This is a genomic window from Candidatus Arsenophonus phytopathogenicus, from assembly GCF_056113345.1.
Window position 1 is genome coordinate 633,777 of record NZ_JBUIOB010000017.1, and the last position, 115,343, is coordinate 749,119.

Below are 115,343 nucleotides of genomic sequence, written 5' to 3' on the forward strand. Positions count from 1 at the left end.
ATGCGGCGTAAGGTATCGAGTAATTGTCCATTGGCGATAATCGGCATACCACAGGCAATAAGTGATTGATAACAAGTATAAAGTGGTTGACAAAGTTGTTGATTATCATAAAGATAGTCTTCAGGTGGCAATACCTTTTCACCTTTAATACAACTATCCAGATAATCGAGTGTATTGCGTAAACGGCTACGTAAACCTTTAGCAATCTGGCGATAAGGCTCATCAATATCATCACCACCGGCTAATCGTCGAAGTTCAGCCGTTGCTTCTGACATCAATAACTCAGAGACCAAGATTTGAATATCACTAAAAAAAGTTCAGCCGCTTTCCAACGACTTAGTAAAAGCGCTTCTCGAGTAACTTCGGCAGTAACAAAGCAATTACCGTCACGATCTCCCCCCATCCAGGAAGTGAATCGGATCAAATTAGTGTCAACAGGCAAATTAATCGTCAAACTGGTTTCAAGCTGTTCATTAAGTTCACGTAAAAAAGCAGGACCCCCTTCCCATAATGAGTTTTCAACTACTGTAAATCCCCACTTAGCTTCATCAATCGGCGTAGGGCGATTTTTACGGATTTCATCGGTATGTCAGCACTGTGCAATTAATTGACGTAAACATCGCATAATATTATTACGTTCATAATCCACTAAATCATCATGATCTAACTGTGACAGACAGGTATTCACTTCAATCAATTTGTGAATTAAAGTGCGGCGCGCAATTTCTGTTGGATGGGCAGTTAATACTAATTCAATTGATAATTCATTGATCGCTTTTGTTATCACCTTATTAGTAAATTTTTTTCCTTTAAACGAGTAAAAAGCTTGGCTAATACCTCAGGATTACTAGATGCCTCACCATGAGGAGAAATGCTATAGTATTGCTCTGCGACATTGGCTAGATTAAGAAATTGATTAAATGCCCTGGCGACAGGAAGAAGTTCATCATTAGAGAGATTTTGTAATGTTTTCAATAAAGCTTGACGTTATGCTTTATTTCCTGCCCGAGAAGATTTTGATAATTTACGGATAGATTCTACTTTATTTAAAATATCCTCACCCAAAGCATTTTTAATTGTATCACCTAATAATTTACCTAACATGCTGACATTACTGCGCATCGCGGAATATTGTATCCATTAAGACTCCCTAACTTTCACTGGCTAAAAGCTTACTTATGCATTATTTAAGTTGAGACTGTTTTATCAGTCGATAATTACCTTTTCTCATTCTCACGCTAAAAATAGAATCGCCAAATAATAACATTCTCTGATCATATAACGGATATCTGCTTTATCATAAAATCTAAATCTAGATCAAAAAGTATGACATCTTTATAAAATTTTATAATTGACATATTGCCACTATAAAGATTATTTCAGTGCAAGGTAGGGTGCAATTTCAGGAAATTGTTGAATGAAGGACTAGCTAGCCAATATTGTTAACCATCGAAAAGACTTTACCAACAAACAGAGGAATAACTCCTCTGCTTTTGTTGACTATCAATGCATGTAGAAGCAAAGAGATTATGCTGTTATTATGGCGATCAAAGCAATTGTGATAAGCGATTAAGATCAGACTGAATTGCGCCCGCCGTCACATCACGTCCAGCACCAGGCCCCCTAATTATTAACGGATTATCACGATACCAACGACTTTTTAAGGCAAAAACATTATCACCGGGTAATAAGGCGGCCAATGGATGATCAGGCAGAACAGCTTCAACACCGACTTTGGCGCGTTTCTTAGTGGCATCAAAGCGAGCAACATAACGCAACACCATGCCCATTTCCTGAGCAGCCTGGAAACGTTGTGCCATTTGTTCATTAATGACCATACTATTTTCAAAAAACGCATCCAGATCACCGGCTGCAGCTTCGGCGGAAACTAATGACTCAACCCGTACCTGTTCAGGTTCAATTTCATAGCCCGCTTCACGTGCCAAAATGATCAATTTATGCATCACATCTTGCCCAGAAAGATCAATTCGTGGATCTGGCTCGGTTAAACCTTGCTGCCAAGCTTGCTCAACCAATTGATTAAACGGTACCGTGCCATCGAATTGTAAAAATAACCAAGACAAGGTACCAGAAAAAACACCACTAATAGAAAGGATATTATCACCACTCTCTTTTAAATCACGGACAGTATAATTTATTGGTAATCCCGCCCCGACTGTCGCGTTATACAGCCAGTATCGACCTGTTTTTGCAAAAGCATCACGGATCTGACGGTAGTCATCGCTCGCCAGAGCACCGGATATCTTATTAGCACTGATTAGATGAAAACCGTAACTCGCAAAATCAAGATAGCTTTTGGCTAATAAGTCACTGGCTGTTATATCAAATACAACCAGATCATCAAACGGATGATCTCGCATCCAAAGAAAAAGCGCTTCATCTTGATGGGTTGTGGCTTCATGATCAAAAAAAGCTAATACTCTACTTGGATCGATGCCCTCATAATTTAACAAGCTACGGCAACTATCAACTACACCTGCCAGAATAAATTCAAAATCACTACGAGCGGAAATCGTTTTTTGCTCGGTAGCAAATAATTCCAGCCAGCGAGAACCAATATTACCTTTACCAAACAGAACCAAGCCAATACGTTTTTCCGCCCGAAATAAGCTCTGGTGTAATCCCTGAACCAAATGTGATGTTTGAGTCGCGCGCAAAACAGCAACCAGGCTTATTTCTTCTTCAGAATGCCAAATAAATTCAACCGGTTGATCTTTTAATTGTTGATAGAAACGATGACTATGCAGGGGATTTTTACCAACGCCCGCCCCGACAATTGCCACTAAAGAAAAATGATCACGTAATGATAATTTTTCTACTACCACCATCTCCTTTAATAGCGCTAGAGCACTAGCAGCAACTTCAGAGGTATAACATAACTGGATCAATTTTCGATCTGGATGTAAACCAGTCGCTAATGGCCGCAATTGATTTCGCTTTAGCAATAAATCGATATCTTTATAGATTTGGCTAAAATTTTGCTGAGTTGCCATGATTAATTCGACCAGACAAACATCATCATGGCTGGTAACAATTTTGACACCCGTACCTGATGCCAAAACACGCTCTATTTTTGTCGAACCCTGCTCAGGCTGATAACTACATCTAAGTTGTAAATCAATATTAGTGACTGAAATTGGCTGTAAAGTGCGAGTATGAAGCACTGGTGCCGCTAAACGCGCTAATTCACTAGCTTCATCAAGGCGTAATAGTGGCAGTAAACAAGCATCTTTGACTTTGCGTGGATCAGCACTGTATACACCTGCAACATCACTCCAGATAGTTACTTTATTAACCTCCGCTAACGCCCCCACTTGGGTTGCTGAATAATCACTACCATTACGCCCTAGTAATACCGTTTTACCTTGTTTACTTTGGGCAATAAAACCCGTCACTACCAACCGTTTATTGGCATGTTGTTGCAAAAGCTGTTGTAATAATGGGCGTGATAGGGTTTCATCTACTTGAGGTTGAGCTGCAAACTCCGCACGCAAGAAAAGCCGTGCATCTAACCAATGACTAGCCAAACCGAATTCTTCTAATACCGCGGACATCAAACGCGCAGACCAAATTTCTCCATGGCCAACAATTTCTGCATAAATATCAGCATGAATTGGTTTATCTACTAAAGTGCTTAAACGATCAAGCTCAGCTAAAAAAGCCGACTTTACTATCTGTGCTTTTTTGTTAGGTAATAGCCCAATTATAAGATCTTGTTGATAACGGAGAATTGCCTGCTGTACCTGATTGGCTAAAACACTATCTGTTTGACTTAATTTCAGCCAATCAATTAACTGATTGGTTGTTGTTCCTGCCGCAGATACCACTATTAAATCACCTGGCTGGCTATAATTTGCCATGATATTAGCAACTCGTTGATAACATTTCACATCAGCCAAACTACTACCACCAAATTTATGTAATTGACGATAGTGATATTTTACTGCTCCCGCTGTCACTGCATTCATGATAAAAAGTTACCTCTCCGCTACTAGCTGAAACGCATTACCTAAATCTTCAATAGCTACTGAAAAACTTAATAAATTTTTATTGGTAGTTGCTAGCTTACATCAAATAATACGCTGCTAATATAGCACTTAACCAATGACATATGGTTAACATTATTGGTTCAACTAACATAATATCGATTCACTAAAAAAAATTAAAAAGATAATCAAATATAACCCAATGGACATGAAGGTGTTAATACATCTGGAAATCCAAAATACTTTACGTTTAAATCAAGTAATGGGATAATTATCAATATTAAACCCGACAATAAACGATAGAATATTAGAAACTTATTAAACAAATTTTTGCCAATTAAGGCTATATTTATACAGCAACTAAATTCTTCTATTGATTGACTTAACTTAAGGTATCCCATGGCTGAGTGGAATGGTGATTATGTTAGCCCTTATGCTGAACATGGTAAAAAAAGCGAGCAAGTAAAAAAGATCACAGTATCTATCCCATTAAAAGTACTTAAAATTTTGACAGACGAGCGCACTCGTAGACAAATTAATAATTTACGCCATGCAACAAACAGTGAATTGCTATGTGAAGCGTTTTTACACGCCTTCACTGGGCAACCGTTGCCAAATGACGATGATTTACGTAAAGAACGTGATGATGAGATTCCAGAAGCAGCAAAAATCGTTATGCGCCAAAAAGGTATTGATCCAGACACATGGGAATATTAATTATTTGTCTTATTCTTTAAAGATCAAATAACTAAAGTTTTTTGTAAAAATAGTCTTAGTTTAATTGTTTTTAGTTCAACAAATTTGGTTTTATATAACAGTAACACCCCGATATTAAGCGAAGTGTTACTCCTATATTATAAGCATGCTTTTCGCTTGTATCATTGAGCCATTATTATTTTTTCATGCCTGGAATATTGAATCGCTGCTTGAAGCGATCAACACGGCCGCCGGCAGCCACATCACGCTGTTTACCTGTATAGAATGGATGACATTTACCACAAACATCCAAATTCAGATCATGATTAACAGTTGATTTAATTTTCATTACATTACCGCAAGAACAAGTCGCAGTAACTTCTTCATATTTAGGGTGAATATCTTTTTTCATAGAAAACCTCTACTTAGGCCGCATCGCTATCTAACCCTAACGCTAGACACCATACCTCAAATCGATTAAGAATAGTGGTTAGTAATCAAAATTACTAACAAAGGTGGCGGATCATACAGAAAATCTGTTTATAGCGCAATGAAATCTATTCAAATAATGTGATACTCTATCTTTATATGTCTTATAAATAAACTGTATGACAATGATTAGGAACATTTAATAATGGCTATTGTTCAAGTGGCGCTCCCTGTTCCGCTGATGCGCGTTTTTGATTACCAATCCAATCTTCCTTTACCAGCTAAAGGTTGCCGGGTATTGGTGCCATTTGGCAAGCGTACTACCTTAGGTATTGTATTATCGCATAATCAAAATAGTGAGCTCAGTAGTGAACAATTAAAAACCATTGAACAAGTGTTAGATCAAGAATCGTTATTTTCTGACAGTTTATGGTCATTACTACTTTGGGCATCTCAGTATTACCATCACCCGATTGGTGAAGTACTATTTCATGCACTACCAGTGTTACTGCGGCAAGGCAAAGCGGCAACATTTTCTCCGCTATGGCAATGGCAAATCACCCAGCAAGGTAAAATTTTTGCCCCAAACCAGCTTAAAAGAGCGCCAAAACAACAACAGGCGCTCGCATTACTACAGCAACAGCCCCTTTATCGTCATCAAATAACAGAATACGAATTGAGTGAAAGTGCACTACAAGCATTAAAAAAGAGCACCTTGATTCAACTATTACCCATCCAACCAAAAATGGAAAACTGGCATACTGATTTTCATCTTTGTGGTGAAAAGCCAAAACTTAACCTAGAACAATCAACAGCAGTAGGAGCAATAAGTTCTCTGTCAACATTTATGCCTTGGTTATTAGTGGGGATCACGGGTTCTGGTAAAACAGAAGTCTATCTCAGTGTGATTGAAAATATTTTAGCGCAAGGTAAACAAGCATTAGTCCTGGTACCCGAAATTAGTCTTACTCCCCAAACTATCCAACGATTTAGTGAGCGATTTAATGCGCCTGTTGATGTGCTGCATTCCGCATTAAATGATAGTGAACGACTGACGGTCTGGTTGCGGGCACAAAAGGGACAAAGTGCTATTGTAATTGGCACGCGCTCCGCATTATTCACTGCCTTTGCCAATCTTGGCTTGATCATTATTGATGAAGAACACGATAACTCTTACAAACAACAAGACGGATGGCGTTATCATGCCCGTGATCTGGCTGTTTTTCGTGCCAAAAAAGAGAACATTCCAATTATTATGGGTACTGCAACACCTTCGTTAGAAAGTCTTTATAATATTGAACAAGGAAAATATCACCGTCTAGATCTAACCCAACGAGCTGGAAACGCCAAACCGGCCAGTCAACATTTACTTGATTTAAAAGGCCAGCCATTAAAATATGGTATATCAAGACCATTAATACAGCGTATTGAAGATCATCTGGCAGCAAATAATCAAGTGATGCTATTTTTAAATCGCCGCGGTTACTCACCAACATTGATTTGCCATGATTGTGGTTGGATTGCCGAGTGTTCACGTTGTGATCATTATTACACACTACACCATCATCAACGTCAGCTACGTTGCCATCACTGTGATAGTCAACTGCCAATCCCAATACAATGCTCACACTGCGGCTCAACGCGTCTGCTCCCTGTCGGTTTAGGAACTGAACAGTTAGAAGAAGCTATTAACCAGCTTTTTCCTAATATACCGGTTACCCGCGTTGACAGAGATACCACTCGGCGGAAAGGCGCATTAGAAAAACAGCTAGCAACTGTCTATACAGGTGGTGCTCGAATTTTGATCGGCACCCAAATGCTAGCGAAAGGACACCATTTTCCTGATGTTACTCTGGTCGCCCTACTGAATGTAGATGGCGCACTTTTTTCCAGTGATTATCGGGCAACCGAAAGATTTGCTCAGCTTTATATCCAAGTATCTGGACGGGCTGGGCGGGCCGGTAAACATGGTGAAGTGATCCTACAAACCTACCACCCTGAACATCCATTATTAGCGACATTATTAGAAAAAGGATATAACGCGTTCGCGACAGAAACACTAGCGGAACGAGGTGATGTTTTTTTGCCACCACATAGCAGTCATATCATGATCCGTTCAGAAGATCATCATAACCAATCGGCCCCTGATTTTTTAAACAAGTTCCGCCAATATATAGAACAACATCCCATGCGCGACTCACAACTTTGGTTAATGGGTCCTACACCGGCGATCCAAGCTAAGCGGGCAGGCCGTTTTCGTTGGCAATTACTACTCCAGCATCCTTCGCGATCCTATTTACAACAATTCCTTTCGCATATTTTACCTGAAATTATGCCATACCCTGAAAGTCGAAAAGTAAAATGGAATATCGATGTTGATCCAACTGAAAATTAGTCGCTGCTATTAATCATCTACTTACACCTATTGAAGCAAATAAAATTAGTTTTGTGCGAAGCTATTCTATAAATAAATCTAATTGAACGATTCAGACAAATTTATTTACAAATTTTGCTGGCAAAGTGATTAAGATAAGTAAATGCATTGATTAAATAGACTTAATTAGTCATTGAAGTATGCAAGGTGGAGATATGGAACAAAAGATAAATCACCACAACGCAATGAAGGATGTTGCTAACGAAGCAGGTGTGTCTACTGCAACTGTTTCACGAGCACTCACTAGGCCAGATCAAGTTTCTGTCAAGACGCGCCAGAAGGTTGAACAAGCTGCGTTGAAAACGGGTTATGATACCTATTGTCTGACAAAAAATACCAAATCAAGCAAAGCTAAAACTATTTTTGTTGCTATACCCGATATTACCAGCCCTATCTGTCCTGATATTATTAGTGGTATTGAACAAGTGGCTGCTGAACAAGGATATATGGTACTGATTGGTGATTGTAAACATTATAAAAAAACAACAACACACTCTTATTGATATATTTATTAGCCAACAAATTGATGGCATTGTGTTACTCAATTCTGATATTCCGTTTTCACTCGCCAATAGAAAACTAAAAAATTTACCGCCAATAGTTGTTGCAAATGAATTTGTACCTGAATTCAATCTTGCTACTATAAATATTGATAATCTAACCTACTCGTTTAATGCAATTAACTATTTACAAAAACTGGGTCATAATATATTGCTTGCATAACAGGCCCAGAAACCATTCTGTCTTGCCAATATCGTTTGCAAGGTTACACTCAAGCGATACAGCGGGCTGGTAATAAGGTGCAACAGGAATATATTATTAATAGTGATTTTAGTTACCAAGGTGGAGCTGAAGGCATAAAAAAAACTTTTTGCATTAACTAAGCCACCTAGCGCAATTTTTTGCCATAATGATATTATGGCTATTGGTGCTATATGGCAGGCCAAACGTATGTGGCTAACATTACCAAGAGATTTATCTATTATTGGATTCGGCAATCTCAATTTTGCACAATATAGTGAACCCGCTCTCACTAGAATCGAGCAACCTCGCTTTGAAATTGGTCACCAGGCAATGTTACTACTTTTAGCGAAAATCGAAGGCCACGGAATAGATAAAAATGCAAAACTGCTAGACTGCCATTTAATTATCCGTGATAGTGTTTGTCCACCTAAAAACTAGTCAAAAGTGATTAGGTTAAGTAACATATAATGAATTAATGTAACTTTTTTATTAATTAGCGAATTGAAAAGTGGCACAAAAAGATTACGTAAGACGAGGGCGCACAACGCCCCGTAAAAATAAGCATGCAGGCAAAAAAAAATCAAATCAAGGATTGCCGAAAACAACCCTTGCTGTCGCTATTGCCATCGTAATTGTCTTTATTGGTAGCTTATATTACATTACGCAAAATAAACGCGTTCCTGTGCTTAACAAAACAACCTCACCTAACAGCAATCAGCCAGTCAACAGTCTACCTCCTAAACCAGAAGAACGGTGGCGTTACATAAAAGAGCTGGAAAAGCGGGGCTCTGATCTACCAAACTTTAACCACTCAACCAAATCAAATATTAATAACACCACCGAGTTAACCAATGAACAGCGTCAGTTTCTTGAGCAGATTGATGCGGATAGACCCAATCCCACCACAAATCTATCCGAGGTGCCTAATGATGATAATGTTCCCCGCGCACACGTGATCATTAATGGCCCTCCAATAGAATCACCTCTGCGATTAAAACCCACACCACAGCCCCAACAACCAAAAAATAACCAACAAAAAATAGTGGTACAATGCGGCTCATTTAAGAACCTGGAGCAAGCAGAATCAGTTAAAGCTAACCTGGCCTTTTCAGGTTTAGAGAGTAGGATTAGCTCGACTGAAGGCTGGCATCGCCTAGTTCTTGGGCCTTACAATCAAGAAGCAGCAGAAAAAATACGTGACCGAGCTAAATCTGTCGGCGTATCCGGCTGTATTCTTCGTACAAGTAAGGGTTGAAAAATAATTATTATCCCCCATTTACATTCCTAATAGCGTAAATACTAACTTTTTACGTCATAAAAAAACTAAAAAGTATGTTTACATACTACCCTAATAAAATAACCAAGGGCTGACTCATGACTACAATCGTAAGTGTTCGCCGTAATGGCCAAGTTGTATTTGGTGGTGATGGACAGGCGACGATGGGTAATACCGTCATGAAAGGCAACGTCCGTAAAGTGCGCCGCCTTTATAATGATAAAGTTATTGCGGGCTTCGCAGGCGGTACTGCTGATGCATTTACCCTGTTTGACCTTTTTGAACGAAAACTAGAACTTCACCAAGGACACCTAACGAAAGCCGCTGTTGGATTGGCTAAAAATTGGCGTACTGATCGTATGCTGAGAAAACTCGAAGCGCTTTTAGCTGTTGCAGATGAAAACAGCTCATTGATCATTACAGGTAATGGCGATGTTATTCAACCAGAAAATGATTTGATCGCTATTGGTTCTGGTGGTGCCTATGCACAAGCCGCTGCGCGGGCATTGTTAGAAAATACAACAATGAGCGCACGTGATATTACAGAAAAAGCGTTAAATATAGCGAGTGATATCTGTATTTATACCAACCATAATTTTAACTTTGAAGAGCTCTCTTCAAAACCTTAAGGATTTAAACATGTCTGAAATGACGCCTCGTGAAATTGTCAGTGAATTGGACAATCATATTATTGGTCAAGACAAAGCAAAAGGTTCTGTCGCTATTGCGCTACGTAATCGTTGGCGTCGTATGCAACTTGATGAAGCACTACGTCAGGAAGTAACACCGAAAAATATTTTGATGATTGGCCCAACTGGTGTGGGTAAAACTGAAATTGCCCGTCGTTTGGCAAAACTGGCTAATGCTCCCTTTATCAAGGTAGAAGCAACAAAGTTTACTGAAGTCGGTTATGTGGGTAAAGAGGTCGATTCTATTATTCGTGATTTGACTGACGCTGCTGTAAAAATGGTACGCCTGCAATCTATAGAAAAAAACCGTTACCGAGCAGAAGAACTGGCCGAAGAACGTATTCTTGATGTTTTATTACCTCCGGCTAAAAATAATTGGGGGCAACCTGATCCTAATGTAGAACCTTCTACCGCACGTCAATCTTTCCGTAAAAAACTAAGAGAAGGTAAGCTGGACGATAAAGAAATTGAAATTGAGGTTGCCACTACACCGGTAGGCGTTGAAATTATGGCTCCTCCTGGTATGGAAGAAATGACCAGTCAATTGCAATCTATGTTTCAAAATCTGGCAGGGCAAAAACATAAACCCCGTAAGATGAAGATCAAAGAAGCCTTCAAAATATTGATCGAAGAAGAAGCCGCAAAACTGGTCAATCCAGAAGAACTAAAACAGCAAGCCATTGATGCAGTTGAACAACACGGCATTGTTTTTATCGATGAAATCGACAAAATTTGTAAACGTGGTGAAACGTCTGGCCCTGATGTCTCTCGAGAAGGTGTACAACGTGATTTGCTACCTTTAGTTGAAGGCTGCACCGTTTCTACTAAACATGGGATGGTAAAAACTGATCATATTCTGTTTATCGCTTCTGGTGCATTCCAGGTTGCCAGTCCATCGGATTTGATCCCGGAGCTACAAGGCCGATTACCCATCAGAGTCGAACTACAAGCGTTGACGGCAGAAGACTTTAACCGTATTTTAACTGAACCAAATGCCTCTTTAACTATACAATATAAAGCATTGATGGCAACCGAAGGTTTAAACATTGAATTTACGCCAGAAGGTATTAGTAAAATTGCTCAAGTAGCATGGCAAGTCAATGAAAAAACAGAAAATATTGGTGCTCGTCGATTACATACCGTTCTTGAGCGATTGATGGAAGACATCTCTTTCGATGCTAGTGAACGCAATGGTCAAGACATTATAATTGACGCTGATTACGTAGCTAAGCATCTAGATGAACTAGTTGCTGATGAAGATCTGAGTCGATTTATTTTATAATCTGGCGTCGTTAACTTTGCTGATTATAATCTTGGATGGGGGGCTAAGTCTCCCATTATTTTTATAACAACAAACTTGTGGATTAATTACATGAATTTAATCACATCAAGAAAGCCTATACAAATACAGGCGTGGCTAGAAAGTTTACGCCCCAAAACACTTCCGTTGGGTATTGCGCCAATTATAACGGGTTCTGCATTAGCTTGTCTGGCACTTTTATCCTCTCTATTGCATTATTAGCTTTACTCACTGCTGCTGCACTACAAATTCTATCCAATCTGGCGAATGATTATGGCGATGCGATTAAGAGCAGTGATACCGAGCAACGATTGGGGCCATTACGAGGTATACAAAAAGGAATTATTAGCCTGGCAGAAATGAAAGTTGCCCTAAAAATCACTATCTTTATTTGTTGTTTATGTGGCTTAACTCTGATCATAGTCGCTTGTCGAATGCCAAAGGATATTATTGCCAGCAACCGCTTGTGGATTGCTGTCAGCAGCAGTACTAAACGTTAACAATATATATAGAAAATGATATTAAAACCGGTAAAAATACCTGGCTGTTAGATTAGGCACTAAAGGCGCTCGAAAGTATCATGCTGCACTCATCTTAATTGCCATTTTGTTTAATTCTCTTTAGCTTGTTATATCTTCATCACGGGACGGGTTGGTTATTTTTGCTCGCTATAACGATGTTACTAAACCACATAAAGAGAGTTATCCATGATACCACCGCGCTGGGTATGAAACCTTTATTGGAAAATATGGTAAAAGCGGCATTGCTGACTAATATTCTATTTTCTGTTGGACTTATTTTAAATTAATTATTGTAATTTTGATTTTTCTCAGTATTTTTATCAGCTATGTTTTTGCAAAAAATCACCAGATAAGGATATACTGAACTTCCCTTGTACTTAAAATAGACCGAAATACTATGAAATATGATACTTCCGAGCTTTGTGATATCTACCAAGAAGAGGTGAATGTGGTAGAACCTTTATTCTCTAACTTTGGCGGGCGTACTTCATTTAGTGGTCAAATCGTAACAGTGAAATGTTTTGAAGACAACAGCATCATCTACGATTTACTGGAAGAACAGGGGGAGGGTCGGATCCTATTAGTTGATGGTGGCGGCTCTGTACGTAAGGCGCTAATTGATGCTGAATTGGCAAAATTTGCCATGAAAAACCAATGGGAAGGCATTGTTATTTACGGTGCAGTACGTCAGGTTGATAAATTGGCAGAATTAGATATCGGTATTCAAGCAATCGCTGCCATTCCGGTAGGTTGTACCAGTGAGGGTATCGGAGAAAGTGATGTGCGAGTCAATTTTGGTGGCGTCACATTCTTTACAGAAGATTATTTGTACGCAGATAATACCGGTATTATCCTTTCCGAGCATCCATTACTTTTAGATGATGAGTCAAACAACGATCAAGATATTGAAGACTAATACTCTTTCAGCTAAAAACAAACATTGTTGTATTATTCAATATCTATCGATTAAGTAGCAATAAGGGCAAAATTTGTTGCCCTTATTGCTATTTTTTTCTAATGTAATGAAATATCGGACGATTACTGAACATCTTCCATTCGACCTAATAGACCGCGTAAACGCTCTTGCCAAGCATGCTGTTCTTGTTTTAAAATCTCATTTTCATGAGCCAGCGTTCCATGTTTCTCTTTAGCACTCGCTACTTCTTGATACAAAATATTATTTTTCTCTTTAAGTTCATTAACTTCCATCTGCAAAAGCTCAATTATTTCAATAGCTTGTTGAACTTTAGTTTCTAACTTTTCAAAAACTTCAAATGACATTCTTTCGTCCCCTTTTTTAGCAATGCTACGATTGTAAGTAGCCTTCTTACGCCTGTCTAGTTGAAAGCTCTCGATAAATGTCGATTTAACCTTAATTATTTCTATTTATCCAACTAATTGCAAAAAAATACATCAACTAGAATGTCAGTTCGATCACTTTATCAGAGCGATTTCGCTCATTTTTTTGAAGTGATCCAACATATTTGATCCCATTATTTCCGTTTACGTTCATTTAATGATAAATTCCTTCAGAGTTTCCTTAGAAATAACAAATAAAAGACCAATTTTATTGCTTAGTATGCATACTTTTGTAGGATAAACATATGAGTAAAATTACTTCACCAACGCTGACAGGTCAATGTATCTCTGAATTTTTAGGTACTGCCTTACTGGTCTTCTTTGGCCTGGGCTGTGTTGCTGCTACGCGTATTGCAGGCGCAAACTAGGTTTATGGGAAATCAGTATGATTTGGGGATTTGGCGTGGCTCTAGCCGTTTACCTTACGGCAGGTATTTCAGGAGCGCACTTAAATCCGGCGATTACCATTATCATTTTGATAGAAAAAAAGTACTGCCTTATATTATTGCACAAATGCTGGGAGGCTTCGTCGCTGCCTCTCTCGTTTATGGGTTGTACTTCGAACTATTTCTAGATTATGAAAAATTACACCATATAGTACGTGGTTCACCAGCAAGCTTATTTACTGCCGGCGTTTTTTCTACTTATCCAGCAGGCCAAATTAGCGTCCTACAGGCATTTTTGGTTGAAGTTGTTATTGCTATTATCTTGATTTGTATGATATTAAGTTTAACTGATGATAACAATGGCATACCCCGTGGCCCACTAGCTCCACTACTTATTGGTATTCTGATTGCAGTTATTGGTGGTTCATTTGGCCCACTTACCGGTTTCGCATTAAATCCTGCTCACGACTTCGGCCCCAAACTAATAGCTGATCTGGGTGGTTGGGTGATATTGCCTTAACCGGTGGACGAGACTTCCCTTATTGCATAATTCCCTTAACGGCACCTTTTGTTGGCGCTATTCTCGGTACTTTTGCTTATCGCAAACTGATTGGCTACCATTTACCTACTATGGCAAATCAAAACAAAAAATAAACTCAAAAATAATTCAAAAAAATAATATGAAGTAAATTGGACAATTATTATAACAACTGAAACACCAACAACAAAAAAATATATTATCGCACTTGATCAAGGTACCACTAGTTCACGAACCATTATTTTTGATCATGATGCTAATATTATTAATATTTCTCAACGTGAATTTCCTCAAATTTACCCAAAGCCGGGTTGGGTAGAACATGATCCAATAAAAATTTGGGCAAACCAAAGTGCTACTTTAGCTGAAGCATTAGCCATTTCTGATATTCGCAGTGATCAAATTGCCGGAATTGGCATAACCAATCAACGCGAAACTACTATAGTTTGGGAAAAGAAAACCGGTAAACCCATTTATAATGCTATTGTTTGGCAATGTCGTCGTACTGCTGATTTCTGTACCGAACTAAAGCGGAATAACTCAGAACTGGAGAAATATATCCGTGAAAATACCGGTTTAGTAGTTGACCCCTATTTCTCCGGTACCAAACTTAAATGGATCCTGGAGAATGTTGACGGAGCCTATGAACGAGCAAAAAATGGCGAGTTACTCTTTGGGACTATTGATACTTGGCTAGTATGGAAAATGACACAAGGGCGTATCCATGTTACTGACTATACTAACGCATCTCGTACTATGCTGTTTAACATTCATGAGCTGGAGTGGGATCAAAAAATCCTCGATGCCTTTAATATTCCACGCGCCATATTACCAACAGTACGTCCGTCATCAGAAATTTATGGGAAAACCAACATTGATGGTAAAGGTGGAACACGCATACCAATAGCCGGAATGGCCGGCGATCAGCAAGCTGCCCTTTTTGGTCAGTTATGTGTCCAACCCGGAATGGCTAAAAACACCTATGGAACCGGCTGTTTCCTATTAATGAATACCGGCAAAAAAGCCAAAATTTCCGATCATGGCTTACTAACTACTATTGCCTGTGGCCCACAAGGTGAAGTGAATTATGCCCTAGAAGGTGCCGTTTTCATGGCAGGTGCTTCTATACAATGGCTGCGTGATGAACTGAAATTAATTGATGATGCTAACGATTCTGAATATTTCGCTAATAAAGTCAAAAATAATAACGGTGTCTATGTCGTTCCAGCTCTAACAGGTTTAGGCGCGCCTTATTGGGAGCCTTACGCCCGCGGTGCGATTTTTGGCTTAACACGCGGCGCCAATCGTAACCATATTATTCGTGCAACATTAGAATCTATTGCCTACCAAACGCGTGATGTTCTGGAAGCGATGCAAAAAGATGCTGATATGCGCCTGAGTTCATTACGTGTTGATGGCGGTGCTGTCGCCAATAATTTCTTGATGCAATTCCAATCTGACATCCTAGGAGCCTACGTAGAGCGTCCTATTATTCGTGAAAGTACCGCATTAGGCGCAGCTTTACTTGCTGGACTAGCTATTGGTTTCTAGCAAGATTTCGATGAAATTAAAGAAAAAATGCGTATTGAAAAAAAATTCACTCCTGAAATTGAAACCACCGAACGTAACTATAAATATAACGGGTGGAAAAAAGCCGTTTCCCGCGTCAGAGATTGAGAAGAACACAATTAATCTCAATTAAAATCGATAAATAATAAAAATATATAGCTCCTCACTAAGGTTAGCAAAAACAAATTATTTTAATTGTCATTTTTATGCCTATAATATAAAAAAAATCAAGTAATCATTATGTTATTTATATAAGGTGTTTGCCATGAAAAGAAATAGATTAGCCATTCACTATCATTTAGCCTGCAAATATTTCATCGAATATCAATTTTCGATGCGTCAGATTAATTATTAATTAAATAACACAAAAAAATAAATTATGAATAACAATTCTTTTATTACTTCAAAAAACCATAATAAATTACATGTAAATATAAAAAACTTATTATTGTATAAAAAAATCAATATATAAATTTGTCGGGTGATATTTTAGTTTGCAAGACTTCATTTGAAAAATTTAATAACAATCACAATCAATGTAAAAATATAACTTCCAGTACATTAGAAATGTGAAATATCCACCGATTCAGCATTACCTATAAACACACAAACTAATTTAGTTTTTATTCAGATCAAATATGGTAATCAATATTATCACGCCAAATATGATGAGCAAGGTAATTGGCAATTAAATCTGCCTATCACAAACGAAATTAATCCATATAATCCAATTGAAATAACGATATATGGTGAAGGAGATGATCCTCTATGGCAGCAGAAGCTCACTGTAGCTGGTTCATTGACAAGCAAAATCTGGTTAAAAAACATCAAACAACGTCTTCTACCTAAGCATCAGAAGTGCCACCGATATCATTAAATAATCTTACTAACCAAAATGGCATTTTGGCCAATAAAAACGAGCCAGGCAGTGATCCTCACTCCGGCAATGGCGGATTTAAAGGCGCTATTGCCGCCAGTTATAATTTAGCTAATCGTTTACGACGAACTAATATCGGTGGTAATGAAATAAGTTATGTCGCCTTTTTTCCTGATCCCGATGGTGGGCTTGGTGGCAGACAACAAGGTGGTGGTAGTGCGAGCGCTTATATTTTGATTCATGAAATCGGCCACGCTATGGGCCTGCTTCATAGCATGGATGATCCCAACTACCCGTATAAATCAGGCTACCAAGCAAGTTGGAGTTATGATCAAGTCAATCAACAATATTTGCCAAACTTTTCTACTGATAATAACAATAATTACTATCCTAATACCGATCCGATGCACGATGTAAAGGTTCTCGACCAAAATCGCAAAACTTTCTTCCCTTTTCTGATTATAATACTGCAAAAAAATCATCAATTTGCCGAACAGCAATATCAATGGTATCCCAATCAGATAACGGGTATAGATAGCGAAGATGGTGGCTTTGCCGGGGAAGGTTTCTACCAAGTATGGGATGAAACTCTTCAGCAGGGGGGTTACTGTAACAAAGAATAATCATCAACAGTATAATATCGAAGAAGAAACTCTCGCTTACCAGCATAATAAATCGGTTTACTGGATCACCGGCCATCTAGTTCAACATAACGGCCAAACACTGGAGCCAAATACCGAACCTCATCCACAAAATCAGCTAAAGATTTTTACAACCCAGGGTAATCTGCCTCAGCCTTACCACAATTTTCTCACTGCAAAAGGGCGCCCATTACAGAAACATTACCCTTATGCATTGAAAGTAACTTACGCCACAGAGCATGGATTACTGACCGAGTTGCTGAAAATACCGGCAACCTCAGTACACTCGTTAAGTTTGCATATTGCCAACAAAGGTGAACTGGTACGTTTCGAGATCCTTGAAGCACCCTTAGGTCAATTAAGCAATCGTTCTGTTTATCGTTATACTAATCCTGATTCGCTGGCTAACACACTATTTGATCAGCGTAGTGAATTTAGCATTTCACACCCACTGCGTTTGGTTAACTATTGGCAAGGTAAAGCAATTAGCTGGTCAATTACAGAAGGGAACTCATTAATTTATGAGAATGACAAAGCCACACTGACAAAATATCCATCCAGCCAGTGCATTAAAAGCCGAATGGTTAGAAGGAGAAGTACTTAAAAGGCAAATTTTTGTGCTGGCTCTTCCCCAAGAAGATATTGCCTATTCACACTTCTTTAATACCCATCATCAACAAACAAAAACCATTGCAACAGAACCATTAGCACTACCTCAATCTTTTCAACAAGGGACTATTAACTGGCATTCCTCTGATCCGAAAGTTATTAACCATCACGGCCAACTAATCGGCCATGGTGCAACAACCATTTCCGCAACCATAACTTACCCATCAGGATCAAGCCAAACTTTTAAACACCATTATCAGGTTCCCGATCGGTCGCAACATGGTGGATTAAATTTAAGCATTTATGATCTCAGCCAGCTAGATTTAGGCAACAGAAGTCTGACGCAATCTCAATTTAATACACTACTAAATAAAAAAACAGTGGTTAAATAACGCTCCTCTTTATGCCAAACGGTGGCAAGGAGATTCTCATAATTATTGGATGGGAAAAGAAAAATTTAGCCAATTTGATGCTGATTTTAAGTCTAACGTGTTAAACGGCAAAAAATTGAAACCCACATTGTGGATTTTTTCTGGCTTTCTGGCTTTCTGGCTTTCTGGCTTTCTGGCTTTCTGGCTTTCTGGCTTTCTGGCTTTCTGGCTTTCTGGCTTTCTGGCTTTCTGGCTTTCTGGCACCAATTGAAACCAATCATTATCAGTTAAAATTTAAAGCCGATGATATAGGATGGGTTTATATCCAACACAAAAACCGATTTCACACGCTAGAGTATCGTGATAATCAAACAATCTATTTGGAAGCAGGTAAACATTATCCTATTTGGCTGTTCTGGAGCACCAATAGCCACGCGGTTGGTGATCAATATTGGGACACCATAGAATTAACCTAGCGCCCAGTAGGACAAGAAAATTATCAGCCAATACCAAAAGAAAATTTAATTGCCATGCCGATTAATTGGCCAGAAAGATACCCCATCGCATGGTTACCTAAGCCCTGACAGTTAACAAAGGATTCAGCAACAACTGTAACCAAACCATCCGACAGTTTTAGGCCAATCCAATTAATCAATCCCAATCATTTCATTTTAGATATCGAAGAACAGATCCTTTATAACGGTGAAAATAGTGAAACAGAGCTGGCAAATATGACCAATAACCAAAAGCCTATAATGGTCACACCATCAATTAGGGAACAAGTCGCTGACAACAGAAATAACAAGCAGCAAAATCAAGCGACATAGCAGAAAAGGGCAACCTTATATTAGCTGAATTACTGACAGATCAGCGTTTTTCTCACAGTATAGAAGGAATAATCACCTCTAGATTGCTTGAAGAGCGCGTGTCTCACCAATCAAAATCATATAGCGATTGCGTAACAAAACCCATATTCACCTAATTTTATTATCTAAATATATTTATTAAATAGGTGTTAATTTTTATCCATTTTATATGCCAAAGGTAACCAGCATAATAAAATAAGGATAGACATAGCAAACATCAAAATCCCCAAACTGAATTGTCCAGTTTGGGGTAAATGAGCTGACAACCAAGCCGCCACGCCTGAACCTACATTTTGCAAACCGCCAACCAATGCACCGGCGGCTCCCGCTAAATAAGGGAAAGGCTTCATTGCTCCGGTGGTAGCTAATGGAAATAACATACCTGCCCCAAAGAAAAAAAGTCCGGCAGGGATCAACAGTGACCACACATTCATAAATCCAAACCAACCTGGTAACCACATGATAATAGCCGCAGAAACACAACAAAAAACGGCATGCCACATTAACTGATAAAAAGTTTTTCCTTCACGTCCGGCATACCAGGCACCTAAACCTTGCAGTGCACTGGCAATAATCAAGATCTTTAATGAAGGTGCGGAAATTGCGATTATGGTTGCGATTAAATAAATAATTAAACCGACTAAAATAACCGGGCGACGACCAACGTGATCGGATATAGGTCCATAAAATAGTTGTGAAAAACCATAAAATAGCAGATACGCCCCCATTACGCTTTGCACCGCACCATCAGGTTCAGCAAAATAGGCAGCAATTTCTGCAATAACGGGGACATAAATTGTCTGCGTCATCTGCCCGACAGCAATTAAAACAATGAGCATTAATAGCAAATTGAAGTGTTCTAATTTTCTCATTTTATCTAATAACCAATGTATTAAAAAAGGTTACAATATCTTAGGCTTAAAGAAAAACAGCCCCATCAAATCTGTACGTTAATATCAATTAATCTAACAAATTATAAAAAATTCGAGTTAACCGATTAAATTATTTTTTCCATCTAGCCGAATCTAATTGACTTATTTTGTAAACATAACTGTACAATTTTATATCATAATGGAAGAGTCATAATTTAACTGAATAGTTAAAACACATTATCGATAATGGTTTTGCCTAGATTTGACATAATATGACCAAACATTAACGCTTTATTTGACACATTGGGAGGCCAGTAGTATGGCGAATTGGGTAACAGGAAAAATTATTAAAAACCATAAATGGACAGATGCCTTATTTAGTTTGATCCTCGAAGCGCCAATTAAACCGTTTATTGCGGGACAATATGCTAAACTTGCGCTAGAAATCAATGGCCAGCGTATCCAACGCGCCTATTCTTATGTTAACGCACCCAATGATAATCAATTAGAATTCTATCTCGTCACCGTACCGGAAGGAAAACTCAGCCCACACCTTGAAGCATTGAAACCCGGTGATCCTATTTATGTCACTGAAGAGGCAGCAGGTTTTTTTGTGTTAGAAAAACTGCCTGATTATGAAACGCTTTGGATGCTATCGACAGGTACCGCAATTGGGCCTTTTTTATCCATTTTGCAATTTGGCGAAAATTTAGCCCGATTTAACCAAATTATCCTGGTACATGCGGTACGTTACGCGGAAGATTCTGAGTTACTTACCATTAATGAAAGCTCTCGAGAAAAAATATCAGGGAAAATTGAAGATCCAAACTATTGTCAGTCGCGAAAACAAAACTGGTTCACTCACCGGCCGTATTCCAGCGCTAATTGAAAGCGGGCAGCTAGAACAAGCAGTAAAGGCAAAAATTGATCCCTCAACGAGCCATGTTATGCTTTGCGGTAATCCACAAATGGTTAAAGATACCCAACAACTACTAAAAATACAAAGAGGGATGGATAAACATTTACGCCGTAAAGCGGGACACATTACCAGTGAACAATATTGGTAAGCCGAGGTAAATAAAAATTAATCAGCTGAGATAGTCAACTTGTTCAGTTTTTTTACCATAACGATTTGCTTTATCCTGACCTTTAAAACTACCACAATCTAAAAAATAATATGGTAACAATAAATAAAGGTAGAAATCGTCCAATCCTCCACTGCCAAAAAGGTGTGAATAAACTAACATCGATAGAAAATAGCACAAAAGCCAACAATAATAACAACCAGCCACCAGATTTACCAAGATCATGTAGACGTTTAGTAAAAATTGCCTCCAATGGGTAGAGCAACAAAATGACTAATAACAGTAAAATATAAGGAGAAAATAACAAAAAAGTTTGCAAACTAAATATCATGACCATTAATAAAAACCAAATAACCATACCAAGTAAAAATGGTTTTCGACCAATTCGTCCTTTAAATGAGAGTGCCCATTGTTGTAATGTCATTTATCTTATCCTAATGGATCCTTTATGAAAAAATTCATACTGACGAGTAACGATGATGAAAATTTACAATCGCAAATTTGAGTTAGCATTACTATTTATTGCATTATTGCCACTGTTCCCGGTGCTGGCAAAAGAATTACCAATTATGCCTGAAACAGAGGTTTCGGTTGCTTATTTATCACCCGATGCAGCCTTATTCAATGAAACTATCCCCATATTTCGGCAAAAATATAATCAGGATAATCCCAGCTATCCAATACATGAATTTAAAGTGATTAAAAGCAAGGATATTAGCTTACCTTATATTCGTGCAGCCAGTCGAATTAACAGCAAAATTTACTCCTCCGCAGTACTTGAACGAGGAAGTGAAAAAATTAAAAGTTTACAGCTAACATTACTGCCACCAAAAGAGGCAAGCAGCTATAAAATTAATCGACAATTATTCGAACGTAATATTATGGCAATTATTAATCACTTCGAAAAAACCACTTCAATTAATAACACACATCAATTAACCGCGGTATTAGATCGTATGTTAGAGCAACATAACCAAGTGCAGAGTGATGAAACGATAGTAGGCGCTATCCGTTATATTTTAGTAAAAAGTAAAGATAACATGATTACTTTCGCTATTGAACCGGTTAAGCTTTCACGAAATGATGATAACATCACACATGAATGACGAAAAACAAAGTGATTTAATCATAGCATCTTTATACTATCCTTTTGCATAAACTGAATAATGATCAATTGTCTTTATCTCATTTATTAATAAATATTTTTTAGTTGGAGGAAAACATGCGGCATCCATTAGTCATGGGGAACTGGAAACTCAATGGCAGTAAAAAAATGGTTGAAGAACTGATTGGAAATTTGCGTAACGAATTAAATAATGTCACAGGCTGTGATGTCGCAATTGCCCCACCAGCGCTTTACCTGGCGCAAGCAAAACAAGCTTTAACCGGTAGCAAGATAGCACTTGGCGCACAAGATGTTGACGTCAATCTGTCCGGCGCTTTTACCGGTGATATCTCAGCGGAAATGCTAAAAGATATTGGCGCAAAATATATTATTATCGGTCACTCTGAACGTAAAACTTATCATCAAGAAAGCGATGAATTTATCGCTCGCAAATTTGCCGTGCTAAAATCGCAAGGATTAACGCCAGTACTTTGTATTGGTGAATCTGAAGAAGAAAATAGCGCCGGCAAAACTGAACAAGTCTGCGCCCGTCAAATCGATGCGGTATTAAATAGCTTAGGTGCCAGCGCATTTGAAAATAGTGTTATCGCTTATGAACCGATTTGGGCGATTGGCACCGGTAAATCAGCCACTCCCGCCCAGGCGCAAGCGGTACATAAATTTATTCGTGACCATATTGCCAAACAAGATCCGACTATTGCTGAACAAGTGATTATTCAGTATGGCGGCTCAGTGAATACAAGCAATGCTGCCGAGCTTTTCAGTCAACCCGATATTGATGGCGCATTAGTTGGCGGCGCATCGCTGAAAGCCGATACTTTTGCTACTATTGTCAACGCCGCTGCGGCAGCGAAAAAAGCCAGCTAATTTTTACTTGCCGTAATTCAAACCCGGTTCTAGCTAGTCATCAGCAGGATCGGGTCAGTCATCGATGATGACGAATTAAAGTACCCTTCAATCAACTTATCAAAAACCCACTCGCTTAAATTTATCTTGTCTGGCCAACACCATGATGGTTCTAATAATTAAGAGGTTTATGTACCAATACACTCAGCACATAAACCTCTATTAGCAGTAACTTAATATTCGCTAAATGGGATAAGCGTTTAATTAACGTTCATCAAAGATCGCCAACACAGGTAAAAAAGAAGTGATTGTTCTCACCTTCACCCTTGACATTTATATAACCACTGACCATACCAACAGCTTTAACATTGTGACCTGATGTTTCAGATGTCCAGTACATATGATAATTCCAATTATATAAACGTACGTCACCCCATTCACTCCAAAGTGAACCAATACCTCTTACAAACCGACCAGCACTGAGTTGTGCAACAGTTGGGAGTGTCAATCCCTTATTAACACACCAGTCTTTAGCATCATGCCAATTCATCTTTTTCTCGCTATATAAATGCCATTTTTTAAGTGTAAATTTATATTTAACTGGCTCACCACCTGAGCTATGGGTTGCCGTGATAACGACTGTTTTTGAATCCTTGCTAGCATCATCACTAAAAGTTATTTTTCCATTTTTAACGGAAACCCAACGTTGATTACTCTCCCAACTAAATTCACTGACAGGCGCACCATTAGTAATGATGTCAAATGTCGCACCCTTGAAGCCAATAGTCGGAATTCCTTCATTCAGTTCAAAAGATGTGCCATTAATTTTAAGCTTTTTAAAAGAAACCTGGATAAAATTAACTAGCTTATTGGCATCTTTTTTCTCACTGGTATCATACCGTGCACTGACTGTAATATTATTTACTGCCGTCTTAGTACTTTTTAGCTCTATCGTCGCTTGCCCATCACTATTAGTTTTACTGCTAGCGGGTAAGATGACATCACTACCATTTTTGTTCTGTTGCCATTTAACATCTAAATTTGACTCTTTAACCGGGTTTTCATATTTATCAACTAGCTGCGCCTTAAAGGTAAAATGGTTATTACCATCAGCAACCTTACGAACGATATTATCGGCTAATGTCACACTACCTACTCTGGCCGTACTTTTATCGGCAATAAAATTAACGGGTGTTTTTGCATTTATTTTATCCGCAGTACCATATTGGGCGCTGACGACCACATTATCCACTGCTTTAGTAGTGCTTTTAAGTTTTATACTGGCAAGGCCGTCTTTATCTGTTTGACTTGATGCTGCCGATAAATGAGCATCTTCAGCTTTATCATCATCTAGCGACCAGCTGATATCCAGATCCGCCACCTTAATAGGATTATCAAATTCATCAACCAGTTGTGCCTTAAAGGTAAAGTAATTGTCGCCATTCGCAACTTTATCAACTTCCTTACCATCTAATGTGACTGCTTTTATTTTAGCGGTGTTAATATTAGCAATAAAATTCACTGCTTCGGATTTTTCTTCACCACTTGTTTCATATTGCGCATAGATCACCACATCATTCACTGCTTTTTTGCTACTTTTAAGCGTAATAGTCGCACTCCCATCACTATCTGTTTTACTACTTGCAGGCAAGCTAACGATAGTACCCTTTTCTTGTCGCCATTTAATGACTAATCCTGCTTGCTTAACCGGGTTACCATTATGGTCAACTAGTTGGGTGCTAAACTCAAAGCCATTCTTACCATCAGCGATCTTATTATTGTCAGCATCATTTAATATGATCTTGCCCACTTTTGCGGTTTTAATATCACCAACAAAATTCACTTTCTTATCAGCTGGTTTTAATGGAGGTACCCTATATTTGGCATAAACTATGATCTCATCTACCGCAATCTTACTACTTTTCAAAGTAACCGAGGCAATTCCACTATCATTGGTCGTGGTTGATTCAGCGGATAAAGTGATTTGTTGCTCTTTATTGTGTGACCATTCGATATTCAGACCCGCTTTTTTAAGCGGATGACCATATTTATCGACTAATTGAGCATTAAAGGTAAAGTAATTGTTGCCATCAGCGACTTTGTTAACTTCACTATCGACTAATGTGACACTACCCACTTTAGCGGTATTGGTATCAGCATAAAACTCAACTGGTTTCGCATTTATTAGTGCAGAAGTGCCATAGCGTGCATTGACAATAATATTATTCACCGCTGTTTTGGTGCTCTGTAACATAATCGTCGCGCGACCATTTTCATCGGTTTCACTGGTTGTTGCCGACAGTGTTACTTCGTCATTCCTATTATGCGCCCATTTCACCGTCCGTTGTCTAGCTGGATTATCATTGCCGTCTAATACCAAAGCAGTAAATGTGAATTTGTTATGACCATTAGCTAATTTACTATCGCTTTTATCATTGAGTGTCACACTCTTTACTTTGATTAAATTTTCATCAGCAATAAAGGCTACTTCCCAATCAGCAGCGACTCTTTTGGTTGAACCAAATCTTGCACTAACAACTACGCCTTTTATTACTGCTGTCGTACTATACAACACAACAGAAGCTCGCCCGTTTTCATCGGTTTGACTTTTTGCTGCTAATTTAACTTCACTAGCTTTATTATGTGACCAATTAACATATAAACCTTTTTGCTTAATCGGATTATCGTTACCATCAACCAATTGGGCGGTAAAGGTAAAGAAGCTATTATTATCAGCTATTTTTTGCGTTTCACTACCTTCTAAGGTAACGCTATCGACCTTAGCGGTATCCAAAATGTAAATAAAGTTTACCGCTTTATTCGCCGCTATTTTGTTAGCGGGATTATTATAATGAGCACTAACCGTAACATTATCCACCACAACCCTACTGGTCATAGTAATCATCGCTCGTCCATTCTCATCAGTTTGGCTCTGCTCTGCCGATAAGATAGCAGTATTACCTCTATCATGTGACCAATTAACATTAACATTGGGTACCGGATTATTGAATTGATCGGTCACTAATGCCTCGAAAGTAAATCGACTTATACCATCAGCCGCTTTATTCGTTTCATTACCAATTAATGTAACACTTTTAACTTTGGCGGTGGCGATATCAGGCGCAAAACTAACAGGGATAGTATTTCTATTGCCATTTTTCATCGCCGCCGTTAATGTTCCGGTGCCAACCACCTTACTCTTAATGTTAACATTAGCCTTACCTTCGCTATCAGTTATCACCGTCAAACTATTACCTTGATTGCCATCCATATCAAACAGTGTTACCCCACTAGATTTGAATCCATCAATGGTAAAACTAATGGCTCTACCGGGGAGTGCTTGATGTTTTTTATTCTGTACTAATGCAGTGGCAACATAAGTATCACTATTATTGGCTATCTGGGTATTATTTGGCGTTAATGTCATTGCTCGAATGGTATCTTGTGATGGCGAGACATTGATCATCATAACTGCGGTATTAGATTGATTACCTTCATTATCAACAGCCACTGCTGAGACGCGGTAAGATTGAGCGACTTTTGCCTGTTTTTGGAAAATATAAGCAGGCAAGGTTAAGTTAATTGAAGTCGGTGACACAATTTGAATGTTACCTCCTTTAGCAACTAATTCTGGCGCTTGCCAGCTAACTTGTTTTAAGCCATATTTGGCTTTATTAACCGTGACCGTGACCGGCATGGTCTGCGCTGCTTCGCCATCAATACTTTCTGGCAAAGAAATGGATAACAGTTCTTGCTTGCGATATTGCATGACAATATTGTAATTACGATCGACAAAATCGTAACGCTTACCCACCAAACTACGCATTAAATCAACATTATCGGGATCAAGCTGTTCAGCCAGCAATAAACCGAACCGATAGGCCAATTCCATCCCAATGCTACTTTCCTTAGTATCGCCCCGCGAAATTTGGGTTTTAAAGGTCAATAATGGGAAAGGGGTATAACTCAAGCCAAAAGTGGTAGCAGAAGGATTATCGATCAAATCACTACTTGAGAGACCATTATTAAGGCTAATACCATCACCATAATACTTTTCATATTTAGCATAAGCCCCTAAATGTGGGTAGCTGGGTAAAAATCCTTCAGCACGGAGGTCGAACCCATTGGCTGGACGCTCATCATAATCCCGCATCTCATGCAAACGTGATTGATGCCAGTCGGTTAAACGAAAATAACCATTAGCCGCCAGTTTAAGGTAATCGGCCCATAATTCACCACCAACACCGAAACGAGAGTTACTGCCAGTAATATCATAATCATAAAAACTATTAATGCCCCACATCCAGGCATCCTGATATTGGCGATAACCTAATCCTAAGTTGGTAGTACTCCGTTGTTCATTAGCTCTAATACCTATTTGACTAAATAATAAACTGTTTGGTTTATCAATTAGTGGTAAAAGTAAATCAGCATCACCGGTTTTATTGGAATTAATTTGCACCCGGGCATTACCAAACTGACTCAACCAATCATGGATTTTTTGATTTACCAGATTTTCACCGATACTGCGGGCATACCCCATATAAGCCTTAATGGCATCATCGGTTGACAATGTCTGTGCTAATTGAGAAATATTTTGCGCCATTTGTTGTTCGCTGGAAACAGCTGTTTGCGAATTAGGTTCACTATCGTTGATGCTTAGGGTTGGCAAGCTATTAAAAATAATATCCTGATCGGCATTTTTAGGTCGTTGAATGGCAGTTGCCGGTTGTTGGGAAGAGAAGTGTGCCTCTAACATGGATAATGCTGAATTCGATGGCGAAAGCGAGGTCGATGATTTTACCGGCGCATTATTTTTATCCGACTCTGGCAGCTCTTTATCGAGAACGGGCATATCTTTTTCTGAAGGGCTTTGCAGCAAATTATTTAAGCCGTTGATGGTATCCATCATCGGGTTATTTTGTTCACTAGTTTGCGCCGCTTTTGCAATTGAAGAGGAAGGAACGAAAACAGGCAAAAAAAATTGTATAAACAGTAAAATATAGGCAATTATCCGTTTCGTTTTTGTAAAATAACAATCAGCTTTACGTTGCATGGATCTCTTCCCTAATAATATATAAATCCTATTACTAATAAACCAAAAAAATTATTCCGCTAAAACAATCAGTTATTATAAATATTTTGCTTCACAGCATGCTGCTAAGAAAACTTGTCGCCACCAAGCTGATAACTGACGTATTTCCTTCATTCATCACGCAAATTTTCCTGATTACTTTTTTATTAATATAAAATTTTTACATTTTATGTTCCCGCCTCATCATGTGAGGCGGGAACATGAATTACAGCGTCTTAGAACAAACCACTGACTCTGTGTCATGGGTATAGCTATCTTTCTCAGAAAAACCATCGTCTAATTTAACGACTATATAGCGACTACTTATTCCCTGAGTTGAAGTCCAATAATAGCCATCCTCTATATCGTAATTACTGAATTTACCCCATTCACTCCATAATGAACCGACTGCACGTTTTCCTTTACCTTGGCTAAGTTGCTCCACTTTTGGCATCGTCCCGTCATTATTTTCACACCAAGTTTTAGCTTCATTCCAATTTTTCTCATCAGAGAAGGCAAACCAGTTCTTTAGAGTAAAGGTATACTCAATCGGGTCACCACCCGTTTTATGTGTTGCTTTGATAGTGACAGTTTTAGTTGCACTGCTCGCACTAGCCTTAAACTTTACCTTGCCACCATCAACCGAAACCCAATCTTGATTGCTTTTCCATGTAAATTCTGACGCCGGCGCGCCTTTTGTTTCGATGGTAAATTTAGCGTCGCGGAAACCAGTGGTTGGGAATTTATCTCCGGTTGGGAAATCATGCGTATTAACACTTAAATGGCTAAAAGAGACAGTTATAAAACTAACTGATTTATCAGCAGTTTGTGGTGGTGCACTCTTGTAACCAGCACTGACGAATACATTCTTTGCTTCATCGCCTTTACTTTCTAAAGTGATAGAGGTATGGCCTTTTGCATCAGTTTTACTGGTTTTGCCACCTTTAAAGCTAACTTTGCTATCTTCTGGTTTCGCCGACCAATTAATCGGTAAATTTTCTTTCCTGATCGGGTTGTCATTATCATCAACCAATTGAGCGGTAAAAACAAAGTTATTACTACTATGAGCAACTTTACGGTCAATCTTACCTTCTAACTTAACATTTTTAACTACCGCTGTGGCCTCATTAGCAATAAAACTTACTTTTTCTTTTGCCGTTTTTTTATCGTTGTTGCCAAATTTGGCGGAGACTTCAATATCATCAACAGCCTTGGTTGTACTATGCAATTCAGCGGTAGCAACACCATCTTTATTCGTTTTGCTGGTTGGGTTTAATTTGGCTTTCCCTACTTTATCATGTTTCCAATAGACGATTATGCCCGCTTGTTTAATTGGGTTATCATTTTTATCAGACAACTGGACATTAAAAGTAAATTTTTGCTGACCATCTGCAATTTTATGGGTCGTCGGTTTATCTAATAACTTAATTTCACCTAACTTAGCCGTGGCTCTATTAGCCGTAAAACTAACGGTTTTATCAGCCGATTTGCTTGCTGTACTAGCGTAACTGGCACTAACTTCTACATTATCCACCGCTTTTGTTGTGCTATACAGCTTAACTTCGGTAATACCGTTTTCGTCGGTGAGGGTACTGCTATTAGCTAATTTAACTTTATCGCCGCTATTTTGTGACCAATCAACTTGTAATCCTTTTGTCCTGATCGGGTTATCATTATTGTCCACCAGTTGGGCAGAAAAACTAAAGTAAGTGACCCCATCCGCGATTTTCTCGACTTCTGAACCATCTAACAGCACACTACCGATATGAGCCTGACTTTTATCAGCAATAAAACTCACTTTCTTATTGGCATTTATTTCATCAAAGTTGTCCGAACTGGCGCTAATCTGTACCTCATCGACGGCCTTAGTTGTACTTTGCAGTGTAATGGTAGCAATTCCGTGTTCATTCGTTTTGCTAGTATCGCCTGATAACTTAACCTCATCCTTATCACTGAACCAACCAACATCGATGCCGGCCTGGTTAACAGGTTTCCCCTTGTTATCAACAAGCTGTGCGCTAAAAGTAAAGCTGGATTTACCATCTGCTACTTTAGTAACGATACCAGGATCCTTTAACTCAACAGTCCCAACGGTAATTATACTTTCTTCAGCGATAAAATTGACCTCTTTATCCGCTTCTACACTGGCTGTAGCTGCATAGTTTGCACTAACCCGTACCTGATTGATGGGGTTAGTGGTACTTATTAGTTTAACCGAGGCAATACCATTGCTATCTGTTGGGCTGGTTGCAGCCGACAATAGAACCTTTTGCGAGTCTTTATTATGAGTCCAATTAACAACTAATCCACTTTTCTTAATCGGGTTACCATTGCCATCAACCAGTTGGGCACTAAAACTAAAATAACTCTTTCCATCAGCAACTTTATTTGTTGCCCGGCCATGCAATGAAACATCACTAACCTTGGCAGTGCGTTCATCAGCAACAAAACTGACCACTCTATCTGCGGTCATTTCAAGCGTATTGTCATATTTGGCACTGACTTCCACATTATCGACAGCAAAAAGAGTACTACGCAGCGTAATAATCGCCCGTCCCTTAGCATCTGTTTTACTATGACTATCTGACAAAACGACCTTATCTTTCTGATTATGTGACCAAGCAACATCAACATTTGGTAATGGATTATTAAATTGATCGACAACAAAGGCTTCGTAGCTAAAGCTATCGACGCCATTAGCTACCTTACTATTTTTCTTATCAATCAGATTAACATTTCTAATTTTGGCGGTAGTGACATCAGGGGTAAATTGGATAGCAACCGCTTTTTTCTTACCATGTGCCATGGTAGCAATCAATTCTCCCTGACCGGCCAGGTCACTCTTAACTTTTATATTGATCTTACCCTCAGTATCCGTAGTCTCAATTAAGGGATTACCCATTCTTTGGCCATCTTCACTAAGCATGACAACCCCAGCATTACCACCATTATTTTTTGCTGCCAGCGTACTGGCACTTTTGCTAAAACCGGTAACGGAAAATGTCACTTGTTTGTCCGCTAGTGGTACCCCTTTGTCATTTTGTAGTTGCACTTTAGCTAAATACGTTTGGTAACCATCTGCCGGTATTGGCGCCGAATTTTCTAAAGTAAAATAAGCAAAACCATCCTTTGATTGAGTAACATTGATCACCATTACGGCAGCTTTAGATTTATTACCTTCATTATCAACACCAACAGCGGATAAGGTATAAGCTTTACTACCTTGGTTATCTTCATCATAGGCAGGTAACACTAGGTCAATGGTATTGGTTGATGTTTCGTGGATCTTGCCACCTTTAGCTAATAACTCTGGGGCACTCCATAAGATTTTATTAAGCCCATATTTGGCTTTTTGCACCGTTGCTTTTATGGCTATGGTTTGAGCAGCTTCACCCATCGCACTGTCTGGCAGAGAAATGGCTAATATCTCCTGTTTACGGTACTCCATAATGATATTGTAATTACGATCAACAAAATCATAACGATTGCCCACTAAACTACGCATTAAATCAACATTATCTGGATTTAACTGAGCAGCCAGTGGTATACCAAACCGATAGGCAAATTCCACGCCAATCAGACTATCGTTGGAATATCCCTGAGAGACTTGAGTTTTTAATGTTAATAATGGAAAAGGGGTATAACTTAAGCCAAAAGTTGTGGCAGAAGGATTATTTTTCAAATCTTTAGCTGATGGATTATGACTAAGGCTAACCGCTTCACCAAAATATTGTTCATATTTAGCATAAGCCCCTAAATGAGGATAATTGGGTAAATAACCTTCAGCTCGGATATCAAATCCATTGGCCGGCCGCTCATCATAATCGCGCATCTCATGCAGGAACGACTGGTGCCAGTCAGTTAAACGGAAATAACCATTTACCGCTAATTTCAAATAATAGGCCCACAACTCACCACCAACACCAAAACGGGCATTACCGCCGCTAATATCATAATCATAGAAGCTGTTAAGGCCCCACATCCAATTTTGCTGATATTGACGATAACCTAATCCTAAGTTGGTAGTACTCCGTTGTTCATTAGCTCTAATACCTATTTGACTAAATAATAAACTGTTTGGTTTATCAATTAGTGGTAAAAGTAAATCAGCATCACCGGTTTTATTTGAACTAATTTGCACTCGTGCTTTGCCATACTGATTCAACCAATCACTAATTTTTTGATTTATTAGGCCCTCACCTCGATTACGCGCATAACCGATGGCCGCCTCTGTGGCATTATTATTGGCAAAAATTTGCGCTACCTGGGTTACTCCTTGCGCAAATTGTTTTTCTGATGGGACAATTTGTTTAGCTTGCGACGTCTCTTTTATATCTAATGTCGGTAATACCGGATGATGAGCGACTGACGGTTTGTTGTTATTTGCTGTTGACGCCGATATCAATGATCGATTCTCAGGCAAAGTCTGAATATTCCAGCTTGATGCCATTGCTGCTGCTGATGAAAGCGATGATGGAGACTGCGGAGCAGAGTTTTTTGAAGTAGAGTTATTATTTATTAACACATCTATACCGTTGACTGTTTCCAGCATCAGATTGCTAGCAACATCATCATTCTGCGCCGCTTTAGCGACAGATGAAAAAGTAACAAAAATAGGTAACAACAATTGTATAAATAACAATATATAGGCAGTTATCCGTTTTGTTTTCGAATAGTAACGATTAGCAATGCATTGCATAAATAATTTCCCTGTCTAAAAATAATATAAAAATATTGCTACTATTTGTTGTGTAAAATAAAAACAAATACTAAATAATAACTTCAATCTATTCTTGAAATTAATAAAGACATTGATATGTAGCTATTCTTATTTTTACTACCTTAATCAATAAATTTTTATTACTCTTATCCCTGCTTATTTTGTCTGGATAATTACCAATTAATAAACTTTGGATTGCGTTAAATTAACGCTAACGAATGAAGGGTAAAAAAACGTTTTTTTGATAATATTCCATTTGCAATTACTCGTTTTACTTATATCTATTACAAAGATATAGATAAGCATTATTTAAAAACGTATAAATTTGTTTCAATTTATGAATTAATGTCACTCCACAACAGCAATGCCAATAATTAACATAAATTCAAAATTAAAACAAAATTAATAAAAATAAAATAATTAATTATTAACATTTGATGTTAATAAAAAAATAATCCATAGTGATTTTCTTTCTTTACTTAAAAAATTCTTAATAGTTTTTTAGCTTAAATAATATTTTCATTGCTATAATGTTAAATAAAAAACGGTTAATTATTATTTTCATTTAAAAATGTTACAAATAAAAAATTTTATTTAGTTAACCAGCCCATCTATTAATAACAAATAAACGTTATTTCAATAGGATTAATATTTAATAATGATAAAAACAGCAATTATATTTAATGGTAAATTTTAAAACATAAAATAAGCTAACCATTTCCTCCTTAAGTAAAAATAAAAGAATAAATAACCAAATAAAATTAAAAGTTAAGAATAAATGAATGAAAATAATTAACAGAACACTATCATGTAATTTAGATTTTCATCGCGTAGGCAACTCACAATAACATTTGGTAATATCATCCAGCCCCACAGCAAACAATAGCAATTTTTTTAGTTTTCAGTTCAGCTCGCTGACGACAGAATTAGATGCGGAAATTCTTGCCTTTAATTTACTCGCTTTTATGTTACTATTTTTTTATCAAATTAAACGCCAACTGTTCACTAAGTCTAAAATTAAATAACCATAACAAAATGCTAGCCAAAAAAGCCATTATCCATTTACCAAACAATTATCATTACCAAGACTTTCTTGCCTATCACTTACGAGATAAACAAAATGTGGCAGAAATTATTACCAATAACCAATTAAGAAAAGGAATTACATGCTGTGGCCAGCCGACTGAGTTAACGTTTATATTAAATAAAAATAGCATTTTGGTTTCTCTGCAAACGGATAATCCACCTGCCGTTATCACTGAGCAGCAGCTCGAAAACCTAGCAAAAAATATGCTAGGTTTATATCAACCCGTTGAGCTTTTTGAAGATAAATACCATAACCATCCAGTTATTGGTAATTTAATTTCTCGTCAACAAGGTTTAAGGGTTTATCAAGCAGCAACAGCATTTGAAGCAATTACTTGGGCAATTATAGGGCAACAAATTAGTGTCGCTGCTGCAATTGCTATTCGCCGTCGATTTATTCATGCTTTTGGTAAACAACACTCGTCAGGAATTTGGTGTTTTCCTTCTTTTTATGCGATCCATGCTGATGATGAACAGAAACTAAGAATATGTGGATTCTCTATCGGTAAAGCAAAAACACTTATTGGATTATGCAATATGTTAAAAAATAACGATCACCTATTAAATCTTCCAGTAGATGAAAATAATCTGGCAACATGGACGCAAAATTTGAGTAAAATAAAAGGAATTGGTCCATGGACAATCAGTTATTCCTTGCTGCGCGGCTTCAATTATTTGAACGGTTCTCTACATGGTGATGTCGCCGTCCAACGTAATCTTCAGTATTTATTAAATTGCAGTGAGAGAATAAGTGCAAAAGAGACAGAAAAATGGTTAGCACAATATTCTCCCTGGAAAGCGCTCGTTGCTGCCCATCTCTGGCAACAACAATCTAACGCTAGCTATTAAACAGACAAATTATATTAATCAAAACCAACATAGAAAATATGCTGACATTTGATAATCACATTTAGCAGTGGTTAGCTTAAATAACAAAATACCAGCCCTTTAATATTATTTGATTTTTTTCACTTGATTAACAAATTTACACTCATCATTAATATATTCCAGCAAAATCTCATTACCTAAAATAGTATGACTTTTATTTTCCACGGTTTGTTGTGAGAAAGGTGAGAGCATAACGGTTTTAGATAAAATATTATTTTTATTTGTCGGGTTATAAAATGCAGCGAGAGTAAAAAAATGGCCGGTTGGCTTATCAATAACAACGGATCCTCCAGCCTTACTTATTTTTATATGCTCAACGACACTCTGGGACATTTGGCTAATATTTTGTGGTCGATAAAACAGTTTAATTCGTGTTCTTAGTGCTAACTGTAAAATATTATCCGTTTTTAAACTATCGGGTTTTGGCGCAATATCCAGCACATTAAGATAAAAAATAGATTCGCGATCAGTTGGCAACTGGTTTGCTAACTGCCGAATATGAAGCTGTGCGCCTCCTCTTGGATTTATTTTTACAACTGGGAGCGTCACAACAAAAGGCGCTAGGGTTGTCTCCGGTGTAGAATCAATATTACCTTCATCAACCCAACTTTGCACCAGTGATAGGTTATCGCTGGAATTAACTAATTGAATAACAGCCTCTTTTCTTTCAGCAGAAAAAATAACTCGCGTGCCTTTAAGAAAGACACTACTACTACTTGAGAAAGCCATAAAATAGAGTAAGAAAGCTAAGTAATTTTTTTTCGCCATTTTTTTGATCCTTATAATTAATCGTATTTAGTCATAAGAAAATACTAAAGTTGCCGTTGAGGTTATTTTTCCGGCTGAAATATTATTCAGATCATAAGCGTAGTAATAAGCCGCCATGTCAATGGAAAACGAGGGAGCTATGCACTGTCAGCCGCAATATTAAAAATAGATGTCGCATTGCCTTGGACATTTTCACTGCTGGAAAATAGAATCGGTGATGATGTTTTATTCCTTTGCACAAGGCGAAATCCGACTCCTTTAGCACCTTCTTGGGTGGTATTTATTAACACTGTTTTATCGGCACTATGTAAATTATTGCTGGCCAAAAACATGGCAATATTTCGCGTCGTTTTATTGCCTGCTAAAAGATCGCTGCAGCTAAAATTGAGGGTAAAAGGCTGATAACCAGGCCGGTCAATATTTTTAATATTACTGATACTAACGATAGGCAAATTAACCACTAATCCTTTATTTGAAAAATCACAGGTAGTGGCAATAGGATTATATTTAATAGTAATCGGTTGAAGAAAAATATCATTTTCATCAACGGGCCATTGCCAGGTTAATAAAAATTCAACTAATTTTAGTACAATCCTAACTAACCACACAAAAATACCCAACGATGAAGCATCTGATACCAAGATAAAGGGTGAGATAACCGCAGTATCACCAGCCACTTCAGTATAATTACCACTTGGTTTACTCTTCAATAAGCTAAACTGTAAGGTGAAATTAGTATTCAAATTCGATGCAGGATGGGTACCTCTAGCTAAGTTGATTACGCGATCCTTTCCTAACGCAGTCATTGTAACCTAAACAAACTGCTTACCACCATGAAATCCTATTGTTGCTGTTCGACCATTAAATGGCGAGGCAATACCAATCCGCATTAGGAAAAAATAGCCCTGGGGAGCTACAGATAAATGTTCCTAGAAACGTGATTTTATCCGTTTTTGTTACTACCATTGATGCACTACTAAAATCAGCCGATAAATCATAATATAAACTCGGCACTGTGATAGTGCTGTTGGATTTACAATCGGCATAAACCAATTGACTGAAGGAACACGCTGATAATAATAAAAAATTTATTGCTAATTTATTCATCTTATTTTCCCCTGCTATTGGCAAATATTACGATTGATGTTCAAGGTATGAATGGGTTGCTGAATGGTACATTCTGTTTTACCTTCAATATTCAATTTGACATTCAATGATTGTGGTAACTGATCACTTTTTATATACAGCACACTTGACTGCCCAACATGACCAACAAATTCACCCTGACTATCAGTAACCTCGCTACCAAAAGGTAAATTGCTACCATCGGCAAAAGTCGCTTTTAACATATAAGTTTTTCGCTGATCGGTTTCTAATTTGATATGACTAACCGCCCCGTCATAGGGGATCACATGCGCTATATTGTCAGTAATTTCTGCACCTGAGGTCTGACTGGTATGAGAAAGGGTATAAACATTTGTACGATAAGGAGTGGCATTGGTTACTAATGCTAACCCCTGTTTATTGGTAAGCACCGTTCGATTATTATTAACGGTTAAATTCTCAGCCATTGGTGCTTCTAATACCGTTAATGTATTCGCTGTTTCACCGGAAGCAAGAATATGGTAGGGAAATACAACGATGGTTCCTCTGGCATTCAAACCTGACTGTCGATAATTATTAGCCTCACTATATGAAGCACCAATCATACTATAAGGGTTACGGTAATTTACACTACCACTAATTAAATTATTACCACCGGTCTGATTTGAAGCGGTTAACGTATAATCGATCAAATCATATTTACCCGCTGTCCCACTGACACTAATATTGGCCTGTTGATAGTTGGAATTTGTCAGGTAGACACCCGAATTGAGATAAGCATTACGACCAAATAGACTAATTGGAACACTGGCGCTGAGGTAATAACGGGTTTCTTCTTTTTGATCGGTATTTCTTACCCGTGAAACGGATAAGTTATAGGTAATATTTTTATAATTATTTGAGTAACCTATCTGATATTCTCGACTGCTGCCGCCAACATTCCAATAGTTTCTCAGCGTACCAGCCAAAAAAATAACACCATTATCTTTCCCCAGATGCTGATTTAAATTTAAATTAAATGTATTTCTGGCACGGGCACCCCGTAAGGCATCAAAAGTTGCCAAATCTAAATCTGATGGATTATTTTTAATCGTCGTTTGATATTTAAGCCATGCTTGATAATTATCATGGACATAAATGGAATCAACAAAACTATAATACGATAGGCCACTATAGTCAGATTGGTAGCAGTGGTTGATAAAAACTTACTATAAGCCAAGCGAAAACTTTGTCCTCGTTTGGTTCCTGTATCTAAATAAGCTGCAGCATGGGTCGCATCAACCGAAACAGCACCAAACGGAAAATTCCAGCCACTGCCAAGTATAATAGCAGCATAATCACGACTACCAATAAAGCCGGTATAAACGCTGACTGAATTATTGATACCATAATAGGCTTCTGCTTGAGCAAATTTCGGTTGAAAATGGGTATTGGTCATTTTTGCTTGCCCAGCCATCGGCTTCCTGCACAACAACGGAAAGATCGCCCGCTCCTCCTGCTGCACGTAGATCACTAAACTCGAACGCTCCAGGCGGAACGGTTTCTTGATAAATTAGATTTCCATTCTGATATACTTTTACTAACACATTGGTTTGAGCAACCCCTCTGACAATCGGCGTAAATTCTTGGTTGGAGTTAGGTAACATATTCATTTCCGTGGTTAATGCACCACCTCTAAAACGAATACTACTAAACAAGGCCGAGGGAGAATAAAAATCACCTAACATCAAATTTGAAGATATAGCGCTGAAAGAACGGCGTAAGTAGCGGGTATTATTTTGCCATTTATGATCACCACTGGAATAGTAAGAATAACTTGATTCATCTCGAAACTGCCAGGCACCCAAATTAATACCGGTACTTAAATTGGCAAAAAAAGCTTCATTACTCTGTTTACGATTTTTTTTTCTCTCGATAGTTATAATATAATTGGTATTATAAGAGAGAATAATTGCTGGGACACCATGGTCCCAATTCACTGGATCAACATAACCTATTTCCGATTTAACTAAAGAAATTTGCGGCACTGAAATATTTAATGCTAACTGATTAACATCTAAATAGTAGTTGATATCACTGACTAAATTATCTAACGAGACAGTCGTTTTTTGTTCAATCACCTGTTTTGTGTAAGATGAAAGTTTTAAACCTAATTTTTTAGCATCCTTAGCATCCTTAGCATCCTTAGCATCCTTAGCATCCTTAGCATCCTTAGCATCCTTAGCATCCTTAGCATCCTTAGCATCCTTAGCATCCTTAGCATCCTTAGCATCCTTAGCATCCTTAGCATCCTTAGCATCCTTAGCATCCTTAGCATCCTTAGCATCCTTAGCATCAATACTAATATTTTGATTTTTTTCGCCAATATTAACTTCAAATTGTTTACCTGGCGGAATTTCACTATTCTGATAAAAACGAGATATATCTCCTTGAGCTGATTTTCCTACTAGCAAAGAAGTATCAAACTCCTCTGCAAATAACTCCGGCATACAATCCAATATACCTAATAAAATTAAGCTATTATAAAGATAATATATTTTTTTCACGATTTATCTTCTTATTTAAGGTTAATATTTCTTATTTTATAGACGCCAAAGTCATCAACATAAGTTACGGTTAATTTATTATGCTTAACCTTATTTTGTAGCGGTAATTTAAAGTCTGATAATGGCGGGATCATCTTCGATTTTATCAGGCTTTTTTTGCCTCATTAATATGAATAATTTTTGCAATCGTGAAATAATATTTAGAATTATTTGTTACTATTAGATCATTATCCTCTAATTTATAACTTATTTTTTTATATAGATCTGCCGGAGGAATAATTAATTCCTTTGGCCGATAAAATAATTTAACTCTTGATTTAATTGCCAATTGCAAAACGCTTTTACCTTGGGTATTTTCTGGGTATGGTGGAATATCAAGAATATTTAAATAAAAAATGCTTTCTCTATTTTTAGGTAATTTATGCAATATCATTTTTATTTTTAATTGTTGTCCTTTTAGTCCCGCTACTTTTACAATAGGTGGAAAAACATAAAAAGGTGAATGACTCTTTTCTGGGGTAGAGTTTATATTGCCATCATCAACCCATGATTGTACTAATGCTGGTAATTTTCCATTATTTGTTAATTGTACCGTAACATTCCCTTTAGCTTCATAATAAATGATACGAGTCCCTTGCAGTACAATATTGGCTAATATATTTTTAGAAGAAATAATTAATATAATAAATAACAAAAATTTTTTCATAATAAATAGTCCGTTAAAAGCCAGACTCAAAAAGAGCCTGGTTAATGTTATTTACAAATAAGAGATGGTATAGATTAAGTTTGAATTCAATGGACCCGTTTTAGCAGGTTCCGCTCGCGTTTTATAATAACTAACGATAAATGTGAACTCGTCAGCTTATGGTGCTGTTTTATCTCCTTTTACTCCTGTATCAAAAGAGGTATTTAATGGAATAGCGGTCGTGGTAGCACTTAGGCTAGACAAACTAAAACCGACATTTTTTGCTACATTAGGATTATTTTCATCAACCGTATCATTCACTAAATATTGACCATCCGTTGATATCGTACTTGGTGATGAAAAATGGAATTTTAAATTACTGCCTGAACTTCCAACAGGCGCACAATCAGAAAACGTTAACTTAAATACTTTCTGATTTTTTTTGAACAACGGTAAATGCTGCTGTTTCTGCATCAGAAACAGAAATGGGATCTAATAATACAGTAAAGTTTGCACTTTCACCTCCATTAATTTTACAAGTAGTGTCACTTATAGCACCAACAACTGAAATTATTCCACCTGCTGAATTTGTCGCCGCTAATATATTCGACGAAAATAAAGTCGCAGATAATAGCAATAACGGGAGTATTTTCTTAAACATAATTAACTCCAAAAAATAAATTAATATTAGATGCCTCTATCTAACTTACAAGAAAGCTAAAGTTATATTTTATTTTTTGTGATTTATATCAAAGTAAATATTTTATTTAACAATCAATAAATAAAATAATTTTTATACTTAATAAATAAGTTAATTATTAAAAAATTAACTTAGATTTATGATAATGAAATAATTAAAAAGAAAAATATTACTCGAATTAATTACTGCTTTTGGTATACATTAGCAGATATTTTATCTAATTAATAAAATGAAATTTTTATTCCAGTCAAGATCTACACTTATCTAAATTAAAATTACCAAAAAATTGAAATTTTATGCTAAATTTCACACAAAAAATCCTTTATTTTTTCACGCAGATAAAAAATTAACATTTATTTTTATATTTCTATTTTTCAACAAAAAATAACTAAAAATAGATATAATTTTATATTCTTCTTTAATAAAAAATATAAAAATATTTATTAAAAAAGTAAGACTCATTAATAGAAAAAATATTAATAAATAATAAATTGTTATAAAGATATCTCGCATTTTTATTTTATATAATAAAAAAATTAGTATTAATAAAAAAATAACGTGGTAAAGTGATTTTTTAATATCAATTATAAATAAAAGATACAAACAGCGTGTTTAATGATAAAAATAAATTAACCGGTTATTTAAGTAACACGATTATTCTTTGCAACCATTAATCTTATTGAATAATCATCTCATCTAGCTAATGAAAATAGTGAAAAACGGTGTAAGCTAATGATTCTGTAATTAGTAAATATCGTTATTTAACATAAAAGTGCTATCATTCCAATTCAGCAACAAAAAGCATTACTCGCCAATTTCAACACTAAAGGAAGATTGATTATGCTCACACTGATAGATAAATTACGAAAATTTAAGATCATTCCGGTTATTACCATTGAACGAGCACAAGATATTGTTACCTTAGGCGAAGCATTAGTTAAAAACGGATTACCAGTAGCAGAAATAACGTTCCGTACGCCAGCAGCAGATGCGATTAAACTACTTAAAGAAGCGATGCCGAACAAAATTTTGATTGGTGATTGGTGATTGGTGCAGGCACCATTATCAATCGAGAACAGATTAGACAAGCCGAAGCGGTTGGCGCTGAATTTATCGTTTCACCAGGTTTAAGTTTAAACCCCGATACGATAAAAGCGTGTCATGAATTAGACATACCCATTATTCCCGGTATAAATAACCCAACCCAAATCGAGCAGGCCATGCAATTAGGTATTAATTGTGTCAAGTTTTTCCCTGCAGAGCCTTCTGGCGGGTTATCTATGCTCAAAGCACTGCTTGCACCCTATCCGAAATTAGAAATTTTGCCAACCGGTGGAATCAATCTAGAAAATATTGGTAATTATCTTGCTTTGCCACAAGTTATTGCTTGTGGAGGATCCTGGATGGTTAATAATAAATTAAAGCTAAAAATTGGGATACTATTGGCCAACTTACCCGCCAGGCAGTTAAGTTAGTTAAGTGATATTTAATTTCAGCTGTAATAAGGTCAACAGCTGGCCTTATTTTTCAATCTATTCACCCTTTAAACACCGCCGATATGCAAACGATCAATTATAACAAAGATGGCTTTGCAGTTAACAGACCAGATTATAAAAATGATATTGTTGATATATTTGATAACAGCGATAGCTATATTAAGGCAGTCACAACACTTATCAATGCTGATTCAAGCACCATGTTCTATTTTTCGTTAACCAAAAATTAAATAAACCATTAACTGCATTAACAAAAATAGTCAGCTACGACTTATTTTCATCGTGAGCACCAGCTTTTCTTTGTATGTTCAGTGTTACAGGTTTGATAGCGACTTTGTAAATTTTTTCTCTATTTTTTTACTTAATACTTGAGCGGTAATGATCAAATAATAAAAAGAAACGCTTCTAAAAATAAATAAAAACAGGTCCTATGTTTAGTATTAACCCTAACAAAAATATGATAGTGTCTATGGTACATATTATTTAAAGAATACAAAGATGAATAAAAAATTAGTTGTTATTATTTTACTATTTTTACCACTAATACTACTCAGGCAAATAACATTTCTAATGATAGTAATAACATCACCAAGCCGCTAAACAAGATAACGGAAAGTAACGTTTCTAGCGAAATAAAAAAAATTTTTTCAGCAGCAGCATATACGTGGTGTATTAACCATTTATGATGGCAAATCAATTAACAACTATGGCGACCAGATAAAACGTGCAGCAACCCAATATGTTCCTGCATCAACATTTAAAATTGTTAATGCCTTAATTGCTTTAAAAAATCAAAAAGTGACCGTTAACGAAATTTTTAAATGGGATGGACAGCCCAGATATCTTAGTAGTTGGAATAAAGATATGAATATGCAAGAAGCAATGAAATTATCCGCTGTCCTTGTCTATCAAGAGATTGCAAAACGTACGGGTCTGGCAATAATGAAAAAAGAACTTTATCGTTTGCACTACGGTAATAGTAAAATAGGCAATGATGTTACCAAATTTTGGTTAGACGGCCCATTAAAAATTAGCCCGCAAGAACAAGCCCAATTTATCTATAAGTTAGCCACTAAACAACTACCTATTGATAAAACCATTCAAAGTGAAGTAGCTAATATGCTACTAATCAAACAGACTGCCAATATTAATGGTGAGCGTACCGGCTGGTATGTTGGATGGGTGGAAAACGCTGACGGTAAAATAAAAACTTTTGCCCTTAATGTCGCGATCTCAGATGATAAAGCAGTGTCAAAATGCGAATCATTGACTTTACAGTGTTTAGCAAAATTAAAAATTATTTAAAAAATTACTAATCAGAATACTAAATTATTCTGATTAGTAACAAATAGATAAATAAAAGGTTGCTCACATTACACACTATTGCGTTTTATTCTAGAGTGAGAAATTAATACTCCGTGCAGGCAAGTTTTCTGGTATCAATTTTTTAGCCATTAAGTCGATTAGTTGGTGTTGATTTGACCATACAGACTCAATAATTTGCATAACCCATGGAGAAATCTGTGAAGAAAGTCGATAAAAAACCCATTTCCCTTCCTTACGATTTTGTAGCAACCCACTCTTTTTTAACATGGCTAAATGACGAGATATTTTAGTTTGGGGTTGCTCAAGTGCAATACAAAGATGATAAACACAAAGCTCCCCCATTTCTCGCAAAAGTACTACGATCCTAAATCTTGTTTCATCAGACAAATTTTTAAAAAACTGCAATGACTGTAACTCCATCTCTAATTTACCTCTAACCGGTTATATTTTCAGTAATAGAATGTTAGGATCAACTCACTATCCCTGAGATAGAACAACGCCAACAACTAGCTTTACAAAAAACAATCACTAAAACTTCTTGTAAGATCTAAAACAGCACAAAAATTCATATCATCATGATTTTTTGATTAAAGGGCGCAACATAAGTTGTAAAATCACAGTGCTAACTAACAATATGCAAACAATGGTAATAAAAACAACAACAAAATAAGTATCAAAGGCTTTACTCGCTTCCATTATCAATATCTGAGCCTGATCTTTATCCATCGTTGATCCCGTGCTTAATGCTTCATCGATACTGTCATAAACTCGCGCATCAATTGTTAGCTGTTCGGGAACAAAAAGAGTATAACTATAAATTGCCGTCATTATGCCGCCCAATATGGTAACGCCTAATACACTACCCAGATCATAAGCAACGTCTTCAATAAGAAGCTGCCAATACCGGACTTTTCATCAAGCGCATTGAGCATAATCGTGGTAGATGCAGCTGTAAATACCATTCCCATACCGATACCAATCATGAATAAATTAATCAACAACAAAGTAATAGCGCTCTGATAGAACAGGATAATCCCTATTACCCCAACCAGCGTTAATATAAAACGTACCACGGTCGTTAATCTCTCGCCAAAACGAGGTAACAGTAAACCGGTCAATGGTGATGCAAGCACGGAACCAATTGGTATTGGAAGGATACAAAGCGCAGCTTGTAATGGTGTGAAACCAAGTACTAACTGTAAGCGTTGACTAAAACTAATTCAATGCCAACAATTACACTCATAGTAATAACGGCGATAATTACTCCCGCTGAAAAGAATCGATTACTGAATAAAGAAAAATCAATCATCGGTTGCGATTGTTTGCGCTGGCGTAATACAAAAAACAGCATAAAGATGACGCCAATCAAGGCAGCAGCACAAAATTCAAGTAAAGAAAAATTGGATTTGCTTAACTCTTTTAATGCATAAATCAGCCCAACTAAACCGAGTAAAATTAATAATGAGCCTAAAAAATCAATAGCACGTTTGTTTGTTCCACCACAGCTTGGGATCAAACTCACTGAAAAAGGTAGCACCAACATAACAACAGTCACATTAATTAAAAATACCGATCCCCACCAAAAATATTCCAGTAATAAACCACCTACTAAAGGCCCAACCGCAGCGCCACCAGCAGCAACCGCTGACCAAATACCAATCGCTAGTGATCGTTCTTGAGGCTCAGTAAAAATATGACGAACAATTGATAAAGTTGCAGGCATCATCATCGCGGCACCTACCGCCAAAAAGACTCTAGCAGCAATCAAACTTTCTGCATTAAGCGAGAATGCAGCACAAAGTGAAGCTAACGCAAAAAGTGGTAAACCGCTGATCAGCATTTTTTTATGACCTATGCGATCACTAAGCATACCCGCGGCTGGCAATAATCCAGCAACCACCAATGGATAAGCATTGATAATCCACAATTTCTCAGATGCGTTGGCATGGAGTTCATGGGTTAAAGTAGGCAATGCTGTATAAAGCACTGTCATATCAATGACAATTAAGAAAAGAACACTAGAAATTAAAAGGAGCGCAATCCATCTGCGATTATCATGAGTATTAACCATAAAATATCTCTATTTAGAAAAAAATATGTAGTATGTTTATCTGACATAATGTTAACGTTAAGCTTACGATATTAATCCATACGTATGTATTTTAAAAGAGGTTTTATTTAATGAGGCGTCAAAGAAGTATAGATAGAGATAAGGTATTAGATGTAGCCAAAAATATTGTTCACCAACAGGGTGTCAGCGCACTGACTATCGATGCTGTGGCAAAAGCAATGGGAATTTCCAAAGGAGGGGTTCAGTATTGTTTCGGTAATAAAGAAGCGCTGATTGATGCAATGTTTGATCGCTGGGAAAAAGCCTACAATGAAATCTTTTTTCAACAACTTACGCAGGATAGTTCAGCCGAAAATCGTGTAATAGCGCACATGAAAGGAACCTAGCATTTTGAGCAAGCATCTAACACTAAAGGTGCAGGTTTAATGGCTGCATTACTGCAAACGCCAGAATATCTTAATAGTACTCGTGAGTGGTATCGTGAGCGTATCACTAAGTTAGATACTTCAACCGAAGTGGGGAAACGTGCTCGGCTTGTCTTTTTTGCCATAGAGGGGGCATTTATTTTACGTTCTTTTGGATTCATGAATATTGATCAGCAAAAGTGGGATGAAATTTTCACTGATATCGAAATGTTTTTATCAGCTAAAATATGAAAAATAAAAATTAAATACTATAAAGATAGAGAATATTTAAAGATGTATTTTGACGATCATATGTTTATTCAAACATATCTCTAAATATCCCAAAAATATAGTTAATTTGTCTATATATAATCATTATATATATTTAATTGATCTCTGATAATAAATATTGATAATATCCTATAGTCATATAAATTTAGGGAAAAGTTATGATTATAGAACGCGCTTTATCTACTGAACTAAAACTTATTAATAATAACATTAGGGATAAGCCATGTTGTAATACATTTAATTGAAGATCACAGAAAAGAAAAATCGAGGGCTCAATGTATTGCAATAACTAAAAATTTATTATCTTCCCTCAACAGTATTGAAAATCAGCAATCTGAAGAAAAATTAATATTCATATCTTTACCTAAAGGTGAAAGATTAAAATTAACACAAAGATTTTCTAATAACTAAAACAGATACGAAACTATTATCGAATATAAAAAATTTCGTGTTTTTCACTTGGATCAATATAATGAAAGTAAATCTTATGTTAATAAGACTTTTGAGGAAATAAAAAAACTTTTAGTGAGTGATATTTTGGCACATGAATATGATTATACTTATAAAGATGAATCTCTTTTGACTATAGCGAGAAATATAAAGAAAAAATTAGATGATAATATAAATAGTAAAGAACATAATGGCGTTGTGTTAAAAATAAATAATCCTAATGAACCAATAATATATAACCAAAAAAGTATTGGTGCTAAACTGAGAGAAACCTATCAAGAGGGCTATACTAGTTTATCTTTTATTGAAAAAAAATAATTTTACTAATAAAAAACATTTAATATTAGGTATTGTTTCCCCTTCTAAGCAAGTTTTTTTATTAAGCCCAGACAGCGGCGATGATAAAAATATTTATTACGATACCAATATAATATATGTTAAATTAAATTTAACTTCTAAAAATAAACTTGATAGCCGTGAAAAAAGAAATGAATTAATAAAAGAGTTTTATGAAAGCCTAATAACTAAATTATAAAATGTACCAGCTAATAGTGTATGTATTGAAAATATAATAAAATCCCTTTGCCCAACATGTAAAATTAGTACTATCACGCAAAATCTTAATAAAAAATAAAAGGTGGCATTTTTATAAAATATCAATCATGGCGTTTTAAAGCAAACTGATGTTATTGCTGATAGCAAACAATTACCGCAAAAATTAATTGCAACTAAAAAAAGTCACCCAGAAGCCTCTAGCATAACACATACATTAACAACAGCTTCATTGTCAAAAAAACAAAATTATAATGAGGCATTAAATCCATTTAGTGAATAATTTAAATAACAGTTTAATAATAGTAGATAATATTCTGTATCAAAGACAAAAATCTAACTGAATAAAAAATAATTAAAAACTTATCTTTTATTAAATGGTTTTTATTTTACTAATAAATATATTTTTGATTGTATTTACGAAAATAGATATAAAAATATTTTTAATTAAAAATAAAATTTATATTAAACATATAAATTTAACTTAATAAAATAACAAGCATAATAACCAATAATTATAATTTAACCAAATAATCGAATATAAAAAATTAAATCATTTTTATAATACATAATAATTTTACAATTCATATAATTTAGAAGATGTTAATAATTTTATTCTAAGTTTTTTCTGATTATATTAAATAATCAAAACCAACACTAAGGTTTGACTGATTTTTTGAGGATATTATGGATATAAACTTTTCTCTACCAAGAACAACATCATTAACAATTAGTGATAGCAAGTTTAATCAGATTTTTGGGGCTAATAGCTTAAATGAAGCAACCAAAATAAAAAACGTATCCGATTTTATTGATTCCATAATGGATTGGTTTAAAGGTGGCGTCAGACGCCAAAAAATAGAACAACTGTTTGAAACCACTAAAGATGTAAAAAATTCTGATGTTTCTAACCCTGAATCAGCTCGGTTGGAAAAATTTATCCAACTTAGAAAACTGGCACTTCCCAAACATTACAATCAATTTAAACTAGAAATTACCACAAAAGATGCCAATGACGACTGGGGATATAAATTAAAAGTAGGCAACTTTACCTTATATCAATGTGATAAAATTTATGAAAAAACAAAAAATATTAATGAGAGAGAACAATTAGCTGATTTTCAGCCAATATACAATCAAAAATGAGCCTTTCTTTATAAATATATTGCAACAAGCGAAAATGGATTTTTATGATCCAATAACCCAGGATGCTTCTTACCTAAGCGAACAAGAGCAAGCTATTGTTAATGAGAAACTTAGCGCAATTAAAGTTGGTGATAAAACACTTGATAGATTATGGGGGTTATCACTAAACCAACCCGGTGAATATTTTGATGATAATTTAACTTCCAATCTAATTAGTTCTCTTTCAAATGACAAAGCCTTGCGGGAAAAGTTTTATAATTTAGATCAGAATTTGATGATTCAGAATTTGAGTTTGATAAACCAGAAGTAGAGTTTGCTGATATAAGGTTACAATCTGATGATTTAGAATCAGATTTTGATGAAATAATGTCTGATAAACCGTTGTTTGAAGAATCCACTATCGACCAAAGTACTGTCGTCAAGCCAGATTCAAGCGATGAATCTGAAGAAGATTTGTCAGTTAAAGATTATTCAACTAACAAAAATCTCTATGACTTAACATTTATTAACGAGATTGATGATGTTAAATAACATATCAATTCAAACCCGTTCTTACAGTTATTAATTATGACTTCCGCCCGAGCCTATCAAAATAGCTGGGGATAAGAATTATTATTACTGATTAAATTACGATAAGATAAAATGCTACGACTTATGAAAATAAAAAAATAAAATTAAAATATAAATTTAATTTACTATCACTTCTGCAACTATCCCTATTAATTTAATTCTATGTTAAAAAATATAAAACCTCTCTGGTAAACTGCGTAAAATGAGCTATTTACAACCTACTGACTAATTCAACATGACAGGATAAGTATTTAAAAATAACTTTTACTTCAATTAATTAGAAACAAAATACGGCTTATTTTCACTAATCTTAATTTAAGAAAAAATGCATATTATATTAATTAATAACTATTTATTAGCAGAGTAAAATAATAACTTAAGTTTACCTAATAAAAATAATCTGTTGCGTCAAAAAAATTAATTCGCTAAAAAAAACAATAATTTTATTGGCATTTTTTGCATTTCTATTCAATACTCAAATTAAAAATCATGGTAATAAAATAATTCTTTTTTGTTATAACACTTAATTGCCATAACAAAGCTATTTACTGTCAGCCATGAATACAAATGATTGCTGTTAGCAAACAATTGAACAGCTGTGTAGCCATCATAGTAAGGAGCCATAATGAAAGGTATACGTTTATTCTCTGTTATCGGCTGTTTGTTAGCCTCTCATTCTACTCTGGCAGCAACCACAACGGGAACGGTTAATGTAACCCTATCCAATTCCTGTGTTGTTAACGGTTCAACTGCAACTTTTGGTGTTCCCTTGGGAACACTGGATTTTAGTACCCCACCCACCACTTTTAGTCAACTAATAACCCAACTTTCTAATAGTGGCACAACATTTACAGTACAGTGTCCGCCTAATGATACTTTTTCCGCTGTATTAACCAGTAGTAATAACACCGCACCGACAATTCCACATAGTACACAGATTGGTTCGACAGCTCGTTATGTCAATTTAACAGGTAATTCACATGGCGTTTTCTATGGTGTTTTTGATACTAATCCCTCACCCACTCCGGGTACTGCTCTTGCCAATAATGCCACAATTATCCCTGTATCAGGACCAACAAATGGGGTCAGTACCTATACCTTATACGGCCTAACCCAAGGCAATGGCACAAATGCTGGTATTATAGCTGGAACCTATACTAACGTTGTTAATATTAATATAAATTATTAATTTATATTATTTTTCAGGATGAAATATGTCTGGCAACAACTATTTATGGCTATTATTTGATGATTATTTAGCCTGTTTTATTGTATTGTTGGTTATTTTTAGCGCTCTGCCTAGTCATGCCATTACCAGCCAAACATTCCAAGTTGCTGCCACTATTACGCCTGGCTTTATGGTATCCGGTGGTACGCTATTTGGCACCCTCGATTTTGGTACTCATCCCAGTAATACTAATGGCAATATTAATGCTAGCTTAACGCCCAACACCTCGTTAACTTTAGCCTGTACGCCCGGCACTATACTCAGCATGAGTATTAATGGCGGCAATAACTACACCACCAGCCGTAATGTCAAACAAAGCGGTTTTGCTACCCTACTGCCTTACCTACTTTATGCTGATAGTACCCACACCATCCCGATTGCGCTAAATCAGAATGTTTCTGTTAGTTACAGCAATAGCAATAATATTATTTTACCAATCTATGGCGTGCTGCAACTTAACGGCGCCAATAATCCATCAGGTAACTATACTGACATATTAACCGTAACATTATCCTGGTGATCATGGAGGAATACTATATGATCAATGTTTCGCAACCCCCTTTATGTTGCCTTTCGAAACTATGGTTATTGACCTTATTATTCTTCGCTTCCTCAGCCCAATCCGCTAACCATGTCATGATTTGGCCAATGGATCCGGTATTAACCGCTAACGATAATGCCACTGAATTCTGGATCGAAAATAAGGGTACTGAGCCCACCACCATGCAAATCAGAGTAATAGGCTGGCAACAAATTGATGGTCAAGATCGCTATAGTAATCAACAAAATGTCATCGCCAGTCCACCTTTTATGCGGATTGAAGCGGGTCAAAAGCAGCTGATCCGCTTAATAAAACAAGCTACCGTCCCGGCTGGCAAAGAGATTGCCTACCGCTTATTAGCCGATGAAATATTGACACCAGAACAATTAGCAGCGCCGAAGATTGGCATTAATATGCAGATGCGCTATTCCATTCCGCTGTTTGTTTATGGTGAAGGTATTAACTATCTGCGTGGTTCATGCGACCCAATTCAACTGGATCAAAAATACCTCAGTTGGCAATTAACCCGATTAAATGGCAAGCCAGCCATCAAAATTACCAATCGAAGCCCGATCCATGCCCGTTTAAGTCAGATGGTGGTGCAACAAGGCAAAAAACGCATTGTGCTGGCGAATAGCTTGTTTGGTTATGTATTGGCTCGAGTTATATCTGGCCATTACCCGCCACCATTAAACAGCCACAACGGCTAACAGCACAAATTAATACCGATAAACAACTATGGCAAGCATCTAGCACTGGGCTGTACCAGTAAAGTGAAAACTGCCCATTTAACAGGTAAATTAGCCAACTTAATTACCTTACTGATTACCTTACCCATACCGCTATTATCGACAGCGGCGAATAACAGCTGGTCTGAACTGCCGCCACCACCAACTGGCAAAATCAATCAACAAAATTTGCAATATAGGTTGGAGTTAGTGGTTAACCAGTATGCGACCGGGATTATCGCGATCGTCAATGAACGTAAAGGCCATTTTTGGTTATCTGCCGCTGATTTACAAAAAGCCGGTTTGCCCGCAGCGAAACAAACGCAACCGCAAATTGACGTCAGTACCATGCCCGATGTGCAAGTCAGCTATGACGGCAGCCAACAACGGCTACTATTACAAGTTCCCGACAGCTGGTTGCCACAGCAAAACCTAACGATTGGCAATAAGCCTCACCGCTATCAGGGACTTAGTAGCCAGGGAGCGCTATTTAATTATGATATCTACGCCAACCGGACTCAGCATAATCATTCACAATTTTCTGTCTGGAATGAACTACGCATGTTTAGTATGGCTTGCAGCCTATCCAGCACCGGGAGATTTAAACAGCAAATTGGTGGTAGTGATCAGCATAACGATAATCAGGAATTTACTCGTTATGATACCACTTACACCAATGAAAACGAAAACCATGCTATAAGCTGGACGGTCGGCGACTTGATTAGCAACGCATTAAGCTGGAATAGTAGTGTCAGAATGGGTGGGCTGTCACTGTCCCGTGATTTCTCTATCCGACCCGATATTATTACCTACCCATTACCGACCTTTGCTGGTAAAACTGCCGTCCCTACCCCAGTTGACCTATTTATCAATGGTTATCGATCCAGTAATAACCAGCTACAACCTAGTCCTTTTACTATCACCGATATCCCCTATATTATTGGCTCTGGTGAAGCGGTATTGGTCACCACTGATGCCCTTGGCCGACAGGTTTCCACCACCTTACCGTTTTATGTTGCCAGTACCTTGCTGAAACCGGGTCTTTCTGATGGTGCATTTTCAGCCGGCGCACTACGTCGTGACTATCGTATCAAAAACTTTTCCTACGGGCCGGTAGCCGCCAGTGGTTCTTACCGCTATGGTGCTACTGATTGGCTAAGACTAGAGTCCCATGCGGAAGCAGTGTCCTCATTGACACTCGGTGGTTTTGGCTCTTTGATTAAACTGGGCAATTTGGGTGTGCTTAATGGTGCTTATACGCTCAGTCAAATGCGAGGCAATCACGGCAATCAGTTTAATTGGGGTTACCAATATACTCCCTCTCGTTTTACTTTGGCTACTCAACATACCATCCGCAACAGCAAGTTTGGTAATTTGGCACTATATGATCAACCCAACAATCCTAACGATACCCAACCTATCTACAGTTTAAGTCGACGGAGTTCGCAATATTCTACCTCATTATCATTAAATGAATTTGGCAGTATTGGTTTGGCTTACCTGGACATTTATAGATTCAACGGCGATAAAAATCGCTTGCTCAACTTATCATGGAGTAAGGGTTTATGGGGCAATAGCAGTCTTTATTCTTCTGCTAGCCGCGATTATTCACAAAATAACTGGTCATTCGCCTTAGTGCTACAAATTCTATTTAACTTTTTAGATTCGGTGACGCTAGACGCGCAACGCAATACCGCCGGGCAAAATATTCAGCGCGTTACCTATAACCACGCCATGCCAAGCGACGGCGGATTTGGACCATGGCCTACGCGCATCAAGACTCGCAAGATGATTATCAACAAGCCTCACTAGGCTGGCGCAATGCCCATGTCCAAATACAGGGCGGAATTTATGGTTCGTCTGGCAACTATACCCAGTGGGGGAATGTTTCCGGCTCATTGCTTTTGATGGATGGCACCATCCAAGCGGCTAATAAAATCAACGATGGTTTTGTATTAGTGAGTACCGATGGATACCCGAATATTACCGTTGATTATGAACATCAGCCCTATGGTAACACCGGCAAATCTGGTTATTTGTTGATCCCTAGTGTACCAGTCTACTACCCAGCGAGTTATCGTATCAATACCCTAAATTTACCACCCGATATCTATGCAGATACCACCAAACAACGTATTTCTGTTAAACGCGGCAGGGGCTATCTGCTCCATTTCCCCATCAAAGTACGCCATGCTGCTAGTGTGTCATCCTGACCGATCAACGGGGCAAAGCACTACCATTAGCTAGCGTGGTTTCACGGGCGGGCAAACCAGACACTTATGTTGGTTGGGAGGGACTGGTTTACCTGGAAGAATTAGAGCCAAACAATTTGCTAACTGTCCGCACACCGGAAGGTAAACACTGCCAGGTTAGTTTACAACTGCCGGCAAACACTAGCCAACAACTAAAAACCTACGGCCCGCTTACCTGTACTTTAGATGGCAACCCCCAGGAGTTAACATGAATAAACGTCTATTTTCTGCCATTCTGTTGTTATTTACCGGTCTGATTAACAGCCCTGTCTGGGCCGCTTGTAGCGCAACCATGCAGAATGCTTCATTTGGCACACAAAGCTCTTTTGTCATCAATAGCACTGTCCAATCAACCTCGGCTAACCTAGTCGTCACCTGTGGAGCAGTACTAGCTTCTTTGTTAACTACCGATACTATCTCTGCCAAATTGAATAGTGCATCAAGTAGTAGCGGGACCCAAGCGGAAATGAAAAATACCGCCAATACCGATCTTGAACCCATTAATATGTGTAAAGCTTCCAACTGCGCTACAACGACGCCGATTGGTAGTACTATCAATTACTCATCAACCGAATTACTTAACTTATTAGGCGGCAACGTATTTACTATTCCGATCTATTTTAAAACCGTCACTGGACAAAATTTATCGGCCGCAACCTATAACGTAACGTTAAATCTAACCATTAACTGGAATATTTTTGGGCTACTTGGCATCGGCAGTGTCTGTTTAAATCCGCAAGTTGGCAGTACCAACCTTTCGCCAGTGGTGTCACTGATTGTAACCAATGATTGTTCAACGATCACCGCGCCTAACATCAGTTTTGGCAGCGCACCGTTAGTTAGTAGCTTTCCGAATGTGTCGCAAACCATTTCTATTACTTGCACTAAAGGCAGTCTGTACAATGTGGGGATCAACAATGGTAACAATGCTGTTAGCAATGAAACACGGCAGTGGCTTGATCAACTATGATATTTACCAAGATACTACCAATACTCGCTGGGGATCGAGTGGTAGCGAATTGTGGTCTAGTGCCAACTCCACCACCATTAGTGGCGATCAGTTGACCCGTACCTACAATTATGTAGCGAAAGTGCTAACTGGCCAAGCTACCCCGAATCAATCCGGTAACTATAGCGATACACTAACGGTAAATGTCGCTTTTTGATTATCAGGGAGACTATAAAAAGCTGCCACCACTCGCAGCTATGGCAACTCGTCTGTGATAAAAACAGGCAATCGGCCATATTCTGGCGCCAATCGCAGCTTAAGATTGACGCCAGAATATGGCTAATTATCAATCGTTACCAAATAGATCGCGGGTATAAACTTTCTGTTTTACATCTTCCAGTTCCGGCACCAATCGATTGGCCAAAATAATATCGCACTGGGCTTTGAAATCGGCCAAATCGGTAATTACTTTGGAGTGAAAAAACTCGCTTTGTTTTAAAACCGGCTCATAAACCACTACTTCGATTCCCTTTGCTTTGATCCGTTTCATCACACCTTGTACTGCCGATGCGCGGAAATTATCCGAGCCAGCTTTCATCACTAACCGGTAAACGCCTACTTTTTGCGGATTTTGACTAATAATCCTTTCGGCAATGTAATCTTTACGCGTTCGATTCGATTCTACGATCGCATTAATCAAATTGTTTGGTACATCATCATAATTAGCCAGTAGCTGCTTGGTATCTTTTGGTAAGCAATAACCACCATAACCAAAAGAAGGGTTGTTATAGTGGCTGCCAATACGCGGATCAAGTGAAACACCCTCAATAATCTGACGACTATCCAATCCGCGGCTATGTGCGTAAGTATCTAACTCATTAAAATAGGCCACTCGCATCGCCAGATAAGTATTGGCAAATAATTTTATCGCTTCCGCTTCGGTGGCATCAGTAAATAGCACCGCGACATCTTTTTTCAGTGCACCTTCTGAATAATAAATCGGCAAAAATCTTGGCACGTTCGGAACGTTCACCCACCACAATACGAGAAGGATAAAGATTGTCATACAGAGCTCTGCCTTCACATAAAAACTCCGGTGAAAAAATGATATTTTTATACCCTTTCTCTTGTTGCAAGCGGGCAACAAACCCCACTGGGATGGTTGACTTAATAACAATAGTAGCGGCTGGATTAATCTGGTTTACATCATCAATCACCGCTTCTACAGAAGAAGTATTAAAATAATTAGTTTTGGTATCATAATCAGTCGGGGTAGCAACAATCACATAATCTGCCCCCTGGTAAGCCTGTTGTTTATCCGTCGTTGCCCTAAAATTCAATTTTTTTTCTGTCAGGAACGCTTCAATTTCTTTATCCACTATCGGGGATTGCTGGTTATTCAGCATTGTTACTTTTTCAGCAATAATATCTAACGCAACTACCTCATGATGTTGCGCTAACAACATCGCATTCGACAGTCCAACATAACCTGTTCCTGCAATAGCAATTTTCAAAACTAACCTCTCAAATCTTTAGGATCCAGGCTATACGTGATAATAAGTCCGATACCAGTCAACAAACGCCTTTACCCCTTCTTTAATCGAAATCTGTGGCCGATAACCGGTTAACGAAAACAAATCTTTGGTATCAGCCCAGGTGGTATGGACATCACCGGCTTGCATCGGCTGCAAATTTTTAATGGCTTTTTGTCCTAATGCCTGCTCGAGAGCAGAAATAAAATCCAATAATTTTATTGGCTGCCCATTACCAATAATTATAAATACGATAAGGCGCATCACTGCTAGCCGTTAAAGATTTATCCCTCTTTTTTGGCGGAATAATATCAGCAATCGATAATATTCCTTCAACAATATCTTCAACAAAAGTAAAGTCGCGGCTCAGATCACCATTATTATATACATCTATCGGTTTCATCTCCAAAATAGCTTTAGTAAATTTAAATAATGCCATATCTGGCGGGCCCCAAGGACCATAAACAGTAAAAAACGTAACCCAGTAGTCGGCAAATTATACAGATTAGAGTAAGCATGCGCCATTAATTCATTAGCTCTTTTGGTGGCAGCATAGAGGGAGATGGGATGATCAACGGACATATTGGTAGAACAAAGAAATTGATTATTGGTACCATATACCGAGCTGGAAGAAGCATAAATCAAATGAGGGATTTGACCATAATAACAACCTTCCAATATCGACAGAAAACCGGTTAAATTACTATCTGCATAAGCGAAAGGATCCTTTAAAGAGTAGCGGACACCCGCTTGCGCAGCCAGATGGATCACTCTATCAAATTTACCTAAGGTAATCACTTCAATTACCTTTTCCCGCTCAATAATATCCTGCCGCAAAAACTGAAATTGCGAATAAATTGTTAAGCGCTCAAGGCGGGCTTTTTTTAAACCAGGATCATAGTAATGATTAAGATTATCCAACCCAACAACATCATGACCATGTTGTAATAAACGCTGACATAACGTAAATCCAATAAAACCGGCACATCCTGTTATTAAATATTTCATAGCTATTTTTAGGTTCTATAGAGAAATGAAAAATATTTATCTTTTGTGTAATACAAAATCGCATCCGACACTTATTTCCTTCGCCAACATATACAATTAGTCAATAATAAAAAGAAGTGCAAATTAAGCACCTCGAAAATTAGATCAAAACCCTAATCATTAAATTAAAAACCAGCCAATACTAGCTTGCCCTTTACTTTGCCACTTTCTATCATTTGATGGGCAAATCGCAAATTTTCAGCACTGATTTTACCAACTTCTTCACTGATGGTGGTTTTTAATATCCCCTGATCAATCAATCCTGCCACCCGTTGCAATAATTGATGTTGTTTGATCATATCTTCAGTCTAAAAAACAGTACGCGTAAACATAAACTCCCAATGCAATGAAAAAGCTTTACGTTTCATTGGCATAATATCAAAGGTTTTAGGATTGTCGATTAATGCCAGTTTTCCTTGTGGAATAAGAATATCTAATACCTGCTGAGAATAGTCATCACTGTGGGTTAATGAAGCCACATAGTCGACATACTGAATGCCTAATGCAGCAAGCTGCTGCCGAACGGCAGTTAACGCTGTTGGTTTATGCCCGGCAATCCGCTCATCCACCAGTCCATATTCGGCATAGCGTCCTGGCCGATCGATAGAGCCGGCATAATAAACCCAATCGCCAGGTTTAAATAACGTAACTTTACTACCAACCATAAAGGAGTATCCAACGACAACTCAGCCAGTAATGGTTTTATCGGGTGGCTGGTTTAATAAAGCGATACGTCCGGTCACATGACTAGCGGCATGATAGAGATGTAACGGCTGCCAATTTTTTAAACATTCATTCGTTTCAACTTCAACCAGAACTTTATTAACCACAAACGCCGTTTGTTCACTTAACAACCAATCACCACGAGAAATCTGTTTTTTGCTAATATCACCCGTCAGATTTAAAGCGATCCGATCACCGGCTTGTGCCTGTGAAACCAGCTGGTTTTGCGCATGCAATCGCCGAATTTTGACTTGCTTACTTTTTCCGGTTAACCATAGGGGTATCACCAATAGAGACCTGGCCGGACAAAGCCGTTCCAGTGACAACTAAACCTGTGCCTTTAACATTAAACACCCGATCGATCGCCAAACGAAATAGATGACCAAGTTTGGCATGCTGGCCAGCTTGACCATGTAACATTTGCAAATGTAATCTTAATAAAGGAATGCCTTCTCCAGTTAAGGTAGAAGTGACAAAACAGAGTGACTGAGGCCAGCCATGCTCTGCCAACAATTGTGAAATTTCGGTTTGTACCGTTTGGATCCGCTCAACTGAAACGCGATCAGCTTTAGTCAAGATGGTCGTTATTTGCGGGCAGCCGATGAGACGCAAAATAGCCATGTGCTCTTTGGTTTGAGTCATAATGCCATCATCACAAGCAACAATTAGCAATATATGGGATATGCCGCCAATACCAGCTAACATACTAGCGAGAAATTTTTCATGACCGGGAACATCAATAAAACCAATCGAGCGACCATCTGCTTGTGGCCAATATGCAAAGCCAAGATCAATTGTCATGCCGCGTTTTTTTCTTCCGGTAAATGCAGCGTATTGATCCCTGTCACTGCCTGAATCACGGCAGTTTTTCCATGGTCAACATGACGGGTGATGGCAAAAATCATTGTTTTAATAAAACCTGTAATAACTTAGCCTCATCATCTAGACAGCGTAAGTCTAGCCATAAGCGTCCAGCTGAAATCCTACCAATAACAGGAGTAGCTAATTGTCGTCATTGGCGAGCCAGTCTCTTCATTTATTGCACGCTGATAATCTTGGAGATAAGTTCGATTGGTTGTTCCTACCTCTACCAGCTGACAGGCAGCCTATTTCATTACCTCTGGCTGGCGAAATGCGCCGCCAATTTCGACCAATTCTCCTCGCGATACAATAACCTGCCGTCTCGCCGCGATAGTTGCTAACATTAATAACACTGCAGCAGCATTATTATTGACAATACAAACATCTTCAGCACCCGTTAGTTCACAGAGTAAATCAGCTAATATTCGATCACGATGTCCACGCTCTGCGTCATTAAGCGTATGCTCTATCATTAATAGATAAAAAAATAAAATGCACCACAAGAAAAAAAGTGCGTTTTGATGTCAATTAACTTACTGAAATTAAAACTAAATTTATTTTTTTAACTATTTAATTTATAGATATTACATACTTTTAACTATCATATAACAATGATTATTCTTACCGCTTTTCCCCATTCGCATTTCATTACTTGTATCGATATAAAATCGATAAATTAATCCCTTTTATGTTATCTATACATTCCTTGATTTTATTATTAATATTTTTTCATCGTCAAAAACAATTATCTTGGTTTTAATTTTTGCAACTTAAATTTACATTATTAGAATTAATATCCATATTTCTACTTCCTCCATTATTTATTTAATTAAAAATATACCCTAGTGTTGGCAAAAGCCTTTAAACTAACTATAAATTTTTCAGATAAAAAATTGCTAAACTTTTAGTAAAAGCAAATTAGTTATATCTTCTTTTGTCAATTACAGTAAACAAATTATAAGTTATAAAAAAGGTCAATAATTAACCTTGATTATCAGATGATTTTCTGTTAATAGGATGAAGCAGTTATTTTAGTGACAGCAAATTACCACGATAACAAAAAGATAAAAATCAACATGAATTTTAAAAATATGACAAAAAAACTTTATAACATAAATAGATAATTGGTAGACACAAAAATTAAATTAAAAAATACATTTTTGGTAGTAAACAACAAGGATCATACGAATATGAAACTTATACTTAACGATAAAGAAAATACCATCATCGATAGTTAGTTTGTGGAAACATAATTCCAATTTTACCAAGGTAGATATGCATCCGCTAAGAGTGATTTTAATGGATAATAATAATATTGTTGGGAGTTTGATTGCCAGAACATGGTGGGGTGGTTTAGATATCCAATATCTATGGATAGCAGAAAACTATCGGAAAAAAGGTTTTGGAAAAGATTTAATGAAAAAAGCAGAAGATGAAGCCATAAAAAAAAATGTCATATGGCCTATGTTGATACTTTTGAATTTCAAGCCATTAATTTTTATCAAAAATTAGGCTATAAGGAATATGGCCATTTAGAAAAATTTGCTCACTGCTATACCCGCTATTATTTATCAAAGTCGCTGAAAAGCAGTGATGAATACTAAATTAGTTAGCAGTAGTAACAACTTAAACTACTTTCTGGATCGACCAGCTCATCAAGAGTGGTCGCCATTAATATAATTTTTTCGTTGTTACACCGTTAGTTATCTCTTAATTATTACTTAATAAACGATAAATAATACAAACAGCCAGTAGAGAATTAATCGTTGGTATGCCTACTTCTACGGTTATGCCAATAATACTGGCTATTATACAGGCGCAAACAGCATTCCAACCAATTAAAGGTGTGTCTTTATTGGCTGGAATTTTTTCTAGTTGTTGCGTTTCCTGAAAAATATTTCGATGGGTCTTTATAATAAAATAATCCGTTAACATAACACCAACTATCGGCGGAAAGACGACACCAAGGATGGTTAAAAAACCAACAAATCTATCTAAAATACCCAAAACAGAAAGAGTTGTACCAATGATACCTATGGCTAAAGTGATAATAGTGTAATTAACTTTTTTGCCGGTCAATACTAAAATTGAATTGGCAATACTTAATGACGATGAATAAAGATTAATATCATTAACACGTAAAGTAGAGAAGATAACCACCAACAAGCCAATACCACCAACCGCTTGCGTCATAATGGTTACGACATCTACCGTATTTAATGCCCTGGCTAATAATATAGCCAGCCCATTAATGACAAATTTGCCAAGAATAATTGATACCATAACCATCCAAAATACCTGACGGCTATTTTTTGAATATCGACTCATATCTGGCGTAATAAGCGTGGCAATGATACATCCTCCCATGATTAATGTGATTGCAGAAGACAGCATTATTGTTTCACCACCAGGAACTGACTGAATCAAATCCATGCTATTATGATGTTCAAGAATTCCTACCGAAATAAATAGAATCACGATGACAAAAAAAGGGACCGCAATCCAGGCCCTAAATCGTAGCGCTTTAAAACCAAAAGCAACCAGGATCGTCAAAAATAAACCAGATAACGTTGCTGACCATTCAAAACCCAATTTATAACCTAATGCATAATTAAGCCCTTTAGCAAAAACTGCATTTTGTACCCCAAATCAAGCTAATGGCTATTGTAAGACTGACCAAAATTGATCCAATGCGCCCAAAGCCACACCATCTAGCTAAAAGACTACTGGACAACCCTTCTTTCATTCCCGCAAAGACTAAACCAAAAGTAATAATGCCAAAAATGATACTACTAATAAAAATACCTAAAGTCATTGAATTACCTAATACTGCATGCACCTAGCATAAAGGCAGTTAGCATACCAGCATGAACTAATACAACACTCAAAAGGATAAACGTATATTAGTGGGGACACGATTTGTTGGAGAGTTATCTATTAAATTCATATAATTAATTCACTTTGTTATAAAGAGAACACCTGGAGTTAAAAACCGTTCAGGTATAAAGTTATCAAGGGAATATGTTTTACAGTATTCAATAAGTTGTCTGGCCGAATTAACACCCATTTTTTGATAAATAACCTGTAATTTATGATTTACTGTTATAGGGGAGAGATTTAAATATTTTGCTATTTCTTTACTACCGAATCTTTGTTGCAGTAAAAATATTATTTCAAGTTCTCTTTTGGAAAAAAACTACTTTCTTGATAAGTTTTTAATACATTGACAGCTTTTTTCATGATAGATCAATGGATTTATATTAAGTATTTTTTTGCATTCCATAAAATTCCAATACACTCTTTATCTTTATTTAAAAGAGGGATTTTTTCACTGATATACGGTATTAAGGTAGAACTTCCATTCCAATAATCTATTTCAATTACTCTCGTCGTAGAAGATTCAATTTTCGTTAATTCGTCATGTTCTTTAAGCTCGTGAAATAATTCACTCCAAGTAGTAGGAAAAGCTTCATCCATTTAATATAATCTGCTAAGGTGAAACGTTAAATAAAAACTCAACGCCTTCTTCTCGTGCATTAATCACTTCTTTTTTCGAACCGGGCATACTTGCTTCGTCGCGTCGATAAGCACAAGTTACACTGGCTGCGCTAAGACGCACTGCTGTACGCAGACAATCCATTGCAGTGTCACCAGCGCCTAATACCACGATATTTTTGCCTGTTAAGTCACACCAAGGATAGCGAGGATCATCTTCTAATCCCATTACCCGTCTCGTGCTGGCAGTCAAAAAATCTAGCGCCGGAATTACGCCTGATGCATGCTCATTTTCCAATCCAATATTCATCAAACCATAGGTTCCAATGCCGAGGAAAATAGCGTCATAATTATTAGCCAACGTAGAGAAAGCAATATCCTGACCAATTTCGCAATTGAGATGAAACTGAATACCCATCGCACTGAAAATCTCGCGTCTAGAACTTAACAACTGCTTATCAAGTTTGAAAGGAGGTATACCAAAAGTAAGTAATCCACCGATCTCGGGATGACGCTCATAGACATCAGCCTTAACCCCCGATCTTGCAAGTATATCAGCACAACCAAGCCCGGCTAGTCCAGAACCGATTATCGCCACTCGTTCTGAACGCTGGCTTACTTGTGATAAATTTGGTTGCCAGCCTTGTGCCAGTGCAGTGTCAGTGATGTAGCGCTCCAAATTTCCAATAGCGACCGATCCCCCATGTTGTTTCATTGTACATGCACCTTCACATAACCGCTCCTGTGGACAGACGCGACTACATATTTCTGGTAATGAACTGGACTGGTGACATAATTCAGCAGCTGCAATAATGTTTCCTTCACTGGCTAACTGAATGAAATCCGGTATATGGTTATGCAAAGGGCATGTTAAATTGCAGGATGCTTTTTGCGCACAATAGAGGCAACGGCTGTTTTCATATCTAGCTTGTTGTTGATTAAGCCCAATATAAATTTCGGCAAAGTGTTGAATACGTTGCTGGGCAGAAACTTTCTGCGCTCCTTTTCGCAGCGGCTTATTCAGTATCTGTTTACGTCGTGGCTGTTTTTCAAGCTGGCGAAAATTTCTATTTACTGTTCTTTGTTGTCTCTCTTGACGCAAAGTTAACAACGATTGTTCATCAACAATCCGTAACGCTTGCGTGGGACAATGTGTCACACAAGCTGGTTGGTCAGCATTAATTGTCTGACACATATCACATTTTTGTGCCAGGGCGATATTTGAATCTACTGCCGGCACCATATCAATGGCGCCAAACGGGCAGGCCACAATACAACTTTTACAACCAATACAGCGAGTTTGATCAAGCTGAACGGTTGCGCTAACAAAACGCAATGCATCCACCGGGCAACTGGTAATACAAGGAGCGTTATTGCAATGACGGCAGGTTACTGCAATACTGTTTTTCGCCCTTATACGCGGAACAAACTCACGAGTGCTCTGTGGCCAACGTTGATGATTATGAGCAACCACACAGGCAATTTCACAAACATGACAACCGATGCATTCACTTGGATCAGCAATAATTAATTTATTCATTCGCTCTCCTAGCTAGTAAGTTCAGGTATACTGTTCCAATCAGGAAGCAATAATTGGGCAAATCTCTTTAATAATTTAGGCCTAACATAAAATTTTGCGATTCACTTCAAAAATTTGCCTTTATCATGTTTAGCACTATCCATCTTCTTGTCATAAATTATTCTCACTTTGAGAATGACGTATCACAGTGAAACCAGGAAATATCTCTTTTCGACTAATAAAAGCCGGATAAAAGTAAACTTTGCCACTATAGCAAGTAATATCGATTGTGATTTTAATGCAGAGTTGAAAACTAATAGCCGTAATCAGCAGCTTTTCGTTTATTCTCAAGATGAGAATTAGCCTCAAGTATAAAATAAGCATATTTGATCCGTTTTTAATGATACCTTCCTATTTACCGGCCCGGCCGACAACAAAACGTGACTTGATTCACGAATGGCACCTACATTTTTACTTCTTTATTTATATTGGCATGGATGGATATTGATATTTGCTGAAATGCTGATTGGAGCAATTTAGACCAGTTTGTATGCCAAATACTGTTCTAACACGTACATTAACTGTTCTTTCCAAACACCAATCAGCCCCAGTTAACGAAATACTTCCCATTGGGCAAATGATACTTTACGGACTACAACATGTTTTAGTGATGTATGCAGGCGCAATCGCCGTTCCATTAGTTATCGGTAATGCTGTCGGCTTACCCGTAGAGCAAATTATTCTATTAATTAGTACTGATCTGTTTATCTGCGGAATAGCAACTATTGCCCAATCCTTCGGTTTTGGGGCATAGATTGGCTGTCGCTTACCATTAGTGCAAGGCTGCACATTTGCCGCACTGGTTCCAATGATGCTAATCGGTAAACAGTATGGTATTAGCGGCATTTCCGGCGCCGTAATTATCGCCGGATTATTCACGCTGATATCGCACCCTGGATATGCCATCTTGTGCGTTTTTCCCTAAAGTTGTCATGGGTGCGATTGTGACATTGATTGGGCTTTCGTTAATGCCCGTTGCAGGCAATTGGATTATTAGTGGCAATAGCGGGAGCATTCTACCGCTTGTCATGGCAGCTCTGACACTTATTATTATTCTTCATATCTATCACTTTATGACAGGAATGATCAAAAATATTGCTGTGCTTCTTGCTTTAATAGGTGATACGGTTATCTAGAGTTGCTTTCTGCCGCTTGATTTTCATTTCGTCAATTCAACACCCTGGGTTAATTTTCCCCAAATTATGTGGCTAGCTAAGCCCGAATTTCACATTGTCCCGGTCGCACTGCTATCTATGGTTATTGTGGTCGTGATGATAGAAACCATGTCATCAATGATGATTATTGGCGATATGGTTGACAAAAAGGCCGATGCTACCACTTTACGTAACGGTCTCAACGCCTGTGGTATTGCAACTATGGTAGGAGGGCTGTTTAATCTTTTTCCCTATGCTGCGTTTGCTCAAAATGTTGGTCTGATTGGTCTTACCGGTGTGCGTAACCGCTTCGTTGTCCCCGTTTCGGGAGTGCTTCTCATTCTAATGGGGATGTTTGCCAAAATGGCCGCACTGGTTGTAGCAATTCCTAAACCGATATTAGGAGGAGCCGGCGTCATAATGTTTGGTATGGTCGCCGTATCAGGAATTCGCACGCTCAGCAGTATTACCTATAGGCATAATAATAACGAAATGGTAGTAGCACTAACATTAGCTCTTGGCCTGATGCCTATCATGGTGCCACAGTTATTTGAAGGTTTTCCTAGCATGATGCAAATGTTCCTCCATAGCAGCATCACCATAGGCACAGTGATCGCTATTCTGGCCAATTTAACGCTTAATAAAGCATTGTCCAAGCTGATGGAAGAAACAGATCCTTCGTCCGCCAATATGTCACCATATGCCCCTATAAGAGCAATAAAATGATAGTTATTATTGAGAAAAACCGAGAAAAATCAGGAGAATTAGTAAAATAAAATCAACGATTAACGGCTGCATTTACTTATTAGCAAGTTAATCGTTAACATTTAAGCAATAACCTAAACTTCAACCAGCGTTGAGTTTGTAGTTTTCACTAGCCTTTGTTATAAGTAACATACTTTAACTTAGGCTCAGCGAAAAGTGCTCTCAATAACACTATTTATCAATATAATAGCGGCCAATATTAACTCTCTGCCCTCCAATACCTTTACTTTGTTGATAAAAGTAGACGCCACTATGTTCATTTTCACATAGTAAGGTGATGGTATAGTGGGTAGCTTGACCTTCAAACTCTTCTTGGGCGTCAATTACACCAGTATTTGGCTCCACCAGGCGATAACGATATTTTCCGTGGTATTGTTTGCCATTATTGAGAATATGGTAATCGTATTTACCATCAGCAGATAATTCATATCATTCCTGAACTTTTACTATCACTGAATCAGGATTAATATTAACGGTTTTATCACTGGTTGATATTGCACTGGTTGGTGGGCTTTTAGTTATGGTGATGTTTTCAGGTTACGAAAACTTTATTTTAAAAATGACCGTTGATGATAAACATCAAAAATTAAGCTGGATGGGCAAAATGGATGTCAATTCCATTAAAAATAAAGTTGCCTCATCAATTGTTGCTATTTCTTCGGTTCATTTTTTACGACTGTTTATGGAAGCTGAAAAAGTAGCCGATAATAAAATAATGTGGAGTGTAATTATCCATTTGGCTTTTGTTTTATCTGCCTTTGGCATGGCTTATATTGATAGAATGAGTAAAAATACCAAAAGCTAATGAATAGAGTTAAATCATTCACCCCAGTGCTATATAACAATAGGGAAAATTATCTCCTTTACGCCAAGGTTAGATAAACATATTCCGATAAATTACAGTAAAAAATGGTCAGTTAATTTGCGTTATTTAATAATATTTAAAGCCGTTGAAATATTAAACGACTTAAAGTAAAACATTTTAATCGAAAATAGAGCCAATTAAAGAACAATTTGTGATCCAGAGACAGTAACAACTCTCGACCTTTAGGCCGAGAGGATATCAATGTAGCTTAAAATTTAACAAGTCATTGCCTGAAATAGATCTGCCTGCTGATGTGGAGTGATTGTTTTTGTTTACATGCTATTTTCCAATACAGAAGCTGGAAAAAATACGACCTAATAAGTCATCGGAGCTAAATTCCCCTGTAATTTCACTTAATGCCTGTTGAGCCAAACGAAGTTCTTCTGCTAATAACTCACCAGAGTGAGCAACCACTAACTGTTGATAACCTTGCTGTAAATGCTCTGCAGCAATATTAAGTGCTTGAATATGACGGCGTCTGGCTAAGAATCCGCCTTCTATATGATGATTAAATCCAATACTTTCTTTCAAATGTTGACGCAATAAATCAATACCTTCTTTGCGATAGGCTGATAGGCTAATAAGTAAGTAATTACTAACTTTTGTTATTGCAACTGGTTCATTAGTAATATCGACTTTATTTCTAATCACCGTAATAGGTAAAGATTTCGGCAATCGCGCCATAAATTCCGGCCAAATCTGCTCAGGTTCAGTTGCTTCTGTAGTGGTGCTATCCACCATAAATAATATATGATCCGCTTGCTCTATTTCTTGCCAGGCTCGCTCAATACCTATTCTCTCAACTACATCTGTCGCTTCACGTAAGCCTGCCGTGTCAATAATATGCAGAGGCATACCATCAATATGAATATGTTCACGTAATACATCTCTGGTTGTGCCAGCAATATCCGTTACAATCGCCGTTTCACGGCCAGATAGAGCGTTTAATAAGCTAGATTTACCTGCATTCGGTCGTCCTGCAATCACAACCTTCATGCCTTCTCGTAATAAGCTACCTTGATAAGCTTGTAAACGCACACTATCCAAATGGGCTATTACCTGATTCAATTTTGTTTCTATCTTACCATCAGATAAAAAATCAATTTCTTCATCTGGAAAATCAATTGCAGCTTCAACGTAAATACGCAAGTTAGTAAGCGCTTCCACCATTTCATAAATCTGCTGTGAGAAAACACCCTGTAACGAATTTACCGCTGAACGAGCAGCCTGCTCAGTACTAGCATCGATTAGATCAGCAATAGCTTCCGCCTGAGCTAAATCCATTTTGTCATTAAGAAAGGCGCGCTCAGAAAATTCACCTGGATTAGCAATCCGGATCTCATTAATAGCTAAAACCCGCTTAAGTAATAAATCAATAATGATAGGCCCACCATGTCCTTGCAATTCAAGAACATCTTCACCAGTAAATGAGTTGGGGGCAGGAAAATAGAGTGCAATTCCTTGATCTAACACTTTGCCATTGTTATCATAGAAAGGCAGGTAATCCGCATAGCGAGGTCGAGGTATTTTACCTAAAACAATGCGGGCAATTTCAACAACTTTTGGCCCTGATATTCGCAAAATACCAACACCACCACGTCCAGGAGGGGTTGCCTGCGCAATAATTGTATCATTGGTATATATACTCATTTTACTCTCAATTCTTACCATAAATATGATTAAGGCGGTCTAATGACCGCCTTAATACATTTTCTATTTTGTTATTTCTTTAATTGCAAATAACAAAATGCCAAAACTTATTTTTTATCGCGACTATGTAGGCCACGCTTTTCTAATCCACGATAAATAATTTGTTGCTGGATAATCGTCACCAGGTTACTAACGATATAGTATAAAACCAAACCAGAAGGAAACCACAAAAAAAATACCGTAAAAATAACCGGCATATAGGTCATAATCTTCTGTTGCATAGGATCAGTTACTGTCGTTGGCGACATTTTCTGAATAATATACATCGTCAAACCCATTAACAACGGTAGAATATAGTATGGATCCTGAGCTGATAGATCTTGGATCCAACCAATAAAGGGAGCATGGCGCAGCTCGACAGAACCCATCAACATATAATATAAAGCTAGGAAAATAGGCATCTGAATCAATAAAGGCAGACAACCACCTAACGGATTGACTTTTTCTGCTTTATAGAGAGCCATTATTTCTTGGCTCATACGTTGCTTATCATCACCAATCCGTTCTTTCATCGCCGCAAGTTTGGGCTGCAATAGACGCATTTTTGCCATTGAAGTATATTGTGCTTTAGTTAATGGATACATAATCCCGCGCACAATAAAAGTAATAACAATGATGGAAAAGCCCCAGTTACCGATAAAACCATGAATAAATTTCAATAATTTAAATAACGGTTGAGAAATAAACCACAACCAACCATAGTCGACAGTTAAATCTAAATGTGGTGCAACTGCTGCCATTTCCGATTGTAATTCAGGACCTACCCACAAGGTTGAGGTGTAATTTCCTTTACTATTAGCCGCAACTGTTATCGGCGAACTTTTATAGCCAATAATAGCAATGGCATTATCTAAATCGATTGTATAAAAAACGTTTTGGTTCTGATAGCCAGGGATCCATGCTGTAGCAAAATATTGCTGCAACATTGCAACCCAACCACCTTTAGTATTAACGTTTAAACTATTATCAGTAATATCACTGAAACTACATTTTTTATAATTTGTTTCATTGGAAGAATATGCTGCGCCACGATAAGTATGTAAAGCAAAATTATTACTTCCTGTATCACGTTCTTTTGGTAGTTCTGTAGTCTGTTTTAACTGACCAAAAAAAGCTAGCGTCAATGGTTTGGCACTATTATTGTCAATATTATACTCAACAGAAATATTATATTTACCACGTTTTAATAGATAGACTTTCTGATACACCACTCCATCTTTACCAGTAAAGGTAAGAGGAACACGCAGTTCATCTTGGCCATCTTGCAACACATAACTGGTTGCATTTGAGAGATATAAAGGACTCAATCCATTATTGTAGCCAGGGTTATCGGGACCATCCTGACCGATAAATCCGCTATGTGATTGATAAATAAAATCTTTACTGGTTTCCAATAAACGAAACGGATCAGATGAATGTAATTCCTTAGGGTAAAGCAACAGCTCAGCCTGATCAATATCGCCGCCACGGGTATTGATGCGTAATTCAAGCACATCAGTTTTTACTGTGATAAATTTAGCTTGCTCATTACCTAGATTAGCTTGGTCATCATGACTTGGCATATCCATTTGTTTTACAATTTGGTCAGTCTTTATAGGTTGTGTTTTATCACTTTCCCATGTCTGCCAAATTAAAAACGAAACAAATAGCAAAGCGATGAATAAAAGATTGCGTTGCGAATCCATCGTTAATGTTCTCTATTATGGTCATTCTGTCTAGGTGGAACAGAATCGTCGCCACCTCTATGTAAAGGATGGCATTTTAATACGCGTTTCATCATTAACCAACCACCTTTTATCAATCCAAATCGATATAGTGCTTCGATCCCATATTGGGAACAGCTAGGGTTGAAACGGCAGCGCGGCCCTAACAATGGACTTACTATCAATTGATAACCTCTTATTATCGAGATTAAGAACCGCGAGCCAAACGACAGTGACGACGCCATAATTTGCCTAATGTTTCGGTGATTTCTTGATTATTCAAATCAGCAATCCCCTTTCTTACTAATATCACAAAATCCATCGAAGGCAACTCATGCTGATGTAAACGAAAATATTCTCTCATTAATCGTTTAATTCGATTGCGTTCATGTGCCCGTTTAACATTTTTTTTTGCGATAGTAAGACCGATCCGCGGGTATCCCAGCTCATTGAGGCGTCCAAGAATGGTGATTTCTGGAGAACTCGCCCGTTGTGGCTGCTGAAAGACATAATCAAAATGCCTGGGAGTTAATAATCTTAACTCCCTAGGAAAAGCAAGCATAACCACTTAGATAGGGTTATTACTTTGAAGAAACGGTCAGACGAGCGCGGCCTTTAGCACGACGACGAGCCAAAACCTGACGACCATTTTTAGTCGCCATACGAGCACGGAAACCGTGAGAACGGTTACGTTTTAGTACGGACGGTTGAAAAGTGCGTTTCATAGCGGTTTCTACCTAACTTAACAAAATAGTTATTATTGATTCAGTAAATTCGTGGGTGACCAGTGGCCAGTGGAACAAACAATACTGATATATCCAATCGTAACAACACCAATATAGCAAAGAAGCAGGATTGTAATAAAATATCTAGCATTACGCAATGCGGGAGAAAAATTCAACGCTTTTCTCCACCATTAGTTACGATAAAACTTAAACGAATACCCTACTTTTCTTTCTTACCAAGCACTGCCAGAAAACTGGAAAAATGATGATATCACACACAAAGTGCAAAATTATACGGATTCTCATGGAAATCTCAAGGATCATTAAAAGATCAAAAAATTATTTGGCTCAAAATAGAGACTAATCGTCTAGTTTGATCTAAAGTTATCTGTTACTAGGTGTTATATATATCTAATATATGTGCTAGTATTCTTTTTACTTCCTTATTCATTTTATACATCTTGATCCTAAATTTAATCCTGTGGATAAAAAGTGCTAAAGCTGTGTAAAAGAGAGAGGATCTTATTCAAATTTTGCGCTATGATCTATTATAGTGTACTGAGATCATAGCTTGTACAAACTGATTTAGTTTATCACGCAAATTTTCGGTAAATCTTTTCTGGGGTATTAACAATTTTTATTACCTATTAAATTTAATAATTTTCCATTGGTCTTGTTTTAGGGGAGTCCGTCGTGTCATTTTCACTTTGGCAGCAATGTCTTGCCCGATTGCAGGATGAGTTACCTGCCACAGAATTCAGTATGTGGATACGCCCTCTCCAGGCAGAATTGAGTGATAATACATTAGCACTCTATGCACCTAACCGTTTTGTATTAGATTGGGTAAGAGATAGATACATCAATAATATTAATGAATTATTGAGTGATTTTTGTGGTTCTGATGTGCCTGCATTGAAATTTGAAGTGGGTAATAAACCGCAAATAACCGTAAGCGGTACCTCAACGCATACCGTAGCAAATAAAACTATTTCGACGCAAATAAATTCAACAGTACGCCCTAGTTGGGATAAAACACAAGTTCAACCTGAAATCGCCTATCGTTCAAATGTGAACCCTAAGCATACATTTAATAACTTTGTCGAAGGTAAATCAAACCAACTTGCTCGTGCCGCTGCCAGCCAAGTAGCAGACAATCCTGGCGGAGCTTATAACCCCCTTTTTCTTTATGGTGGTACAGGATTAGGTAAAACTCACCTGCTTCATGCTGTAGGTAATAACATCATGGCGCACAAAGCGAATGCAAAAGTGGTTTATATGCATTCTGAGCGTTTTGTCCAAGATATGGTAAAAGCGTTACAAAATAATGCGATTGAAGATTTTAAACGTTATTATCGCTCGGTAGACGCATTATTAATTGATGACATTCAGTTTTTTGCTAATAAAGAGCGCTCTCAAGAAGAATTTTTTCATACCTTTAATGCGTTACTCGAAGGTAACCAGCAAATCATTCTGACCTCAGATCGCTATCCTAAAGAAATTAATGGAGTTGAAGATCGACTAAAATCTCGTTTTGGTTGGGGATTGACGGTTGCGATTGAACCACCAGAATTGGAAACCCGTGTTGCTATTTTGATGAAAAAAGCGGACGAAAATCAGATGCAACTACCTGATGAAGTCGCTTTCTTTATTGCCAAACGCTTACGTTCAAATGTTAGAGAGCTGGAAGGGGCGTTGAATCGGGTTATAGCCAATGCTAACTTTACCGGTCGCGCAATTACAATTGATTTTGTTCGTGAAGCATTACGCGATCTACTCGCATTACAAGAAAAACTGGTCACTATTGATAATATTCAAAAAACCGTTGCTGAATATTATAAAATTAAAGTTGCTGACTTGTTATCCAAGCGCCGTTCCCGTTCTGTGGCGCGCCCGAGGCAAATGGCAATGGCATTAGCAAAAGAGCTTACAAACCATAGTTTGCCCGAAATTGGCGATGCCTTTGGTGGACGAGATCATACAACCGTACTCCATGCTTGTCGAAAAATCGAGCAGTTACGGGAGGAAAGTCACGACATCAAAGAGGATTTTTCTAACTTAATCAGAACATTATCATCCTAATGCTATGAAATTTACTATTGAACGTGAACAATTACTCAAACCACTACAACAAGTTAGTGGTCCACTTAGTGGGCGGCCTACATTACCTATTTTAAGTAATTTATTACTGCAAGTCAGTGAAAAAACACTTTCATTAACAGGTACCGATCTAGAAGTAGAAATAGTCGCAAAAGTGACACTAACACAACCAGGTGAAGATGGTTCAATCACGGTACCCGCCCGTAAATTTTTCGATATCTGGCGTGGGTTACCCGATGGCTCAGAAATCAAAGTTACTCTTGAAGGAGAGCGTCTACTGGTGCGTTCCGGTCGTAGCCGTTTTTCGCTTTCGACTCTGCCTGCCGCTGATTTTCCAAACCTAGACGATTGGCAAAGTGAAGTCGAATTTGAACTCCCTCAAACGACGTTAAAACGTCTAATTGAAGCTACCCAGTTTTCAATGGCACACCAAGATGTACGCTATTATCTTAATGGCATGCTATTTGAAACTGAAGGTAAAGAATTACGCACTGTCGCTACCGATGGCCATCGTTTAGCGGTCTGTTCACTCAATATTAATATTGATGAGAATTTACCAACTCATTCAGTGATTGTTCCTCGCAAAGGGGTAGTAGAATTTATGCGATTACTGGATAGTAGCGACGAGTCACTTAAGTTACAGATTGGTAGTAATAATATCCGAGCTCATGTTGGTGATTTTATTTTCACCTCAAAACTAGTGGATGGTCGTTTTCCTGATTACCGACGTGTTCTACCCAAAAATCCAGATAAAACATTGACCGCGGATTGTAATAAACTTAAACAAGCATTTTCACGAGCTGCGATTTTATCAAATGAAAAATTTCGCGGTGTACGCCTCTATATCAACGAAAATCAACTTAAAATTACCGCAAACAATCCAGAACAGGAAGAATCAGAAGAAATTGTTGATGTTAATTATCAAAGCTCGATGATAGAAATTGGTTTTAACGTCAGTTATATCCTCGATGTTTTAAATACACTAAAATGTGAACAGGTTAATTTGTTGTTGACTGATTCAAATTCAAGCGTACAAATCGAAGATGTAGCTAGTAATGCGGCAGCTTATGTTGTTATGCCAATGCGTCTGTAATATCTAAATTCTATGATGCTTTCGCGTTTACTTATCCGCGACTTTCGTAATATAGAAAGTGCGGATCTACCATTAGCAACCGGTTTTAATTTTTTAATTGGGCCAAATGGCAGCGGAAAAACAAGTATTCTTGAAGCGATCTATACATTAGGACATGGTAGGGCTTTTCGTAGCATTCAAGCAGCACATGTCATTCGTCATCAACAACATAATTTTGTTTTACATGGTCGTCTTGTTCCTATAGAGCCAGAATCACGTGAACTGACTTTGGGATTAAGTAAAGATCGTAACGGTGAAAGTAAAGTTCGCATTGATGGCAATGATGGGCATAAAATTGCTGAATTAGCTAAATTATTACCAATGCAACTAATAACTCCTGAAGGTTTTACCTTATTAAATGGTGGCCCTAAATATCGTCGAGCTTTTCTTGATTGGGGATGTTTCCACAATGAACCTCAGTTTTTTGCTGCCTGGTCTGATTTAAAACGGCTATTAAAGCAACGTAATGCAGCATTACGCCAAGTAACAAGTTATAATGAGCTACGTCATTGGGATTATGAACTGATCCCTCTGGCCCATAAAATAAGTGAATGGCGAGCCAGCTATATTGCAGGAATTACGAAAGATATTGAAAACACCTGTAAACAGTTCTTACCTGAATTTTCACTTAGCATCTCATTTCAGTGGGGATGGGATAAAGAAACCGATTATTCAGATATACTAGTAAGGCAATTTGAACGTGACCGAATGCTTACCTATACCGCATTAGGGCCACACAAAGCTGACTTACGGATCCGCGTAGAAGGAATTGCCGTTGAAGATATCCTATCGCGCGGGCAGTTAAAATTATTAATGTGCGCATTAAAATTAGCGCAAGGTGAATATTTCACCCGACAGAGTGGGCAACGATGCTTATATCTGTTAGACGATTTTGCTTCTGAGTTAGATAAGGATCGCCGTCAATTATTAGCCGAGCGGCTTAAAGCGACGCAAGCTCAGGTCTTTGTTAGCGCGATTACCATCGCGCAAGTTAAAGATATGTTAGATGGAAATAGCAGGATGTTTTGCATAAAACATGGCAAAATAGAAGTTCAACCATAGGATCAGAAATTAGCGAGAAACGTTGATGTCGAATACATATGACTCCTCAAGTATCAAGGTATTAAAAGGGCTAGACGCGGTGCGTAAGCGCCCAGGCATGTATATCGGTGATACCGACGATGGTACAGGCCTTCATCACATGGTCTTCGAGGTTGTCGACAACGCTATCGACGAAGCCTTGGCAGGGTATTGTAGCGATATTATTGTAACCATACATACCGATAACTCCATCTCTGTTCTCGATAATGGACGTGGTATTCCAACCGATATTCATGAAGAAGAAGGTGTATCTGCCGCAGAAGTCATCATGACCGTTCTTCATGCTGGCGGCAAATTTGACGATAATTCCTATAAAGTTTCTGGTGGCTTACATGGGGTCGGTGTTTCTGTTGTTAATGCCTTATCAGAAAAATTAGAGTTAGCTATCCGTCGCGAGGGAAAAGTCCATGAACAGACTTACCAATTAGGTGTTCCACAAGCACCTTTAACGATTGCCGGAGAAACTGATGAGCGGGGAACCTATATCCGTTTCTGGCCAAGTTTGGACACATTTAAAACCGTTACTGAATTTGAATACGATATTTTGGCAAAACGGCTACGGGAGCTCTCTTTCTTAATTCAGGTATATCCATTCGTTTAATCGATAAACGTGATAATAAAGAAGATCATTTTCATTATGAAGGTGGAATTAAAGCTTTTGTAGAATACTTAAGTCGGAATAAAACCCCAATCCATCCAAGTGTTTTCTATTTTTCGGCGGAAAAAGAGGGTATTAATGTAGAAATATCCATGCAATGGAATGACGGTTTCCAAGAAAATGTTTATTGTTTCACCAACAATATTCCTCAACGTGATGGAGGAACCCATCTGGTTGGTTTCCGTACCGCCATGACACGTACACTGAACAGTTACATGGATAAAGAAGGTTATCAGAAAAAATCCAAAGTTAGTGCCACTGGTGATGATGCCCGTGAAGGTTTAATTGCTGTCGTTTCTGTTAAAGTTCCCGATCCAAAATTTTCGTCACAAACAAAAGATAAACTAGTTTCTTCCGAAGTAAAAACCGTTGTTGAAACGTTAATGCATGAGAAACTGGTCGAATATCTATTAGAAAATCCTAATGACGCCAAAATCGTTGTTAGCAAAATCATTGATGCCGCCCGTGCCCGCGAGGCTGCCCGTAAAGTGCGCGAAATGACGCGCCGTAAAGGAGCCCTTGATTTGGCAGGATTACCCGGTAAATTAGCAGACTGCCAGGAGCGTGATCCGGCTTTATCAGAACTTTATTTAGTGGAGGGTGATTCCGCAGGCGGCTCTGCCAAACAGGGGCGTAACCGAAAAAATCAGGCAATTTTACCGTTAAAAGGTAAAATTCTTAATGTTGAAAAAGCGCGTTTCGACAAAATGCTCTCCTCACAGGAAGTCGCCACCTTAATAACTGCTTTAGGTTGTGGTATTGGCCGTGATGAATATGATCCTGATAAATTACGTTATCATAGCATTATTATCATGACCGATGCCGATGTCGACGGCTCCCATATACGGACATTGTTATTAACTTTTTTCTATCGTCAGATGCCAGAAATTATCGAGAGAGGCCATGTCTATATTGCTCAGCCACCTTTATATAAAGTGAAAAAAGGTAAGCAAGAACAATATATTAAAGATGATGAGGCGATGAACGAATATTTGATTTCAATCGCATTAGACAACTCCTCGCTCTATACTAGCCCTCATGCCCCGGCATTGAAAGGTGAGCCATTGGAGAAGTTAATCATTGAATATAACGCTGCTCAAAAAATTATCAAACGTTTAGAGCGTGTCTATCCATTAGCTTTATTAAATAATCTTATTTATCAGCCTACCTTGCTAGAAGATGACTTGAAAGATAAATCTAAGATAGAAAATTGGATCAACATGCTAGTTAAGCGCCTAACCGATAATGAAGAACATGGTAGTACTTATAGCTATCATATTAATGAAAATAGTGAACGCCAATTATTTGAACCGGTTTTACGTATAAGAATCCATGGCGTTGATACTGATTACAATCTAGATTTCGATTTCATTCATGGTATCGAATATACACGCATAACTAAAATTGGTCAGCTAATAGGAGAGCTGATTGAGGATGGTGCGTATGTGGAAAGAGGGGAGCGTCGCCAGACTATTTCTTCCTTTGAAGATGCATTGAACTGGTTATCAAAAGAATCACACCGTGGCTTGATGGTACAACGCTATAAAGGATTAGGCGAAATGAACCCTGAGCAATTATGGGAAACAACGATGAACCCAGATACCCGCCGTATGATGCGTGTTACCGTTAAAGATGCCATCGCAACTGACCAACTGTTTACCACACTAATGGGTGATGCGGTTGAACCACGTAGAGCTTTTATTGAAGAAAACGCATTAAAAGCAGAAAATATAGACATTTAATTTCAAATGGCAAAACAAAAGCCCCATATCTAAATTGGGGCTTTTTATTATAGATAACTATCTAATATTTTTTATAATATTTTTAACATACGGCGTAAAGGCTCTGCCGCTCCCCATAATAGCTGATCACCAATCGTAAAAGCGGATAAATATTCTGGCCCCATATTTAATTTACGCAAGCGTCCAACCGGAACATTTAAGGTGCCTGTTACTGCCGCAGGCGTTAACTCTTGAATAGTTAATTCACGCTCATTAGAAATAACGCGAACCCAATCATTATGTGTGGACAAAATTTGCTCAACATCCTCAATCGCAACATTTTTTTGCAATTTTAGGGTAAATGCCTGGCTATGGCAGCGTAATGCACCGATACGAACACATAAACCATCGACAGGAACATGACTAGCGGTATTTAAAATTTTATTAGTTTCAGCCTGCCCTTTCCATTCCTCACGACTTTGACCATTGGGCAATTGTTTATCTATCCAGGGGATCAAACTACCGGCCAATGGCGCACCAAAGGCTTCTGTGCTCATCTTTGCACTACGGGTGAAGTCAGTTACTTTTTTCTCAATCGATAAAATCGCCGCCGCGGGATTTTGCAGTTCATTAGCAACCTGTGCATGTAACTCACCCATTTGCACTAATAATTCACGCATATTACGCGCACCTGCGCCAGAAGCCGCCTGATAGGTTGCGACCGAAACCCACTCAATCAAGTTCTCAGCAAATAAGCCAGCTAAAGCCATTAGCATCAAACTGACCGTGCAATTGCCACCAACAAAGGTTTTTATCCCTTCATTTAAACCCTGATCAATATATTGACGATTAACGGGATCAAGAATAATAATGCTATCCTCTTTCATCCGTAACGAAGAGGCGGCATCTATCCAGTAACCTGACCAACCAGTCGCACGCAGTTTAGGGTAAATTTTATCGGTATAGTCTCCACCCTGACAGCTAATTATTACCTCTAATTCCTTTAATCCATCAAGATCAAAAGCATCTAGCAGTGTTGATTGATGTTGACCATATTTTGGTGTTAATTCACCATGTTGAGAGGTAGTAAAAAAAACAGGATTGATATTATTAAAATCACCTTCTTCCACCATTCGTTGCAGCAGTACAGAACCAACCATACCTCGCCAACCAATAAATCCGACATTTTTCATTTTTGTTATATCCAATCTGAATGTTGTTGCTAAGTAAAGTCGTCGCCATTTATAAACAATAATCGCAAATTGAAATCATTTATGCCATTTTTTAACACTGATTATTTAATAAATAAAAATCTATTTATAACTGATAAAACAAAACACCCAGTATTAAGGGTGTTTTACTTAAAATAACGGTCAATAACTTTACTGCGCTGATCTATTCCAACGGGATTTAAGATATTTTACTGCCTCTGCCGTTTGCGGAGACTGAAGAAGCCCCTCTCTAAATAGGATCTCACCTTTTATTTCAGGTAATTCATCATTAAGATCGAGTTGTCTTTTTAGCTCCGGGACACCGCCGTCAAGAGACCAATCAGGCTCTGCTTGAGATGGCACTCCAACTTTATATAATGCCATCCCAATATACAATTTAGTGTTAGTCGATCTCACCACATCAGACCACCATTTTACGATCACATCATATTTGACAATTTCGCGGGCAAAAGGCCAGTAAATTTGCGGGGCTATATAATCTAATAAACCTTCTTTTACCCATAATCGGGTATCAGCATAGGCTCTGTCATAAGTAGGCCCACCAGCTTTAGTATCCGATCCTCGTGGATCATCTGAAATATTTCGCCATACACCGCCTGGACTGATGCCAAATTCAATAGTGGGTTTTAACGAACGGATTGTTGAAGAAACCTCTCGAATTAACAACAAGGTACTATTTCTTCTCCAACTGGCTTTATCTAAAAATCCCTGACCGTATCGTTGAAACGTTGCCTCATCATTGAGTTTGAAGGAAGGAGTTTCATAATAGAAATAATCATCAAACTGTATGCCATCAATATCATAGTTTTTAACTAATTCAGCAACAATACTGGTGATCCAATTACGAACTTCTGGTAAGCCTGGATCAAGTACAAAACGGTCGTAGGCAGTTCGTATCCAATCTTTATGTAAAACATAAACGCTAGCAGGCGGAGAATTAAGTGTCTTTTGCAGTGAAACAATGGTTTCTGGTTGCGTATCCATTGAAACCCGGTAGGGATTTAGCCAAGCATGTATTTTTATATTTCTTTTATGCGCCTCAGTAATAATAAACGCCAACGGATCATAACCTGGGTCTTTACCGACGACACCGGTAAGCACGTCAGACCAAGGGAGAATATGAGAATGATAAAGCGCAGTACCATCTGGTTTTACCTGAAAAAAAATGGTGTTAATGCCTAGCTTCACCAAATTATCCAGTTTATCCGTTAACTCTTTTTTCTGTACTTCAATTCTGAGCTTTTCTGAATCAAGGTTAACTGAAGAAAGAGAAGGCCAATCAAGCCGAGATACGGTCGTTAACCATACACCACGTACTGGTATATCTTGTTTAATCGTGGTCTTTTGCTCATCAGCTATTTTTTTATTATTACAACCAACAACTAAAAACAAGCAAAATAACGAAGTAATAAACCACTTTATCCCCTTTAATTGCAATAGCATCCTTAATTCCTTATTTTGTTTACAGTTAGGGCTTGATAAGCTGTGAGTATTGTTTAATTGATGGTATTATATTAATCAATTTATTAAATATTAAAATATTTATTTTTCAGGTAATCAATTATCAAAATAACTTAACTGAATAATAAATTTTTTGCTTGCTATTCTTTAATATTATTAAAGAAATATGTAATAAAAGGTAAAAATAAAAAAGCTATCTTAGTCTATTATATACAATAATTTATTGACAATAGCCTAAATATCACTCTTTATACCGAACTCACTCGACGGTCACAGATTTAGCTAAATTTCTTGGTTGATCAACATCCGTGCCTTTTATTAGCGCAACATGATAAGATAATAATTGCAGTGGAATGGTATAAAAAATTGGGGCAATTAGCTCTTCAACATGTGGTAATGGAATAATTTTCATATTTTCACTGTCAATAAAACCCGCATCTTTATCAGCAAAAACATAAAGTAAGCCGCCACGAGCACGGACTTCTTCAATATTGGATTTTAGCTTTTCGAGTAATTCATTATTTGGCGCAATAATAATTACTGGCATATCGGCATCAATCAGTGCTAATGGGCCATGCTTCAACTCACCCGCTGCATAAGCTTCGGCATGAATATAAGAAATCTCTTTTAGCTTTAATGCACCTTCAACCGCTATCGGAAATTGATCACCACGGCCAAGAAAAAGAGCATGATTTTTATTAGAAAAATCCTCTGCTAAATCTTCAATCATTTTTTCTTGCGATAACATACTGTCAATACGAGCAGGTAAGGCATGTAATGCCTGAACAATGTCTCTCTCAAGAGTAATGTTTTTATCCTGCAAGCGGATCAGATAAGCAACTAATAATAATAAAACCGTCAATTGGGTAGTAAACGCTTTGGTGGATGCTACGCCAATTTCTGCGCCAGCTTTTGTCATTAATGCAAAATCTGATTCACGGACTAAAGATGAGCCTAAAACATTACATATCGCCAACGATGCCAGATAACCAAGCTGTTTCGATAATCTTAATGCCGCTAAGGTATCCGCTGTTTCACCCGATTGAGAAAGGGTGATCAATAAGCTATTTTTACGCCTTGCTGGTTTGCGATAACGGAATTCAGAAGCAATTTCTACATCACAGGGTATACCTGCTAAAGATTCAAGCCAGTAACGGGCAACCATTCCGGCATTATATGAAGTCCCACAAGCAACAATTTGAATATGTTCAACCTGAGATAATAGATTTTGGCCTTTTTTATCTAATTCGCTAAAAATAACACTATCATGCTGATCAAAGCGCCCTTCGAGGGTATTTTTTATTGCTAAGGGCTGCCCATAGATCTCTTTTTGCATATAGTGGCGATAAATTCCTTTTTCACCAGCATCATACTGAATATTGGATTCTATTTGTTCTCTTTCAACTTCTGAGCCTTGTTGATCAAAAATACGCACTGTCCGACGAGTCACTTCAGCAATATCACCTTCCTCTAAATAGATAAAGCGACGTGTAACCGGCACAAGCGCTAATTGATCGGATGCTAGAAAATTTTCACCAACACCTAAACCTATAATTAATGGGCTACCCGAACGCGCAGCCACTAGCAATCCAGGAGTGCGGCTATCCATAATAACGGTACCATAAGCGCCTTTTAATTGGGGGATAACACGCTGTACCACTTCTAGCAAGGTACCACCTTTTTGTAATTCCCAATGTGTTAAATGAGCTATAACTTCGGTGTCAGTTTCTGAAGTAAAAACATATTTTTGCTTTTTAAGTTGTTCACGTAGTTGTTGATAATTTTCAATAATCCCATTATGAACGACCGCAATATATTCAGATGTATGCGGATGGGCATTTTTTTTGCTTGGCTGACCATGCGTCGCCCAACGAGTATGCGCAATACCTGTGCCACCAATTACAGCATGTTTTTCCACTTCATCTGCCAGGATCTGAACTTTACCCGTTTCACGTAATCGTGTCAGATTGGTTTTATCATCAACCACGGCTAAACCGGCAGAGTCATAACCCCGGTACTCCAATCGACGAAGCCCTTCAATAAGAATTTCAGCTATATCGTGTTGTGCTACTGCACCAACAATTCCACACATCGGTTTTCATTCCAAAATAGAAGAGCATATAGCTCTTATGCTGTCGTAACCTGATTAATATATTCGGTTTTACCGTTCCCAAAGCCTGTAGATATTGGGTTTATTATTTATAAAATAGATGATTAATCATCACTATTTATTTTGCGACTATTTTTTCTTTATTGGACGCTGCCAATTGACAATATGCTTCTGTTTAACACGGCTAATAACAAGTTCATTTTCCTTAACATCATTAGTAAGCGTCGTTCCAGCACCAATAGTTGCCCCGTTAGCAATGGTAACCGGTGCAATCATTTGCGTATCTGAGCCAACAAAAACATTATCACCAATGATTGTTTTAAATTTATTAGCCCCATCATAATTACAAGTTATTGTTCCTGCGCCAATATTAACATCTCCACCAATTTCGGCGTCACCTAGATAACTTAAATGCCCTGCTTTAGAACCCGCACCTAAAGCGGTGTTTTTAACCTCAACAAAATTACCAATATGCACTTTATCTGCCAGTCTAGTTCCTGGACGTAAACGAGCAAAAGGGCCAATTGTACAGGCGGTAGATAATTCTGAGCCTTCTATAACTGAATAAGCACTAATAATTGAATTATCATCTATCTTACAATTTTTTAATATACATCCGGCATGAATATGTACATTATTACCCAGTACAACATCCCCTTCAATAATCACATTAGTATCAATAATTACATTACGCCCGTGCTTTAATGTACCGCGCAAATCAAAACGAGCAGGATCAATAATCGTAACACCTGCCAATAATAATTTTTCTGCCTGTTCTTGTTGATAAATACGTTCAAGCGCCGAAAGCTGTAAACAGTTATTCACCCCTTCCATTTCACTCAATTTGGTAGGATAAACTGCATTTATTTTACAGCCTTCTTCATGCGCCAATGAAATGATATCTGTAACATAATATTCATTTTGAGCATTGTTATTATTAAGCTTTTTCAGCCACCGCTTTAAATCAGCACCATTAGCAACTAGTATACCGGTATTAATTTCGTTAATTTTAGCTTGATTTTCCGTTGTATCTTTTTGCTCAACAATGCCAATTACTTCACCTTTTTGACGAATAATGCGCCCGTAACCTGTCGGCTCATTAACGATTGCCGTTAATAACCCTATTCCTCCGTCAGGTTTAGCTTCTATTAATCGTTCAAGTGTTTCTTTTGTGATCAGTGGAGAATCACCGTAAAGCATCAGGATATCTTCATCATCAGCAAAATAAGGTGCAGCTTGCTGCATTGCATGTCCTGTTCCTAATTGCTCTACCTCTAAGATCCAATTAATAGGTTGATTAGCTAAAGCTAATTTAATTAAATCAGCGCCATGGCCGTATACTAAATGAATATTAGATGCCCCAAGTGATAATGATGTGTCGATAACATACTGCACCATTGGTTTGCCTGCCAGTGGATGTAAAACTTTTGGTAAGTCAGAATACATGCGGGTACCTTTACCCGCCGCGAGGATCACAACACTTTTTGCGTTCATAGACATAAAACCTAATAAATCCATCAGTTAGGTAAAAGTAAAACTATTTATTGAACAAATTACTACATATTTCGTTCAAATAAAAAAGCTTACTATCTATATAAAAGAAAAGGAGCGAAGCATAAATAAATTGTCCCACTCCCTGTATTTACCTAATTTTTATAAAAATAGCTGTAAAGTTTAAATAAATTCTTAGGATTATATCATTTTTTCATCAGCTCGATGACACGTAATTTAGCAATTACCTTGGCTAACTCTGCCGATGCTTGAGCATAATCGACATCACCATGTGCTTTACGAATATGCTCTTCCGCTTTATGCTTAGATTCTAATCCAAATCCTTGCCACGGATTGCTGTATCAGCCAATACGATAACACCATTTGGTTGAACTTCAAGAATACCACCAGAAAGATAGATTAGTTCTTCTTCACCAAACTGTTTGGTAATACGTATCATACCAGGCTTAATGGCAGTTAGCAGCGGTGTATGTTGAGGATAAATCCCCATTCCCCTTCGCTGCCTGTCACCTGGATTTTCTGGACAAGGCAGTCAAACATCTGCTTTTCAGCACTTACCACAACCAGATGGTATGTCATTGCAGCCATATCAACCTCCCATCAGCGACATTATAAATTTTTCGCTTTTTCTACTGCTTCTTCGATAGTACCTGCCATATAAAACGCTTGCTCAGGCAGATGATCATAATCACCATTCAAAATACCTTTAAAGCCACGGATAGTATCTTTTAAAGAAACAAATTTTCCCGGTAAACCAGTAAAAACTTCAGCCACAAAGAATGGTTGAGATAGGAAGCGCTGGATTTTACGAGCGCGCGCAACAACCAATTTATCTTCTTCAGACAGCTCATCCATTCCCAGAATAGCAATGATATCTTTCAATTCTTGATAACGCTGCAAAATAGACTGAACACCACGTGCTACGTCGTAGTGCTCTTGCCCTACAACTAATGGATCAAGCTGACGACTAGTTGAATCCAATGGATCAACAGCAGGATAAATACCTAATGACGCAATTTGACGACTAAGAACGACCGTTGCATCCAAATGAGCAAAAGTAGTTGCTGGAGAGGGATCCGTCAAATCATCAGCAGGAACATATACCGCCTGAACTGACGTTATTGAACCAGCTTTAGTTGATGTAATACGCTCCTGCAATACACCCATTTCTTCCGCTAAGGTCGGTTGATAACCCACTGCCGAAGGCATACGACCAAGCAGGGCCGAAACTTCTGTTCCTGCTAATGTATAGCGATAGATGTTATCGATAAATAACAATACATCTCGCCCTTCATCACGAAACTTCTCTGCAATTGTCAATCCTGTTAAAGCAACACGTAGACGGTTTCCTGGCGGTTCATTCATTTGACCATAAACCAGAGAAACTTTATCCAATACATTTGAATCTGTCATTTCGTGATAGAAATCATTACCTTCACGAGTCCGCTCGCCGACGCCTGCAAAGACCGAATAACCGGAATGCTCAATCGCAATATTACGAATAAGCTCCATCATGTTTACTGTTTTACCAACACCAGCACCACCAAATAATCCTACTTTCCCACCTTTAGCAAATGGGCAAATAAGATCCATAACTTTGATACCAGTTTCGAGCAATTCTGTTGAATTAAATAAATCTTCATAACTAGGGGCGGCACGATGAATAGCCCAACGTTCTTCTTCACCGATCTCTCCTTTCATATCAATAGGATCACCTAATACATTCATGATGCGCCCTAATGTCGCTTTACCGACTGGCACTTCAATTGGGTGAGCTAAATCAACAGCGTCTAAACCACGTTTTAAACCATCAGAATTCCCCATCGCGATGCAGCGAACAACTCCGACACCTAATTGCTGCTGAACTTCTAAAATTAGTTTTTCTTTACCATTCATTACCTCAAGCGCGTCGTACACTTTGGGTACCACATCTTGAGGAAATTCGACATCCACTACGGCGCCGATTACCTGGATAATCTTTCCAGTTGCCATCTTGAATCCTCTACGTAATTCGTAAACCTAGCCATTAAACTGCGGCAGCTCCCGAAACTATTTCGGTAAGTTCCTGAGTAATGCTGGCTTGACGAGCCTTATTGTAAACCACCTGCAACTCCTTGATCAGGTTACCACCATTATCAGTAGCTGCTTTCATTGTTACCATTCGAGCAGCCTGTTCACTAGCTAAGTTTTCAACAACACTCTGATAAACCTGTGATTCGATATAACGACGCAACAGGGTATCCAGTAGTATCTTGGGATCAGGTTCATACAAATAATCCCAAGATTTCTTTTTCAATGTTTCATCATCACCCGCAGGTAGAGGCAATAACTGAGTAATCGTTGGTACTTGAGTCATGGTATTAACAAATTTGTTAGTTACCACATACAACTTATCTAGACGCCCTTCATCATATGCTTCTAACATAATTTTCACGGGTCCAATAAGATCAGACAGAGAAGGATCATCTCCCATCGCGGTTACCTGAGCAACAATATTACCACCAACCGAATTAAAGAATGAAACTGCTTTAGAACCAATTAATGCCAGATCAATCTGGACACTTTTATCAGTCCATGTTTTCATTTCTGTCAGTAATTTTTTAAATAAATTAATATTTAAGCCACCACATAAACCACGGTCAGTTGAAACAATTAAATAACCAATACGTTTAACATCACGCTCTTTAAGATATGGATGTTTATATTCCAAATTACCTAATGCTAAGTGACCAATTACACTACGCATAGTTTCTGCATAAGGACGACTAGCTGCCATACGCTCTTGTGTTTTGCGCATTTTGGATGCAGCAACCATCTCCATCGCTTTAGTGATCTTTTGTGTATTTTGAACACTACCGATCTTAGAACGTATCTCTTTTGCGCCCGCCATTTCAGCTCCTCCTTATTAACCAAACGGTCTCAATAAAGGCCGAATAGAATTACCAGGATTGAGTTGCTTTAAAAGAATCGAGCAAGGCATTTAACTTAGCTTCGATTTCATCGTTATATTTACCTGTCTGATCAATTTCTTTCAGCAAGATAGAATGCTCACGAGTAGCATAAGCCAACAATGACGTATCAAAATCACCAATTTTTGCTAATTCAACATCTTGCAGATAACCACGTTCAGCAGCAAATAAAGATAACGCCTGCTGCGCAACTGACATTGGTGCATACTGTTTCTGTTTCAACAATTCGGTAACTTTCTGTCCATGATTAAGCTGCTTACGTGTCGCATCATCTAAATCAGAAGCAAATTGTGAAAATGCAGCTAACTCGCGATACTGCGCCAACGCGGTACGAATGCCACCAGATAATTTCTTGATAATCTTAGTCTGAGCCGCACCACCTACACGTGATACTGATATTCCTGGGTTAACTGCCGGGCGAATACCCGCATTAAATAAGTTAGATTCCAAGAAAATTTGTCCATCCGTGATTGAAATTACATTAGTAGGTACAAATGCAGAGACATCACCAGCTTGCGTTTCAATAATCGGTAATGCTGTTAATGAACCCGTTTTACCTTTGATTTCTCCACTAGTAAATTTTTCAACATATTCAGCATTAACACGGGCAGCACGCTCAAGTAAACGAGAATGAAGATAAAAAACATCACCTGGATAGGCTTCACGTCCAGGAGGACGCCGTAACAATAGCGAAATTTGTCGATAAGCAACCGTTTGTTTAGAGAGATCATCATAAATAATTAGCGCATCTTCGCCACGATCTCTAAAATATTCACCCATTGCACAGCCAGCATAAGGCGCAAGGTATTGTAATGCAGCAGATTCAGATGCAGTAGCAACAACAACTATCGTATTTTCGAGTGCTCCGTGCTCTTCAAGCTTGCGAACCACATTAACAATAGTTGAGGCTTTTTGCCCAATTGCTACATAAATACATTTTATTTCCGAATTACGCTGATTAATAATGGCATCAACAGCTAATGCGGTTTTACCGGTTTGGCGATCACCGATGATTAACTCACGTTGACCACGCCCAATAGGGATCATAGCATCAACGGATTTGTATCCTGTTTGTACAGGTTCATCAACTGATTGACGATCAATAACGCCAGGGGCGATAACTTCAACGGCAGAGAAACCATCATGCTCAACAGGCCCTTTACCATCAATTGGCTCACCCAAGGTATTAACAACTCTCCCAAGTAATCCTCTACCTACTGGTACTTCAAGAATACGACCTGTACACTTTACTTTCATACCTTCGGCTAAGTCGGCATATGGTCCCATGACAACGGCACCAACTGAGTCACGCTCTAAATTGAGCGCAATAGCATAGAGATTACCAGGTAGTCCGATCATCTCACCTTGCATAACTTCAGCTAAACCGTGAATACGAATGATCCCATCATTAACAGAAACAATTGTACCTTCATTGTGAGCTTCTCTCACTACATCAAACTGAGCAATACGTTGCTTGATCAGCTCACTGATTTCGGTGGAATTCAGTTGCATATGCTCCAATCCCCTTAAGATTGCAAGACGTCAGTTAAACGCTCAATACGACCACGCACGCTACCATCAATAATCAGGTCTCCGGCGCGGATAATGACTCCTGCAATAACAGATTTATCAATTTTGCAATTCAGCTTAACTTTACGTGACAGACGTTTTTCCATCGCTGCAGAAATTTTAAATTGCTGTTTTTCATTTAGCTCAGTGGCAGAAATGACGTCAATATCAACGGTTGACTCCAGAAAAGCGCGTAATTGTATGAATTGCTTCAAAACTTCTGGTAACGTACTTAGACGCCCGTTTTCAGCCATAATGCGAATTAGATTTCGAACATGTTCATCGATTTCATCACCACAAATAGTGATAAATGTTTTCGCTAATGTTTCTGGTGCTATTGAACCAGAAAGCAGCTTACCTATTTGTTGATTACGGGTTGCTTCAGCAATGAAACTGAGCATATTTTGCCATTTATCAACAAGTTGGTTTTCTACAGCAAAATCAAAAGCTGCTTTGGCATAGGGGCGAGCAACCGTAGTAATTTCAGACATGCCCCTTTCCTCCTTTACAGTTCGTTGACCAATTTATCAACGATGTCGCTATTAGCCGCTACATCAACGGAACGTTCAATTATTTTTTCTGCACCTGAAATTGCTAACATAGCAACTTGTTTACGCAACTCTTCACGTGCACGCTTACGCTCAGCATCAATTTCGATTTGCGCTTGAGCAACGATCTTGTTACGTTCAGCTTCAGCCTCTACTTTTGCTTCTTCAATCATTTGAACTCGTTGTTTATTAGCTTGTTCAATAATGATTTGTGCTTCTGCTTTTGCTTTTCTCAGTCGTTCGGTCGCATCAGCTTTCGCCAAGTCCAAGTTTTTTTTCGCTCGTTCTGCAGAAGATAAACCGTCAGCAATTTCTTTTTGACGTTTTTCAATCGCCGCCATAATTGGAGGCCATACATACTTCATACAAAACAAAACAAACAGGACAAATGCAATAGCCTGGCCGAGGATTGTCGCATTAAGATTCATCGCACAATACCTCTTTAAAAATTAACATATTAATGTTCTTTCCCATTTGGCTTGTGTTATCAAGCAACTGTGAACATCACATATAGCCCCAGACCAACAGCAATCATCGGAATGGCATCAACTAAGCCCATAACAATAAAGAACTGCGTACGTAATAGAGGAATCAAATCTGGCTGACGAGCTGCGCCTTCTAAGAATTTTCCCCCTAGGATGCCAATACCAATTGCAGCACCAATTGCTGCTAATCCCATCATTACAGCGGCAGCCATGTACAGCAGATCCATATTTAGGTTTTCCATGACAGTCTCCAGTTTGTTTCAGTTAAATAAAAATTTATTAATAAGTTGAAATTAATGTTCTTCTGACGCCATCGATAAATAAACGATAGTTAGAACCATAAAAATAAAGGCTTGCAACGTAATAATCAATATATGGAAAATCGCCCAGGGTAGGTTAAGTATCCACTGTGACCACCAAGGTAACAAAACCGCAATAAGAATGAAGATCAATTCACCAGCATACATATTACCGAATAACCGTAAACCTAGAGATACCGGTTTAGACAGCAGGCTAACACCTTCTAGAATCAAATTAATGGGAATAAAAATAGGATGATTGAATGGTTGTAAAGTTAATTCTTTCGTAAACCCACTTAATCCTTTCATTTTGATACTGTAGAAAATGATCAAGATAAATACACCAATCGCCATTGACATAGTAATGCTTACATCTGCGGTTGGAACAACACGCAACACTGACAATCCCAGGTAATGTTCTCCAATATAAGGAAGTAAATCGATTGGTAACAAATCCATGGTATTCATTAATAACACCCAAACAAACACCGTCAAAGCTAAAGGTGCAATGACTTTGCTCTTACCATGATACATATCACGAACGGTATTATCGACAAAACCGATGACCATTTCTATTGCAGTTTGTAACTTACCAGGTACGCCGCTGGTTGCATTAACAGCAATTTTTCTAAAGAGACACAAAAAAATAATTCCAAGGACAACTGAGAAAAAAAGCGAGTCAATATTTAACGTCCAAAACGTTGGATCATTGTTATTATGGGGATCAACTAATTTGAAGGTACGCAAGTCCAACTGAAGATTATTTAGATGGTGTCCTATGTAACTTCCCGTAGTCATGACTTCTCCTGATGCAGACATGATGTCTTTTACCCTTTTGTTGTTTAAAAATGCTCACTATCTAATTACAGCTAGTGTAATGATGTGAATAATCAACATAGCTAAATAGGTCAAACCTAATGGTACAAATGCTGCTTTAAATATACCTAAAGCAATTACCAATACAGTTATTGCTATAATAACTTTTACTCCCTCACCAATGGTAAAAAACCATGCAATGTGAATAAGAACATCTTTTTTAACTGCCTTTTGATAACGTATTAACACCATAAATAAAGCATTAGGTAACCAACATACGAACCCACCCGCAAAAGTAGATAAGGCCCATTCTACACTATTCATGTAGAAAGCTATATTGAGGATCACAAGCGCCATTAACTGAAATAACAACAGTTTTAAAGCAATTTTACCGTTGTAGAGGGAAACAGACATGACTCTTATATTCTCCCAGTATTTTAAACCTTAAATTGCTGAGTGCGTATAAAACTGCCTTTGCTCGAGAGTGTCAAGAGACAAAAATTTGTAAATTATACGACCCCTAAAAATGAATTCAATCAATAAGTAGCGAAAACGTGAACAAATATTTAAAATTTTCAATCCAACAGGAAAATAAACAAAATAATGTCAATTTAATTACTATTATTTAATTATATTAAATTTTAAAATATGATCTTTGTCACATTTTAATATGGTTATTAATTTACTTAAAAAGAAATAAGTAAAAAAATTGAAAAATCAAAGATAAAATATTAATTATTTCTTTATTAAAAATAAAGAGGAGAAATACTTGTAGATAATCTTATATAACTAATTAATAATATATCAATAAATTTATTATCCTTTTTTGTTATTTAAATGTAATAATAAAGTTAATATATTTTCTGTTTAAAATTTTGATATAAAAATAATGGTAACATTTAAAAATTTATTTTTTTATGACTAAAAAATGTCACTTTTTTTGATCAAAAACAATATTAGTTGACCCCTAAAATCACTAAATGTCGCTGTTCATCAAGGCCTGGTACACCCAACGAAATAATTTTATTTATCTTAAAATTAGAAGAAAAAGTTGATATTTCATTTGCAGAAAGTATACCTTTAAGTGCGTAAAACTGTCCTCCATTTTGCTTCGGAAGATGTTGACACCATGAAAGCATATCCTGTAATGAAGCAAATGCTCGGCTTATTATGCCATCAAATTTTTCTACTGGTTGGTACTGTTCAACTCGTTTTTGAATAGGTTCGATGTTCTTAAGCATCAATTCATGTTGTATTTGTCGCAAAAACCTAACCCGTTTTCCCAAACTATCTAATAGTGTGAAATGATCATTGGGGCGAACAATAGCAAGGGGTATACCAGGTAATCCTGGGCCTGTACCTACATCAATAAATCGTTTACCAGTAAGATATTTGTCAACAATAATACTATCTAAAATATGACGAACAACCATTTGTTCTGGTGATCTAACTGATGTTAAATTATATGTTTTATTCCATTTATTTAATAACTCAATATAGACAATTAGCTGTTGTATTTGTTGATCGGTCAAAATAATATCTGTTTTATCTAATAAAGTTTTAAAATAGGTTATTAAGTTCATTTTAAGCACTCCGACGTAATAAACCTTGTTTTTTTAACCAGACTAATAATATTGATATTGCGGCTGGCGTAATACCTGATATTCGCGATGCTTGACCAATAGAACTAGGTTTATGATCATTGAGTTTTGCAATAACCTCATTAGAAAGACCAGTTATTTGCTTGTAATCTAAATTGGTCGGTAATGCAGTATATTCATTACGGAGCTGTCTCTCTATTTCTTCTTGTTGACGAGCAATATAACCTTCATACTTTACTTGAATTTCAACTTGACTTGTTACTTGAGGATCATCAATTGCAGGTGAAAAATAGTTTAACGAAGTAAGTAATTTATAACTTATTTCTGGACGGCGAAGTAAATCTTCGCCGTTTGCTTCTTTTGAAAGCGGAACAGTTAATATTTCATTAAGATCACTAATTTTATCTGAATTAGGATGTAACCAAAGGTTACGTAACCTCTGACGTTCTTGTTCAATTAATTCAACTTTACGACAAAATTTTTGCCAACGGTTTTCATCGATTAAACCAAGTTCGTACGCTTTTTCGGTTAAACGAAGATCTGCGTTGTCTTCACGTAGCATAAGGCGATATTCTGCTCGTGAAGTAAACATTCGATAGGGTTCTTTAGTGCCTAAGGTACAAAGATCATCAACTAAAACACCAATGTAGGCTTGATCACGACGAGGGAACCATCCTTCTTGTTCAAAAGCATAACGAGCTGCGTTAAGTCCAGCTAGTAAACCTTGAGCTGCTGCTTCTTCATAACCAGTTGTTCCATTAATCTGACCTGCAAAAAATAGCCCTTTGATAAATTTGCTTTCTAAAGTTGGCTTTAAATCTCGGGGATCAAAGAAATCGTATTCAATCGCGTATCCGGGTCGAGTAATACGCGCATTTTCTAGACCTTTCATCGAATGTATAATTTGCATTTGTACATCAAAAGGTAAACTAGTAGAAATTCCATTAGGATAAATTTCATTACTGGTTAGCCCTTCTGGTTCAAGGAAGATTTGATGTGCAGAACGATCTGCAAACCGCATAACTTTATCTTCAATAGAAGGACAGTAGCGGGGACCTATTCCTTTAATAATTCCTGCATACATAGGACTACGATCTAAATTATCGCGGATCACTTGGTGAGTTTTTTCATTCGTATAAGTGATGTAGCAAGGTAATTGTTGAGGATGTTGTTCAGCTGATCCGACAAAAGAGAAAACAGGGGTGGGATCATCACCAAATTGTAGTGCTAATTGGGAAAAATCGATAGTTCTTGCGTCAATTTTAGGAGGTGTACCTGTTTTAAGTCGATCTACTCGTAAAGGTAGTTCTCTTAATCTATGTGATAGGCTAATAGCAGGAGGATCACCAGCCCTACCACCACTATAATTTTCTAATCCTATGTGAATTTTACCGTCAAGAAAGGTACCTACGGTCAGTACGACAGACTTTGTGTGAAATTTTAATCCCATTTTGGTTATCACGCCAATAACTTGATCGTTTTTTACGATCAGGTCTTCAACAGCTTGTTGAAAGATCATTAAGTTATTTTGATTTTCTAGCGCAGTCCTAATCGCTTGCTTATAAAGTACTCGATCAGTTTGAGCTCTAGTTGCTTGTACTGCTGGACCTTTACTTGCATTAAGCGTTCTAAATTGGATCCCTGCATTATCTGTGGCAATAGCCATAATGCCACCTAAGGCATCAATTTCTTTAACCAGATGTGCTTTACCTATTCCACCGATAGCTGGATTGCATGACATTTGGCCCAACGTATCAATATTATGGGTTAGAAGTAAAGTTTGACGTCCCATACGAGCAGTAGCCATAGCTGCTTCAGTACCAGCGTGGCCTCCACCAATAATAATGACATCAAATTGTTCTGGGTAAAACATGTATAAACCTTAGTATTAAATATGACTTGGGAAGTGAATTTTACTCGAGTTTTGCTAAGAGGCAAGTTATATGATCCTTGCCTAATATAAATAAGATCTTTTTATTTAAAGATCTGTTTATTAGATCTTTTATTAGGATCGCGATCTTCTGTGGATAAGTGTAAATACCATAAGAAGATCATTATCTTGTTTATGATCTTTAGCTGTGAATGATAAGTGATCCTACTCCGTATAAGCTGGGATTAACATGGCTAGTTACCCACAACCAAGTTTGGCACTCAAGCTTATTCTATAGATAACTACGGGTTATTCCCTGCTTTTTCGCAAAGTTATCCACATTTATTTGGCTTTTATTTATCCAAATCGATAATTTTATCTTTCCACTTTTCGATCCAAATTTCTGCAAGATCTTCTGGCACTTCATGTTCTAAAATATCAATCTCCAATGTTTCTCCAACGCGTTTTGCATTATGATCCTTTAGCAGTTGATCTAATTTATGGATTGCACCACAAAAAGTATCATATTCTTTGCTACCTATCCCAATCGCACCATAATTAATCTGACTAAGATCAGGTTTTTCTTCGCTGATCTTTTTTGCTAGAGGTTGTATATTTTCAGGCAAATCACCTGCTCCATGGGTAGAGCATACAATTAACCAAATACCTTTTGTTGGTAGCTCTTTTAACGATGGACCGTATGTAACTTCAGTGTCAAAGCCATATTTCTCCAATATTTCAGCGATATGCTCAGCAACATATTCAGCACTGCCCATAGTGCTACCTGTAATCAATGTTACTTTTGTCATTATGAACCCCATTATTTAAAACAATGCCTATTGTATGCTGTGAATGAGTTGGGATCTACCTGTGGATAATATGGTTATTCCACTTTTATGGATTGATAGTACGCATTATTGGATTTTGTAAAGAGATCAAGGTTTCAGTAGATTGGATCTCATCAATTGTCTGTATCTTATTAATAAGTACATCTTGTAACGCATCAATGGATCGACACATTACCTTGATAAATATACTGTATTGTCCAGTTGTGTAGTAGATTTCGACCACCTCGTCTAATTCATCAAGTTTTTTCAGCGCAGTATGGTAGTCTTTCGCGCTTTTTAAAATAATGCCAATAAAGCAACATACATCAAAACCTAGTTGCTTCACATTAATATCTACACGTGTCCCTAGAATAATCCCAGCTTGTTTCATTTTTTCGACTCGGACATGTATCGTACCAGGACTTACGGCAAATTTTTTAGCTATTTCAGCGTAGGGGATCCGTGCATTTCTCAGTAATTCATTAAGTATGTCGCGATCCAGATTATCGATTTGATAATTTTCAACCATTTTAAAACACCATTTTTAACGATTATTTATTTTTAAAGGATTTATTTTGAATATTATAAATCATAATCACTTTTTTTTATTAAGTATATTGAATTTATGACCCATTTTATTGCTTAATCTATATAACAAAGTAAATAATGCTACAGATTATGGGGTAAAAAAAATGGAAAAGTCATTCATCGAAAAACAACAACAAATTAGTTTTGTTAAATCTTATTTTTCGCGTTTATTAGAAAAAGAATTAGCTTTAATTGAAGTTCAAGCACCTATCTTAAGTCGTCTCGGTGATGGGATTCAAGATAACCTGTCAGGCCATGAAAAAGCAGTACAAGTCAAAGTAAAATCGATGCCAGATTCTGTTTTTGAAGTTGTACATTCATTGGCTAAATGGAAACGTAAAACGTTAGGTCGTTTTGATTTTAAACCCGGACAAGGGCTTTATACCCATATGAAAGCATTGCGTCCTGATGAAGATCGTCTGACACCTATTCATTCTGTATTTGTAGATCAGTGGGATTGGGAAAAAGTAATGCTTAAGGATGAGCGCTCTCTTGATTATTTAAAACAGACGGTCATTAAAATTTATCAAGCAATAAAAGAAACAGAAAAAGCGGTTAGTACAGAATGTGGATTAGCCCCATTTTTACCTGAGCAAATTCATTTTGTTCATAGTGAAGAATTATTACAACGCTACCCTGATCTTGATGCTAAAGGAAGAGAATGTGAAATAGCTAAAGAATTAGGTGCAGTTTTTCTTATTGGTATTGGAGGAAAACTATCTCATGGCCTTGCTCACGATTTACGTGCTCCTGATTATGATGATTGGACAACACCTAACAGTGAAGGTTATGCCGGTTTAAATGGTGATATTATTGTTTGGAACCCTATATTGCAGGATGCATTTGAAATTTCTTCTATGGGCATCCGTGTTGATACAGAAGCGCTTACAAACCAATTGGCAATTACCGATGATGAAGATAGAATGTCTTTTGAATGGCATCAAGCATTGGTAAAAGATCAAATGCCACAAACAATAGGTGGGGGCATTGGACAATCTCGTTTAGTGATGTTATTACTTCAGAAAAAGCATATTGGCCAAGTTCAATGTAGTGTATGGTCGCCGGAAAGCCATGCAGTTATTACGGATATGTTGTAATTAGTTCCAATAGCGTAATAATCGACTTTTTAGCCCAGTATCAAAGTGCCAGATATAATCGAAAATATTTAGGATACCGGGTTTTCCATATTTAGATAATGTAACAGCATGAAAACGATGCTGTTGCGTTTGATGAACTTTTATTCTTTTTACTAAATTATCAGGTAATCGTTGAGCAATAAAATCTGAAATCACAACCACATCTGAATCTTTCCATTGCTGTTGTTGCATTTTTTCTAAACATTTATTTAAACAGGCAGCCAAATCGGTTCCCCCACTAAATGTTTGATTAAGAAATTGCATTAATTGCTCTAATCTATCATTGCTTAATAAATCATAATCAATAACTTCCATTGAAAATAGAATAATGTGACACTGACGGTTGTCACTCATGGCTATTTTCATTAAAGCGAGGCAGAAAGCTTTAGCACAATTTTCATTAAATTTTCCCATTGAACCTGAAGTGTCTATACATACAATAAATGGCCCTTTTGGTTGTTGTTCATCGTGATGTTTAACCGTTGGACGTAATATTTTTCGTTGCTGCCAATTATCGCCTTGTAACCTGTAGGTAAGTAACTGTTTTTAAAATAATTTGCGATAAAATTTAAATTCGAGTTCTTTTAATCCCAGCAATGCTAATTCACTAGGTAGAAGACGTAAAATATCATTACCGTGGTTTATCCCTCTAATTTGCTCGGGTAATCTGGTCAGGGATTTTTTCCAATGAGATTTTTGATTCTAATATTTTCTGCTGTTTTTGTTGAGATTTCAACGAATTGCTTCTACCTAAAAGTTCTGCTAATTTTTCTAATTCAGGTTGCTGTTGTAAAAAATGGCTATACTGAATTAATAATTGAATATTATTGCAGGATTGGGTTAAAGCTCCTTTACTCATATCCCATAATTTACCAGCAGGCTGATTATTTTGATTAAACATTTCTGCTAAATTTCCAGTTAATTTCAATCGTTGCTCTAATTCAGCCAATAAATGTTCTTTTTCTTGCTCTAATAATAATTTATTAAACATTGTTACTTCAAAAATAAGATTAAGGCGCCAGCGTTGAATAAATAGAGATTGTCCTGCGGGATCATGAGAGATTTTTCCCAGTAAATAATGCGCTTCTTGCACAAAAGAAGAATATATTTCTGTTAATTTATTAATAGTTATCGGAAGATTGCTAAAAAATTTTGTAGTAACAAGGGCCAAATTTTGCTGATAAAGTGCAAATTCTTCGGTTAATTTAATGGGCACCAAGGTCTCTTGCTATTTGTGATATAAATTTTTTCCATGCTAAAAAATCTCTTAATAATATATTTTTAAGATTAGGGTACTTCTCAAAAAAAATGACTAATTGAGGTGTGGCCAGTAATGTTAATACAATCTCTTCTATTATCTCCATTTCATTAATGGAGAGTAACATATCAATCGTTGTGAGATTCAACATAGATTATTAGCTCATCATCTGCGTTCTTAATTGAGATAATTTATCTGTTAGAGTTAAAAAATTTTGTTCAATAGTTGCTAGCCAATGATTTTCAATAAAAAAACAAGGTTGATGATGACTAAATAAAGATTTTTGCTGTTGAATTAAATGATTAATTTGTTCGAGCTTTTCCGGCCATTTATTATCTAATTTATTTTCATCTATTTTTTCGTATAAATAAAGTGTTGATGGCTTTCTACTCGCATCCAGCACTTGCAATTGGTTTTTGCTATTAACTTGTGCTGAAATTAATTGAGCATAACCAATACCATTAAGTTGAGCAGAAATTTTTCCTTTATTTAATGTATCGTTGATTGAACTCTTATCTATGATAACAGAATTAACTTTTATATTATGTAAAACAAGGGGAGTATGTAAAAATAATGTTATATTTTTTTCGCTAATTTGCTTGGATAGAGAATAATGTGGAATGCGATTGAATAAACGGTTTTCTTTCTCTAATTTAAAAGCGATTTTATTGTTATTAATTTGAGTTGATTGCTGCCATTCATTATGAAGATCATCTATTTTCTTATTGATAATTCGTTGTTGCCAACCTTCTTCTATTCATAACGTAGTAATTAACTGCGGTAATAGTTGTAGTGATTGCAAATCATGCCAAAGGCAATCTTTAAATAAAATAATATCTAAAGGTGATATTGCATCACTCCCATTAAAAAAAGCACTAGCTTGGAGTAAGTGGATAGCTTTTTTCCGTCGACGATCAGAAATATAAGGTGATGGAACTAAATTATCAATTTGCTGCCGTAATTGATAAATTATCTCAAAGCAATCATCTGGTAGTTTTATTTCACAAATTTTTACTTGCCACTCTTCATGTTCTTCATTACTTATTTGAAGTCGATTGGGAACAATATTTTCACTTTCTTCCTTTTTGCTATTTAATAAAGCCCTAAAATTCTGTTTCTTCTGCAGCTTATTTAACCATAAACGAATAAGCATACAATCGTATAATGCTTCAAGACTACTATCTGATTCTGGTAGTTCGTTGGAGGCAGTGACAAGTAAGTGCATAGGAATATTTTCTTCGTGAAAGCCATTTCTAAATTTTTTTTCGTTAATTGCCGTTAACAAAGTATTTAATATAGCAGGGCCAGCTTTCCAAATTTCGTCAAGGAAGATAATTTCGGCATCAGGTAAATAGCCTGTTGTTAAACGCTGATAGCGTCCTTCTTCTTTTAATGCTTGAATGGAAAGTGGTCCGAAAATTTCTTCTGGTGTTGAAAAACGAGTCATTAGGTATTCAAAAGAGCTAACCGTTTTAAAGGCTTGTTTTATTCGCCTGGCTATCATGCTTTTAGCAATACCGGATTGGACCTAGTAGAAAAACACTTTCTCCTGATAATGCTGCTAATAAACAAAGGCGAATAGTATGCTGCCGCTCGTATAGACCAGTTTCTAGATAGTTGCTCAATTGAGCTATTCGTTCAGCCAATTGCATATACTCTTCTCCTGTATAAAAAAGAATTATTGCAAATTAATTTATTGAATTTTAGTAAATTCAACAAAAAAATAAATATAATTTATTTTAGGTTTGTCCTATTTAGATGAAATTTTTACTGTTAGGGAGCTTTTTTATTAATTAAATTTTGTCCATCTTCTTGTTGCAACAGAAGGAAAATAAGTGAAGATGACAGAGCAATTATACCTATAGTAATAAATGTATAATGGAAATTATCAATATGATCACCATAAGGTAGCGATTCATAAAAGTGTAAAATTGCAGCGCTACTCGCAATACCAAAACTGATAGCAAGTTGTTGGGTTACAGCTAACTTACTATTACCAGAACTGGCGTTGTTTTCTGTCAAATCCGCTAGAGTAAGTGTATTCATAGCGGTGAATTGGGTCGACATTGCCGCTCCCAGTAAAAATAAAGGAATTATCAAAATATAAAATTGAGTAATAATTAAGCCAATAATAAATGTTATGGTAAAAAGTGTTTTTTTATAGTCATATTGAGTTAATATTTTTGTAACAACAGGTTTTGCCGATATTGAGCCTATCGCCATTGGAGCCATCATTAAACCAGCTGTAACCGCTGGGTATCCAAATCCTACTTGCAACATCAACGGCATTAAAAACGGAATACAGCCTGTGCCTAGACGGGTTATAACATTACCGGCTATACTGATAGAAAAGGTTCTTGTGCTAAATAAACTTAATGGAATAATTGAATAAGCGATTTTTCTTGCGTGTAATACATAAATAAAGAGTAAAAAAAAATGCCGCCTAAAATTATAATTAATGGTGCATAATTGGTTAAATTTTCGTTATTAAAAAAATCTAAACTCACCGTCAACATTACAATTGCAGCACCAAAGAGAATAAATCCTATAGTATCAAAGGCGCGTTTAGGCATTTTAAAATCAGGCATATGTTTTAGTGCATATAAAATACCAAGTAAACCGATAGGGATATTAATAATAAATATCCAATGCCAACTGGTATAAGTTATTAAAAAACCACCAAGTAAAGGGTCTAATATATGTCCAACTAATCCGGGAATAGTGGCAAAATTTAAAATAGGTAATAATTCACTGCGTGGGTAAGCTCTCAATAATGCAAGACGTGCAACAGGCATCATCATTGCACCGCCTATTCCTTGAATGATGCGAGAAAAAACTAAAAAAGCCAAAGATAATGACATTGCAGATAAGAAAGAGCCTAAAGAAAATAGACTAACTGCAAATATAAAAATTTTTCTTGTACCAAAGCGATCGGCTAACCATCCACTAACTGGAATAAGCAGAGCAACAGTTAATGTATAACTTATGACAGCAGATTGCATGGCTAAAGGAGAATGATTAAGACTTTAAAAAGGCCGTAGTTGCTATGACTGGTAAGCCAAACATATTTTGTATTGTTTTTAACATTAAATAACCTAAAAAAATAAGGTAAACCGAAATAAATCAGATTTTAAAATAGATTATCTTTTATTTATTTTAGAAAATTATAGCACTAACAGATATCTAATGAATCATTACTTATATAACTTTGCGCGAAGCAATTGTTTCTAAATAATTCTAACGAATAAATTTAAAATTTAGATTCATAGCTCACTCAAACATAAATAAGATATTTTTGTCGAAAAAAAGAGTAAACGACTAAAGTTTACAAATTATTGCTTGCCAGCTGCGTAAAACTGCTTATAATGCGCCCCCACTGAGTCAGTATAGAACGAATCAATTGAATTGAATTTTCTTGACGCAGGGTAAAGAAGAGTAGAAATAACTACTTGACTTTACAGGTGAAAAGCGTAATATACGCCACCTCGCGGCCCAGGTCGCACGCTCTTTAACAATTAATCAGACAATCTGTGTGGGCACTTGCAAGACATCATCAAAAAATATTTGGTTTTAAAGTCTTGAAGAGTGACAAAACAGTTAATTCATATATGAACTAATATGCAGTAACGTTATTTTGGTCGGCAGCGGCGAAGGTGGTCAAATATCGGCAAAGCGAGTTGAACAAAAGCGCGTTACGGTCAGTAAAACATTCTTTGAGCATCAAGCTTTTAATTGAAGAGTTTGATCATGGCTCAGATTGAACGCTGGCGGCAGGCCTAACACATGCAAGTCGAGCGGCAGCGGGAGGAAGCTTGCTTCCTTGCCGGCGAGCGGCGGACGGGTGAGTAAGGTATGGGGATCTGGCCAAAGGGGGGGGATAACCACTGGAAACGGTGGCTAATACCGCATAATCTCTAAGGAGCAAAGTGGGGGACCGTTCTGGCCTCACACCTTCGGATGAACCCATATGAGATTAGCTAGTAGGTGGGGTAAGGGCTCACCTAGGCGACGATCTCTAGCTGGTCTGAGAGGATGATCAGCCACACTGGGACTGAGACACGGCCCAGACTCCTACGGGAGGCAGCAGTGGGGAATATTGCACAATGGGCGCAAGCCTGATGCAGCCATGCCGCGTGTATGAAGAAGGCCTTCGGGTTGTAAAGTACTTTCAGTCGTGAGGAAGGTGTTAAGGTTAATAACCTTAGCAATTGACGTTAGCGACAGAAGAAGCACCGGCTAACTCCGTGCCAGCAGCCGCGGTAATACGGAGGGTGCGAGCGTTAATCGGAATTACTGGGCGTAAAGGGCACGCAGGCGGTTAATTAAGTTGGATGTGAAATCCCCGGGCTTAACCTGGGAATGGCATTCAAGACTGGTTAGCTAGAGTCTTGTAGAGGGGGGCAGAATTCCATGTGTAGCGGTGAAATGCGTAGAGATGTGGAGGAATACCGGTGGCGAAGGCGGCCCCCTGGACAAAGACTGACGCTCATGTGCGAAAGCGTGGGGAGCAAACAGGATTAGATACCCTGGTAGTCCACGCTGTAAACGATGTCGATTTGGAGGTTGTGGTCATGAACTGTGGCCTCCGGAGCTAACGCGTTAAATCGACCGCCTGGGGAGTACGGCCGCAAGGTTAAAACTCAAATGAATTGACGGGGGCCCGCACAAGCGGTGGAGCATGTGGTTTAATTCGATGCAACGCGAAGAACCTTACCTACTCTTGACATCCAGCGAATCCTTTAGAGATAGAGGAGTGCCTTCGGGAGCGCTGAGACAGGTGCTGCATGGCTGTCGTCAGCTCGTGTTGTGAAATGTTGGGTTAAGTCCCGCAACGAGCGCAACCCTTATCCTTTGTTGCCAGCGAGTAGAGTCGGGAACTCAAAGGAGACTGCCGGTGATAAACCGGAGGAAGGTGGGGATGACGTCAAGTCATCATGGCCCTTACGAGTAGGGCTACACACGTGCTACAATGGCGTATACAGAGAGAGGCGAGCCAGCGATGGGGAGCGGAACTCAGAAAGTACGTCGAAGTCCGGATTGGAGTCTGCAACTCGACTCCATGAAGTCGGAATCGCTAGTAATCGCGGATCAGCATGTCGCGGTGAATACGTTCCCGGGCCTTGTACACACCGCCCGTCACACCATGGGAGTGGGTTGCAAAAGAAGTAGGTAGCTTAACCTTTTGGATGGCGCTTACCACTTTGTGATTCATGACTGGGGTGAAGTCGTAACAAGGTAACCGTAGGGGAACCTGCGGTTGGATCACCTCCTTACCTAGATAGATGGAATGTGAGTGTTCACACAGATTGTCTGATGAAGATTGAGCAGAAAGTATCATTAGGCCTGTAGCTCAGCTGGGAGAGCGCCTGCTTTGCACGCAGGAGGTCAGCGGTTCGATCCCGCTTAGCTCCACCATATTGCAAGATAAAAATAGAAAAAAAGTTATTCAGAGCAGGCTGGCAACAGTATGCTACGAATAATAATGCTCTTTAACAATCTGGAACAAGCTGAAAATTGAAACACACATTATTGAAAAAATAGTGTGGGGAACTCTCAAACTCCAATTTGAAGTGTTATTCAAATAGGCAGACGAATGGCATGAGCGAGCAGGGTGAAATTTGCGGCGTAGGTGCGCAGTCAGCGCAGTGTACATAAGTACGTGAGCATGACGAGTACCGCACAACAAAAAATTTCGCACGGCGCAGCCATGGCGCTTCCGTATTATTTGATAAGAGACACCTTCGGGTTGTGAGGTTAAGCGAATGAAGCGTACACGGTGGATGCCTAGGCAGTCAGAGGCGATGAAGGACGTGCTAATCTGCGAAAAGCGTCGGTAAGCTGATATGAAGCGTACTAGCCGGCGATGTCCGAATGGGGAAACCCAGTGCATTAATGCACTATCATTTGATGAATTTATAGTCAAACGAGGCGAACCGGGGGAACTGAAACATCTCAGTACCCCGAGGAAAAGAAATCAACCGAGATTCCCCCAGTAGCGGCGAGCGAACGGGGAGCAGCCCAGAGTCAACATCAATATTTACTGCAGGAGAAGGGTCTGGAAAGGCCGGCAATAAAGGGTGATAGCCCCGTATCTGAAACGGTAAGTGTTGTGAGCTCGAAGAGTAGGGCGGGACACGTGTTATCCTGTCTGAATATGGGGGGACCATCCTCCAAGGCTAAATACTCCTGACTGACCGATAGTGAACTAGTACCGTGAGGGAAAGGCGAAAAGAACCCCGGCGAGGGGAGTGAAATAGAACCTGAAACCGTGTACGTACAAGCAGTGGGAGCACCCGAAAGGGTGTGACTGCGTACCTTTTGTATAATGGGTCAGCGACTTATATTCTGTAGCAAGGTTAACCGCATAGGGGAGCCGTAGGGAAACCGAGTCTTAACTGGGCGTTAAGTTGCAGGGTATAGACCCGAAACCCGGTGATCTAGCCATGGGCAGGTTGAAGGTTGGGTAACACTAACTGGAGGACCGAACCGACTAATGTTGAAAAATTAGCGGATGACTTGTGGCTGGGGGTGAAAGGCCAATCAAACCGGGAGATAGCTGGTTCTCCCCGAAAGCTATTTAGGTAGCGCCTCGTGAATTCATCTTCGGGGGTAGAGCACTGTTTCGGCTAGGGGGTCATCCCGACTTACCAACCCGACGCAAACTACGAATACCGAAGAATGTTATCACGGGAGACACACGGCGGGTGCTAACGTCCGTCGTGAAGAGGGAAACAACCCAGACCGCCAGCTAAGGTCCCCAAGTCATGGTTAAGTGGGAAACGAAGTGGGAAGGCTTAGACAGCCAGGATGTTGGCTTAGAAGCAGCCATCATTTAAAGAAAGCGTAATAGCTCACTGGTCGAGTCGGCCTGCGCGGAAGATGTAACGGGGCTAAACCATGCACCGAAGCTGCGGCAGCGACATTTAGGTGTTGTTGGGTAGGGGAGCGTTCTGTAAGCCGTAGAAGGTGGACTGAGAGGTCTGTTGGAGGTATCAGAAGTGCGAATGCTGACATAAGTAACGATAAAGCGGGTGAGAAACCCGCTCGCCGAAAGACCAAGGTTTCCTGTCCAACGTTAATCGGGGCAGGGTAAGTCGACCCCTAAGGCGAGGCTGAAAAGCGTAGTCGATGGGAAACGGGTTAATATTCCCGTACTAAGGGTTACTGCGAAGGGGGGACGGAGAAGGCTAGGCTATCCGGGCGACGGTTGTCCCGGTTTAAGCGAGTAGGAGGGTAGTGCAGGCAAATCCGCACTGCTATAACACTGAGACGTGATGACGAGCCACTAAGGTGGTGAAGTAGTTGATGCCCAGCTTCCAGGAAAAGCCTCTAAGCGATAGGTAATCATTAATCGTACCCCAAACCGACACAGGTGGTTAGGTAGAGAATACTCAGGCGCTTGAGAGAACTCGGGTGAAGGAACTAGGCAAAATAGTGCCGTAACTTCGGGAGAAGGCACGCTGGCATTAGGTGAAGGGTCTTGCATCCGGAGCTGAAGCCAGTCGAAGATACTAGCTGGCTGCAACTGTTTATTAAAAACACAGCACTGTGCAAACACGAAAGTGGACGTATACGGTGTGACGCCTGCCCGGTGCTGGAAGGTTAATTGATGGGGTAAGCCGTAAGGCGAAGCTCTTGATCGAAGCCCCAGTAAACGGCGGCCGTAACTATAACGGTCCTAAGGTAGCGAAATTCCTTGTCGGGTAAGTTCCGACCTGCACGAATGGCGTAATGATGGCCAGGCTGTCTCCACCCGAGACTCAGTGAAATTGAACTCGCTGTGAAGATGCAGTGTACCCGCGGCAAGACGGAAAGACCCCGTGAACCTTTACTATAGCTTGACACTGAACATTGAGCCTTGATGTGTAGGATAGGTGGGAGGCTTTGAAGTGTGGACGCCAGTCTGCATGGAGCCAACGTTGAAATACCACCCTTTAATGTTTGATGTTCTAACTTGGGCCCGTAATCCGGGCTGAGGACAGTGTCTGGTGGGTAGTTTGACTGGGGCGGTCTCCTCCCAAAGCGTAACGGAGGAGCACGAAGGTTGGCTAATCACGGTCGGACATCGTGAGGTTAGTGCAAAGGCATAAGCCAGCTTGACTGCGAGCGTGACGGTGCGAGCAGGTACGAAAGTAGGTCTTAGTGATCCGGTGGTTCTGAATGGAAGGGCCATCGCTCAACGGATAAAAGGTACTCCGGGGATAACAGGCTGATACCGCCCAAGAGTTCATATCGACGGCGGTGTTTGGCACCTCGATGTCGGCTCATCACATCCTGGGGCTGAAGTAGGTCCCAAGGGTATGGCTGTTCGCCATTTAAAGTGGTACGCGAGCTGGGTTTAGAACGTCGTGAGACAGTTCGGTCCCTATCTGTCGTGGGCGAAGGAAGGTTGAGGGGGGCTGCTCCTAGTACGAGAGGACCGGAGTGGACGCACCACTGGTGTACAGGTTGTCATGCCAATGGCATCGCCTGGTAGCTAAGTGCGGAAGAGATAACCGCTGAAAGCATCTAAGCGGGAAACTTGCCTCAAGATGAGTCTTCCCTGACAGTAATGTCCTATAAGGGGTGTTCGAGACGAGGACGTAGATAGGCTGGGTGTGTAAGCGTAGCGATACGTTGAGCTAATCAGTACTAATGACCCGGGAGGCTTAACCTGACAACACCGAAGGTGTTTTGAGAGAGAGAATTTTAGCTTGTTTTGAGATTGAATCTGGTCGGATTTTGCTGAAGGCGCGAAATAAGATGGGATAAATAAAAAAGAATTTGTCTGGCGGCAATAGCGCGGTGGTCCCACCTGACCCCATGCCGAACTCAGAAGTGAAATGCCGTAGCGCCGATGGTAGTGTGGGGTCTCCCCATGTGAGAGTAGGGAGCTGCCAGACTTTGATTTAAGGCTAATGGAAAAGACCGTTAGTGAAATTGATAGGGTTGGTGCGGTAGTTCAGTTGGCTAGAATACCGGCCTGTCACGCCGGGGGTCGCGGGTTCGAGCCCCGTCCGCACCGCCAATAATATCGAAAGTAAGCCCTGTGAAGATATCACAGGGCTTTTTGTTGTTTATTAAAAAACTTGTCAAATATATAAATATTTTTTATAAAGTTGTTTTATTTTCATTTTTCTTGAACTTTAAGATGCAACTATGCTTCTAAATGATGAGTTTTATCTATTATCTATGTATTGGATAGATTAATAAATATTCGATTTTTAAGGGCTATTTGAGGTGGCAAAGAAAATTTATTCAGTGCGTTATATTGCTGGCCAGCCAGCAAAGCGTATTTTACCTGTATCTGAATATACGCTTGATGATGATTTACCTATAGGGATGCCATTATTCTCAGAAAGTGATGAATTAAGAATTGTTTCATGGAATATTTATAAGCAGCAACGCCCAAACTGGTATTCAGTTTTAAATAAATTAGTCATAGATAAACATTTGATTCTGTTACAAGAAGCTCAAACTTCACCTCAACTTATTGATTTTGTCGTATCTCAACATTTAGTTGCTGATCAAGTGCCAGCAATTGTTTTTCCTCAACACGCTTCTGGGGTAATGACGTTAGCAAGATCTCATCCAATTTATTGTTGTCCATTGCGGGAAAAAGAGCCATTACTTCGGTTACCGAAATCAGCGTTAATTACCGTTTATCCATTACATAATGGCCGAAATTTAATGATTATTAATATTCATGCGGTTAATTTTAGTTTTGGGGTGGATATTTATAGTCGGCAACTACACAATATAGGGGAGCATATTAAAAGACATCAAGGGCCAGTTATTTTTGCTGGGGATTTTAATACCTGGAGTCGACAACGTATAAATGCACTTAAACGTTTTACGCGCAGTTTACGGATGAAAGAAGTTAATTTTAGCACTGATGAACGCACTATCATCTTTGGTTACCCATTAGATTATGTTTTTTATCGTAGTTTGACCCTTCTGGATGCAGAAGTGATTAAAACGCAATCTTCTGATCATAATCCCATTTCTGCCAAGTTTAGTATCAAATAGTTTTAATCAGAGAATAAAAAAATAGAAATGCTGATTTAGCATTTCTATTTTAAATATTAGGTTTGCACTCAGATAATGATGTTAGTTATCAATGCTATTTTATTGATATATTTTCTTTTTTAATAAATAAGTAGTAAGTAATTGACAAGCATACGATCCAAATCATTCCTACGATCAGCGCAACGCGTGTATCTTTGAAAAAGCCTAACAGCATGATGACAAACACCATAAATAAGATGGTGATGAATGGACCAATCGGCCAAAATGGTACTTTAAATTTCAGTTTACTTGCCGTTTCAGCGCTCATTTTACGGCGCATAGCAACTTGAGAAAGCAAGATCATTAACCAAACCCAAACGGTTGCGAATGTGGCTAAAGAGGCAATTATTACAAAAATATCTTTTGGAATAATATAATTGAGATAAACGCCGATCAGCATAATTACCGACATAACAACTACTGTAATCCAGGGAACACCAGTGCGGCTAACTTTCATAAATGAACGAGGTGCTTGCCCTTCCTGGGCCATACCATACATCATACGGCCAGCTCCAAAGATATCACTGTTAATAGCAGATATAGCAGCTGTAATGACAACAATATTTAAGATATTAGCGGCAGAAGTGATATTTAAATTGGCAAAAATTTGTACAAATGGACTGCCATTTTGTCCAATTTGATTCCAAGGAAAAATGCACATTAAGACAAATAGCGTTAAACCATAAAAGAGTAATATACGCAATGGCACAGCATTAATGGCTTTAGGGATAGTTTTTTCTGGTTCTTTAGCTTCACTTGCAGTAATGCCGATCACTTCAATACCACCAAAGGCGAACATAACGATTGCTAGTGAGGCAATAATTCCTTCTACACCATTAGGCATAAAGCCACCATGTTGCCAAAGGTTAAATAAACCTGTTGCATGATGTTCGGTTCCTTGACCAAAACCAAATAACATTATTGCGCTACCACCAATGATCATCGCAATAATAGCAATCACTTTAATAATTGATAACCAGAATTCCATTTCACCGAAAATTTTCACATGACACAAGTTCAATGCGCCAATAAATAGGACAATACTTAATACCCATATCCATTGTTCAACTTGAGGAAACCAAAAACGCATATAAGTGCCAAAGGCAGTTACATCGGCCAGACAGACAATTAACATCTCAAAGATATAATTCCATCCAGTAAGAAAACCGGCTAATGGCCCCATATAGTGGCTGGCATACTGAGAAAAAGAACCTGGCACTGGATGGTGGACTGCCATTTCACCCAGTGCTCGCATAACCATAAAAACTGCTGCTCCACCAATCATATAGGCAAGCAGTACTGCTGGGCCGGCAGCCTGTATTGCTGAAGCTGAACCATAAAAAAGCCCTGTACCAATTGCAGAGCCTAGCGCCATGAAGCGAATGTGCCTGCCAGTCAATCCCCGTTTAAGTTGATTTGTATTGTTCATGTGTTGTCTTTCCATCTTTCTTTTTAATGTGCTGGATATGCTCCCAGTTCACAAGCTAAATGGTTTTGATAACTACAAAGCACAAGTTGTTTACCTTAACATAAAGAAAGGTGTTCTAGGGATAGATATCTGCAATAATAGGCAAATTATTAAGTTATTTAGAGAATGTCATGGATTATCCAATTAATCAAATTTTTCAAACAATACAGGGAGAGGGCTATTTTACTGGAGTAGCAGCAATTTTTATTCGTTTACAGGGTTGTCCGGTCGGGTGTAGTTGGTGTGATACTAAACATACTTGGGCTAAAAATAAGCAACAACAGCGGTCATTATCGATAATCTTAGCTAAAAAAATCGAAAGTGACGAGTGGGCAGCGTGTAGTTCAGAACAAATTATTGATCTATTTGAACAGAATAATTATACCGCTCGTCATATCGTCATTACAGGGGGAGAACCTTGTTTATATGATCTAACTGAATTAACTGATAACTTAGAAAAAAAAGGTTATCAGTGTCAAATCGAGACGAGTGGGATACACAATATTTATTGTTCTGAAAAAACTTGGGTAACTGTATCACCAAAAGTGGCGATGCGTGGTGGTTTTAGTATATTGCCGGCAGCGTTAAATCGAGCCAATGAAATTAAACATCCTGTCGGGCGTCAAAAAGATATTGATGCATTAGAATCTTTGATTAATCAGCTTGATCCCAATCATCCTGCACCACATATTTGTTTGCAACCGATTAGTCAAAATGCTAATGCGACTCAGCTTTGTATTGAAACCTGTATTAAACGTAATTGGCGGTTATCGGTTCAAATGCATAAATATCTAGATATCGCTTAATAGTACTCAGCACCAATCGGTGCTGAAAATAAAAGGCGGGTTTTATTCACCGCGATAAATACAACCTGCATTACAAGTTTCTTTAATCATTATCGAACTTAATTGTGGCAAAATGGGTTTCATTTTATGCCAAATCCAACGTGCAATAACTTCACTAGTAGGATTTTCTAATCCTTCTATGTCATTAAGATAATGATGATCTAATTGTTGCCATAAAGGTTTAAAAGCTTTAGAAATATCGCTAAAGTCAATGATCCAGCCTGTTTGTTGATCAATTTCACCGGTTAATTCTAATCTGACCATAAATGAGTGCCCATGTAAACGTTCACATTTATGCCCTGTGGGAACATGGGGTAGTCGATGGGCAGCCTCAAACTGAAAGTCTTTAAAAATTGTTGCGCTCATTGTGGCACCTATCAATTGTATTAATGCAAACATTTTATCTGAATGAGTGCATTTTTTATATTAGAAACTTTTGATTAATTAATCTCATTATGTGAGTTAAAAATAATTTAATCATTTTAAAAATGAGATATGGTTATATTATCTTGACCTTGTGTGATAACTTAATGAATATAAAATAGAATGAAAGAATTTTTCAGCATAATTTTTTAATTTAAATAAAAAAAACAGTTAACCAACAAAATATTTTAAATTGATCAACTTATTAGATGGTAAAAACAAACTTTTTTTTGACATATAGCTAAGCTATACTTTATCAATAAAAAGACCCGTTTGACTTTAATTCATATTTATTTATGAATTTTTTTATTAATAACTTATCTGTGATAGGTAGCGTCATAGGGTAAGTTGTGGGATGATAAGTGAGTCTTGCAGGGGGCTTCGATGCGTAAATTAGCTCTGATATTGTTGGCGGTGTTTTGCTGGTTACAATATTCACTATGGTTTGGTAAAAATGGTGTCCATGACTATTTGCGTATAAAAAATGAAGTTGCAGCGTTAGAAACGTTGAACATGACATTTAAAGTACGCAATGAACGTTTATTTGCTGAAATAAACGATTTGAATGAGGGACGTGAAGCTATTGAGGAGCAATCCCGCTCTGAGCTTGGTATGATTAGACCTGGAGAGTCTTTTTATCGAATAGTGAATGAGAATACTTTTCCAAACCATAAATAAAATTTTTAATTAATAATATTTTTTCCGGCCACAAAATTATTTTAAAATATTATGACGAAAAAGTAGTAATTCATAAGAAAACAGTCTAGAACAATGAATAAATTTATATCTAATCGTAAAGTGCAAATTGCTGCCTTAATACCTGCCGCTGGTATTGGCAATCGTATGAAAGCGGATTGTCCCAAGCAATATTTGAAAGTAGCGGGAAAACCGATTATTGAGCATACCATATCTGCCTTACTTAAGCAGCCAAGAATTTCCCAAATTATTGTTTCGTTAAATAAGGATGATATCTTTTTTCATCAATTAGCGATTGCAAAAAATGCAAAAATTAAAACAGTCGTTGGTGGTTGTCAAAGGGCTGATTCAGTTTTGGCTGGACTGAATTATTTATCAGACAATTTACAGCTAGATCCCTGTTGGGTTTTAGTTCATGATGCAGCCCGACCTTGCTTACATCAAACTGATTTAAATAGTATTATTCGTTTTATTGATAGTAAACAGTCTTCTTATGGTGGTATTTTGGCAGCGCCAGCAAGAGATACAATGAAACGTTCAGTTCAAGGAAAAATAGATATTAGCCATACTGTTGAACGAAGTGAACTTTGGCATGCACTGACGCCACAATTTTTTCCTTTAGCATTAATCAAAAACTGTTTGACTCAAGCGTTAGCGCAAAAAGCAGTAATTACCGATGAGGCTTCGGCGCTTGAATATTGCGGTTACCATCCTCAATTGCTGGAAGGTAGAGTGGATAATTTAAAGGTTACTCAACCAGAAGATTTGATATTAGCAGAATTCTACCTTTCTCGCGCTTTATAAGACTATTGTTAGGAGTATCGTTCATGCGGATTGGACATGGATTTGATGTACATAAATTTGGTGGAGATGGCCCAATTACAATGTGTGGAGTGAAAATTCCCTATGAACAAGGATTAATAGCGCATTCCGATGGTGATGTCGCCTTACATGCAGTGACAGATGCTATTCTTGGAGCAGCAGCATTAGGCGATATCGGTAAACTTTTTCCTGATACCGATCCGGCTTTTAAAGATGCCGATAGTCGCGGTTTGTTACGCGAGGGGTATTCGCAAGTGCTGAAAAAAGGATATTGTATTAGTAATCTTGATATCACAATTATTGCTCAAGTACCCAAAATGCTGCCATATATTGCTGATATGCGCAAAAATATAGCAGATGATCTAGATTGCCATATTGATGATGTCAATGTTAAGGCTGCCACGACGGAGAAACTTGGATTTATTGGTAGAAAAGAAGGCATTGCTTGCGCAGCAGTGGTTTTATTAGTAAAGGATAATAGTCATGATGGTGACAGCACCTCAGTGGCTGCGTGGTAAACCAGTAGCAAGCGGAGCAATAAAATTAACGGTTGAAGATTTTATTGTACGTGAAGATCTGGGATTTTCACCTGAAGGTGAGGGTGAACACTTGATGGTGTATGTTAGAAAAAAAGGGCTGTAATACTCTATTTGTAGCCGACCAGTTGGCTCGATTTGTTGGTATTTCTCCACGTAGTGTCAGCTATGCTGGATTAAAAGATAGGCAAGCAGTGACAGAACAGTGGTTTTGTCTTCATTTGTCGGGAAAGGAAGATCCCGATTTTAGCCAGTTTTCACTTGCAGGATGTGAAATTTTGCTAGTGAAACGACAGAAACGTAAATTGCGTATTGGTTCATTAAAAGGCAATGATTTTGAGTTAACTATTGGATATATTAGTGATCAGCAAGCAGTGGAAACACGTTTGCAGCAAATCAGAACATTCGGGGTAGCTAACTATTTTGGTGAGCAGCGCTTTGGTCCAGCGGGTAATAATCTCGTGCAAGCTGAGTGTTGGGCAAAAGGTGAAATTGAAGTTAAGCAGCGTAATAAACGTAGTTTTTATCTTTTTGCCGTTTGGAGTGTTATATTTAATTTTATCGTCAGCGAACGTATGCTTAATAATAAAGTACGTCAGGTAATGGACGGTGATGTTATGCAATTAACCGGTAGTGGCAGTTGGTTCGTTGCTAAGAGTGAAGAGTTATCTCAATTACAACTAAGATTGCAGGCTGGCGAAATTCAAATTACCGCTCCGCTATATGGTGAAAAGGAATTAGGAACTCAATCAGAAGCTAAGCTGTTTGAACAGCAGTGCTTAACTCATTTTTCTGTTTTATTGCCGCTGTTGGAAGCTGAATGAACAAATTTGGTTCGACGAGCAATCATTGTTGTTCCTAGTAATATGCATTGGAAATGGTTAGAGCAGCAAACCTTGAAATTGTCTTTTTCATTACCTAAGGGTAGTTTTGCCACCAGTGTGATACGAGAATTAATTAATCAATCTACTGAAAATATTATTGATATTGCTGAATAGTATTCGGTTAAAAATAATGTTGTTAATGATAAATCTTATTATATAAATATAATAAGATTTAAAATTTAACAATTATGTTGTCAGTTTGTTTTTAAAGGTATTAAACTTTCTTTTGTAATAAGCGCCATTAAGGTAAAATTTTTATTTTGCTATTATCAGTCAGATGTAACCGATTGCTTGCAACTCTTAATTGATAAATGCTGTTATTAACTAAAGTCAAAATAAAAGAGGCTGAAAATAGTTAATCAAATTTGCCCAATAGATTTTAAGATTAAGTGAAAATATTAGAATTCAACCGACAAAATTTTAATAAAAAATTAGCGGTTAATACATTGGGCAGTGTTATTTCTGTTGTTGTAAAAAGTTAACTTGCTTATTTTGTTCGTTATTGACTGGTAGTGTTGATAGTATTTAGTCAACAACTCTTTATACATTTTTAATATTTATTAGAAATTTTTTTTTATTGATTGATGTATTGCTAGTTAGATATTTGGTTAAGATAGTATTTTCATTGGATATTATTTTGGCTTATCTTATTTATGTTATTTAAAAATGATAATTGTAATTAGATATTTTATTATTTTCAGGTAGTTGTTAAAACAAACAAAATTATATTGTTATTTTATTACATTCACATCCACTAATATTAGACCTTCATTTTTCTATCGTAATTTGATGTGTTTTATTGTTACTTAATGATATTCTTGCTGTAATCTATTATTGACGCTATTTTCAACCCATAATCTTTTTTTATCATAGATGATAATAGTTGGATAAAATAGCCTGGTTCTTAATATAACGTTCAATATAAATCAACGGGATACAATAATGCTAAGGATATTGCTAAGTAATGATGATAGTGTAACAGCAACTGGCATCCAAACGCTTGCTACTGCATTACGTCAACATTATTTCGTTCAGGTTGTTGCACCTGATAGAAACCGAAGTGGGGCATCAAACGCGTTAACACTTCATAAACCATTACGAATAGCCAAGTTAGCCAATGGCGACATCTCAGTACAAGGAACGCCAACGGATTGTGTTTATTTAGGCGTTAATCAGCTTATTCGACCCTCTCCTGAAATCGTCGTTTCGGGTATTAATCATGGCCCCAACCTGGGTGATGATGTTATTTATTCAGGTACCGTTGCAGCGGCGACAGAAGGACGTCATCTTGGTTTACCTGCACTTGCGGTTTCATTGAATGGTGAAACACACTTCCAAACAGCAGCAGAAGTAACTTGTCATTTGTTAAAATTATTACAGAAAACGCCATTAAAAGCGGGTAATATTCTTAATATTAATGTTCCTGATATTCCTTTATCGGAAATTAAAGGTTACAAAGTGACACGCTGTGGTAGTCGTCATGCAGCTCAAAAAGTTGATCCATCTATAGATCCAAGGGGCGATACGGTCTATTGGTTAGGGCCAGTTGGAAGAATATCTGATGCTGGTCCAGATACTGATTTTGCTGCAGTAGCGGCGAGTTATGTTTCTATTACGCCATTACAAGTGGATTTAACCGCTTATAAGGATCAGCAAG

75 protein-coding genes, 1 tRNA gene, 3 rRNA genes and 29 pseudogenes (2 of these 108 cut by a window edge) are annotated in these 115,343 nt (G+C 37.8%); 51 read left to right on the forward strand and 57 right to left on the reverse strand.

The window, feature by feature from the left end; genetic code table 11:
* Positions 1-1,122 (reverse strand): annotated as a pseudogene (gene ppc / locus AC01GB_RS06735) (phosphoenolpyruvate carboxylase); it reaches 1,494 nt to the left of the window's first position.
* Between the two features lie 425 nt (positions 1,123-1,547).
* Positions 1,548-3,989, reverse strand: a complete 2,442-nt coding sequence (locus tag AC01GB_RS06740; RefSeq protein ID WP_474451172.1) for a bifunctional aspartate kinase/homoserine dehydrogenase II — start codon at positions 3,987-3,989, stop codon at positions 1,548-1,550.
* A gap of 417 nt (positions 3,990-4,406) precedes the next feature.
* On the opposite strand from AC01GB_RS06740, the gene metJ reads away from it, so the two are divergent.
* Complete coding sequence (gene metJ, locus AC01GB_RS06745; protein WP_180816830.1) at positions 4,407-4,724, forward strand: met regulon transcriptional regulator MetJ; 318 nt, start codon at positions 4,407-4,409, stop codon at positions 4,722-4,724.
* A gap of 175 nt (positions 4,725-4,899) precedes the next feature.
* Here metJ and rpmE read toward each other — a convergent pair whose 3' ends face one another.
* The gene (gene rpmE, locus AC01GB_RS06750) at positions 4,900-5,115 is read right to left on the reverse strand and encodes a 50S ribosomal protein L31 (protein ID WP_032116035.1); all 216 of its coding nucleotides are present in this window, start codon (positions 5,113-5,115) and stop codon (positions 4,900-4,902) included.
* Between the two features lie 222 nt (positions 5,116-5,337).
* On the opposite strand from rpmE, the gene priA reads away from it, so the two are divergent.
* The 7 genes and pseudogenes from priA (at position 5,338) to rraA (ending at position 13,012) form a co-directional block, all read left to right on the forward strand.
* The gene (gene priA, locus AC01GB_RS06755) at positions 5,338-7,527 is read left to right on the forward strand and encodes a primosomal protein N' (protein WP_474451173.1); all 2,190 of its coding nucleotides are present in this window, start codon (positions 5,338-5,340) and stop codon (positions 7,525-7,527) included.
* A gap of 194 nt (positions 7,528-7,721) precedes the next feature.
* Positions 7,722-8,748, forward strand: a pseudogene (gene cytR, locus AC01GB_RS06760) (DNA-binding transcriptional regulator CytR).
* A 70-nt stretch (positions 8,749-8,818) separates the two neighbouring features.
* The gene (locus AC01GB_RS06765; RefSeq protein ID WP_474451174.1) at positions 8,819-9,565 is read left to right on the forward strand and encodes an SPOR domain-containing protein; all 747 of its coding nucleotides are present in this window, start codon (positions 8,819-8,821) and stop codon (positions 9,563-9,565) included.
* Between the two features lie 119 nt (positions 9,566-9,684).
* Positions 9,685-10,215, forward strand: a complete 531-nt coding sequence (gene hslV, locus AC01GB_RS06770) for an ATP-dependent protease subunit HslV (RefSeq protein WP_474451175.1) — start codon at positions 9,685-9,687, stop codon at positions 10,213-10,215.
* Positions 10,216-10,225: 10 nt separating this feature from the next.
* Entirely contained in the window at positions 10,226-11,557 is a 1,332-nt protein-coding gene (gene hslU, locus AC01GB_RS06775; protein ID WP_474451176.1) for an ATP-dependent protease ATPase subunit HslU, read from the forward strand.
* Between the two features lie 90 nt (positions 11,558-11,647).
* Positions 11,648-12,383 (forward strand): annotated as a pseudogene (gene menA / locus AC01GB_RS06780) (1,4-dihydroxy-2-naphthoate octaprenyltransferase).
* Between the two features lie 110 nt (positions 12,384-12,493).
* A complete protein-coding gene (gene rraA, locus AC01GB_RS06785) occupies positions 12,494-13,012 on the forward strand; it encodes a ribonuclease E activity regulator RraA (RefSeq protein WP_474451177.1) in 519 nt (172 codons plus the stop codon).
* A 122-nt stretch (positions 13,013-13,134) separates the two neighbouring features.
* Here the strand turns inward: rraA and zapB are convergent, their stop codons facing one another.
* Positions 13,135-13,377, reverse strand: coding sequence for a cell division protein ZapB (gene zapB, locus AC01GB_RS06790; protein ID WP_474451179.1), 243 nt, complete (start codon positions 13,375-13,377; stop codon positions 13,135-13,137).
* A gap of 323 nt (positions 13,378-13,700) precedes the next feature.
* Here zapB and AC01GB_RS06795 point away from each other — a divergent pair.
* From AC01GB_RS06795 to AC01GB_RS06820, 6 genes and pseudogenes are all read left to right on the forward strand, one after another.
* Positions 13,701-14,495, forward strand: a pseudogene (locus AC01GB_RS06795) (MIP/aquaporin family protein).
* Between the two features lie 49 nt (positions 14,496-14,544).
* Positions 14,545-16,056: pseudogene (gene glpK, locus AC01GB_RS06800) on the forward strand (glycerol kinase GlpK).
* Positions 16,057-16,806: 750 nt separating this feature from the next.
* A complete protein-coding gene (locus tag AC01GB_RS06805) occupies positions 16,807-17,448 on the forward strand; it encodes a M66 family metalloprotease (protein ID WP_474451180.1) in 642 nt (213 codons plus the stop codon).
* Entirely contained in the window at positions 17,408-18,070 is a 663-nt protein-coding gene (locus tag AC01GB_RS06810; RefSeq protein WP_474451182.1) for a hypothetical protein, read from the forward strand. The genes AC01GB_RS06805 and AC01GB_RS06810 overlap by 41 nt, the downstream gene beginning before the upstream one ends.
* A 13-nt stretch (positions 18,071-18,083) precedes the next feature.
* On the forward strand, positions 18,084-18,467 hold the full coding sequence (locus tag AC01GB_RS06815; RefSeq protein WP_474451184.1) for a hypothetical protein: 384 nt from the start codon (positions 18,084-18,086) through the stop codon (positions 18,465-18,467).
* A gap of 49 nt (positions 18,468-18,516) precedes the next feature.
* Positions 18,517-18,717 carry a hypothetical protein gene (locus AC01GB_RS06820; protein WP_474451187.1) on the forward strand — a complete coding sequence of 67 codons (201 nt, stop codon included), beginning with the start codon at positions 18,517-18,519 and terminating at the stop codon, positions 18,715-18,717.
* Between the two features lie 228 nt (positions 18,718-18,945).
* Here the strand turns inward: AC01GB_RS06820 and AC01GB_RS06825 are convergent, their stop codons facing one another.
* The gene (locus AC01GB_RS06825) at positions 18,946-19,101 is read right to left on the reverse strand and encodes a hypothetical protein (protein WP_474451188.1); all 156 of its coding nucleotides are present in this window, start codon (positions 19,099-19,101) and stop codon (positions 18,946-18,948) included.
* Between the two features lie 360 nt (positions 19,102-19,461).
* Positions 19,462-20,184 (reverse strand): MFS transporter, encoded by a 723-nt coding sequence (locus AC01GB_RS06830; protein WP_474451190.1) that lies wholly within the window; start codon positions 20,182-20,184, stop codon positions 19,462-19,464.
* 319 nt (positions 20,185-20,503) lie between these two features.
* Here AC01GB_RS06830 and fpr point away from each other — a divergent pair.
* Positions 20,504-21,251: pseudogene (fpr, locus tag AC01GB_RS06835) on the forward strand (ferredoxin--NADP(+) reductase).
* Between the two features lie 88 nt (positions 21,252-21,339).
* On the opposite strand, the gene AC01GB_RS06840 reads toward fpr, so the two are convergent.
* Entirely contained in the window at positions 21,340-21,693 is a 354-nt protein-coding gene (locus tag AC01GB_RS06840; protein WP_474451192.1) for a DUF805 domain-containing protein, read from the reverse strand.
* 52 nt (positions 21,694-21,745) lie between these two features.
* Here AC01GB_RS06840 and AC01GB_RS06845 point away from each other — a divergent pair, with 52 nt between their 5' ends.
* On the forward strand, positions 21,746-22,375 hold the full coding sequence (locus AC01GB_RS06845) for a DUF1454 family protein (protein ID WP_474451193.1): 630 nt from the start codon (positions 21,746-21,748) through the stop codon (positions 22,373-22,375).
* Positions 22,376-22,491: 116 nt separating this feature from the next.
* Positions 22,492-23,262, forward strand: coding sequence for a triose-phosphate isomerase (gene tpiA / locus AC01GB_RS06850; RefSeq protein ID WP_474451194.1), 771 nt, complete (start codon positions 22,492-22,494; stop codon positions 23,260-23,262).
* A gap of 253 nt (positions 23,263-23,515) precedes the next feature.
* Here tpiA and AC01GB_RS06855 read toward each other — a convergent pair whose 3' ends face one another.
* Entirely contained in the window at positions 23,516-28,297 is a 4,782-nt protein-coding gene (locus AC01GB_RS06855; protein ID WP_474451195.1) for an Ig-like domain-containing protein, read from the reverse strand.
* 244 nt (positions 28,298-28,541) lie between these two features.
* A complete protein-coding gene (locus AC01GB_RS06860) occupies positions 28,542-33,014 on the reverse strand; it encodes an inverse autotransporter beta domain-containing protein (RefSeq protein WP_474451196.1) in 4,473 nt (1,490 codons plus the stop codon).
* A gap of 1,056 nt (positions 33,015-34,070) precedes the next feature.
* On the opposite strand from AC01GB_RS06860, the gene AC01GB_RS06865 reads away from it, so the two are divergent.
* The gene (locus tag AC01GB_RS06865; RefSeq protein ID WP_474451198.1) at positions 34,071-34,970 is read left to right on the forward strand and encodes a DNA-3-methyladenine glycosylase family protein; all 900 of its coding nucleotides are present in this window, start codon (positions 34,071-34,073) and stop codon (positions 34,968-34,970) included.
* A 105-nt stretch (positions 34,971-35,075) separates the two neighbouring features.
* Here the strand turns inward: AC01GB_RS06865 and AC01GB_RS06870 are convergent, their stop codons facing one another.
* The 8 genes and pseudogenes from AC01GB_RS06870 to AC01GB_RS06905 all read right to left on the reverse strand — a co-directional run bounded on the left by AC01GB_RS06870 (position 35,076) and on the right by AC01GB_RS06905 (position 40,773).
* Entirely contained in the window at positions 35,076-35,777 is a 702-nt protein-coding gene (locus tag AC01GB_RS06870) for a fimbrial biogenesis chaperone (RefSeq protein ID WP_474451199.1), read from the reverse strand.
* A gap of 137 nt (positions 35,778-35,914) precedes the next feature.
* The gene (locus tag AC01GB_RS06875) at positions 35,915-36,583 is read right to left on the reverse strand and encodes a fimbrial protein (RefSeq protein WP_474451201.1); all 669 of its coding nucleotides are present in this window, start codon (positions 36,581-36,583) and stop codon (positions 35,915-35,917) included.
* Positions 36,584-36,638: 55 nt separating this feature from the next.
* Positions 36,639-36,884, reverse strand: coding sequence for a hypothetical protein (locus AC01GB_RS06880; protein ID WP_474451203.1), 246 nt, complete (start codon positions 36,882-36,884; stop codon positions 36,639-36,641).
* A gap of 14 nt (positions 36,885-36,898) precedes the next feature.
* Positions 36,899-37,126 carry a FimD/PapC C-terminal domain-containing protein gene (locus tag AC01GB_RS06885; protein WP_474452341.1) on the reverse strand — a complete coding sequence of 76 codons (228 nt, stop codon included), beginning with the start codon at positions 37,124-37,126 and terminating at the stop codon, positions 36,899-36,901.
* A gap of 90 nt (positions 37,127-37,216) precedes the next feature.
* Positions 37,217-39,370, reverse strand: a pseudogene (locus tag AC01GB_RS06890) (fimbria/pilus outer membrane usher protein); the annotation flags it as partial.
* 68 nt (positions 39,371-39,438) lie between these two features.
* Positions 39,439-39,561: a hypothetical protein gene (locus AC01GB_RS06895; RefSeq protein WP_474451204.1), complete on the reverse strand. Its 123-nt coding sequence runs from the start codon at positions 39,559-39,561 to the stop codon at positions 39,439-39,441.
* 11 nt (positions 39,562-39,572) lie between these two features.
* The gene (locus AC01GB_RS06900; protein ID WP_474451205.1) at positions 39,573-40,133 is read right to left on the reverse strand and encodes a fimbrial biogenesis chaperone; all 561 of its coding nucleotides are present in this window, start codon (positions 40,131-40,133) and stop codon (positions 39,573-39,575) included.
* A gap of 51 nt (positions 40,134-40,184) precedes the next feature.
* Positions 40,185-40,773, reverse strand: a pseudogene (locus tag AC01GB_RS06905) (fimbrial protein).
* 879 nt (positions 40,774-41,652) lie between these two features.
* Here AC01GB_RS06905 and AC01GB_RS06910 point away from each other — a divergent pair.
* From AC01GB_RS06910 to AC01GB_RS06920, 3 genes and pseudogenes are all read left to right on the forward strand, one after another.
* The gene (locus AC01GB_RS06910; protein WP_474451207.1) at positions 41,653-41,859 is read left to right on the forward strand and encodes a beta/alpha barrel domain-containing protein; all 207 of its coding nucleotides are present in this window, start codon (positions 41,653-41,655) and stop codon (positions 41,857-41,859) included.
* A complete protein-coding gene (gene eda, locus AC01GB_RS06915) occupies positions 41,856-42,287 on the forward strand; it encodes a bifunctional 4-hydroxy-2-oxoglutarate aldolase/2-dehydro-3-deoxy-phosphogluconate aldolase (RefSeq protein ID WP_474452342.1) in 432 nt (143 codons plus the stop codon). The genes AC01GB_RS06910 and eda overlap by 4 nt, the downstream gene beginning before the upstream one ends.
* Positions 42,288-42,956: 669 nt before the next feature.
* Positions 42,957-43,613: pseudogene (locus tag AC01GB_RS06920) on the forward strand (penicillin-binding transpeptidase domain-containing protein); the annotation flags it as partial.
* A 90-nt stretch (positions 43,614-43,703) separates the two neighbouring features.
* Here AC01GB_RS06920 and AC01GB_RS06925 read toward each other — a convergent pair.
* Positions 43,704-44,054, reverse strand: coding sequence for a metalloregulator ArsR/SmtB family transcription factor (locus AC01GB_RS06925; RefSeq protein WP_290606571.1), 351 nt, complete (start codon positions 44,052-44,054; stop codon positions 43,704-43,706).
* A 153-nt stretch (positions 44,055-44,207) separates the two neighbouring features.
* Positions 44,208-45,705: pseudogene (locus AC01GB_RS06930) on the reverse strand (MFS transporter).
* A 110-nt stretch (positions 45,706-45,815) separates the two neighbouring features.
* Between AC01GB_RS06930 and AC01GB_RS06935 the strand changes: the two are divergent.
* The 11 genes and pseudogenes from AC01GB_RS06935 (at position 45,816) to AC01GB_RS06985 (ending at position 55,033) form a co-directional block, all read left to right on the forward strand.
* Positions 45,816-46,361, forward strand: a pseudogene (locus tag AC01GB_RS06935) (TetR/AcrR family transcriptional regulator).
* Positions 46,362-46,859: 498 nt separating this feature from the next.
* Positions 46,860-47,168 carry a hypothetical protein gene (locus tag AC01GB_RS06940; RefSeq protein ID WP_474451208.1) on the forward strand — a complete coding sequence of 103 codons (309 nt, stop codon included), beginning with the start codon at positions 46,860-46,862 and terminating at the stop codon, positions 47,166-47,168.
* A complete protein-coding gene (locus AC01GB_RS06945) occupies positions 47,155-47,385 on the forward strand; it encodes a hypothetical protein (RefSeq protein WP_474451209.1) in 231 nt (76 codons plus the stop codon). The genes AC01GB_RS06940 and AC01GB_RS06945 overlap by 14 nt, the downstream gene beginning before the upstream one ends.
* A gap of 704 nt (positions 47,386-48,089) precedes the next feature.
* Positions 48,090-48,548, forward strand: coding sequence for a hypothetical protein (locus AC01GB_RS06950; RefSeq protein WP_474451210.1), 459 nt, complete (start codon positions 48,090-48,092; stop codon positions 48,546-48,548).
* A gap of 34 nt (positions 48,549-48,582) precedes the next feature.
* Positions 48,583-48,858 carry a hypothetical protein gene (locus AC01GB_RS06955; protein ID WP_474451211.1) on the forward strand — a complete coding sequence of 92 codons (276 nt, stop codon included), beginning with the start codon at positions 48,583-48,585 and terminating at the stop codon, positions 48,856-48,858.
* A gap of 56 nt (positions 48,859-48,914) precedes the next feature.
* A complete protein-coding gene (locus tag AC01GB_RS06960; protein ID WP_474451212.1) occupies positions 48,915-49,079 on the forward strand; it encodes a hypothetical protein in 165 nt (54 codons plus the stop codon).
* 664 nt (positions 49,080-49,743) lie between these two features.
* Positions 49,744-50,307 (forward strand): fimbrial protein, encoded by a 564-nt coding sequence (locus AC01GB_RS06965; RefSeq protein WP_474451213.1) that lies wholly within the window; start codon positions 49,744-49,746, stop codon positions 50,305-50,307.
* A 25-nt stretch (positions 50,308-50,332) separates the two neighbouring features.
* Positions 50,333-50,866: a Csu type fimbrial protein gene (locus AC01GB_RS06970; protein ID WP_474451214.1), complete on the forward strand. Its 534-nt coding sequence runs from the start codon at positions 50,333-50,335 to the stop codon at positions 50,864-50,866.
* Positions 50,867-50,883: 17 nt separating this feature from the next.
* Positions 50,884-51,597 (forward strand): fimbrial biogenesis chaperone, encoded by a 714-nt coding sequence (locus tag AC01GB_RS06975; RefSeq protein ID WP_474451215.1) that lies wholly within the window; start codon positions 50,884-50,886, stop codon positions 51,595-51,597.
* 111 nt (positions 51,598-51,708) lie between these two features.
* Positions 51,709-54,079: pseudogene (locus AC01GB_RS06980) on the forward strand (fimbria/pilus outer membrane usher protein).
* Between the two features lie 80 nt (positions 54,080-54,159).
* Positions 54,160-55,033, forward strand: a pseudogene (locus AC01GB_RS06985) (Csu type fimbrial protein).
* 129 nt (positions 55,034-55,162) lie between these two features.
* Here AC01GB_RS06985 and AC01GB_RS06990 read toward each other — a convergent pair.
* The 6 genes and pseudogenes from AC01GB_RS06990 to AC01GB_RS07015 all read right to left on the reverse strand — a co-directional run.
* Positions 55,163-56,330: pseudogene (locus AC01GB_RS06990) on the reverse strand (nucleotide sugar dehydrogenase).
* A gap of 30 nt (positions 56,331-56,360) precedes the next feature.
* Positions 56,361-57,356: pseudogene (locus tag AC01GB_RS06995) on the reverse strand (NAD-dependent epimerase/dehydratase family protein).
* Positions 57,357-57,520: 164 nt separating this feature from the next.
* Positions 57,521-57,694 carry a zinc-binding dehydrogenase gene (locus AC01GB_RS07000; RefSeq protein ID WP_474451216.1) on the reverse strand — a complete coding sequence of 58 codons (174 nt, stop codon included), beginning with the start codon at positions 57,692-57,694 and terminating at the stop codon, positions 57,521-57,523.
* A gap of 9 nt (positions 57,695-57,703) precedes the next feature.
* A complete protein-coding gene (locus tag AC01GB_RS07005) occupies positions 57,704-58,060 on the reverse strand; it encodes a hypothetical protein (protein WP_474452420.1) in 357 nt (118 codons plus the stop codon).
* A pseudogene (selB, locus tag AC01GB_RS07010) lies at positions 58,051-59,023 on the reverse strand (selenocysteine-specific translation elongation factor); the annotation flags it as partial. The gene AC01GB_RS07005 and the pseudogene selB, both read right to left, overlap by 10 nt.
* A gap of 90 nt (positions 59,024-59,113) precedes the next feature.
* A pseudogene (locus tag AC01GB_RS07015) lies at positions 59,114-59,449 on the reverse strand (aminotransferase class V-fold PLP-dependent enzyme); the annotation flags it as partial.
* A 739-nt stretch (positions 59,450-60,188) separates the two neighbouring features.
* Between AC01GB_RS07015 and AC01GB_RS07020 the strand changes: the two are divergent.
* Positions 60,189-60,583, forward strand: a pseudogene (locus AC01GB_RS07020) (GNAT family N-acetyltransferase).
* A 106-nt stretch (positions 60,584-60,689) separates the two neighbouring features.
* Here AC01GB_RS07020 and AC01GB_RS07025 read toward each other — a convergent pair.
* From AC01GB_RS07025 to AC01GB_RS07040, 4 genes and pseudogenes are all read right to left on the reverse strand, one after another.
* Positions 60,690-61,926: pseudogene (locus AC01GB_RS07025) on the reverse strand (cytosine permease).
* 9 nt (positions 61,927-61,935) lie between these two features.
* Positions 61,936-62,160: pseudogene (locus AC01GB_RS07030) on the reverse strand (helix-turn-helix transcriptional regulator); the annotation flags it as partial.
* Positions 62,161-62,234: 74 nt separating this feature from the next.
* Positions 62,235-62,456, reverse strand: coding sequence for a hypothetical protein (locus AC01GB_RS07035; RefSeq protein ID WP_474451217.1), 222 nt, complete (start codon positions 62,454-62,456; stop codon positions 62,235-62,237).
* Positions 62,457-62,472: 16 nt separating this feature from the next.
* Positions 62,473-64,014: pseudogene (locus tag AC01GB_RS07040) on the reverse strand (FAD-dependent oxidoreductase); the annotation flags it as partial.
* A gap of 529 nt (positions 64,015-64,543) precedes the next feature.
* On the opposite strand from AC01GB_RS07040, the pseudogene AC01GB_RS07045 reads away from it, so the two are divergent.
* Positions 64,544-65,849, forward strand: a pseudogene (locus tag AC01GB_RS07045) (nucleobase:cation symporter-2 family protein); the annotation flags it as partial.
* Positions 65,850-66,143: 294 nt separating this feature from the next.
* Here AC01GB_RS07045 and AC01GB_RS07050 read toward each other — a convergent pair.
* Positions 66,144-66,317, reverse strand: a complete 174-nt coding sequence (locus AC01GB_RS07050) for a hypothetical protein (RefSeq protein WP_474451218.1) — start codon at positions 66,315-66,317, stop codon at positions 66,144-66,146.
* A gap of 62 nt (positions 66,318-66,379) precedes the next feature.
* Between AC01GB_RS07050 and AC01GB_RS07055 the strand changes: the two are divergent.
* Positions 66,380-66,777, forward strand: a pseudogene (locus AC01GB_RS07055) (TIGR00645 family protein); the annotation flags it as partial.
* 339 nt (positions 66,778-67,116) lie between these two features.
* On the opposite strand, the gene mnmE reads toward AC01GB_RS07055, so the two are convergent.
* The 5 genes from mnmE to rpmH form a co-directional block, all read right to left on the reverse strand.
* Entirely contained in the window at positions 67,117-68,481 is a 1,365-nt protein-coding gene (mnmE, locus tag AC01GB_RS07060; RefSeq protein WP_474452343.1) for a tRNA uridine-5-carboxymethylaminomethyl(34) synthesis GTPase MnmE, read from the reverse strand.
* A gap of 113 nt (positions 68,482-68,594) precedes the next feature.
* The gene (gene yidC / locus AC01GB_RS07065) at positions 68,595-70,232 is read right to left on the reverse strand and encodes a membrane protein insertase YidC (RefSeq protein WP_474451220.1); all 1,638 of its coding nucleotides are present in this window, start codon (positions 70,230-70,232) and stop codon (positions 68,595-68,597) included.
* Between the two features lie 2 nt (positions 70,233-70,234).
* Positions 70,235-70,495 carry a membrane protein insertion efficiency factor YidD gene (yidD, locus tag AC01GB_RS07070; RefSeq protein WP_474451221.1) on the reverse strand — a complete coding sequence of 87 codons (261 nt, stop codon included), beginning with the start codon at positions 70,493-70,495 and terminating at the stop codon, positions 70,235-70,237.
* A complete protein-coding gene (rnpA, locus tag AC01GB_RS07075; RefSeq protein WP_474451222.1) occupies positions 70,459-70,818 on the reverse strand; it encodes a ribonuclease P protein component in 360 nt (119 codons plus the stop codon). The genes yidD and rnpA overlap by 37 nt, the downstream gene beginning before the upstream one ends.
* 13 nt (positions 70,819-70,831) lie before the next feature.
* Positions 70,832-70,975 carry a 50S ribosomal protein L34 gene (gene rpmH, locus AC01GB_RS07080; RefSeq protein WP_004906236.1) on the reverse strand — a complete coding sequence of 48 codons (144 nt, stop codon included), beginning with the start codon at positions 70,973-70,975 and terminating at the stop codon, positions 70,832-70,834.
* Positions 70,976-71,668: 693 nt separating this feature from the next.
* Between rpmH and dnaA the strand changes: the two genes are divergently transcribed.
* The 4 genes and pseudogenes from dnaA (at position 71,669) to gyrB (ending at position 77,705) form a co-directional block, all read left to right on the forward strand.
* Positions 71,669-73,054 carry a chromosomal replication initiator protein DnaA gene (dnaA, locus tag AC01GB_RS07085; protein ID WP_474451224.1) on the forward strand — a complete coding sequence of 462 codons (1,386 nt, stop codon included), beginning with the start codon at positions 71,669-71,671 and terminating at the stop codon, positions 73,052-73,054.
* Positions 73,055-73,058: 4 nt separating this feature from the next.
* On the forward strand, positions 73,059-74,165 hold the full coding sequence (gene dnaN, locus AC01GB_RS07090) for a DNA polymerase III subunit beta (RefSeq protein ID WP_474451225.1): 1,107 nt from the start codon (positions 73,059-73,061) through the stop codon (positions 74,163-74,165).
* Positions 74,166-74,177: 12 nt separating this feature from the next.
* Complete coding sequence (recF, locus tag AC01GB_RS07095) at positions 74,178-75,266, forward strand: DNA replication/repair protein RecF (protein WP_474451227.1); 1,089 nt, start codon at positions 74,178-74,180, stop codon at positions 75,264-75,266.
* Positions 75,267-75,291: 25 nt separating this feature from the next.
* Positions 75,292-77,705: pseudogene (gene gyrB, locus AC01GB_RS07100) on the forward strand (DNA topoisomerase (ATP-hydrolyzing) subunit B).
* 71 nt (positions 77,706-77,776) lie between these two features.
* Here gyrB and asd read toward each other — a convergent pair.
* The 17 genes and pseudogenes from asd to asnC all read right to left on the reverse strand — a co-directional run bounded on the left by asd (position 77,777) and on the right by asnC (position 95,512).
* Positions 77,777-78,877 (reverse strand): aspartate-semialdehyde dehydrogenase, encoded by a 1,101-nt coding sequence (gene asd, locus AC01GB_RS07105; protein ID WP_474451228.1) that lies wholly within the window; start codon positions 78,875-78,877, stop codon positions 77,777-77,779.
* A 189-nt stretch (positions 78,878-79,066) separates the two neighbouring features.
* Complete coding sequence (locus tag AC01GB_RS07110) at positions 79,067-80,359, reverse strand: glycoside hydrolase family 10-like protein (RefSeq protein ID WP_474451229.1); 1,293 nt, start codon at positions 80,357-80,359, stop codon at positions 79,067-79,069.
* A gap of 277 nt (positions 80,360-80,636) precedes the next feature.
* A complete protein-coding gene (gene glmS, locus AC01GB_RS07115; RefSeq protein WP_474451230.1) occupies positions 80,637-82,469 on the reverse strand; it encodes a glutamine--fructose-6-phosphate transaminase (isomerizing) in 1,833 nt (610 codons plus the stop codon).
* 147 nt (positions 82,470-82,616) lie between these two features.
* Positions 82,617-83,987, reverse strand: coding sequence for a bifunctional UDP-N-acetylglucosamine diphosphorylase/glucosamine-1-phosphate N-acetyltransferase GlmU (gene glmU, locus AC01GB_RS07120; RefSeq protein ID WP_474451231.1), 1,371 nt, complete (start codon positions 83,985-83,987; stop codon positions 82,617-82,619).
* Positions 83,988-84,184: 197 nt separating this feature from the next.
* Positions 84,185-84,587, reverse strand: a pseudogene (locus AC01GB_RS07125) (F0F1 ATP synthase subunit epsilon).
* A 21-nt stretch (positions 84,588-84,608) separates the two neighbouring features.
* A complete protein-coding gene (gene atpD / locus AC01GB_RS07130) occupies positions 84,609-85,991 on the reverse strand; it encodes a F0F1 ATP synthase subunit beta (RefSeq protein ID WP_474451233.1) in 1,383 nt (460 codons plus the stop codon).
* A gap of 34 nt (positions 85,992-86,025) precedes the next feature.
* The gene (gene atpG / locus AC01GB_RS07135) at positions 86,026-86,889 is read right to left on the reverse strand and encodes a F0F1 ATP synthase subunit gamma (protein WP_474451235.1); all 864 of its coding nucleotides are present in this window, start codon (positions 86,887-86,889) and stop codon (positions 86,026-86,028) included.
* A 49-nt stretch (positions 86,890-86,938) separates the two neighbouring features.
* Positions 86,939-88,480, reverse strand: a complete 1,542-nt coding sequence (gene atpA / locus AC01GB_RS07140; RefSeq protein ID WP_474451236.1) for a F0F1 ATP synthase subunit alpha — start codon at positions 88,478-88,480, stop codon at positions 86,939-86,941.
* A 14-nt stretch (positions 88,481-88,494) separates the two neighbouring features.
* Positions 88,495-89,028 (reverse strand): F0F1 ATP synthase subunit delta, encoded by a 534-nt coding sequence (atpH, locus tag AC01GB_RS07145; protein WP_474451238.1) that lies wholly within the window; start codon positions 89,026-89,028, stop codon positions 88,495-88,497.
* Positions 89,029-89,042: 14 nt separating this feature from the next.
* The gene (gene atpF, locus AC01GB_RS07150) at positions 89,043-89,513 is read right to left on the reverse strand and encodes a F0F1 ATP synthase subunit B (RefSeq protein ID WP_032115573.1); all 471 of its coding nucleotides are present in this window, start codon (positions 89,511-89,513) and stop codon (positions 89,043-89,045) included.
* 59 nt (positions 89,514-89,572) lie between these two features.
* On the reverse strand, positions 89,573-89,812 hold the full coding sequence (gene atpE, locus AC01GB_RS07155) for a F0F1 ATP synthase subunit C (RefSeq protein WP_474451241.1): 240 nt from the start codon (positions 89,810-89,812) through the stop codon (positions 89,573-89,575).
* Between the two features lie 51 nt (positions 89,813-89,863).
* Positions 89,864-90,688 carry a F0F1 ATP synthase subunit A gene (gene atpB / locus AC01GB_RS07160; protein ID WP_474451242.1) on the reverse strand — a complete coding sequence of 275 codons (825 nt, stop codon included), beginning with the start codon at positions 90,686-90,688 and terminating at the stop codon, positions 89,864-89,866.
* Positions 90,689-90,724: 36 nt separating this feature from the next.
* Positions 90,725-91,099 carry a F0F1 ATP synthase subunit I gene (gene atpI / locus AC01GB_RS07165; RefSeq protein WP_474451243.1) on the reverse strand — a complete coding sequence of 125 codons (375 nt, stop codon included), beginning with the start codon at positions 91,097-91,099 and terminating at the stop codon, positions 90,725-90,727.
* Positions 91,100-91,641: 542 nt separating this feature from the next.
* Positions 91,642-92,268 carry a 16S rRNA (guanine(527)-N(7))-methyltransferase RsmG gene (gene rsmG / locus AC01GB_RS07170; protein WP_474451244.1) on the reverse strand — a complete coding sequence of 209 codons (627 nt, stop codon included), beginning with the start codon at positions 92,266-92,268 and terminating at the stop codon, positions 91,642-91,644.
* A 1-nt stretch (position 92,269) separates the two neighbouring features.
* Complete coding sequence (mnmG, locus tag AC01GB_RS07175; protein ID WP_474451246.1) at positions 92,270-94,159, reverse strand: tRNA uridine-5-carboxymethylaminomethyl(34) synthesis enzyme MnmG; 1,890 nt, start codon at positions 94,157-94,159, stop codon at positions 92,270-92,272.
* Positions 94,160-94,509: 350 nt separating this feature from the next.
* Positions 94,510-94,965: an FMN-binding protein MioC gene (gene mioC, locus AC01GB_RS07180; protein ID WP_474451247.1), complete on the reverse strand. Its 456-nt coding sequence runs from the start codon at positions 94,963-94,965 to the stop codon at positions 94,510-94,512.
* A gap of 85 nt (positions 94,966-95,050) precedes the next feature.
* Complete coding sequence (gene asnC / locus AC01GB_RS07185; RefSeq protein ID WP_474451248.1) at positions 95,051-95,512, reverse strand: transcriptional regulator AsnC; 462 nt, start codon at positions 95,510-95,512, stop codon at positions 95,051-95,053.
* Positions 95,513-95,675: 163 nt separating this feature from the next.
* Here asnC and asnA point away from each other — a divergent pair, with 163 nt between their 5' ends.
* Complete coding sequence (gene asnA, locus AC01GB_RS07190; protein WP_474451249.1) at positions 95,676-96,668, forward strand: aspartate--ammonia ligase; 993 nt, start codon at positions 95,676-95,678, stop codon at positions 96,666-96,668.
* Here the strand turns inward: asnA and viaA are convergent.
* The 3 pseudogenes from viaA to AC01GB_RS07205 all read right to left on the reverse strand — a co-directional run bounded on the left by viaA (position 96,669) and on the right by AC01GB_RS07205 (position 101,052).
* Positions 96,669-98,116, reverse strand: a pseudogene (viaA, locus tag AC01GB_RS07195) (ATPase RavA stimulator ViaA). It abuts the gene before it with no gap.
* A gap of 6 nt (positions 98,117-98,122) precedes the next feature.
* Positions 98,123-99,617, reverse strand: a pseudogene (ravA, locus tag AC01GB_RS07200) (ATPase RavA).
* Positions 99,618-99,738: 121 nt separating this feature from the next.
* Positions 99,739-101,052, reverse strand: a pseudogene (locus AC01GB_RS07205) (MFS transporter).
* Positions 101,053-101,694: 642 nt separating this feature from the next.
* Here AC01GB_RS07205 and AC01GB_RS07210 point away from each other — a divergent pair.
* The 5 genes from AC01GB_RS07210 (at position 101,695) to AC01GB_RS07230 (ending at position 107,973) form a co-directional block, all read left to right on the forward strand.
* Positions 101,695-103,238: ribosomal RNA gene (locus AC01GB_RS07210) — 16S ribosomal RNA — on the forward strand.
* 479 nt (positions 103,239-103,717) lie between these two features.
* A 23S ribosomal RNA gene (locus tag AC01GB_RS07215) occupies positions 103,718-106,621 on the forward strand.
* Between the two features lie 110 nt (positions 106,622-106,731).
* Positions 106,732-106,847: ribosomal RNA gene (gene rrf / locus AC01GB_RS07220) — 5S ribosomal RNA — on the forward strand.
* Together the 16S, 23S and 5S rRNA genes with 1 tRNA gene alongside form the textbook arrangement of a ribosomal RNA operon.
* A gap of 48 nt (positions 106,848-106,895) precedes the next feature.
* Positions 106,896-106,972, forward strand: a tRNA-Asp gene (locus AC01GB_RS07225).
* Positions 106,973-107,184: 212 nt separating this feature from the next.
* Entirely contained in the window at positions 107,185-107,973 is a 789-nt protein-coding gene (locus AC01GB_RS07230) for an endonuclease/exonuclease/phosphatase family protein (RefSeq protein WP_474451250.1), read from the forward strand.
* 94 nt (positions 107,974-108,067) lie between these two features.
* Here AC01GB_RS07230 and AC01GB_RS07235 read toward each other — a convergent pair whose 3' ends face one another.
* Positions 108,068-109,441 (reverse strand): amino acid permease, encoded by a 1,374-nt coding sequence (locus AC01GB_RS07235; protein WP_474451251.1) that lies wholly within the window; start codon positions 109,439-109,441, stop codon positions 108,068-108,070.
* Positions 109,442-109,611: 170 nt separating this feature from the next.
* Between AC01GB_RS07235 and queE the strand changes: the two genes are divergently transcribed.
* Positions 109,612-110,286 (forward strand): 7-carboxy-7-deazaguanine synthase QueE, encoded by a 675-nt coding sequence (queE, locus tag AC01GB_RS07240; RefSeq protein ID WP_474451253.1) that lies wholly within the window; start codon positions 109,612-109,614, stop codon positions 110,284-110,286.
* A 42-nt stretch (positions 110,287-110,328) separates the two neighbouring features.
* Here the strand turns inward: queE and queD are convergent, their stop codons facing one another.
* On the reverse strand, positions 110,329-110,691 hold the full coding sequence (gene queD, locus AC01GB_RS07245) for a 6-carboxytetrahydropterin synthase QueD (protein ID WP_474451255.1): 363 nt from the start codon (positions 110,689-110,691) through the stop codon (positions 110,329-110,331).
* Positions 110,692-111,132: 441 nt separating this feature from the next.
* Between queD and ftsB the strand changes: the two genes are divergently transcribed.
* The 5 genes and pseudogenes from ftsB to surE all read left to right on the forward strand — a co-directional run.
* The gene (gene ftsB / locus AC01GB_RS07250; protein WP_474451257.1) at positions 111,133-111,426 is read left to right on the forward strand and encodes a cell division protein FtsB; all 294 of its coding nucleotides are present in this window, start codon (positions 111,133-111,135) and stop codon (positions 111,424-111,426) included.
* Between the two features lie 93 nt (positions 111,427-111,519).
* Positions 111,520-112,248, forward strand: a complete 729-nt coding sequence (ispD, locus tag AC01GB_RS07255; RefSeq protein WP_474451258.1) for a 2-C-methyl-D-erythritol 4-phosphate cytidylyltransferase — start codon at positions 111,520-111,522, stop codon at positions 112,246-112,248.
* Positions 112,249-112,271: 23 nt separating this feature from the next.
* Positions 112,272-112,784: a 2-C-methyl-D-erythritol 2,4-cyclodiphosphate synthase gene (ispF, locus tag AC01GB_RS07260; RefSeq protein WP_474451259.1), complete on the forward strand. Its 513-nt coding sequence runs from the start codon at positions 112,272-112,274 to the stop codon at positions 112,782-112,784.
* Positions 112,750-113,800: pseudogene (gene truD / locus AC01GB_RS07265) on the forward strand (tRNA pseudouridine(13) synthase TruD). Before ispF ends, truD begins: the two are co-directional and overlap by 35 nt.
* Before the next feature lie 828 nt (positions 113,801-114,628).
* Positions 114,629-115,343 carry the 5' portion of a 5'/3'-nucleotidase SurE gene (gene surE, locus AC01GB_RS07270; protein WP_474451260.1) on the forward strand. 62 nt of this gene lie beyond the right edge of the window, so the window shows 715 of its 777 coding nt (coding positions 1-715); its start codon is at positions 114,629-114,631; its stop codon lies off the right edge, out of view.

Coding starts and splice junctions, on each gene's coding strand:
- AC01GB_RS07035 (WP_474451217.1), bottom strand. CDS start 62,456: ATGGATGAAGCTTTTCCTACTACTTGGAGTGAATTATTTCACGAGCTT.
- AC01GB_RS07005 (WP_474452420.1), bottom strand. CDS start 58,060: ATGGTTGGTAGTAAAGTTACGTTATTTAAACCTGGCGATTGGGTTTAT.
- rpmH (WP_004906236.1), bottom strand. CDS start 70,975: ATGAAACGCACTTTTCAACCGTCCGTACTAAAACGTAACCGTTCTCAC.
- AC01GB_RS06855 (WP_474451195.1), bottom strand. CDS start 28,297: ATGCAACGTAAAGCTGATTGTTATTTTACAAAAACGAAACGGATAATT.
- atpH (WP_474451238.1), bottom strand. CDS start 89,028: ATGTCTGAAATTACTACGGTTGCTCGCCCCTATGCCAAAGCAGCTTTT.
- atpB (WP_474451242.1), bottom strand. CDS start 90,688: ATGTCTGCATCAGGAGAAGTCATGACTACGGGAAGTTACATAGGACAC.
- AC01GB_RS06975 (WP_474451215.1), top strand. CDS start 50,884: ATGATCAATGTTTCGCAACCCCCTTTATGTTGCCTTTCGAAACTATGG.
- AC01GB_RS06740 (WP_474451172.1), bottom strand. CDS start 3,989: ATGAATGCAGTGACAGCGGGAGCAGTAAAATATCACTATCGTCAATTA.
- ispF (WP_474451259.1), top strand. CDS start 112,272: ATGCGGATTGGACATGGATTTGATGTACATAAATTTGGTGGAGATGGC.
- AC01GB_RS06870 (WP_474451199.1), bottom strand. CDS start 35,777: ATGGCGAAAAAAAATTACTTAGCTTTCTTACTCTATTTTATGGCTTTC.
- AC01GB_RS06840 (WP_474451192.1), bottom strand. CDS start 21,693: ATGACATTACAACAATGGGCACTCTCATTTAAAGGACGAATTGGTCGA.
- asd (WP_474451228.1), bottom strand. CDS start 78,877: ATGAAAAATGTCGGATTTATTGGTTGGCGAGGTATGGTTGGTTCTGTA.
- glmU (WP_474451231.1), bottom strand. CDS start 83,987: ATGTCTATGAACGCAAAAAGTGTTGTGATCCTCGCGGCGGGTAAAGGT.
- tpiA (WP_474451194.1), top strand. CDS start 22,492: ATGCGGCATCCATTAGTCATGGGGAACTGGAAACTCAATGGCAGTAAA.
- atpE (WP_474451241.1), bottom strand. CDS start 89,812: ATGGAAAACCTAAATATGGATCTGCTGTACATGGCTGCCGCTGTAATG.
- zapB (WP_474451179.1), bottom strand. CDS start 13,377: ATGTCATTTGAAGTTTTTGAAAAGTTAGAAACTAAAGTTCAACAAGCT.
- rraA (WP_474451177.1), top strand. CDS start 12,494: ATGAAATATGATACTTCCGAGCTTTGTGATATCTACCAAGAAGAGGTG.
- AC01GB_RS06820 (WP_474451187.1), top strand. CDS start 18,517: ATGGGAAAAGAAAAATTTAGCCAATTTGATGCTGATTTTAAGTCTAAC.
- glmS (WP_474451230.1), bottom strand. CDS start 82,469: ATGTGTGGAATTGTTGGTGCAGTAGCACAACACGATATAGCTGAAATT.
- queE (WP_474451253.1), top strand. CDS start 109,612: ATGGATTATCCAATTAATCAAATTTTTCAAACAATACAGGGAGAGGGC.
- hslV (WP_474451175.1), top strand. CDS start 9,685: ATGACTACAATCGTAAGTGTTCGCCGTAATGGCCAAGTTGTATTTGGT.
- AC01GB_RS06910 (WP_474451207.1), top strand. CDS start 41,653: ATGCTCACACTGATAGATAAATTACGAAAATTTAAGATCATTCCGGTT.
- rsmG (WP_474451244.1), bottom strand. CDS start 92,268: ATGAACTTAATAACCTATTTTAAAACTTTATTAGATAAAACAGATATT.
- AC01GB_RS06960 (WP_474451212.1), top strand. CDS start 48,915: ATGTCTGATAAACCGTTGTTTGAAGAATCCACTATCGACCAAAGTACT.
- yidC (WP_474451220.1), bottom strand. CDS start 70,232: ATGGATTCGCAACGCAATCTTTTATTCATCGCTTTGCTATTTGTTTCG.
- AC01GB_RS06830 (WP_474451190.1), bottom strand. CDS start 20,184: ATGAGAAAATTAGAACACTTCAATTTGCTATTAATGCTCATTGTTTTA.
- atpA (WP_474451236.1), bottom strand. CDS start 88,480: ATGCAACTGAATTCCACCGAAATCAGTGAGCTGATCAAGCAACGTATT.
- dnaN (WP_474451225.1), top strand. CDS start 73,059: ATGAAATTTACTATTGAACGTGAACAATTACTCAAACCACTACAACAA.
- AC01GB_RS07235 (WP_474451251.1), bottom strand. CDS start 109,441: ATGAACAATACAAATCAACTTAAACGGGGATTGACTGGCAGGCACATT.
- AC01GB_RS06875 (WP_474451201.1), bottom strand. CDS start 36,583: ATGACTGCGTTAGGAAAGGATCGCGTAATCAACTTAGCTAGAGGTACC.
- AC01GB_RS06950 (WP_474451210.1), top strand. CDS start 48,090: ATGGATATAAACTTTTCTCTACCAAGAACAACATCATTAACAATTAGT.
- atpF (WP_032115573.1), bottom strand. CDS start 89,513: ATGAATCTTAATGCGACAATCCTCGGCCAGGCTATTGCATTTGTCCTG.
- atpD (WP_474451233.1), bottom strand. CDS start 85,991: ATGGCAACTGGAAAGATTATCCAGGTAATCGGCGCCGTAGTGGATGTC.
- hslU (WP_474451176.1), top strand. CDS start 10,226: ATGTCTGAAATGACGCCTCGTGAAATTGTCAGTGAATTGGACAATCAT.
- AC01GB_RS06900 (WP_474451205.1), bottom strand. CDS start 40,133: ATGAAAAAATTTTTGTTATTTATTATATTAATTATTTCTTCTAAAAAT.
- ftsB (WP_474451257.1), top strand. CDS start 111,133: ATGCGTAAATTAGCTCTGATATTGTTGGCGGTGTTTTGCTGGTTACAA.
- AC01GB_RS06970 (WP_474451214.1), top strand. CDS start 50,333: ATGTCTGGCAACAACTATTTATGGCTATTATTTGATGATTATTTAGCC.
- queD (WP_474451255.1), bottom strand. CDS start 110,691: ATGAGCGCAACAATTTTTAAAGACTTTCAGTTTGAGGCTGCCCATCGA.
- rpmE (WP_032116035.1), bottom strand. CDS start 5,115: ATGAAAAAAGATATTCACCCTAAATATGAAGAAGTTACTGCGACTTGT.
- AC01GB_RS06955 (WP_474451211.1), top strand. CDS start 48,583: ATGGATTTTTATGATCCAATAACCCAGGATGCTTCTTACCTAAGCGAA.
- asnA (WP_474451249.1), top strand. CDS start 95,676: ATGGAAAAGTCATTCATCGAAAAACAACAACAAATTAGTTTTGTTAAA.
- AC01GB_RS06810 (WP_474451182.1), top strand. CDS start 17,408: ATGAAACTCTTCAGCAGGGGGGTTACTGTAACAAAGAATAATCATCAA.
- AC01GB_RS06965 (WP_474451213.1), top strand. CDS start 49,744: ATGAAAGGTATACGTTTATTCTCTGTTATCGGCTGTTTGTTAGCCTCT.
- AC01GB_RS07000 (WP_474451216.1), bottom strand. CDS start 57,694: ATGATCAAACAACATCAATTATTGCAACGGGTGGCAGGATTGATTGAT.
- AC01GB_RS06845 (WP_474451193.1), top strand. CDS start 21,746: ATGATGAAAATTTACAATCGCAAATTTGAGTTAGCATTACTATTTATT.
- yidD (WP_474451221.1), bottom strand. CDS start 70,495: ATGGCGTCGTCACTGTCGTTTGGCTCGCGGTTCTTAATCTCGATAATA.
- mioC (WP_474451247.1), bottom strand. CDS start 94,965: ATGACAAAAGTAACATTGATTACAGGTAGCACTATGGGCAGTGCTGAA.
- AC01GB_RS06925 (WP_290606571.1), bottom strand. CDS start 44,054: ATGGAGTTACAGTCATTGCAGTTTTTTAAAAATTTGTCTGATGAAACA.
- AC01GB_RS06895 (WP_474451204.1), bottom strand. CDS start 39,561: ATGATCCCGCCATTATCAGACTTTAAATTACCGCTACAAAATAAGGTT.
- AC01GB_RS07110 (WP_474451229.1), bottom strand. CDS start 80,359: ATGCTATTGCAATTAAAGGGGATAAAGTGGTTTATTACTTCGTTATTT.
- priA (WP_474451173.1), top strand. CDS start 5,338: ATGGCTATTGTTCAAGTGGCGCTCCCTGTTCCGCTGATGCGCGTTTTT.
- ispD (WP_474451258.1), top strand. CDS start 111,520: ATGAATAAATTTATATCTAATCGTAAAGTGCAAATTGCTGCCTTAATA.
- metJ (WP_180816830.1), top strand. CDS start 4,407: ATGGCTGAGTGGAATGGTGATTATGTTAGCCCTTATGCTGAACATGGT.
- atpI (WP_474451243.1), bottom strand. CDS start 91,099: ATGTCTGTTTCCCTCTACAACGGTAAAATTGCTTTAAAACTGTTGTTA.
- recF (WP_474451227.1), top strand. CDS start 74,178: ATGATGCTTTCGCGTTTACTTATCCGCGACTTTCGTAATATAGAAAGT.
- AC01GB_RS06860 (WP_474451196.1), bottom strand. CDS start 33,014: ATGCAATGCATTGCTAATCGTTACTATTCGAAAACAAAACGGATAACT.
- atpG (WP_474451235.1), bottom strand. CDS start 86,889: ATGGCGGGCGCAAAAGAGATACGTTCTAAGATCGGTAGTGTTCAAAAT.
- asnC (WP_474451248.1), bottom strand. CDS start 95,512: ATGGTTGAAAATTATCAAATCGATAATCTGGATCGCGACATACTTAAT.
- mnmG (WP_474451246.1), bottom strand. CDS start 94,159: ATGTTTTACCCAGAACAATTTGATGTCATTATTATTGGTGGAGGCCAC.
- AC01GB_RS06880 (WP_474451203.1), bottom strand. CDS start 36,884: ATGAATAAATTAGCAATAAATTTTTTATTATTATCAGCGTGTTCCTTC.
- AC01GB_RS06885 (WP_474452341.1), bottom strand. CDS start 37,126: ATGTTAAAAGCGACTTTTGCCGATGGTAGCAATTTACCTTTTGGTAGC.
- AC01GB_RS06865 (WP_474451198.1), top strand. CDS start 34,071: ATGCTAGCCAAAAAAGCCATTATCCATTTACCAAACAATTATCATTAC.